Genomic DNA, 115,343 nt, shown 5'->3' with positions numbered 1-115,343 from the left:
CGGCGGTGCCGCCGGGACACCGCCGGCCGGCTTCCCCGGGGACGGGTCACTGTGCTTCGAACCGCCGGCCGGGAAGATCGAGGTGCCGCCGCCGTCCTGCCCGGTGGTCATCGAGTTCACGGTCCGCCCGGCGGCCAGCTCGACGATCAGGATCGGCGTCATGGCCAGCGCGAAGACCAGCACGGAGACCGCCGCGTAGGTCCGCCAGCTCCAGCGGCGCCGGGCCCGGAACACCTCGGAGTCGGTCCAGCCGGCCCGCTCGCCCTCGGCGTGCCACGCGGTCGGCAGCGCAGTGGTGTCGGTGAGCGGGACCTGGCGCAGTTCGTTCACCGCGCTGCCGGGGCCCCGCTCGGTCGCCTCCCGCAACTGCTCGCCGGTGCGCCGGAACAGGTGGTGGAAGACCGCGCCCCCGGTCGTGGCGCCGACGCTGACCACGGCAGCGCCGATGATGGTCCCGTACACCCCGAGCTCGGAGGCGAGCACCGCGCCGACCACGGCGGCGAGCGCGCTGGCGGCGACCTGGGCCAGGCTCAGGTCGATCCGGCGGGCGGCCCGCTGCTTCTCCTGCGGCATCGGAGCTCCTCACTGGGTCGTGGGCGGTCGGTATTTCGTCAGGTCGGCTCAGCAGACTCGTCGCGCTGTCCGATAAGCCCGCCTATTGTGCACAAAGAAGGACACAAGGGTCGAAAATCCGGTTTCTTCCAGTCGATATATGTGAAGATGATCACCGTCAGCTGATCGGTGGTCCGCCAACGGGGGCATCGCTCTTGAGATTCCCGTGAATCGCGGGAGACTTGAGCGGCGAGCCGCCCCTGTGGATGCCACGAATGGAGTACTGTTCGTGGAGTCTGAGCCTTCGGTCATCCTCTCGACTGCCCTCAACTACTGGCAGTCAGAACGACAACCTCGGCCCAGGCACGCACGGCGGCGCTCGACCCGAACCGTCGCTCCACATCCACGTGCGGGGAACGGCCGGGAATGTCTGACGCTGCGTCACGGAGAGCGACGCGGCAAACAGGCCACCGTGCCACAGCGGTGTCATCGGACGGAAGTCCGACACGCCGGAGAACTCTGCAAGGTTGTGGCAAGTCGCCAGTGGGCAGGCCACACTCAGTACGGGAGCAGCGACGCAGGTGACGTCGGCAGGCACCACCCGGGAGGTAACCGTGCCCGAACTGCGGGTTGTGGCCGTCAGCAACGACGGCACACGGCTGGTGCTCAAGGCTGCCGACAGCACGGAGTACACCCTCCCCATCGATGAGCGGCTGCGCGCCGCCATCCGCGGTGACCGCCCGCGCCTCGGCCAGATCGAGATCGAGGTCGAGAGCCACCTGCGGCCCCGGGACATCCAGGCGCGGATACGAGCAGGTGCCTCCGCCGAGGAGGTCGCCCAGGCCGCCGGCATCTCGGTGGACCGGGTGCGCCGCTTCGAGGGTCCGGTGCTGGCCGAGCGCGCCTTCATGGCCGAGCGCGCCCGCAAGACCCCGATCCGCCGACCCGGCGAGTCCACCGGCCCGCAGCTCGGGGAGGCCGTCGCCGAGCGCCTGGTGCTGCGCGCCGCCGAGAAGGACACCGAGCGCTGGGACTCCTGGCGGCGTGACGACGGCACCTGGGAGGTGGCCCTCTCCTACCGCTCGGACGGCGAGGGCCGCACCGCGAGTTGGACCTACGACCCGCCCCGGCGCCTGGTCCAGCCGAACGACGACGAGGCCCGCGCGCTGATCGGCGAGAGCGTCGAGCGCGAGGAGGAGTCGGTCTTCCCGTTCATCCCGCGGATCGCCCGGCTGCCCCAGGACCGCCCGCTGCGTCCGATGATCGAGCGGCCCTCGGCCGACCGGATCATGTCGGCGCCCGAGCGGCTGCCGGCCCGGGAGGCCGTCGCGGCCGCCGAGGCGCGGGATTCGCTGACCAGCCTGCTGGACGTGGTCCCGGCCTTCCGTGGCGACCTGACCGTGGGTCCCTCGACCATCGAGGCCGCCCCGGTGGAGGAGGGCCAGGAGGTCGAGGAGCCGGCCGCCGCGGCCGCCGCCCCGGCCGTCGGTGCCGGATCGGCGTACGCGGACATCCTGATGCCGCGCGCGGTCGCCCCGCACCGCGAGCGGCTGGTCGGCACCACCGACCGGCAGGCGGAGGCGGACGGCGTGCGGCCCGGACGGCGGGCCACCGTGCCCAGCTGGGACGAGATCGTCTTCGGCAGCCGCCGGAAGAAGCAGGACTGACGGAACGTCGGAACGAGGGTCGGCCACCCCGAGCGGGGTGGCCGACCCTCGTTGCCACGCCTGCTCAGCCCCGCTCGGCGCCGGTCGCCACCGGCCGCCGCGGGTCGTTCGACCACTCGCTCCACGAGCCCGGGTAGAGCGCCACCTGATGCCCCGCCACCGCGAGCGCCAGTGCCTGGTGCGCCGCCGTCACGCCCGAGCCGCAGTAGACGCCGACCCGCTGCCCCGCCACGCCCAGCGAGCGGAACCGCTCCGCCAGTTGCTCGGCCGGCTTGAAGCGGCCGTCCTCGGCGTTGTTCTCGAAGGTGGGCGCGCTGACCGCGCCGGGGATGTGACCGGCCTTCGGGTCCAGCGGCTCGACCTCGCCGCGGTAGCGCTCCACCGCCCGGGCGTCCAGCAGCAGGCCGCTGCGGGCCAGTTCGGCGGCCTGATCGCCGTCCAGCGTCGGCAGCCCGCCGGGGACCGGGGTGAAGTCGCCCTCGGCCGGCGCGGGCACCTCGGTGGTCTCCGCCGCTGCGGCCGCGCGCCAGGCGGCGATGCCGCCGTCCAGCACCCGGACATCCGGGTGGCCGGCCCAGCGCAGCACCCACCAGGCACGGGCGGCCGCGGTGGCCGGGCCGGCGTCGTAGACCACCACGGCGCGGTCGCCGCGCACTCCGGCCCGGCGCAGCGCCGCGCCGAGTGCCGCCGGGTCCGGCAGCGGGTGGCGGCCGCCGTGGGCGCCGGCCGGCGGTGCGGCCAACTCGCGGTCCAAGTCGACGAAGACCGCGCCGGGCAGGTGCCCCCGCGCGTACTCCGCGGCGCCGATCGAGCCGCCCGCGCCGCCCGAGCCGCCCGAACCGCCCTGGCCTGCGGTGGGTGCCGTGAGCTGCCAGCGGATGTCCAGCAGCACCGGCGGCCGCTCCCCGGCCAGCGCCTTCGCCAACTCCTCGACGGTGATCAGCGGTGAGACCGTGCCGGGGTCCAACTCGGAGGTGTTCTCCAGATCGTCCATGGACGCCATTGTGGTGCCTGAGCTGCCTCACTCACTCCGATGGCGGTCGCCAAGTGGCGCGCTGCGGTCCTTTGTGCGCTCTTTGCCATGATTTCCGCGCGGGCGCCCAGTCTGCCGCCCGCACAGGTGGCACCATCTGCCTGGGGCCCGAGCCGCCGGGCCGGGCGCCCGCGCGAGGAGGTCTGGGATGACGGCGGTGAAGGTCAAAGTGGCTCACGGCACGCCCTGCTGGGTAAGCCTGCTGGTCAATGATCTGGAGCGGGCCAAGGCGTTCTACGGTGCGCTGCTGGGGTGGAGCTTCACCCCCGGCCCCACCGAACTGGGCGCCTATGTGCGGGCCAGCCTGCAGGGGGCCAAGGTGGCCGGGATCGGGCTGGCGCCCCGGCAGCCGGCCCTGCCCACCGAGTGGACCACCTACTTCGCCGTGGACAACGCCGACGAGGTCTCGGCCCGGGTGCGCGAGTGCGGCGGCACCGTGGCGGTGGGCCCGCTGCAGTCCGAGGCGGCCGGTCGGCTGGCGGTGGCGGCCGACCTGTCCGGCGCCTTCTTCGGCCTGTGGGAGGGGCAGGACCACCTCGGCTGGGAGGTGGTCGGGGAACCCGGCGCGCCGGTCTGGAGCGAACTGGTCACCAATGACGAGCCGTTGGCCGCTGCCTTCTACGGCTCGGTGCTGGGACGCTCGGTGGTCGAGGCGGACCCTTCGGCGGTGGCCCGCGGCGAGGAGGACGCCACCCTGCGGGTGGAGGGGCACCGGGTCGCCGGGCTCAAGCAGACCACCGACCTGCGGGACGGCCCGCCGCGCTGGCGGATCTACTTCGCCGTCGCCGACGTGGATCTGACGGTCCGCCAGTGCCTGGCGCTGGGCGGCGCGCTGCTGGTGCAGGCGCACGACACGCCGTACGGCCGGGTGGCCAGGCTCGCCGACCCGGAGGGCGGGCGGTTCTCGGTGGTCAAGCTGCCCTAGCGGGCCCCGACTGCCGGGCGGTCCAGGGCGTCAGGAGCGCTCGAACGGCAGCACGTCCGGCGAGAGGGTGGCCGCCCGGGCGGTCGCGGCGGTGAGCCGGCGGCGGTGGTGACGGCGGCAGAGCACCTCGTAGCCGACCTCGTCCTCGCTGACCGTGACGTCGCCGACCACCACCTGCGGCCCCTCGACCACCATCACCCCGCCGACCGTGCGCGCGTTGTGGGTGGCCCTGGCGCCGCACCAGCAGAGCGCCTGGACCTGCAGGATCTCCACCCGGTCGGCCAGCTCGATCAGCCGTTGCGAGCCGGGGAAGAGCCGGGTGCGGAAGTCGGTGGTGATGCCGAAGGTGAAGACGTCGATGCCCAGCTCGTCCACCACCCGGGCCAACTGGTCGACCTGCTCGGCGGCGTAGAAGTTGGCCTCGTCGCAGATCAGGTAGTCGACCTTGCCGCCGGCCGAGAGCAACTGCACCACGTAGTGCTGGAAGTCGAAGCCCTCGGTCACCTCGACCGCCTCGGCGCGCAGGCCCAGCCGGCTGGAGATGGTGGAGGCGCCGGCCCGGTCGTGCCGGGCGAAGATGATCCCCTGCCGGCCGCGAGCGGCGTGGTTGTGGTTCATCTGCAACGCCAGGGTGGACTTGCCGCAGTCCATCGTGCCGGAGAAGAACACCAGATCAGCCATGGGTGAAGCGTGGGCCTTTCGTGAGCCGAGTGGTCAGCCGAGCGGTCCTCGGCCCGGCGGTCGTCAGGTGCGCCGTCGTCAGGTGCGCCGTTGTCAGGTGCGCGGTCGTCAGGTGCGCGGTCGTCAGGTGCGGACCTCGAGCAGCGGGACCAGCTGTTCGACAGGCGTCATCGAGCCGTGCAGCCCGACCATCGCGGACTCGCCCGGCTCGCTGCGCGAGGCGATCACCGCGACGTCGTCCCGGGCGGCGGCGACCACGTCGCCGATCCGGTGGTAGACCCGGTCGTCGACGGTCGGACCGAACCAGCCCGCCTCGATCGCCTGGTCCCTGGTGGCCACCCACATCCGGTCGCCGAGCACCTCGCTCCACACCGTGTGCACGTCGGCGGCCGCGCCCGGCACCGCGTAGACGTGGCGGGCCCGGGCCTCGCCGCCGAGCAGGGCCACGCCCGCGCTCAGCTCCCAGTCGTCGTCGAAGTCGATCCGGTCCTCGGGCGCGATGTCGATCATGCCGTGGTCGGCCGTGACGTACAGCGCCGAGCGGGCCGGCAACTGCTCGGCCAGCCGCTGGGCGAGGCGGTCGACGGTGTTCAGCATCATCCGCCACTCGTCCGAGTCCACCCCGTAGCGGTGGCCCATCCCATCCAGCTCGCTGACGTACGTGTAGACCAACGCGCGGTCGGTGGCTGCCAGCTGACGGGCCGCCAGGTCCATCCGCTCCTCGCCGGTGGTGCGGCCGAGGAACTCCCCGCCGGAGAGCGCGACCCGGGTCAGCGGGGTCTGCGCGAAGAGCGGCGAGGAGACCTGGCTGGCCGCGACACCCGCGGCGTGCACCCGCTCGAAGACGGTGGGGTAGGGCTGCCAGCTGTGCGGGTCGACCGGCGGCTGCCAGCGCAGCTGGTTCATCAGCACGTTGCGCCCGGGGATCGCCACCGAGTAGCCGGCCAGGCCGTGCAGGCCGGGCGGCAGCCCGGTGCCCACCGAGGCCAGCGAGGTCGCGGTGGTGGCCGGGAACCCGGCCGTCAGCGGGCGCCCGGAACCGCCGAGCGAGCCGCCCAGCAGCGAGTTCAGGAACGGGGCGTACTCGGGGTGACGGCGGATCAGCTCCCAGCCCAGGCCGTCCACCAGGAAGACGCAGACCCGGTCGGCCGGGGCGATCGGCAGCGTGCTGCGGAAGCCGGGCACGCCCATCCCCGCCGCCACCGAGGGCAGCAGGTCGCTGAGCGAGCCGCTGCCGTATCCGGGAGCGGGGGCCTGGGCCGGGTCGAGCAGTTGGAAGTCGTCGTGACCGTGCGGTGCGAGGGGCGACATCATCAGGGCTCTCAGGCCCTGCTGATGGTGGCCTCGGACAGCGCCCGGGCGAAGATCAGTGCCTGGGCCACCGTCTCGGGGCCGTCGCCGGCCTCGCTGACCCGCAACGACAGGTCGTCGGCGGTGGCGGAGCCGGTGTAGCCGTGGTCCGCCTCGCAGTTCGGGTCGGAGCAGCCGGCCGGCTCCAGGTCGATCCGCTGCACCGCGCCCCAGCCGATGGTCAGCACCACCTCGCGCGGCAGCCGGCCAGGGGTGTAGGTCTCCGGGTTGGCGACCATCCGGCTCAGCACCACCGAGCCGATCCGGTCCAGCCGCACGCTCTCGGTGGAGGTGGTCGCGTACGGCACCGGGCTGGTGGCGTCGGCGGTCTGCTCGTCGGTGTGGCTGACCACGAACCGGGTGGCCGTCAGCACCAGGACGGTGACATGCCGCCGGACCTCGTTGGCGTCGAAGGTGGTCTCCTGGTGGACCAGGTAGGAGGTGATCGGCTCGGGGCCCACCGCGGACTCCACGGCCTCGGACACCAGCGCGGGGTAGTAGCCGCTGCGCTCGATCGCCGAGCGCAGATCCTGCGTGGTGGTGGTACCGGTCTTCGCCATAACTCCATCCTGGCATGTCCCACCGACCCGGCGGGCTGGACTGCGCCGTCCGTCCGCGCGAACCGGAGGACCGGTCCTGGCGCGCGGGCGTAACCCAGGAAGGCTACAGGGTGCTCATGGCGCGCGGGCCCAGATCGCTGCGGACAGGCAGCGGCGCGAGCCGTACCTGGGCGGCCAGCACCGACAGCCCGTGCGGGGCGACCACCACCGGTTCGAGGTCCACCACGGCCACCTCCGGCAGGTCGTCGACGAGTTGGGAGACCCGCAGCAGCAGTTCCTCCAGCGCGCCGGTGTCCACCGGGTCGGCGCCCCGCCAGCCGAACAGCAGCGGGGCCGCCCGCACCTCGCGGACCAGCGCGGCCACCTCCAGGTCGGTGGCCGGGATCAGCCGGTGCGCCACGTCGCCGAGCAGCTCGGCCGGGGCGCCGGCCAGCCCGAAGGTGAGGATCGCGCCGGCCGCCGGGTCCACGCTCGCGCCGATCACCGTGTCCACCCCGCGCGCGGCCATCTTCTGCACCACCAGCCCGGCCCGCTGCGCGCCGCCGAGCAGCGCGGCCGCCTCGCGGTGCGCCCGGCGCAGCCCCTCCTCGTCGACCAGGTCCAGCCGGACGCTGCCCAGGTCGGGCCGGTGCCGCAGGTGGGCGGCCGTGGCCTTGAGCGCGACCGGGTAGCCGAACCGGGCCGCGGCGGCCACCGCCCGCTCCTCGTCGGGCGCGGGCAGCGCGCGGTGGACCTCGATGCCGTAGTGCCCGAGCAGCTCGGCGACCTGCTCCTCGGGAAGCCCGAACCGGGCGCCGCCGGGCTGGGTACGGGCCGCCTGGGCGGTGCGGGAGTCCAGGGCCAGCTCGACCAGGCGACGGGCGGCCCCCTCGTCGATCCGGTCGAGCTCGGGCACCCGGGCCGTCTGCTCGGCGCTCTCGGCGGTGCGCCGCCACTCGCCGTAGCGCACGGCGTGCGCCAGCGCGCGCACGGCGCGTTCGGGGGCCGGGTAGGCCGGGACCGGGTACTCACCCGCGCTCAGCACGGCCGGCAGGTCGGTGAGCGCGAGGTGGGTGAGCAGCAGCGGCTTGCCCAGCTGCCGGGCCATCGCCCCCGCGGCCAGCAGACCCTCGCCGATCGCCGGGTCGGTGGCGGGCAGCGCCGGTTCCTCACCGATCGCGATGCTCTGGGTGGTCAGCGGCGGGATGGCGACCGCGATCACCGCGTCCACGGCGCTGTCGCGCAGCGCGGTCTCCAGCGCCACCCGGAAGTGCTCGCCGGTGGCGGCCGTGGTCAGGTCCACCGGGGTGCCGGGGCGCAGGCCCGCGCTCAGGCAGGCGTCGTGGGTGAGCAGGCCGAGCGAGTCGGAATTGCCCACCACCGCCACCCGGTCGCCGGCCGGCAGCGGCTGGTCGGCCAGCAGCTCGCCGGTGTCGAAGAGGTCTGTGATGGTCTCCACCCGGACCACCCCGGCCTGCTGGAAGAGCGCGTCCACGGTGGCGTCGCGCAGGCCGCCCGCGGTCGGCGGCACCGCGTGCCCGGGCGGCAGGCTGCCGGTGTGCCGGGCCCCCTTGACCACCACGATCGGCTTGGCCAGCGCGAGCCGGCGGGCGATCCGGGTGAACTTGCGCGGGTTGCCGAAGGACTCCAGGTAGAGCAGCACCACGTCGGTGGCCTCGTCCTCCTCCCAGTACTGCAGCAGGTCGTTGCCGGAGACGTCGGCCCGGTTGCCCACCGAGGCGAAGGAGGAGACGCCGAGCCCGCGCCGGTGCGCCGCCTCCAGCAGCGCCACCCCGATCGCGCCGGACTGGCAGAAGATCCCGAACCGCCCGGCCGCCGGCAGCACCGGGGCGAGCGAGGCGTTGAGCGGGTGCTCGGGGTCGGTGCTCAGCAGGCCGAAGGCGTTCGGGCCGATCACCCGCATGCCGGCCGCCCGGGCCTGGCGGACCAGCGCACGCTGCCGCTCGCGGCCGGCCGCACCGGTCTCGGCGTAGCCGGCGGTCACCACCACCAGGCCGCGCACGCCGTGCGCACCGCAGTCGGCGACCACCGCGGGCACCGCCTCGACCGGGACGGCGAGCACCGCCAGATCCACCGGCCCCGGGATCTCCAGCACCGAGCGGTGCAGCGGCACGCCCTCCAGCTCGGCGCCGGGCGCGGCGGCGCTGTTCACCGCGTACAGCGGACCGGTGAAGCCGCCGCGCAACGCCCGCAGCAGCGCCCGCCCGGCCGAGTTCTCGGTCCGGGACACCCCGATCACCGCCACCGAACGGGGACTCAGCAGCCGCTGCACCGAGCGGGCTTCGGCGCGGTGCTCGCGGGCCCGCATCACCGCGAGCGAGGCGGCGGTGGGCTCCAGCTCGAACTTCAGGTGCACCACGCCGTCGGCGAAGCTGCGCTTCTGGGTGTACCCGGCGTCGGTGAAGACCTTGGTCATCTTCCGGTTCTCGGGCAGCACCTCGGCGACGAAGCGACGGATCCCGCGCTCCTGGGCGACCGCCGCGATGTGTTCGAGCAGCGCCGAGGCCACCCCGCGGCCCTGGTGGGCGTCCTGCACCAGGAACGCCACCTCGGCGTCCGTGCCCTGCTCGCTGGGGCGGCCCTGCTCGTCGATCCGGTCGTAGCGGACGGTGGCGATGAAGCGGTCACGGACCACCACGGCCAGCGCCACCCGGTCGACGAAGTCGTGGTGGGTGAAGCGCCGGACGTCCTTGTCGGAGAGCCGGGGGTAGGGGGCGAAGAAGCGGAAGTACTTCGACTGGTCGGAGACCTGGGCGTAGAACTCCACCAGGCGCTCGGCGTCGGCCGGCACGATCGGACGGATCCGGGCGGTGCCGCCGTCGCGCAGCAGGATGTCGGCCTCCCAGTGCTGGGGGTAGCCGGGGCCCTCGGCCGGCGCGGTTGCCGCAGTCGGCGCGGTCGGCCCGGCCGGCGCGGTCGGACGGGCTTGGGCCCGGGGGTCGTCCACACGGCCAGGCTATCCGTCGGCGGGCCCGATGGCGCCCGGCGTGCGCGGGCACGGCCGGACCTCACCGCACGGGGCCTCGCCAGTTGCGCGCGGAGCATGCCAGAATGGTCTAGACAACATGTCGAACAGCACCACCTGAAAGGCACGTCTCATGGCTGAGCGCCGCGTCACCATCGGTTGGCCCGAGGGCCTGCACGCCCGTCCCGCCTCCGTCTTCGTGCGGGCGACCGCCTCCCTCGGCGTGCCGGTCACCATCGCCAAGGCCGCCGGCGGCAACCCGGTCAACGCCGCCTCGATGCTCGGCCTGCTGGCCCTCGGCGCCGAGGGCGGCGAGGAGGTCGTGCTGGCCTCCGACGCCCCCGAGGCCGACGCCGCACTGGACCGCCTGGCCACCATGGTCGAGCAGGGCCTGGACGCGCTGCCCGAGGCGTGAGGCCCGCCACGGCCCTCCCACTCCGAAGGGGTGCCCCGATCGCCGCGGGGCACCCCTTCGGCACGCCACGACCCGATGCCACAATCGCCTGGTGCGCGAACTGACCATCGAGACCGCCGCCGAGCTGGGCGACCATCCGATCATCCGCTGGGCGGCCCAGGGCTTCGCCCCCCACATACGGGCCTTCACCCTGGACGGCGCGGTGGCAGTGGCCTCCCCCGCGCTCTCCGGCCGCGACCGGCTCGCCGTGCACGGCCCCGCCGAACCCGCCGCCCGACTGGTCCGCGCCGCACTGCGCGAGGTCGGACCCGGCTACCGACCGATCGGCGAGCGCGACCTGCTCGACTCGGTACTGGCCCGGATACCCGAGCTGCGGCCGGTGCCGCCGTTCTCCTGGATGGACCTGACCGGGCCCGCCGACCTGGCGGCGCCGCCACGCGCCCGCTGGCTGACCCCCGAGGAACTGCCCGAGGCCGCCGCCCTGCTCGACGAGGCGTTCCCCGACTCCTTCGCCCACCCCAACCGCCCCGGCGCCCGCGCCTGGGCCGGCGTCCGTGACGAGACCGGCCGCCTGACCGCCCTGGCCGCCGACGCCTGGAGCGCCCCCGACCTCGGCCTGCTGGCCGGCGTCGCCGCCCACCCGGTGCACGGCCGCGGCCGCGGCCACGCCGAAGCAGCCTGCCGGCTGGTCCTGGACAGCCTGCTGCGCCGCTGCGGCCGAGCCGCCCTGATGGTCGCCGACGCCAACCACGCCGCCATCCGCCTCTACGAACGCCTCGGCCTGCGCCGCCGGTTGGTCATGGCCACTCAGTTGCGGGAGGGTGCAAGCCTGAACTGACGGTACGTCAGTTCCGTGCCGAGCCGTGCAAGGCCGTGCAAAAGCGACCGACGGCTGACAGGCTGAGCGGATGGACCGTCAGGAACGCTCCCGCCTCGCCCACACCCACCACCCCATCACCGCCCCACTCACCGACGAGAGCGTGGCCGCGGTGCTGCGCCGGGCCGTCCGGCACGGGAACGAGCGAGTCCTGCACCTCGGCTGCGGCAGCGGCGCCTGGCTGCTGCGCGCACTGGCCGCCCACCTCGACCTGACCGCCGACGGGGTCGACCCGGACCCGGCCGCGCTGACCGAGGCCCGGATCGCCGCCGAACACCTCGGCGTGATCCGCCGCCTGGGCCTGCACCACAAGGCACCGGCCGAATTCACCCCGCCGCACCCCTACGACCTGGTGCTCTGCATCGGAGCCACCCCCGCCTTCGACACCCTGGCCGCCACCCTCAGCGCTGCCGACCACCACCTGTCCCCCGGCGGCACCCTGCTGCTCGGCACCGGCTACTGGCAGCGCCCACCCGACCGGGCAGCCCGCGAAAGCGTCGGCCACGACCTCGTCGACCTGCCCACCCTGACCGACCACCTCACCACCGCCGGCTGGCTCCCCGTCCACGGCCACACCAGCACCCGCGCCGAACTGGACGACTACGAGTGGTCCTGGTCCGGCGCCCTCACCGAATGGGCCCTGGACCACCCCGCCCACCCCGCCGCCACCGAGGCCACCCAGGCCGCCGCCGAGCACCGCACCGCCTGGCTGCGGGGGTACCGGGAGGCGTTCGGGTTCGTGACGCTGCTGCTGCGACGGGCGGAGTGAGCGGGCCGCAAGGGAACGACTGTTCGGATCAGTACACACCTTCGACTGAATGATGCTCAGTTCGATTCTCGTTGTGGGCAACTGCGCCGAATGCTGCGAGACATGGCCTACATCGATCTCCAGAACCCGGACCACGCCTACGCTTTCGGCTTCCTCCAGGCCGACGGGCACCTCTCTGAGCAGAGCCGCAATAGGGGACGGCTTGCAGTGGAGCTGGCAGCACGCGACGCCCCGCTCCTGGAGGCGTTCCAGCGGCTCTTCCCGGTGAAGAGCAGCATCGGGTACCGGACCCGCACGACGAACTTCTCCGCCAGGAGCGACACCGCCACCTGGACCGTCTGGGCGCTGGAGTTCCGGCAGGAGATCCGAGCTCTCGGCCTGCCGGTCGGCCGGAAGTCCCAGAGCATTGCCCCGCCCCAGGCTCCGCACTCCGAACCTGACTACCTGCGCGGGCTCATCGACGCCGACGGCTCGATCGGGCGCACGGCCCAAGACCTTCCGTTCGTCAGTCTGACCACAGCAAGCGACGCGATCATCTGGTACTTCAGCAACTACGTCAGGCAACTGACCGGCACCGTCCACACGCCGAATCGCAATCAGCGAGACCAGATCTACAACCTCATGTACACCATCGAGGATGCGGTGGAGCTGGCACGCACGCTCTACTATCCCGGCTGTCTGGCCCTGCCGAGAAAGCTCGCGGCCAGCGAGCACGTCATGGGATGGACACGGCCGCCCGGCTCGCGAAGGGTCCGCCGACAGACTTGGACGGCCGAGCAGGACCAGATCCTGCTCGGTGCCGCGACAATAACTCAGGCCGCAGCAGCACTCGACCGGTCCGAGCAGAGCTGCGCGATGCGCCGTTGGCGTCTGCTCGGACCGGCACGCCCCAGGGTGCGGTTTCCCTCACCCCGGAGTGAAGTCAGCCCTTGACGTTGATCACCTGCTTGAGCTGGGCGACGATCTCCACCAGATCACGCTGCTGCTCCATGACCTTCTCGATCGACTTGTAGGCCCCAGGAATCTCGTCCAGCACCCCGGCGTCCTTCCGGCACTCCACCCCCCGGGTCTGCTCCTCCAGGTCCCGCACCGTGAACCGCTTCTTGGCGGCGGTCCGACTCATCTTCCGACCCGCGCCGTGCGACGCTGAGTTGAACGCCGCCTCGTTACCCAGGCCACGAACGATGAACGAGCTGGTGCCCATCGAGCCCGGGATGATTCCGAAGTCGCCGGTGCCGGCCCGGATCGCGCCCTTGCGGGTGACCAGCAGGTCAAGTCCGTCGTAGCGCTCCTCCGCGACGTAGTTGTGGTGGCAGCTGATCTCCTGGTCGAAAGTGACCTTGGTGCGCGCGAACTCACGCCTGAGCACGTCCTTGAACAGTGCCATCATGACCGCGCGGTTGTTCTTGGCGTACTCCTGTGCCCAGTACAGGTCCTGCCGGTAAGCCGCCATCTGCGGGGTGTCCGAGATGAAGACGGCCAGGTCGCGGTCGACCAGCCCTTGGTTGTGCGGAAGCGAACGGGCGACCGTCATGTGGTGCTCCGCCAGTTCCTTGCCGATGTTGCGGGAGCCGGAGTGCAGCATCAGCCAGACAGCGCCGGAGAGATCTGTACAAACTTCAATCAGATGATTCCCCGAGCCCAGCGTCCCCATCTGCTGCATCGCCCGCTCGCGCCGCCACTTCACCTCCGGCGCCACGCCCTCGAACCGCTCCCAGAAGTCCTCCCATCCCGCCGTACGGAAGCCGTGCAGCGAACCCGGGTCCACCGGCTCGCTGTGCAGCCCCCGCCCGACCGGGATCGCCTGCTCGATCTTGGACCGCAGCCGGCTCAGGTCGTCCGGCAGGTCGCGGGCGTTGAGCGAGGTCTTGACCGCGCTCATGCCGCAGCCGATGTCCACGCCGACCGCGGCCGGGCAGACCGCGCCCTTCATGGCGATCACGGAACCCACGGTGGCGCCCTTGCCCAGGTGGACGTCCGGCATCACGGCCAGGCCGTGCAGCCACGGCAGGGTGGAGATGTTGCGCAGCTGCTGCATCGCCGCGCCTTCGACGGTGGCCGGGTCGGCCCACATCCGGATGGGGACCCGCGCGCCGGGTACTTCGGTGTACGACATGGTGAAACTGACCCCCAAAGGTCGACAGATCAAGCGTAGGACTGCCACGCGAAGCGTCCGGCGTGGCTCGGGAAGGCTGTGGAAAAGCCGGGGCCTGTGGAAACTCAGGCGGCGCGGCGGCGTCGGCGGGCCGAGGCGGCGCACGAGGACGGCCTCGGGGAGCGCAGGGCGCGGCTGCTGCGCCTGCCGGTTGGCTCGACCCGCATGATGACCGCCTCCTCTCGTTCACTCGGCTGTTCGCTCGACCGGTCCGTTCGACCGGTGCTATCAACCCACAGAGCGGCGCAGGCGTGCAACGCAAATACGCGGGAGGCCTGGCGGGCATGCCCGCCAGGCCTCCTGATCAGGGGTCAGCCTCAGTTGGCGACCACGGTGACCTCGCCGATGCCCAGCTCCTTGACCTCGTCCGCGATCACCGAGGCGTCGCCGACCAGCACCGTCACCAGGCGCTCGGGCGGGAAGGCGGCGACCACGGCTTCGGTGGCGGCGGCCGTGTCGAGGGCGGCCAGCAGCCGGTAGACCTCGGCCTGGTAGTCGTCGGGCAGGTGCTGCTCGACCTGGTCGGCCAGGGTGGCGGCGACCGAGCCGGCCGTCTCGTACTTCAGCGGGGCGACGCCGACCAGGAACTGCACGGCCTCCTCGCGCTCGCTGTCGGTGAGGCCCTCGGCCGCCAGGGTGCGCAGGATGGTCCAGGTGTCGGCGAGCGCGGGGGCGGTGGAGGCGGTGTCCACCGAGCCGCTGATCGCCAGCAGGGCCCGGCCTGAGCCGTCCGCGTTGGAGCGCAGCGGCTGGGCGAAGGCCCGCACGCCGTAGGTGTAGCCCTTCTCCTCGCGCAGCACCTTGTCCAGCCGGGAGGTCAGGGTGCCGCCCAGGCAGTAGGTGCCGAGGATCTGCGCGGCCCAGTCGGGGTCGTGGCGGTCGGGGCCGATCCGGCCGATCAGCACCTGGGTCTGCACCGAGCCGGGCCGATCCACGATGATCACCCGGCCGCGGTCGTCGGCGGTGACCGCGGCGGCGGTGCTGGGCTCGGCCTTCTCGCCGGTCCAGCGGCCCAGGGTTGACTCCAGCATGGCCGGCAGGTCGACGCCGGTGAGGTCGCCGACGACCACCAGGGTGGCGGTGGTGGGACGGACGTGCGCGGCGTAGAAGGCCTGGACGGCCGCGCGGTCGATCCCCTTGACGGTCTCGGCGGTGCCGGAGCGGGGCCGGGAGAGCCGGTCGGCGGCGGCGAACAGGTCGGCGTAGAGCGCCTTTGCGGCGCGCCGGGCCGGGTTGGCCTGCTCGTGGACGATCTCGTCCAGCCGGTTGGCGACCAGTCGCTCGATCTCGTCGGCGGGCAGCGCGGGTGCCCGCAGCGCGTCGGCGAGCAGCGTCAGGCCACGCTCCAGGCGGGAGGCGGGAACCTCCAGGATGACCCGGATGCAGGGGTGGTCGGCGTGCGCGTCCAGGGTGGCGCCGGCGCGCTCCAACTCGCCGGCGAACTCCTCGGCGGTGAGCGTGTCGGTGCCCTCGCTGAGCGCCCGGGCCAGGATGGTGGCCACCCCGTCCAGGCCCTCGGGCTCGGCGGCGAGCGGTGCGTCGAGCAGCACCTCGATGGCGACCAGCTGCTGGCCGGGGCGGTCGCAGTGCAGCACCGTCAGGCCGTTGGCCAGGGCGAGGCGATCGGGTGCGGGGAACGCCCAGGGGGTGGGCGTGCCGGGCTCCGGCTGCGGGTGGAAGGTCATGGCGGGAACGTAGGCGCTCATGCGGCGTCCTCCTCGGCAGCGTCGTTGGCAGCGGCTGTGTCGGGCAGCGGCTCGTAGACCAGGACCGCTCGGTTGTCGGGGCGCAGTCGGGCGGCGGCGACCGCCTTGACCTCCTCGGCGGTGACGTCGAGCACCTTGCCGAGGGCGCTGTTGACCAGCTTGGGGTCGCCGAACAGGACGGCGTAGCGGCAGAGTTCGTCGGCCCGGCCGGCGACGGTGGTGAGCCGGTCGAGCCACTCGCGCTCGATCTGGGCCTGGGCGCGCTCGAGTTCCTCGGCGGTGGGGCCGTCGGTGGCGAACCTGGCCAGTTCCTCGTCGACGGCGAGTTCGATCTGCTGGATGGTGGCCTCGCCGGAGGTCTTGACGTCCAGCCAGCCGAGCGAGGGGGCGCCGGCCAGTCGCAGCAGGCCGAAGCCGGCCGAGACGGCGGTGCGGTCGCGGCGGACCAGGCGGTTGTAGAGGCGGCTGGACTCGCCGGAGCCGAGCACGGTGAGGGCCAGGTCGGCGGCGTCGGCCTCGCGGCTGCCGTCGTGCGGCAGGCGGTAGGCGGCCATCAGCGCGCGGGACGGGACCTCCTCCTCGATCAGCTCGCGGACCTCCTGGCCCATGGTCTCGGGCAGCGTGCCGTCGCGCGGCGGCTGCTTGCCGTCGTGGGCGGGGATGCTGCCGAAGTACTTCTCGACCCAGGCGATGGTCTGCTCCGGGTCGATGTCGCCGACCACCGAGAGCACCGCGTTGTTGGGCGCGTAGTAGGTGCGGAAGAACGTCCGGGCGTCCTCCAGGGTGGCGGCGTCCAGGTCGGCCATCGAGCCGATCGGGGTGTGGTGGTACGGGTGTTCGCCGGGGAAGGAGAGTGCGGTGAGCTTCTCGAAGGCGGTGCCGTAGGGGACGTTGTCGTAGCGCTGGCGGCGCTCGTTCTTGACCACGTCGCGCTGGTTCTCCATCGACGCGTCGTCGAGGGCGGCCAGCAGCGAGCCCATCCGGTCGGCCTCCAGCCAGAGGGCGAGCTCCAACTGGTGGGTGGGCATGGTCTCGAAGTAGTTGGTGCGCTCGAAGCTGGTGGTGCCGTTGAGCGAGCCGCCGGCCCCCTGGACCAGCTCGAAGTGCCCGTTGTTGGAGACGTTGGCGGAGCCCTGGAACATCAGGTGCTCGAAGAGGTGCGCCAGCCCGGTGCGGCCCTTCACCTCGTGGCGGGAGCCCACGTCGTACCAGAGGCAGACGGCGGCCACCGGGGTGAGGTGGTCCTCGGAGAGCACCACGCGCAGGCCGTTGGCCAGGCGGTGCTCGGTGATGGCGATGCCTCCGTTGTCGGAGGCGGGGGCCGGGTTGGCCATGCGCTCGGATCCTTCCCGTCAGGTTGGTCAGGGGTCTCTACCGCCCCCATTGTGGTGCAACGCGTACGGTGCCGGGATGAGTCCGCGCGCGCTGCCCGTTCGCCACCGGCGGAAGCCGATCGGCTTTCACCGGGACGAGCGGGAAGCGGCCCTTGACGAGGGGTGTCCGTGCGAGGGTCCACAATGGGGGGCGCCGTATCCCCCGGTGACGACATGTGAAGCAGCTGACAGACGCAAGGGAGCCCCGCCGCGATGGCCCGCCGCAGTTCGCCGACCCCGCCACCCGGAGACTTCGAGGAGCGGATCCTCGATGTCGACGTCGTGGACGAGATGCAGGCTTCCTACCTTGAGTACGCCTACTCGGTGATCTACTCGCGCGCCCTGCCGGACGCGCGGGACGGTCTCAAGCCGGTGCACCGGCGAATCCTCTACCAGGCCAACGAGATGGGCCTGCGCCCGGAGCGCTCGCATGTGAAGTGCGCCCGGGTGGTCGGCGAGGTGATGGGTCGGCTGCATCCGCACGGTGATGCCTCGATCTACGACTCGATCGTCCGGATGGCACAGCCGTTCTCGATGCGGGTGCCGCTGATCGACGGCCACGGGAACTTCGGTTCGCTCGGCAACGACGACCCGCCGGCCGCGATGCGGTACACCGAGTCGCGGCTGACCGCGGCCTCGATGGCGCTGGTGGAGTCGATTCACGAGGAGACCGTCGACTTCACTCCGAACTACGACGGCAGCGAGCAGGAGCCGGTGGTGCTGCCGGCCGCCTTCCCCAACCTGCTGGTGAACGGCGCCACCGGCATCGCGGTCGGCATGGCGACCAACATGCCGCCGCACAACCTGTCCGAGGTGGTGGCCGCCGCCCGGCATCTGATCAAGCATCCGAACGCCGACCTCGACACCCTGATGCGCTTCATCCCCGGCCCCGATCTGCCGACCGGCGGCCGGATCGTGGGCCTGTCGGGCATCCGGGACGCCTACGAGAGCGGCCGCGGCACCTTCAAGATCCGCGCCACCTCGACGATCGAGAACGTCACCGCCCGCCGCAAGGGCATCGTGGTGACCGAACTGCCCTTCTCGGTCGGCCCGGAGAAGGTGATCTCCAAGATCAAGGACCTGGTCAACGCCAAGAAGCTGCAGGGCGTCGCGGACGTCAAGGATCTGACGGACCGTGCGCACGGCCTGCGGCTGGTGATCGAGGTCAAGAACGGCTTCGTTCCCGAGGCGTTGCTGGAGCAGCTCTACAAGCTGACGCCGCTGGAGGAGAACTTCGGCATCAACAACGTGGCGCTGGTCGACGGCCAGCCGCTCACGCTGGGGCTGAAGGAGCTGCTCGAGGTCTACGTCGACCACCGCTTCGAGGTGGTCCGCCGGCGCAGCGAGTTCCGCCGGCGGAAGCGGCAGGAGCGGCTGCACCTCGTCGAGGGCCTGCTGGTGGCGCTGGTCGACATCGACGAGGTCATCGCGCTGATCCGGTCCAGTGACAACGCGACGCAGGCCAAGGAGCGCCTGATCGAGCGCTTCTCGCTCTCCGAGGTGCAGACCGCGTACATCCTGGACACCCCGCTGCGCCGGCTGACCCGGTTCGACCGGGTCGAGCTGGAGGCGGAGCAGAGCAAGCTGCTCACCGAGATCGCGGAGCTGACCGAGATCCTGGAGTCGGACACCAAGCTGCGCGGCGTGGTCTCCGGCGAGCTGGGCGCGGTGGCCAAGCAGTTCGGCACCGAGCGGCGCACCGCGCTGCTGGAGGCCGGCGCGCTGCCCTCGGCGTCGCTCGCGGTGCCGCTGGAGGTGGCGGACGACCCGTGCCGGGTGCTGCTCTCCTCCACCGGTCTGCTGGCCCGGACGGCGGACGGCGAGCCGAGCCCTGCGCCGGAGAACCGGGCGAAGCACGACGTGATCGTCTCCTCGGTGCCGGCCACGGCGCGCGGCGATGTGGGCGCGGTGACCTCGGCCGGGCGGGTGCTGCGGCTGCCGGTGATCGACCTGCCGGCCCTGCCGCCGCAGCCGACCCTGTCGCTGGCCGGCGGGGCCCAGGTGTCGGAGTTCCTGAAGCTGGACGCCGGTGAGCGGTTGATCGCGCTGACCACGCTGGACGAGTCCTCGCCGGGTCTGGCGCTGGGCACCGTGCAGGGTGTGGTCAAGCGGGTGGTTCCGGAGTGGCCGGCCAACAAGGACGAGTTCGAGGTGATCGGGCTCAAGGACGGTGACGAGCTGGTGGGCGCGGTCGAGTTGCGCACCGGCGAGGAGGAGCTGGTCTTCCTCACCAGCGATGCCCAGCTGCTGCGTTACCCGGCGAGCCAGGTCCGGCCGCAGGGCCGCCCGGCCGGCGGCATGGCCGGGATCAAGCTGGCGGACGGGGCGCGGGTGATCTCGTTCACGGCGGTGGATCCGGCGGCGGACGCGGTGGTGATCTCGGTGGCGGGCGCCTCGGGCACGCTCACCGGTGAGGCGCAGACCAGTTGGAAGCTCACGCCGTTCGAGCTGTATCCGCGCAAGGGGCGGGCCACCGGTGGGGTGCGCTGCCAGCGCTTCCTGCGTGGCGAGGATTCGCTGGCCTTCGCCTGGGCGGGCCCGGCGCCGGCCCGGGCGGCGGCGGCGAACGGCTCGCCGGTGCCGCTGCCGGAGCGCGACCCGCGCCGGGACGGCTCGGGGACTCCGGTCAGCACGCCGATCGCGGCGGTGGCCGGACCGGCCTGACCTCGCCTTCCGTCCCACCCGGGCGCCCCACCGCACGGCGGTAGGGTGCCCGGGTGAGCATCTGTACGAGTCTGTCCAACGAGCTGGCCGAGCCGCTGGCCGCCACCGCGGCCACCGCGACCACCTGGCTGCTGATCGAGCAGAGCGGCCCGTGGGGCGCCAAGGCGCTGACTGAGAGTCACCTCGACGCGGAGCTGGGGCGGGCGCTGGACGCGGCCTGCGCGGGCACCGGGGTGCGGGTGGCGCTGATCCGCCACCCGGGACGGCACGCCGACGACCGACCGGCGGCCGGCCACCAGGTGATCCTCGCGCACACGGTGCCCGGGCGGGGGTGGATCCGCCGGGCCGAGCTGGCGGACGTCGCCGAGCTGCTCTCGCTGGACCTGGCCGCGGCGGGCGCGGGCGAGCACGGCGGCTTCGGCACCCCGCACACCGGCGGCCCGCTGGCCCTGGTGTGCACCAACGGCCGGCGCGACCGCTGCTGCGCGCTGCTCGGCCGCCCGCTGGCCGCCGAGCTGGCCGCCGCCGGGCACACCGAGGTCTGGGAGGTCACCCACCTGGGCGGCCACCGCTTCTCCCCCACCATGCTGGTGCTGCCGTACGGCTACGCGTACGGGCGGCTGACCGACGCCGCGGCCAAGGAGGTGCTGGCGGCCACCGCCGCCGGGCAGATGGTGCCGCGCTGGTCGCGCGGCCGCTCCTGCTGGGACCGGCCGGCCCAGGCCGCCGAGCAGGCCGTCCGCGAGCTGGTCGAGGAGAGCGCGGCGGAGGCGCTGACCGTGACTCAGCAGTCGCTCTCGGCGGGCGAGTGGCGCTGCCGGGTGCGGCACGGCGACGGCCGCGAGTGGCTGGTCGAGGTGGTGCGGGCGCTGAGCGAGCCGCCCCGCCCGGAGAGCTGCGCCAAGGCGCCGGGCACGCCGGTGCGGATGGACGTGCGGTCGGTGGTGGCAGGCTAGGGCCTCTCTTACGGATCTTGCCGGGCGCGCGACGCCGGGCAAGATCCGTAAGAGAGGCCCTAGGTCGCACCATCGCGCTCGGTCACTGAGCGTGCACCCTCGGTCGGCGCAGTCCACGACGCGGTCCGGCTCGCGAGCTGCTTAGCGTGGCGGCCGTGGGACTCCCCCACGCGGACAGCTCTCCGCCCGCTCCGTTCCCGGGGCCGACGGAGGCCGCGGACCCCGCGGCGCCGCGCGGAGCGGGCCGTTTCGGTCCGGTCCGCCGTCCCGGCCCCGGCCGGGCGTACGGAAGGGATGCACCGGACATGAAACCGGACCTCAACCCGGACCTGATCTCTGCCGATCCGATAGCCGGCCGGCCCTCCTCCAGCGCCGAGCACGGTGCGCACCACCGGGCCGGCCGCCTGCGCCACCGGGTCGGCCTGGCCGCCGCGATCGTCGCGGGCGCCGGCTCGATCGGCCTGGGCGCCGACCTGGCGAGCGCGGCCCCGCTGCCCGAGCACCTCGCCCTCTCGTCCGGGCTGGTCAGCGCCGACCGTTCGGCGAGCGTCACCAACGGCGACATCCACCAGGGCTGGGACGGCTCGGTCTACTGGTTCCAGAACAGCGCCGGCGAATGGCGCTACACCAAGCACCACGACATCTACCTCAACCGGATCGGCTCGAACAGCGACAACACCGGCACCGGCACCGGCGACATACAGCAGGGCTGGGACGGCTCGGTCTACTGGTTCCAGAACAGCAGCGGCGAATGGCGCTACACCAGCCACCGCGACACCTACCTGAACCGGATCGGTTCGAACAGCGACAGCAGCGGTAGTGGCAGCGGCAGCACCGGCGTGACCAACGGCGACATCCAGCAGGGCTGGGACGGCTCGGTCTACTGGTTCCAGAACAGCGCCGGCGAATGGCGCTACACCAGCCACCGCGACATCTACCTGAGCCGGATCGGTTCGAACGGCGACAGCAGCGGTAGTGGCAGCGGCACCGGCACCGGCACCGGCGACCAGTCCGCCGCCACGTCTAACGCCTCCAGCGGCGATGTCGAGGCCGCCATCGCGTTCGCCCAGGCCCAGCTCGGCAAGCCCTTCATCTGGGGCGGCAACGGCCCGGACGGCTACGACTGCTCCGGCCTCACCCAGCAGTCCTTCCGACGCACCGACGTCTCGCTGCCCCGGATCGCCGACGAGCAGTACTCCGCCACCACGCCGGTGAGCGCGAGCCGGATGCAGCGCGGGGACCTGCTCTTCTGGTCCTACGACGGCAGCGTCAGCGGGATCCATCACGTCGCCATCTACCTCGGCGACAACCGCTACATCGAGGCCGCGCACCCCGGCACCACCGTCCGGATCTCGCATCTGAACAGCGGCTACTTCCCGAGCTTCGTCTCTCGCCCGTGACCTTCACGGCCACTGCGCCGGGCCCCGGTCGCCGCTCGCGACCGGGGCCCGCGAGTGTCCGCCCGGCGCGGTCAGACCGCGCCGGCACCGGTGAGCGAACGCACCTCCAGCTCGGCGAACTTGTCCGGGTCCGCCCGCTCCTCGCCGCTGACCGTGCCCACCCAGCCGAGCAGGAAGCCGAGCGGGATGGAGATCAGCCCCGGGTTCTCCAGCGGGAACCAGTGGAAGTCCACACCGGGGAACATCGCGGTCCTGCTGCCGGAGACGACCGGTGAGAAGACCACCAGGACCAGCGCCGGCACCAGGCCGCCGTAGGTCGACCAGCAGGCGCCACGGGTGGTGAAGCGGCGCCAGAAGAGGCTGTAGAGCAGCGTGGGCAGGTTGGCCGAGGCCGCCACCGCGAAGGCGAGACTGACCAGGAAGGCGACGTTCAGCCGCTGGGCGAAGAGGCTCAGCACGACCGCCAGGCCGCCGATCACCACCGCCGCCAGCCGTGCCACCACCACCTCCTGACGATCCGTCACGGCTGGCCGGTCCGCCCGGCGGAAGGCCTGGGCGTACAGGTCATGGGCGAAGGAGACCGAGGAGGCCAGGGTGAGGCCGGCCACCACCGCGAGGATCGTGGCGAAGGCGATGGCGGAGGTGACGGCGAACAACAGGGTGCCGCCGGTGCTCCCCTCGCCGCCGCCCAGGTTGAGCGCGAGCAGCGGGACGGCGGTGTTCCCGGCCGAGTTGGCGGCCTTCACCGCCTTGGAGCCGACCAGCGCGGTGGCGCCGAGGCCGAGCACGATGGTCATCAGGTAGAAGGCGCCGACCAGGCCGATCGCCCAGACCGTCGAGCGGCGGGCGGCGCGGGCGGTGGGCACGGTGTAGAAGCGGGACAGGATGTGCGGCAGGCCCGCCGTCCCCAGCACCAGGGCCAGGCCCAGGCTGACGAAGTCGAGCCGGTCGGTGACCGAGCCCCCGTACTTGAGGCCCGGCTCCAGGTAGCGGTCGCCCGCGCCGCTGCTGCGGGCCGCGGCGTGCATCAGCTCACCGAGGTCGCCCTGGAAGTGGACCAGCACCCAGACGGTGAGCAGCACGGCGCCGATCATCAGCATCATGGCCTTGACGATCTGGATCCAGGTGGTGGCCCGCATGCCGCCGACCGTCACATAGATGATCATCAGGGCGCCGACGGCGACGATGGTCCAGGTCTTCGCGGCGGCTCCGGTGGTGCCCAGCAGCAGGGCGACCAAGCTGCCCGCGCCGACCATCTGGGCGATCAGGTAGAGCAGGGTGACCACCACGCTGGCGCTGCCGGCCGCCGCGCGGACCGGACGCTCGCGCATCCGGGTGGCCAGCACGTCGGCCAGCGTGTACCGGCCGGTGTTGCGCACCAGTTCGGCCACCCACATCAGCACGACCAGCCAGGCGACCAGGAAGCCGATGCTGTAGAGCATGCCGTCGTAGCCGTACAGGGCGATCAGGCCGGTCACGCCGAGGAAGGAGGCGGCCGAGAGGTAGTCGCCGGAGAGCGCGATGCCGTTCTGCAGCGGGCCGAAGTCCCGTCCGCCGGCGTAGAAGTCCTCGGCGGCCTGGCCCCGGCGCCCGACCCAGAGGGTGATGGCCAGGGTGATCACCACCACCAGGGCGAAGAGCACCACGGCCAGTTCGTGATGCCGGCCCCCGGTGACGACGACGGGCCTGGTGGTGATCGCGGCGGCGATGAACGCGGTAGGTGTCATCGCAGCTGGTCCTGGGTCTCCCAGCGCAGGCCGAGCGCGGCTCGGTCCCGCTTGCTACGGGCGTTGCGGGCGTAGAGCCAGGTGATCAGGAAGGTCGAGACGAACTGCAGCAGCCCCAGCACCCAGGCCACGCTGAACGGACCGACGAGCTGAGTGCGCATCAGGTCCGGTGCGACCGCCTGGGCGGTCACATAGCCGAGGTACCAGCCGAGGAAGACGGCGGTGGCCGGGAAGACGAACCTCCGGTAGTCCCGCCGGATCTCCCGGAAGGCGTCGCTCTGCTGGACCTCCCGGTAGACCTCCGCGAACGCCGGGTCCGGCATGCGCGGGGGCGACTGGAGCGACCGCTGGGCCGGGACGGCGGACCGCGCCGCGCCGACCCGCGGGCGGGCCGACCGCTTGGCCGCGTCGGGCTTGCCCGGGGTGGACCACCAGTCGAACCGATGGCCCTGTCGGGGCGTGGGACCGGGTGATCCGGTGACTTCGTGCTGTGCCAAAGCTGCTCCCTGGACGGGATGCACCACCGAGCGGTGGGCGTCGGAGATCGGCACCGGGCACTCCGGACGACCCGCCCCGAAGATCCATTCGGCGTACCGACGGAGCCCTGACGGGTCCAATCATGGCGGGTCGAAATCCGAAATATGGCATTCAGCCAGGCATTTCACCCAATGAGGTGAGATCAGTCAGCCTGCGAACCACGGGAAAGACCATGCCTGAACGCATAACTGACCGCTTGTGCCCGATCTCGAACGGCGGTCTTCGCGAACAGGTTGTTGATGTGCGTCTTCACCGTGGCCGGACTGACGAAGAGCGCCTCGGCGATCTCGGCGTTGGAGAGACCGTCGGCGATCAGCGCGAGCACCTCGGCCTCACGGGCCGTCAGACCGTCGGGCAGCGGCTGCGGTTGGCGGGCGGACCGGGGCTGCTGCAGCCTGTCCACCGATTCGTCCACAGCGCCGGCCGAGGCGGTCGAGGGCGCGCTCGGCCCGGCGAGCCGCTCCAGCAGCCGCCGCTGCACCTGCGGCGAGAGACCCGCCGCACCCGCCCGGACATCGGCGATGGCCCGGGCGATCTCCTCCGCGCCGGCGTCCTTGGTGAGGTAGCCGCGGGCACCGGCCTGGAGCGCGGCGAAGAGCGAGTCGTCATCGGCGTAGGTGGTGAGCACCACGACCTCGGTACCGGGGTGCTGGGCCCGGATCAGCCGGGTGGCCTCGACGCCGTCGCAGCGCGGCATCCGAAGGTCCATCAGGACCACGTCCGGCGCGTGCTCCGCCACCAACCGGACCGCCTCCTCACCGTCCGTGGCCGCCCCCACCACCTCGATGCCGGGCAGCAGGCCCAGCAGCATGACGATGCCTTCGCGCACCACCGTCTGGTCGTCCGCCACCAACACCCGGGTCGCCGTCCCCGCGCCACCGGCACCGCTCTGCCCGTTCACCCGCCACCCCACTCACTGTTCGATCTCACTGGACCCGCTGCCCGCCCGTTCTACCGCGCCGATCCCGCCCCGGTCACCTCGACGGCGTCAGGTCGGCAGCCGCAGCAGCACCAGCCAGCCGCCGTCGTCCGGCCCGGCCGTCAGGCTGCCACCGAGCAGCTCGGCCCGTTCCCGCATCCCCAGCAACCCGTAGCCGCTGCCGCTCGCGGCCAGTTCGGCCGCGCCGGGGTCCGTGGGTGCGCCACTGTTCCTGACCGCCAGTTCGACCGCCTGGTCGAGGTAGCGCAGCGTCACGGTGCGCCGGGCGCGCGGGGCATGCTTGCGGACGTTGGTGAGCGCCTCCTGCGCGGTGCGCCGCACCGCCAGCCCGGCCTCGGCGCCGAGCGGCCGGGGCGTGCCCGTCACGGTCAGCGTGGCCTGCTCCTGTCCGGCCAGCTCCAGCAGGAACTCGCCGACCGGGGTGAACTCGCCGCGCAGCGCGGAGAGCGCCTGCTTGGTCTCGACCAGCCCCTCCTGCGCCATCCGCCGGGCCGCCACCACCCGGTCCCTGATCTGCTCCCGCTCGGCCCCGCTGTCCAGCATCAGCCGGGCCGCCTCCAGGTGGACCAGCTGGGCGGAGAGGCTGTGCGCCAGCACGTCGTGGATCTCCCGGGCGATCCGGGCCCGCTCGGCCAGTGCCGCGCTCTCCGCCTCGGCCGCCCGCGCGGCCCGCTCCTGTTGCAGCAACCGCTGGGCGGTGGCCCGGGCCTCGGCGTCCAGCCGGAGCAGATAACCCAGCAGCACCAGGCCGGCCACCGTGGCGACCAGCGCCAGGAGACTGTCGTGGGTGGCCAGCGCATAGGACGCGAGCGCTCCCCCGCAGGTCGGCAGCGCCGCCGCCAGCGGCAGCCGGAGCAACCCGACGACGGCGAGCCCGCACCAGATCACGTTGGCCAGCAGCGCCGCGCCCACCTGGTCCGCCACCGCGCCGACGATCAGCAGCAGGGCGACGGCCGGCAGCGCCCAGCGGATCAGGTGCCGTCGGCTGCTGTGGATGAACAGCTGGAAGAGCCCGACCGCCGCCAGCAGCGCCAGCACCGCGACGACGGCGTCCGCCCCGGTGAACCGGCTGGCCCTGACGGTCCCGAGCAGGACCGTCAGGGCCAGCGCCACCCGCCCTGCGACGCTGAGCAGCCGGCCCGGCTGGGAGCGCTCCTCGCGGGCCAGGGCCTCCCGCGAGGGCCAGCGCGTCCAGGTATCCAACTGCACGGATGCTCCTCCGGTGGCGGTGCTGATGGGTCAGCCCACCGCGCTCAGCGTGTGCGGGGCGGCGTCCAGGCCCCGGGCCCTCCAGTTCACCACGGCGCCACGGACCAGCAGCAGCGCCCCGATGGTGAGGTACAGCGCTTGGGCGCTCTGGTGGACGTGCAGTGCCGAGCCGAGGCCGTAGAGCCCGATCCGTACCACGATCATGCCTGCCCAGGCCGCCACGGTGGCGACGGTGCCCTTGGTCCAGACGCTGCCGTCGCTCGCCCGCCAGATCCGCACCGTCCAGCCCCAGACCGAGCCCATGGCCAGCACCACCACGAGTGAGCCGGCCAGCAGACCGATCGCCGCGGCCTGGTGGGCCGGGTCGATCAGATGCTTGTCGCTCAGCCCGAGTGCGCAGAGGATCAGCGGCAGCAGCCAGAAGCGCCGCTCGGTGTCGATCTTGCGGGCCCGGAGCTGACGGCTCGCGACGAACCCGACCACAACGAGGATCACGAGGATGTTGGCGATGCCGGTCATCGGACTTCGCTCCGTCTCGACTGGGAGAATCTGACGGCTACGACGCTACGGATCCCGCCCGCCGAGCTGATCGGCTCCAGGGTTGATCCCACGGTTGAGGGGCCCTCCACCCGTGGGTGGAGGGCCCCTCAACCGGGTCGGCCGGCCGGCTCAGGGGCCGGCTCGCGTGGCCGGCTCAGGCGTCGATCCGGGAGCGGTCCAAGGTGGCGGCGGAGTCCACGATGAACTCCTTGCGCGGCGCCACGTCGTTGCCCATCAGCAGATCGAAGACCTGCTCGGCGGCCTCCAGGTCACCCAGGTTGATCCGCCGCAGGATCCGGTGGCGCGGGTCCATGGTGGTCTCGGCCAGCTGGTCGGCGTCCATCTCGCCCAGACCCTTGTAGCGCTGCACCGGCTCCTTCCAGCGCAGGCCCTTGCCCTGGAACTCCAGCATGGTGCGGCGCAGCTCGGCGTCGGAGTACGTGTAGTGGTACTTCTCCATGCCGCGCTTGGGGTTGGTGAGCTCGATCCGGTGCAGCGGCGGGACGGCCGCGAAGACCCGGCCCTGCTCGACCATCGGCCGCATGTAGCGCTGGAAGAGGGTCAGCAGCAGGCAACGGATGTGCGATCCGTCGACATCGGCGTCGGCCATGAAGATCACCCGGCCGTAGCGGGCCTGGTCGATGTCGAAGGTCCGCCCCGAGCCGGCCCCTATCACCTGGATGATCGCCGCGCACTCGGCGTTCTTCAGCATGTCGGAGATCGAGGCCTTCTGGACGTTCAGGATCTTGCCGCGGATCGGCAGCAGCGCCTGGAACTCGGAGTTGCGGGCCAGCTTGGCGGTGCCGAGCGCGGAGTCGCCCTCGACGATGAAGAGCTCGCTGCGCTCCACGTCGTCGCTGCGGCAGTCGGCCAGCTTCGCGGGCAGCGAGGAGGTCTCCAGCGCCGTCTTGCGACGCTGCGCCTCCTTGTGCTGGCGGGCGGCCACCCGGGTGCGGGCGGCGGCGGCCACCTTCTCCAGCACCGAGCGGGCCTGGGCCTTCTCGTCCTTCTTGGAGGAGGTCAGGAAGGCCTTGAGCTCGCGGGCCACCACGGCGGCCACGATCCGGTTGGCGGCCGAGGTGCCGAGCACCTCCTTGGTCTGCCCCTCGAACTGCGGCTCCGCCAGCCGGACGGTGACCACCGCGGTCAGACCCTCGGTGGCGTCGTCCTTGGTGATGTCGTCCTCGGCCACGCGCAGCAGCTTGGCCGCGCGCAGCGCCTCGTTGACCGTCTTGGCCAGCGAGCGCTCGAACCCGCTGACGTGGGTGCCGCCCTTGGGCGTGGCGATGATGTTGACGAAGGAGCGCAGCGTGGTGTCGTAGCCGGCGCCCCAGCGCAGCGCGATGTCCACGCCGAGCTCGCGGGTGACCTCGGTGGGGGTCATGTGGCCGAGCTCGTCCAGGACCGGGACGGTCTCCTTGAAGGTGCCCTCGCCGCGCAGCCGCAGCACGTCGCAGACCGGCTTGTCCGGCGCCAGGAACTCGCAGAACTCGCCGATCCCGCCGTCGAAGCGGAAGGTCGTCTCCTCGACCTTCTCACTCTCCGTCAGCCGCTCATCACGCACGATGATGGTCAGACCCGGCACCAGGAACGCGGTCTGCCGGGCCCGGCTGTGCAGGTTCTCCAGGGAGAGCTTGGCCTCCTTGAGGAAGATCTGCCGGTCGGCCCAGTAGCGGATCCGGGTGCCGGTGCGGGTCTTGGGCACCTTGCGGGTCCGGGTCAGGCCGCTGGCGGGATCGAACGGGGCGTCCGGGCTCAGCTCGGTGAACAGCCCGGGGGTGCCGCGGCGGAAGCTGATCGCGTGGGTGTGCCCGCTGCGGTCCACCTCGACGTCCAGCCGGGCGGAGAGCGCGTTGACCACCGAGGCGCCGACGCCGTGCAGGCCGCCGGAGGCCGCGTAGGAGCCGCCACCGAACTTGCCGCCGGCGTGCAGCTTGGTCAGCACCACCTCGACGCCGGACAATCCGGTCTTCGGCTCCACGTCCACCGGAATCCCGCGGCCGTTGTCGCGGACCTCGACCGAACCGTCGTCGTGCAGCACGACCTCGATCCGGTCGCAGAATCCGCCCAGCGCCTCGTCCACCGAGTTGTCGATGATCTCCCAGAGGCAGTGCATCAGACCGCGGCTGTCGGTGGAGCCGATGTACATGCCGGGCCGCTTGCGGACCGCTTCGAGCCCCTCGAGGACGAGCAGGTGCCGAGCGGTGTAGTTGGATCCGTCCTCCGCTGCGCGCAAGGCGGACGGCACGGTCGTTTCGGCACTCACGCGGTGCACTCCTCCAAAGAGACATCTGACTCGGTCCGGCGGCGGTTCCCCGGACCTCCCCCGGCGGCGTCCCCGCTCCCGCGCCCGGGCCGCTGCACGGATCGCCCCGGCTCCGCAGCTTGTACGCGCTGCGCGAACACGGGCCGAACCCGGTTCGCCGCGCGAGAGGGTCATCTCGCCCGCGCCCGACGGATCCTGGCGGACCGTCGAGCCGACCGCGAGCGCTGGAACTGCCGAGATGCAGGCTACCGGTGCTCGGGGCGGGGCTTATGCTCCAACCCAGTAGGGGATTATGCTACGCCCACCCTCGGACAACAGTTCGAAGATTCGTTCGAGCGATGGACAGGTCGCGGATTCCGGCAGGCATGAACCACCGGCGCCCGGGGCACGTCCTCATCAACACAGCAGAATCCTCAGAGAAGAAAAGCCACGAGCGGGAACGTTTTCGGCCTGGTTGGATGTTGACCCTGGTACGACAGCTCGTCGAGCTAGAGAAGAGGCGACGTGACTACTGTTCTGACACCTGCGAGCCCGCTCACCGCGGCTGACCGCTGCGACCGATGCGGCGCCCAGGCATACCTGCGCGTCGTACTCGCAAGCGGTGGGGAGCTGCTCTTCTGCGCCCACCACGGGCGGAAGTTCGAGCCGGAGCTCAAGAAGATCGCCGTGGAGATACAGGACGAGAGCGGTCGTCTCGCCACCACGGCGGCCTCGGCCACCAGCGACGAGCGCTGAGCGCTCGGCACCTCACTGACGTGCTGAGGTCGGCCCTTGCGGGCCGGCCACTGGGCGGCAGGCTTAGCGGCCTGCCGCCCAGCGTCGTATTCACGGGGGCACGGTGCGTTACCGCGCGATCACCGAACCGGCGTCCGACAGCTGGGCGTTGACCGCGTCGGCGACCGCCGACAGGCGGGTGTAGACACCCGGGTGCTTGGCCTCGGCGCAGCCGGCGCCCCAGGAGACCAGGCCGACCAGCCGCCCGTTCACCACCAGCGGGCCGCCACTGTCGCCCTGGCAGGCATCCTTGCCGCCGCGCGATTCGCCGGCGCAAACCATGCCGTGAGCATCGAAGGTTCCGTCCGAACCCCCCGGGTAGTCGCGCGCACACACCGAGTCGGCCACCACCGGCACGTCGACTCCGTGCAGCGTGTCCGCGTAGGTGGCGTGCCCGGTGGTGTCGCCCCACCCGTAGACCTGTGCGCGGGTGCCCGGCGCATACGGCGCGCTCTCGCCCTGGCCGACCATCGGCAGCACCGCGCGGCCGGCCTGGGGGGTGGCCAGCGTGAGCACCGCCACATCCTGCATGTTCTGGTCGAACGAGTACTGCGGGTGGATCCAGACGTTGGTGACCGGGACCTCGGCGCCGTCCTGGGTGGTCAGATCGCTCCGGCCGACGATCACCGCCAGCCCCGGCCGATCGGTCGGCCGACCGTACCGCTCGTCGTAGAAGCAGTGGGCGGCGGTGACCACCTTGGTCGGCGTGACCAGCGTGCCGCCGCAGAACTGGCCGGAGCGGGTGTCCCCGAACTGGGCGCGACTGGCCACCGCGACCACCCAGGGCCGCTGGACCGTGCTGTCCGCCCAGCCGCCCACGATCCGGCGGTCGGCGTGGGCGGGAGAGGCCCCCAGCGAAACCAACGCGGTCGGCAGCACGGCCAGCAGCGCCAGGGCGGCGGCCTGCCGGCGGGCGCCGCGCGATGGGCGCGGAAGGCGGCGGACATCGGGGCCAGGCGGCTGGGAGGAGAGGGACATCACAGTGCACTCCGGCGGGTCGACAGCAGGCAACCGCCACAGCGTAGTCAGGCTCTCACCCTGAGTGCCCGTCAATGGCCGCTCAAGCACTCGGACGAGGGACCCGGCGGACCGCCGGATGACAGTCCGGGCCCAGGGGCACCGAACGCCGGCGGGCCCGGGGCAGTCGATCTGCCCCGGGCCCGCCGGTCGTGACGCTCTGCTGAACCCGACCGCTCCAGCGTGTCGGGCCCGCTGTCAGTCCAGGTAGTCGCGCAGCACCTGGGAGCGCGAGGGGTGGCGCAGCTTGGACATGGTCTTCGACTCGATCTGGCGGATGCGCTCACGGGTGACCCCGTAGACCTTGCCGATCTCGTCCAGCGTCTTCGGCTGACCGTCCGTCAGACCGAAGCGCATCGAGACCACGCCGGCCTCGCGCTCGCTCAGCGTGTCGAGCACCGAGTGCAGCTGCTCCTGGAGCAGGGTGAAGGAGACCGCGTCGGCCGGGACGACCGCCTCGGAGTCCTCGATCAGGTCACCGAACTCGCTGTCGCCGTCCTCGCCCAGCGGGGTGTGCAGCGAAATCGGCTCACGGCCGTACTTCTGGACCTCGATGACCTTTTCAGGGGTCATGTCGAGCTCCTTGGCCAGCTCCTCCGGGGTGGGCTCGCGGCCCAGGTCCTGGAGCATCTGGCGCTGGACGCGGGCCAGCTTGTTGATGACCTCGACCATGTGCACCGGGATACGGATGGTGCGGGCCTGGTCGGCCATCGCGCGGGTGATCGCCTGGCGGATCCACCAGGTCGCGTAGGTCGAGAACTTGTAGCCCTTGGTGTAGTCGAACTTCTCGACCGCGCGGATCAGACCGAGGTTGCCCTCCTGGATCAGGTCCAGGAAGAGCATGCCGCGACCGGTGTAACGCTTCGCCAGCGAGACCACCAGTCGGAGGTTGGCCTCCAGCAGGTGGTTCTTGGCCCGGCGGCCGTCCTCGGCGATGATCTCCAGCTCGCGCTTGAGCTTGGGGGCCAGCTTGTCGGCCTGGCTCAGCTTGTCCTCGGCGAACAGGCCGGCCTCGATCCGCTTGGCGAGCTCGACCTCCTGCTCCGCGTTGAGCAGCGGGACCTTGCCGATCTGCTTGAGGTAGTCCTTGACCGGGTCGGCGGTGGCACCGGCGACGGCGACCTGCTGGGCCGGGGCGTCGTCCTCGTCGTCGTCGGAGAGGACGAAGCCCTCCGACTCCTCCTCCGGCTCGCCCTCGGTGTCGGCCTTGGCGCCGGGCAGCGCGACGTCCTCGGTCGACTCCTCGTCGCCGAGCAGCTCCTCGTCGCCCTTCTCGGCCTTGCCGGCGGTCTTCTTCGCGACCGCCTTCTTGGCGGGGGCGGTGGCCTTCTTGGCCACGGCCTTCTTGGCGGCGGGTGCGGCGGCCTTCTTGGCAGCCGCGGCCGGCGACTCGACGCCGATCGCGTCGTCCACCGAGGCACCGACCGTGGTGGTGATCGAAGTGACCGAGACCACGGAGGCCACGGCGGCCGGCGCCACGGTCGCGGCCGGCGCGATCCGCACCGGCGGCTTGGTCGGGGCGGACGGGGTACGCGTGGTGACCGCCTTGGTCGCGGTGCGCTTGGTGGTGCTCTTGGCCGCGACGCTCTTGCGCTTGGCGGCGGACGGCTCGGCCGCGCTCACCATCAGGTCCACCCCTTCCTCAATCAGTACCTGGTTGAGGCTGCGCATGACGTTCTTCCACTTGGTGACCGGGATCTGGTCCGCCTCGAAGGCCTGGCGCACGTCGTCACCGGCGATCTGCCCCTGGGCCTTGCCCCGCTCGATGAGCGCCAGCAGGGCCGCGGACTCGGCGATCTCGGGGGGGAGCGAACGGGATGTGCTGGCCGACACGAACAACCTCTCGGACGAAGAGTGGACTCGAACCCGTACCGGACCGCCCGAGAGGGCGAGGAAGGAGCACGTGCCACAGGGCACGACAGGTTCCGACCGGCTCGGACTTGAGGACTGGGTTTGCAGGACGCTGGGTTTGTGGGACGGCAGCAGCGCCGCAGACCAACACAGCATTCTGACATGGCGCGGGTATTCCGGAGCTGCTTCCGCTCCGTACACATCGCTGCCGCCCCTCAAGTGTTACGCATGCCGCTCGTGGCACAGGTCACACGCCTCCTCGACCGAGCCCCCGGGTCCCGTCGTCCGGGCGGCGGCGGGCCCTCCGGGTGGGCCACCGCGGCTGCGCGCGGGCATCCGGAGGGCGCTGCCCAGGTCCGATGGTTCGGTGGCCGGTCCGCTCAGTGCTCGCGGGGCGCGGGCACCGCGTGCTCGACGTCCGGGTGCACGGTGAGCAGGGCGCGCACGGCCGCCTCGGCCGCGGTGCCGTCACCGGTGCCGATCGCGTCGACCAGGCGGGCGTGCACGCTGACCGAGGCGTCCGTGGGCCGCTCGCAGGCCGTCGCCGGACCGCCGCTGACCTGCAGCGCCGAGGCGACGATGCCGGAGAGGTGCTCCAGCATCCGGTTGCCCGCCATCTGCAGGATCAGGCCGTGCAGCTCGGCGTCGGCGCGGGAGAAGGTGATCAGATCGCCCTGAGCCACGGCGTGGCTCATGATCTCGGTCATCTCGGTCAGCCGCTGCTGGATCTCCTCGCGACCGTGTCCCGCGGCGAGGCGGGCGGCCAGCGGCTCGATCGCCCAGCGCATCTCGCACAGCTCGCGGCGCTGCTCGTCGCGCTGCGGACCGAAGGCACGCCACTCGATGATGTCGGGGTCGAGCAGGTTCCAGTCGCCGACCGGGCGGACCCGGGTGCCGACGTTCGGACGGGCGCTGACCAGGCCCTTCGCCTCCAGCACACGCAGCGACTCGCGCACCACCGTGCGGGAGACCTCGAAGCGCTGGCCGATCTCCTCGGGGACCAGCGGGCGGTCCGCCCCGAGGTCACCGGAGACGATCATCTGGCCGAGCTGCTGGACCAGCTGCCCGTGCAGCCCGCGGCCACGGCTGCTGGTGGTCTTGCGGCCGACCCGGGCGAGATCACTCTCCACGCCATCCCAACGGGGGACGGGCGGAGTCGGCCGATCGGCGTAGGAGAAACGGTCGAGCTCAGCAGCGCCGGGTGCGGGCGGCTCGGCGGTGCGGGCGGCTGTCATGGCGGGGTGCGCAAGGGTACTCACACGTCCTTTGTCGGCGATCGGAGAGCCCGACTTGAGGATTCTCGTGAAAAGCACACGAAAGGGTGATCGCCCGTGGATGGATAATTGACTTCTTATCAGGAAGAAATGGCCATACCGGTCAGGCGAGTGAGGTGAGTTTCGGGGGGCGGCGGGGTGAGTCGAGTTGACGGGTGGTCAGGACGGCTCAGGATCAGGTCGGTTGGCGGACCTGGGGGCGGCGGGCGGGGCCGGCGGGGCAGAGCATGCGAGTGGACAGGGCTCGCGAGTGGGCAGGGCTGGCGAGTGGGCAGGGCGGTCAGAACGAGCGGCGGCGGGTCTGGGCCAGCAGGCAGCCGGCCAGCAGCGCCGCGACCGGCACTAGCACCACCGCGACCGCTCGGGCCGGGTGGGTCGGCGCCCAGGAGACGCCCTCGTGGTGCAGCAGATCCAGCGCGGTCGGCAGCGCCAGCTGCCCGATCAGCGTCGGCAGCGCGCAGAGCAGCAGGACCGCGGCGATGGCGCTGCGGGTCAGCGCCGCCGCCAGCACACCGCTGCAGCCGGCCGCGACGACCAGCGCGACGAAGGTCGCGAGCAGCGGCACCAGTCGGTGGTCGGTGTGCAGGGATTCGAGGGTGAGCAGGCGGACCGGCGGACCGGTGCGCGACAGGACCAGCCGGACCGTCAGCGAGTCCAGCAGCAGCGCCGCCAGAGCGAGCAGCGCCGAGACAGCCCCGATGACGGCGAGCTTGGCGAGCAATAGGCGCAGCCGGGCGGTGTAACGGACCTGGGAGGCCGGCAGTCCGGGGCAGCGGACCTCGTGGGCCACCGCCAGCGCGCCGAGCAGCCCGGCGGCCAGGGCCGCGAGCGGGATCGGGAGCACCGGGACCGCTGCCGTGGCCAGTCGGGCCGCCTCGGGCGCCGTGAGCGAGTCTGGGGCGGCTCGGCGGGCGAGCACGGCTGCCAGAACGGAACCCGCCAGCAGGGTGACGGCGAGGATCAGCCAGCTCGACCGAAGGCCCAGCAGGCGGCGCCCTTCGTAGGCCAATGCGCGCACGTGATCATCCGTTCCAGTGGTCGGGCCCGGTCAGGGGCTGAGGGGTGGAGGCGGGAGTGGGGGCGGGGATGGGGTCGCCGTGGGACGCCGAGGGCCCGGTGGGTGCGGGGGGCTCGGGGCGGGTGACGGGCTCGGGCGGGGTGGCGGGTTGCGGCAGGCCGGTGAGGTCGCCCGGGGCGCCGGGCTCGGGCAGCGGGTGGGGTGACGCGGAGCCGCTGGACGCCCCTAGGGCGGTGGACCCGGTGGGTTCGCCGAGCGCGGTGGGGGCGCTGAGGGTGGCGGAGGCGCTGAGGGCGGTGGAGGCGTTGAGGGCGGTCGACCTGCTCCGAGCACCTGCGGCGAGCGGGGTCAGCCGGCGCACCTGGACGGCTGGGGCAGCGCCAGGCCGAGCCGCGGCCGGCAGCGTCGCGCGCGGTGCCGGCTGCTCGACCACCCGGTCGGCCAGCTCGTGCAGCAGGATGCTGTTGCGGTAGGCGAGTTCGCCGATCTCGGTGCGGCCGAAACCGCTCACCGCGAGCCGGGCACTGCCGTCCTGGCGGACCTGGGCGCCCTGCGTCAGCAGCAGGTCGGCCAGCCGGGCCATCTGCGGGCCGCGGACGACGACCTCCGGCCGCAGCCTGGTGCGGCGGAACTCCGCCACCGGCTGGTCCGCGACCAGCCGTCCCTCGTCGAGGGTCACCACCCGGTCGGCCAGCAGCGCCGCTTCCTGCGGGCTGCGGGTGCTGACCACCACGGATCCGCCACCGGCCGGGAAGGCCCGGATGAAGGCGTGCAGCCAGTCGGCGTTGCGCGGTGACAGCCCCTCGGTCGGGGCGTCCAGCAGCAGCGCGTCCGGGTTGCCGAGCAGCGCGACCGCGAGGGCCAGGCGGCGGTTCATGCCCGGGGAGAACGCGCGCAGACGATGTTCGGCGACGCTCGCCAGCCGGGTCTGCTCCAGCAGCTCGTCCGCGCGCCGCGCCGGGACGCCGAGTTGGGCGGCCAACATCCACAGGTGCCCCCGGGCGGTCCGACCGAGGCTGCCGGTCCGCCGATGCGCCGTCGGCAGGAGTACGCCGACCTCGCGCTCGGGGTGGCGCAGGAGACGGTACGGGCGCCCGTTGAAGAGGGTCACGCCCTTTCCGCGCTCCAGTTCCACCATGAGGCGCAGCACCGTGGTCTTGCCCGCCTCCGGCGGCCCCAGCAAGGCCGTGACCGTGCCGGGGCCGACATCGAAGCCGAGGTCCAGCAGCGCCGGGCGACGGCCCCGACGGTAGACCTTGGTGAGTCCATTGACCTGGATCATCGCTGGCTGCTCCCACCTGCTCCGGCTGCCCTGGCAGCGTTGCCGCCCGGATTCAGCGCCCGCTCCGGATTCAGCACCCTAGGGCGAACATCGGGAGATTTCGGGCATTGCGGAGCTGGTGCGGGCCACTCGATCGACCACCTCACTCGATCAGGGGACACCGGCCGCACCAGCGTTCGCCCTGCAGTGCGAGGTTGCGATCAAGGCCGAGGCCGGGCCAGTCCGACCCAGGAGGCTCCGGCCTCAGGAGTCCGGGCGCAGCATCGGGGGGTTGAGCACGGTGGCACCACCGGCCGTGAACAGCTGTGCCGGGCGCCCGCCCTGACGGGTCGTCGTACCGCCCGAAGGCACCAGGAAACCCGGTGTGCCGGTGACCTTGCGATGAAAGTTGCGCGGATCCAGCGCCACGCCCCAGACCGCCTCGTAGACCCTGCGCAGCTCGCCCACGGTGAACTCCTCCGCGCAGAAGGCCGTGGCCAGCGCGGAGTACTCGATCTTCGAACGGGCGCGCTCCACGCCCTCGGCCAGGATCAGCGCGTGGTCGAAGGCCAGCGGGTCGCGGTCCGCGGGGCCGGGGCCGAGCAGTTCGCTGACCGGCGCCCAGCGGGCACCCCGCGCGTCACCGCCCGGCTTGGGGGTGGGCAGATCGGGAGCCAGCGCCAGGTGGGCCACGCTGACCACGCGCATCCGCGGGTCGCGCTGCGGATGGCCGTAGGTGGCCAGTTGCTCCAGGTGCGCACCGGCCGTCGCCTGCCCGCCGCCGGAGTGGGCACGCAGGCCGGTCTCCTCGGCCAACTCCCGGGAGGCCGCCTCGCCGAGGCCCTCGTCCGGGCGCACGAAGCCGCCCGGCAGCGCCCAGTAGCCCTGGAACGGCGGCTCGCCCCGGCGCACCAGCAGCGCGCAGAGCTCGTGCTCCCGGACCGTCAGCACCACCAGGTCGACCGTGACTGCGAACGGGGGGAAGGCCGACGGGTCATAGCGCGACATGGCGTCGATCATAGTCGTCTTTCTGACGATAAACACGAGATCGGCAGCAACTACGGCTCGCCCTCGGCCGCCTGGACGGGCGAGGTCGTGAGGGACGAGGACCGGGCGGGACGCGCGGCGAGCACGCGTGGCTGGGCGGCAGGCAGGCGTGACGCCGTCCGCGGTCCGGGCACCTCGCGCGCCGGATCCGGGCCGCTCCGCCGCCGCTGCCCGGCGCCCGCTTCCGGCTGACGGGCAGCCCCCGCCGCCCGTCAGCCGGCTCCCAGCTGCAGCTCGGAGGATGCCTCCTCCACCACCGCCACCCCGATCCGGCTGACCCGGACAGCGAACGGCTCCCCCGCCACCCGCAGGCCGGAGAGCTCGAGCTCGCCGAGGGGGGCGGTGCTGGCCGGGCGGACGACCACGCGCTTGGCCGGAGCATCCGGGCGGACGCCGGCCAGCGCGAGCACCGCGTGCGCGGCACCCGCCGCGGACCCGGCCGCCGGACGGCAGGCGGCCGGGTGCGGAGCGGGCGGACAGTCCGGCAACCGCTGCTCCCCCGCGTACATTTCCGGCAGCCGCCCGCCGAAGTGGGCGGAGGCGGCCAGCAGCCCCTCCAGCAGGGCACCGGCCTCGCGTTCGAAACCCGCCTCGGACAGGCCGACAACGGCCATCGCCGTCTCCTGGACCCGGACGGCACCGCTGCGATGGCCCAGCGGATTGAAGCGGGCCGACCTGCCGCTCAGCGTGCGCAGGCCCCAGCCGCAGTCGAGTTCGGGGGCGACCAGCCGGTGGGCCAGCAGCCTGGTCTGTTCCCGGTCCAGCAGGCCGGGCAGCGAGGCGCCGTCCGCCGCGAGGCCCAGGTCGAGGAGATGGACGAAGGAGGCGGCCACCGCGGGCAGCGGACGCCCGTCGGCCGTCAGCGCGGCGGCGGGGCGGCCGCCGGACAGGTCGTCCACCCAGAACCGCTCTCGGAAGCGCCCGCGCAGCCCCGCAGCCCACTCGCGCCAGCCGGCCGCTCCCGGACGGCCGAAGGCCTCCAGCAGTTCAGCGCCGTGCAGGGCGGCTCGATGTGCCTGTGCCTGGACTTCGCAACGGGCCGTGGCGGGCTGCGCCGAGCGGTCGTCGGGCAGACGACCGAGATCGGTGACGAAGCCGTCGAACGGGCCGTTCTCGGTGGTCGCCCGCAACACGGCCAGGGCACGCTCGGCGGCCGGCAGGAGATCCGCGACCTCCTGCCGGGGCAGACCCCAGCGCCAGGCCTCGGCCAGCACGGTGACGAAGAGCAACGTGGCTTCCGTGGCCGTGCAGGACGGTGGCAGCTCCGGGCCGGCGTGGCGCAGCGGTCCGGGGATGATCCCCTCGCCCTTGCCGGCGCCGGCCGCGCCCCCGGCCGGCGCGGTCTGCTGACGGCGTGCCAGGGCCCTGAGCGTGCCCGCGGCCAGCCGGGTGCCCAGTGGCAGGGTGAGCCGGGCGGCCCAGAGCGCGTCGGCCGGGGCCAGCCCGAACCGCCACGGCGCGCCTGACGCCGTGTAGAGGTCGGTCGGCCGGTCCGGGTCGGCGAGCAACAGGGCACTGAGCGCGTCCAGCGAACGCCGCACGAGCAGCTCGGCACGGGCGTCGTCGCAGCGGATCGCCACCTCGGTCCACGGCGCCGGAACACCGGCCCCGCGGCCGATCGGCGGTCGGGCCGTGGTCGCGGCGGCCGCCTCCACGTCCAGCCGCAGCTCGACCGACCAGCGGGCGCCGGGCTGCACCTCGAGATCCCAGCGGAGCACACCCGCACCGGCCAGGACCGCGTGGGGCGAAGGCTTGGCGCTGACGGTCGCACTGTGACCACGGGCGATCCAGCGCAGACCGGCGGACTGGACCTGTCCGGGAACGTCCGGCGGCCGGGCACCGGCCGCGATCTCCGCGAGGCTGCCGAGGTCCGTACCGAGTGCGATCTCCAGCGGCAGGCGGGCGGGGCGGACACCGGCGTTGCGCACGGTGATCGTCTCCGCTCCGTCGGCATGGCGCAGCCGCTCCACGGTGAGCGCCGGATCGGGATCCAGCTCGCCGGGGACCCGGACCGCGCCGAGGAAGCGGGCCTGGGACGCCGAGGAGAGGTCGCCCTGGAGTGCCAGCGGCTCCACCCCGCCGAGCCGCAGTTCCATCCTGCTCAACCCGCGGACACCGGAGCGGAAGAAGCCGTGCAGTCCGGACCCGCGCAGCTGCCCGTCGGACCCCGAGGCAGCCATGGCGGGGGCGCTGACGCAGAGCACGTCCGCGTGGGTGGACGTCGGCAGCCGGCGGGCCTGGGACGCCGGGCGTCCCGATCCGCTCGCGGACGGCTCGGGCCGTCCCGGGGCGGTTCGGGACCCGCCGACCGTCTCGGCCGGCATCGCGGTCTGTGCTGGCCTGGGGGCCGTCACCGGGCACTCCTCCTGTCGACCGGCAGGGCGGGCCCGCAGGCCACGACCGCCGTGGGTGGTCTCTCTCACGCGTGCGCTCGGCCGGGCACCGCCCGGCGGCACGCCGGGATCGCCGTGGGCCTGGTCCGGCTCCACCGGCCTTGCCTTCCCCCACGGACGGCACCACCATCCACGGCGGGCTCGGTGGCGGCCCTCTGAGTGAACGCGGCGCACGGGGCACAGGTCACGCCCCACCACGCGGTGGGCCGAGCCGGTCGCGAGGTTCGGAGCGTCGGCCGGGTCGCGCGGCACCTGCGGCGGCTCGGCTGACGGGCGATCCGCCCCGGGCGGACGGCACCGGTGCCGCTCACTCGGCGCCAGGATACGGTGCCGAGGTGGCACCGCCCGTACCGGGAAGTCCACCGGTCGGCGCCGACCGGCACGCGCACCCCGTGCGGGTGGTGTCGGCGGCGTCGACACCCGCGCGGCCCACCGCGCATTCGCCGCACCGAGCACAGACCGAGGAGTCTCATGTCCGTCGTGATCCGACAGCCTGGCGTCGTACTGACCGACCATCTGTTCCAGGTGCCGCTGGACCACGCGGCGCCGCAGGGCGAGCAGATCGAGGTCTACGCCCGTGAGGTGGTCGCGGCCGGCAAGGAGCGCTCCGACCTGCCCTGGCTGCTCTACCTCCAGGGCGGCCCCGGCGGTCGGGCGGCCCGCCCGCTGGGCCGGGACAGCTGGCTGGACCGGGCCCTGGACGACTACCGGGTGCTGCTGCTGGACCAGCGCGGCACCGGGCGCTCGACCCCGGCGACCCGGCAGACCCTGCCGCTGCGCGGTAGTGCGGCCGAACAGGCCGAGTACCTCTCGTACTTCCGCGCCGACTCGATCGTCCGTGACGCCGAACTGATCCGTCGTCAGCTGTTGGGCGAGCAGGGGCAGTGGACTCTGCTCGGGCAGAGCTTCGGCGGCTTCTGCACCCTCAGCTACCTGTCGCTGGCCCCCGAGGGGCTGCGCGAGGCACTGGTCACCGGTGGCCTGGCGGGGCTGCGCAGCAGCGCGGTGGACGTGTACCGGGCGGCGTACCCGCGAGTGGGCCGCAAGAACGCCGCGCACTACGCGCGGTACCCGCAGGACGTCGAGGCCGTGCGACGGATCGCCGAGCACCTGTCCGCCGCCCCGGCCGAGCTGCCCGGTGGTGGCCGGCTGACCGTGCGGGCGTTCCAGGCGCTCGGCCTGCTGCTCGGCTCGGGCAGCGGCTCCGACACCCTGCACTACCTGCTGGAGGACGCCTGGGTCCGCGGCAGCGCGGGACTCGAGCTGTCCGACACCTTCCTGACCGGCGCTCAGTCGAAGCTCTCGTTCGCCGACGCCCCGCTCTACGCCGTGCTGCACGAGTCCATCTACGGACAGCGGTCGGTGGACCCGGGACCGACCGGCTGGGCGGCGGAGCAGGTCCGCTCGGAGTTCCCCGAGTTCGACGCGGCCCGGGCCCTGGAGGACGGCGCCCCGGTGCGGTTCACCGGGGAGATGATCTACCCCTGGATGTTCGAGACCGATCCGGCGCTGCGCCCGCTGCAGGAGACGGCGGACCTGCTGGCCAAGCGCACGGACTGGCCCGACCTCTACGCCCCTGACGCCCTGGCGGCCAACCAGGTCCCGGTGGCCGCCGCCGTCTACCACGACGACATGTACGTCGACACCGCGGACTCCCTGGCGACCGCCGACGCGGTCCGCGGCCTGCGGACCTGGGTGACCAACGAATGGGAGCACGACGGCCTGCGGGCCAGCGGTGGGCAGGTCCTGGATCGGCTGATCCGCATGGTCCGCGGCCAGCTGTAGCGGTCGGCGGCGCCGGCTGCTGGAACCGTGCGGGCCGCACGCCGGCGGGCGCGGCGCCGACCGGCCGGACGACGGCGAGGGCGGCGCTGGCAGTGGCTGCTGGGCGAGCCGGCAGGAGCTCGGCGGGGCCGTACGGGCATCGCCGGCGGGGGCGGTTCTGGGCGTACGCCGGGGACTCGCGGCCAGCCGGGGCTGCCTGGGCCCGGGCCGGCGGATCGGCGTCGCCTCGGGCTCCTCGCCGCGCCGGGCGACCGGCGCGACCGCCAGGCGTGGGGCGGGCGACGGTGTGGCCGGCGGCGCGAGCGCGGCGGGCACGCCGGCCTCCTCGGCGCCCTGGGCAGTTCGGGGCACAGGCTCGGATCGGGGGGTGGGCGGGCGGCTGGTCATCTCAGGCTCCGATCGTGCTGGTGCTGCTGGTGGTCTTGCGGGTGCCGCGGCGGCCGTCACGGTGCAGGAGTCCGGCGAAGCGGCTCCGGGTCGTCTCGGGCGGCGGCTCGGCTCCGCCGTCCGGCCGGTCGGGAGCAGGCGGCTGCGCGGTGGCGGCGGGCGGCCGCGGCTCGCCCGGGCCGCGGCCGCCGCGCTGGAGCGGGATCACGCCTCGACCGGTCACCGCCGGCGGACTCGGCGCAGCGGCGGCCGACCCGGCCGTGAGGTCCTCGACGGGAGCCTCCGGGCGGCGGCGCCCCGACCGGCCGGCCGCCGCGCGACGCGGCGCCGGGTGCGAGCCGGACGGTCCGGACGATCCGGCGGGCGTCGGGGGGACCGGCGGTCGGTGCGGTACCCCGGGCGGCTCGGCCTCCCCCGAGGAATCGCCACCAGCCGTGGGAGAGTTCGATTTTGATGCTCCGTCAGAGCACGAGGCCGTACGACGGGCCCGCTCCGCACGGACCACTCGGAGCAGGCTGTCCGGCTCCAATCCGCCGTTGAGCGAGTGGTAGAGCAGGTCGGCCAGCGTGTAGGAGGGGTCCAGGTCGAGCGCTCTGGCCAGGGTGACCCGACTGGTCGCGCTGTCTCCGGCCAGCCATGACGTCCAGGCCAGCAGGGTCAGCGGCGCCTTCGCGAACTCGTCGTAGGGCGGCACGCAGCGCCGGATGAGGAAGCGCCACAGACGTTGGGCGGCGACCAGTTCGTCGGGCTCGGCGTACTCGGCGCCGCGGTCCCGGTTGTTCCGGTTCTGCAGACCGACGATCAACCGGGCGCTCTGATCGTCGTCCAGCTTCGGCGGCCCGGACCGGGACTCGGCCATGGCCTGGGCGATCAGCCGGTCGATGGCCGCCATCTCCCGCTGCTCGCCGTCCGGCTCGGTGAGGCTCTCGATCAGCCTGCCCATTTCCCGCTCCAGGGCATGGCGCTGTGCCTCGGCGAGCGCTGCGTCGATCGGGGCGAGCGCGGCCGCGATGGCCTTACGGCTGCCGCGCGGTGCCAGGCCGGCATAGGTGGCGGCGGCGACCACCGCACGCGGATCCCGACCCGAGAACACCGCGGTGCCGCTGAGGTCACAGCAGACCGGGTCGGTGCAGAGGTAGGACCACCAACGGCCGCCGGAGACGCAGAGCGCCTCCCTGACCTGGAGGCCGAACGCGCCGGCGGCCTCCAGCAGGTGGTCGGCCAGCGGGCGCAGCTGGGGCATCACCCGCTCGGCTCCGGGCTCCGGGTCCCGGACCAGGTAGAGCAGGAGCGCGTCCGGGCGCTGGTCGCGCTGCTCGGAGAGGGTGACCAGGAGCTCCACGGCCTCGGCGGCGATCCGCGGCCACTCGGTGGGGTGCTCGGGGATGTCGAAGCGGATCGCTCCGCCCTGCCGGGCGGCCGGGCCGTGCAGACCGACCGCGACGATGCTGTCGTCCGGGTAGAAGCCGAGCAGATACGGCAGCATCGCGGCCAGGTCCGCGGGGCCGCGCATCCGCACCGACTGCTGTCCGGGGAGTCGGAGGTGGGACATGGCGGTCGAGTCGTCGTGTGTCATGACGGAAGAGTGCGTCCGGTCACGACCGTCCAGCGGAGATTTCTCCCGGACTGTGGACAACCCGGCCCCTGTGGACAAACCGATTGCCCCGGCCGGGTGAACCAAGCCTGTCGACTGCCGAGTTGTCCACAGATGTGGTCACCGGTTCGCCCCACGTCAGTCCGGCAGGGTTTCATGGACGCCATGGACCAGCCGATGCCCACTCCGGACCACCCCGGCGCCGACCGAGCCGCCACCGCCCAGCCCGCCAGCGGCCGCGGCAGCGCCGACCGCAGTGACGCCGACCGCGGTGCCGTCGACCGCAGTGACGCCGACCGCGGTGACGTCCGCGAGCGCGCCGAGGCGGTGCTGCGCGAGCTGGCGGGGCCGCAGGCCAGGCTGCGGGACGACCAGTGGCTCGCCATCGAGGCCCTGGTGGTGGACCACCGGCGGGCGCTGGTCGTCCAGCGCACCGGCTGGGGCAAGTCGGCCGTCTACTTCATCGCCACCGCGCTGCTGAGGGCCGGCGGCGCCGGTCCCACGGTGATCGTGTCGCCGCTGCTCGCGCTGATGCGCAACCAGGTGGATTCGGCCGCGCGAGCCGGGATCCAGGCCCGCACGATCAACTCCGCCAACCCGCAGGAGTGGGAGGAGATCCAGGCCGAGGTCGCGGCCGGGACGGTGGACATCCTGCTGGTGAGCCCGGAGCGGCTGAACAACCCCGACTTCCGTGACCAGGTGCTGCCCAAGCTCGCGGTCTCCACCGGCCTGCTGGTGGTCGACGAGGCGCACTGCATCTCCGACTGGGGCCACGACTTCCGGCCCGACTACCGCCGGCTGCGCACCATGCTGGCCGACCTCTCCCCCGGCGTCCCGGTGCTGGCGACCACCGCCACGGCCAACGCCCGGGTCACCGAGGACGTCGCCGAGCAGTTGGGCACCGGCGGTTCCGACGGTCGCGCCCTGGTGCTGCGCGGCCCGCTCGACCGCGAGAGCCTGAGCCTCGCGGTGCTGTCGCTGCCCGATCCGGCCCATCGCCTGGGCTGGCTCGCCGACCACCTGGACGAGCTGCCGGGTTCGGGCATCATCTACACGCTCACGGTGGCCGCCGCCGAGGAGGTGACCGACTTCCTGCGTGGTCGGGGCTTCGCGGTCGCCTCGTATTCGGGCCGCACCGAGGACGCCGAGCGCCGCGGGGCCGAGGCCGATCTGCTGGCCAACCGTGTGAAGGCGCTGGTCGCCACCTCGGCGCTGGGCATGGGCTTCGACAAGCCCGATCTCGGCTTCGTGGTCCACCTGGGGTCCCCGGGCTCGCCGATCGCCTACTACCAGCAGGTCGGCCGAGCCGGGCGCGGGGTGGACCGCGCCGAGGTCCTGCTGCTTCCCGGGCGCGAGGACGAGGCGATCTGGCGGTACTTCGCCTCCCTCGGCTTCCCTCCCGAGGAGCAGGTCAGGCGGACCCTCGGCGCTCTGGCCGAGGCCGGCCGGCCACTCTCCACGGCCGCGCTGGAGGCCCGCGTCGATCTGCGCCGGGCCCGGCTGGAGACCATGCTCAAGGTCCTCGACGTGGACGGCGCGGTGCACCGGGTGCGCGGCGGCTGGCTGGCCACCGGGGAGCCGTGGTCCTACGACGGCGAGCGCTACGCCAAGGTCGCCCGGGCCCGGGCGGACGAGCAGCAGGCGATGCGCGAGTACGCCGCCGGCGGCCACTGCCGGATGGAGTTCCTGCGCCGTCAGCTGGATGACGAGCAGGCGGCGCCCTGCGGACGCTGCGATGTCTGCGCCGGCCCCCGGCACAGCGAGGCGGTGTCGGCGCAGGCGCTCGACACCGCTCGAGCCGCGCTGGGCCGGCCCGGTGTCAGCTTCGAGCCGCGCCGCCTGTGGCCCACCGGGATGGACGCGCTGGGCGTGCCGCTCAAGGGCCGGATCCCGGCCGACGAGCAGGCACAGGGCGGGCGGGCCCTGGGCCGGCTCTCCGACATCGGCTGGGGCGGGCGCCTGCGGACCCTGCTGGCCGAGGGCGCGCCGGACGGCCCGGTGCCCGCTGACCTGCTGGACGCGCTGGTCACCGTGCTGGCCGACTGGGCCCGCGGCCCGGGCGGTTGGGCCGGGAGCGAGCCGGAGACCGGCCGCCCGGTCGGGGTGGTCACCATGGCGTCCGCCTCCCGTCCGCAGTTGGTGGGCACGCTGGGCGCGCGGATCGCGGAGATCGGCCGGCTGCCGCTGCTCGGTCGGATCGAGTACGTGGACGGCCGGCCGCCGCACGGCGCGCGCAGCAACAGCGCCCAGCGACTGCACTCTCTCGCGGGGGGCCTGGTGCTCTCCGACGAGCTGGCCCGGTCACTGGCGGCCACGCCGGGCCCGGTGTTGCTGGTGGACGACCTGGTCGACAGCGGCTGGACGATGACGGTGGCGGCCCGGCTGCTCCGCCGAGCGGGTGCGCAGGCGGTGTTGCCACTGGTCCTGGCTGTTCAGGGGTGATCGGGCGGTGCGCCCCGGGAGCGGGTGACTCGGCTGGTCCTACGGGGACGAGCCGAGCTTGAGCCATCCAGGGAATATATCCGGCATATCCCCTGCTTTAGGGCGCTATTCATCAGCCCATCGTTGCCGCCCCGGCCATCTGACGTGAGAATTGCCCTGTACCCAGTCACTGGTCCCAAGGACCGGAATTCGGCGTACACACGTGCCCGCGTGTGCAAGGGCCGGGAAGGAGAACGATGGTCCACGGTGTCGGCCGCGGCCAGCTCTCCTCCGTCACGGGTCGGTGCATCGACCTGGAGAGCTGGTCGAGCGCGGGTGTACCGCTGCTGCGCGACCCGCGCGACCTGGTCATCGATCTGCATCAGCGTCATCTGCCGCAGCCGGGCACCAGCGTGCTCGCGGTGGTGGACGTGGACAACCGCGTGGTCGCCTCCGCCTCCGTCGCCTTGCGGCCCCTGGTCACGGACGGCTGGCCACTGCGCAACGCCCTGCTCGGCCAGCTGCGCCGGGTGACCGCGCACGACCTGCGGCTGGCCACGCCGCGGCGGACGGCCGTGCTGCTCTGCTGCCGTGACGGTGTGTCCGGCTGGACCGAGCAGGACGGTGCCTGGATGTGGGCGCTGCGCGACACCGCCTCGCTGCACGGGCTGCGCTGCGGCGCCTACCTCACGCTGACCTCGACCGGCTGGCAGGTGCTCGGCGAGGGGCGCTCGGGTCGGACGCCGCACGCGGGTTCCTGGTCCGAGCGCCCGGTGCACACGGTCTCCGAACTGCCGCGGCGCAGCGCCCCGCGGGTCCGTCCGGTCGCGGAGTACACCCGGCCCGCCGTTCCCTGGTCGGCCGGCGCCGCACCGAGCACCGCACCGAGCCCAGCGCCGATCCGGCACCTCGCCCGCTGAGCAGCCGCCGGCGGACCCCAGGTCGGCGCAGGAGTACGACACCCGGCCCCAGAGGAAGCACGGACCCCGGCGCGCCGCGGCGACAGCCCGGGCGGGCTGTCGCACCGCGGCCACCGTGGTCAGGCCGGAACCGGCTGCCCCTCGACGACGGCCGCGCCGGCCAGCTGGGCGGTCGCACCGCAGACCACCAGCAGCGCCACCGCGTGGCTGCGCGCCTGCTCCACCGCGAGCACCGCGGGACCGGGCTCGGTGGCCTCCAGCACCAGGACGACGACCTCGCGCCGGGCCGGGCGGGTCAGCGCAAGGTCTGCGTAGAACACGTCGGAGGCCTCGGCCAGTTGGGCCCAGTACCGGCCCTCGCCGAAGGACAACTCGTGCTGCTGCCAAGGGTGCGGGCGGCCGGACGTGAGGACGAGGATGTCGCCGGGCTCGCGCCCCGACTCCAGCAGCTGGTCGACCGTCTGGTCGGCCTGCGCCAAGGCGTTCTCCGGGGCGGCGGGCACCAGTTGGACGGCCGGGCCGGCCGGAGCCGGTCGCGGGCCGGGCGCGGGAATCCGCGGCCGCGGCCCGGGCTTGGGCGGACCGGGCCGCGGCGTGGCCGGGCGCGGTGGGCCAGGGCGCGGGCCGGGTACCGCGGCGGGCGCCGCCGTGGGGGCGGCGGTCCCGCGGACGGTAGGGCTGACGGGGGACGCGCTGCCGGCGGCAGGCGTACTGGGGGCTTGTGCGTCCGACTCGCGGGGGAAGGGAACGCCGGGGCCCGGGATGCTCTCGTGAATCTCCGGCTCCTCGGGGAAGACAGGCATACCCGGATATCTATCAAATGCCGGTCGGATGCGCACGGGCGCCCCACCTGTTGGGCGGCGACCAGTCGACCCGATCAGCGGAACGTGCCGCCACGGAGTATTCCTGATGAACAGTCAGAAGCCGAGAGTGAGCTGTTCGTCGCCGTCCGCCATGCTCCGCGAGCGCTTGAGGTGACTCCAGCGCGGCAGCGCGTCCATGAAGGCCCAGGAGAGGCGGTGGTGTTCGGTGGGTCCGAACTCCGCCAGCGCCGCCCGGTGCACCGGCGAGGGATAGCCGGCGTTGTCCTCGAAGCCGAAGGCCGGGAACTCCGGTGCCAGCTCGGCCATCTGTCCGTCCCGGTGCACCTTGGCGAGCACCGAGGCGGCGGCGACGCAGACGCAGCTCTGGTCGCCCTTGATCACCGTCCGCACCCGCCAGGGGCCGCCGAGGTAGTCGTGCTTGCCGTCCAGGATCACCGCGTCGGGGCGGACCGGGAGCGCCTCCAGCGCCCGCAGGGCGGCCAGCCGCAGCGCCGCGGTCATGCCGAGTTCGTCACACTCCAGCGCGGAGGCCTGGCCCAGCGCGTACGCCGTGACCCAGTCCGCCAGCACCGGAGCCATCTGCTCCCGGCGCCGCGGGGTCAGCAGCTTGGAGTCGGTCAGCCCCTCGGGCGCGCGCCGCAGACCGGTCACGGCGGCGCCGACCGTCACCGGACCGGCCCAGGCACCGCGCCCCACCTCGTCCAGCCCGGCGACGAGGGTCGCGCCCGTGCGGCGCAGCGAGCGCTCGACGCTGTGGGTCGGTGGCTGGTAGGGCATCGGAGGGTCCGTTTCGACTCGAGCGGCCAGGGCGACAGGAGGAGCAGCCGTCCGGCCGCGCGACTTCCACCCTACGGCGGGCGCTCCTCAGCCCTTGACCGATCCCGCCAGCAGCCCGCGGACGAAGTACCGCTGCAGCCCGAAGAAGACCAGCAGCGGAATGACGATCGACAGGAACGCCCCCGCCGTCAGCACCTCCCAGTGACCGCCGAAGGAGCCGGAGAGCTGGGCCAGCCGGACCGTCATCGGCGCCACCTCGGGGGTGCCGCCGGCGAAGGTCAGGGCCACCAGCAGGTCGTTCCAGACCCAGAGGAACTGGAAGATCGCGAAGGACGCCAGGGCCGGCGCGCAGAGCGGCAGCACGATGGACCGGAAGATCTTGAAGTGCGAGGCGCCGTCGACCACCGCCGCCTCCATCAGGTCGCGCGGCAGTTGGGAGATGAAGTTGTGCAGCAAGAAGGTGGCCAGCGGCAGCGCGAACATGGTGTGCGCCAGCCAGACCGGCACGTAGGTCCCGCTCAGGTCGAACTTCGGGATGACGGTCAGCCCGCCCAGGTGGGCACCGCCCGAGAAGAGCTGGAGCAGCGGGATCAGGGCCATCTGCAGCGGCACCACCTGCAGCGCGAAGATCAGGAAGAAGAGCGTGTCACTCCCCCGGAACCGGACCCAGGCCAGCGCGTAGGCGGCCATCGAGGCCAGCACCAGCGGGAAGACGGTGGCCGGGACGGTGATGGCCAGCGAGTTGACCAGATAGGGCATCAGCCCGCCCTGGACCCCGAATCCGCCGTCGAAGAGGACGGAGTGGTAGTTGGAGAGGATCAGGTCCGGGTGGCTGAAGACGTTCCACCAGCCGCTGACCGCCACCTGTTGCTGCGGCCGCAGCGAGGTGGCGAGCAGCCCGAAGGTCGGGATGGTCCACAGGATCGTGACCACGATGACGAAGAGCGAACCGAGCGGACTGCTGAACGACTTGCGGACGGCCTTGACCGCGGGCAGCGGCCGCGCGGTGGACAGGGCCGGCTGGTCGGACGTCTGACTGCTCATCGGGTGGCCCGCTCCTTGCGCAGTTGGACGATGTTGTAGCCGACCAGCGGGAGGACCGCGATGAAGAGGATCACCGCGAGCGCGCTGCCCCGGCCGACGTTGAACTGCACGAAGGACTGCGAGTACATCTCGTTGGCCAGGACCTGGGTGCCGAAGTTGCCGCCGGTCATGGTGCGGACGATGTCGAAGGCCTTCAGCGTGACGATCATGACGGTGGTCAGCACGACGACCAGGGTGGTGCGGATCATCGGCACCGTGACGTACCAGAAGAGCCGCAGCCCGCTCGCGCCGTCGAGCCGGGCGGCCTCGGTCACCTCGTCGGGGATCGCCTTGATCGCCGCCGAGAGAACCACCATCGCGAAACCGGTCTGCACCCAGACCATGACCACCATCAGCAGGAAGTTGTTCAGCGGGTGGGACAGGATCCAGTTCGGGGGATTGTGCCAGCCGAGCCAGACCGCCACCTGGCTGAGCAGCCCTATCTGCGCCTGGGAGGAGTCCCGGGTGTCATAGACGAACTTCCAGATGATGCTGGCGCCGACCAGCGAGATCGCCATCGGCATGAAGATCAGCGACTTGTAGAGCGACTGCCAGCGCATCCGGTCCACCAGCAGCGCCAGCACCAGCCCCAGGCCGGTGGCCGCCACGGGGGCGACCACCAGCCAGAGCAGGGTGTTGAGCAGTACCTGGTGGATCGTGTCGGTCGTGAAGGCCCAGCCGTAGTTCTTGAGCCCGAGGAACCTGCTGCTGTCGTCGCTGCGGAAGCTGAGGTAGATCGTCCGGATCAGCGGTGCCACCAGGCCCACCAGGAGCAGCAGCAGCGCCGGGCCGAGGAAGACCGCGATGGCGAGCGGACGGCCGAGCCGACCGGTCGCCCGACCCGCCGCGAAGAAGACCACCAGCAGGATGCCCAGGAAGCCGGCGATCGCCCCGAAGCTGTTGCCCAGTTTGATCGCGGCGTCGTTCCAGGCCGAGTCGGCGAGTAGGGGACTGGTCACGGGCATGCGAGCGAGGTCCTTCCGACGAAGGGGTGCTACCTGACCGGGTGGGGCACCGGCGCCTACTGGGGCCAGGCGCTGTCGACGTCCGCGGCCACCTTCGGGATCGACTCGCCCTCCGCGAACCAGGCGGTGAACGCCTTCCACTCCTCGCCGGAGCCGACCGCCGCGGGCATCATGTCCGAGGCGTCGAACCGGAAGGCGACGGACGTGTCCGTCAGCGCCTTGGCGGAGAGCTGGTCGATGGGGTCGGTGTAGAGGCTCTGGTCCACGCCGTGGTTGGCCGACACCCAGCCGGGTGCGACCTTGACCCGGCTGGTGGCCCAGTCCGCCGTGGAGAGGTAGTTCTGCACCGCCTGCACCTCGGGTCGGCTGGAGAAGGCGGCCAGGAACTCGCCGCCGCCCTCGACCGGAACCGGGAGCGCCGGGTTGACCGGCGGCAGCTGGAAGGCGAAGACGTCGCCGTCCGGGCCGACCTTGGCGGTCTTGGGCCACTGCGCCTCGTAGAACGAGGCCTGCTGGAGCATCCAGCACTTGCCGGTGAGGACCGGCGCGCCCGCGTCCTGGAACGTCGTGGTGGCGATCGACTTCACGTCCCCGATCCCGCCGTTGACCCAGGCCGGGTTCTGCATCCAGCCCGCCACCGTCTGCATCGACTGGATGATCGGCGGGTCACTGAACTTGACCTTGTGGCTCACCCAGTCGTCGTAGACCTGGCTGCCCTGGCCGCCGAGCACGACCTCCTCCAACCAGTCGGTGGCCGGCCAGCCGGTCGCCGTGCCGGAGCCGATGCCACCGCACCAGGGCTTGCTGCCGTTGGTGCCGGCCGCGGCGATCTTGTCGCTGAGCGCCTTCAGGTCGGCCCAGGTCTTCGGCACGGTGTAGCCCGCCGCCTGGAACGCCTTGGGCGAGTACCAGACCAGGGACTTCATGTTGGCGCTCATCGGTGCCGCGTAGAAGGTCCCGTTGACCGAGCCGTAGGTCTTCCAGATCGGGCTCCACTGGTCCTCGTTCGTCACCGTCTGGGCCGGCGGCTTGACGACCTTGCCGGTCTTCACCATCTGGCCCAGCAGGCCGGGCTGCGGGATGATCGCCAGGTCCGGGGTGTTGCCACCGGCGACCCGGACCGGGAGTTGGGACTCGAAGTCGTTCGAGCCCTCGTAGGAGATCTTGATTCCGGTACAAGTACTGAACTCGGCCCAGGACTTCTCCAGGGAGTCCGACTCCGGGCTGAGGATCGAGGCGAACATCGTCACCGTCGTCCCGGAATGCCCCGCGTACGGCTGGTACTTGGCGCAGCTCGCCGGCAGGGGCGCCGCCGAGCCGGCACTGCCGGAACTGCTGCCGGAGCTGTTGGAGCAGGCGGCGGCGAGCGAGAGGCCCAGCAGCGCCGGAGCCACCAACAGTCGATTTCTGAACCGGGCACTCGTCCTGATGTTCAAAGCGTTCTCCTGCGGCCTGGGACGAACCACATGACACTGCGCTGAACCGGAAGTCGCATGAGGCCGTGGCAGGATCGGCCACGGCCAGGTCGACGGCGACTGGCTTGAAGACGCTAACGCACCGTTCATCAGACGCCAAGGACACGTTCAACTTTCACTGTGAAGACTTCCCGTCACAATCCGCGTTCGTGACCGTGCCCGCCGATACCTACCCCTGGCCCCGCTCCGAAACGCCGACGGTGCGAGAAGTCGAACCGACCGACTTCCCGCACCGCGTTGCCCCACAGGTGAATTGACTGTCCGTCAGTACAGTCGTACCGGCAGCCCCTGCAGGCTGTTGAGCACGATCGAGGCGGCCGGGCGCAGTTGGTCGTCCGGCACCGCCAGGGACAGTTCCGGGAAGCGCTCGAAGAGCGCGGGCAGTGCCACCTGCGCCTCCAGCCGGGCCAGCGGCGAGCCGGGGCAGACATGCGGCCCGTGGCCGAAGGACAGGTGCCGGATCGGGTCCCGGGTGATGTCGAACAGCTCGGCGGTCACGCCGTGCTGCAGCGGGTCGCGGCCGATCGCGTTGTACGAGATCAGCACCGGATCGCCGACCGGCACCAGCGCCTCGCCCACCCTGATCTCCTCGGTCGCGTACCGGAAGAGGAAGTTGCTGGTCGGCGGCGTCCAGCGGAGCGACTCCTCGACGACGGCGGACCAGCCCACCTCGCCCGAACGCGCCAGGGCCAGCTGGTCGGGGTGCCGCAGCAGGGCCCGCACCGCGTTGGTGATCAGGTTGACCGTGGTCTCGTGGCCGGCGGCGATCATCACCCGCAGGGTCGCGGCCGCCTCGGCGTCCGACAGCTCGCTGCCGTCGAGGTCGGCGGCCAGCAGCGCGCTGGTCAGATCATCGCCCGGCGCGGCACGGCGCTGCCGCACCAGGTCGTCGACGAAGGCGTTCAGCGCCGCGATGATCGAGTGGATCCCCGCCGGGTCCGGCACGCTGCGGAAGAACCGCTCATAGAGCTCGCGCAGATAGCCGTGGTCCGCCGGGTCGACCCCCAGCAGGGTGCCGATCACCGTCATCGGCAGCGGAAACGCGAAGGCCGACTTCAGGTCGACCAGCGGCTCGCCAGCAGCCAGCTCGTCCAGCAGCCGAGCGGTCAGCTGCTCCACCTGAGGCCGCATCAACTCGACCCGGCGGGGCGTGAACGCCTGCGCGACCAGCGCGCGCAGGCGCCGGTGCTCCTCCCCGTCCGCGGTCACCATGCTCGGGCCCGGCACCGCCACACCGATCAGCGGCCAGTCGCGGGGGATCTCGCCGCGCTGGTAGGCCGCCCACTGCCGGACGTCCTTGACCAGGCGCTGATCCGTCAGCAGGGCGCGCGCGGCGGCATGCCGGGTGACCGCCCAGGCCCGCACCCCGCCCGGCAGCTCCACCGGCACCACCGGCCCGGCCGCGCGCAGCACCGCACCCTCGGCCGCGCTGTCGCGCGCGAAGGGGTCGAGTGCCACCACGCCGCTCATAAGCACACTGGTCATCCGAAGGCTCCTCCGGTCGTCGTCGACGGGGTGAATCCGACCGGCAGCGCCACCAGCGCACGCACCCAGGCCGACGGCCGCCAGACCAGCGCGTGCTCGGCCACCGCCAGCCGCAGGTCCGGCAGCCGGTCCAGCAACACCTCGACGGCCGTGCCGGCGATCACCTCGGCCGCCTCCTGCGCCGGGAACGGACAGCGGTGCTCGCCGTGCGAGAAGCTCAGGTGCGCCCGGTTGCCCTCCGCCGCCTGACCACCCGCCTGCCGCACCGCCGGATCGGCGTTCGCCCCCGCGAGCCCGAGCAGCACCATGTCACCGGCCGCGATCCGCTGCCCGCCGAGCTGGGTGTCCCGCACCGCCCAGCGGCCCGCGAAGATCTGGGTGGGCGTGTCCTCCCAGAGCGCCTCGCCGAGCGCCTGCCCCACGCTGCGGCGGCCGCCCGAGAACGAGGCGGCGAAGCGGTCGTCGGTGAGCATCAGCCGCAGCGCGTTGGCGATCCAGTAGGCGGTCGGCTGGTGGCCCGCGGCCAGCAGCACCCGCAGGTCGCGCACCACCTCGTCGTCGCTCAGACCGGCCGGGTGGACCAGCAGCCGCGAGGTGATGTCCGCGCCGGGCTCTGAGCGCTTGGCCTCGACCAGCTCGAGCATGGTCGTCACGATCCGCTGCGAGGCCTGCTGCGCGTCCGGGCCGCCGTCCATCATGGCCACCAGGTTCGCGATCAGCGCCGGCACCTGGGCCTCGTCCAGCCCCAGCAACCAGCAGAGCACCAGCAGCGGCATCCGGTGCGCGTAGTCGGCGACCAGGTCCGCCTCACCGCGGCCCGCGAAGGCGTCGATCAGCCGGTCGGCGATCCGCTCGCAGTACTTCTTCAGCTCGTACGGATCCACCGCGCCGAGCGCGTCGGTGACCGCGGCGGAGCGGCGCTGGTGCTCGGCGCCCTCGGTGTACAGGATCGAGGCCACCGGGGTCATCAGCGGCCGCAGCGGCCAGTCCTCGGGGATGGTCGGCCAGGCGTTCCAGCGGCTGGAGTCGCGCCCGAAGAGCTTGGGCTGGCTCGTCACCGTCTGCAGCTCACGGTAGCCGATCACCAGCCAGGCGGGCACGCCGCCGGCCAACTCGACCGGGGCGACGGGGCCGTGCGCGGCCCGCAGCTCGCGGTAGACCTGCGCCGGATCGGTCTGGAACCGCGGACCGTACAGCTGCGCGGCCGCGCGGTGCGCGGGGCAGCCGGGCGGCGGGGTGGGCACCGGCTCGGTCACGAGTGGCTCTCCTCTTCCTGGCGTTCTTCCTGACGTGCTACCTGCCGCTCTTCCTGACGCTGACTCAGTTCGGCTTCGGTGCGTGCGCAGAGGTGGCGGACGAGCTCGATCAGCACCTGCTTGCTCGACTCGCGATCGCGCGCGTCGCAGTCCAGCAGCGGCACCTGCGGCGAGAGGTCGAGCGCCTCGCGGATCCGCTGCGGCGAATGCTTCGGCGGCTCGAAGGTGTTGCGGGCCACCACGAACGGCATCCCGTGCTGCTCCAGCCGGTCGATCGCGTACCAGGAGTCCGCCAACCGCCGGTCGTCCACCAGCACCACCGCGCCCAGCGCACCGCTGAACAGGCGGTCCCAGAGGAACCAGAAGCGCTCCTGCCCGGGTGCGCCGAAGAGGTACAGCACGCTCTCGGCGGACAGCGTGATCCGGCCGAAGTCGAAGGCCACCGTGGTGGCGCGCTTGTCGCGCACCGCCGACGGATCGTCGATGCCTTCGCCCGCGCGGGTCATCACCTCTTCGGTGGCCAGCGGCCGGATCTCGCTGACCGAGCCGACCAGCGTGGTCTTGCCCACGCCGAAGCCACCGACCACCACGATCTTCCACGCGTTGTCGGCGGTGCTCCGCAACGGGATCCGGCGTGCGGCCGGCCCGGCCTCAGAGCCGTTGGAGTCCATGCAGCACCTGCTTCAGCGTGTCGAGATCGGGCAGCCGGGCCTGGGCGGGAGCGAAGCGCGGGTGCCGGGCGGTGATCCGGCCGGCCTCCAGCAGATCGCCCAGCAGGATCTTCACCACGCTGATCGGCAGCCCCAGTTCGGCAGCCACCTCCACCACGGCGGTCGGCTGCCGGCACAGCCGCAGGATCCGCGCGTGCTCGGACTGCATGCCGGGCACCGGCTGTTGCTCGGTGACGATCAGCGTCACCACGTCGAAGGCGTGCGTACCGGCCGTGCTCCGCCCGCCGGTCACCGTGTACAGCCGGTCCGGACCGTCCGACAGGTCCGACCGCGGGGGCCGCGTCACGCGTCCGCGGTGGTGTCGTTCCCGCGCGGCGGCGCGCTCAGGAAGTCGCCGATCTGCTCGACCAGGCCGTGCATGTTGTGGCCGACCAGGCCCACGTCCGCGCTCTCGTCGGTGACCACCGCGAGGTGCGTTCCGTGGCCCGCCTCCACGATGCACAGGATGCCGCCGTGGAACTCGGTCATCGACTGCCGGACCCCGCCGCTGCCGTCGCCGAACTCGATCGAGGCGCCGTGCGCGAGGCTCTGGATGCCGGAGGCTATGGCGGCCAGCTGGTCGGCCTGATCGGCGCCCAGACCGGAGCTGTGGCACAGCTTCAGGCCGTCCGCCGACAGCACCAGGGCGTGCCGGGAGTCCGGCGTGTTGGCCAGCAGGTTCTCCAACAGCCAGTCGAGATCGCGGTCGGTGGTGCTGCTCATCAGGCATCGTCCTTCGGGATGTCCGGGATGTCGGTGGGCTGAGCGAGAGCGGGCTGGGCCGGGACGCCGTGGGCACCCTGGCCGAGCTGGACGCCCTGGACGCCCTGGCGGAAGTCGCCGAACCGGGCGGCGGCGGTCGGGACGGACCGGGTCCTCGCGGTCCTGCTCGGGCCGGCGGCCGCCGCCGCCAGCGTCTGGCCACGCCGCCGTCTGGGCAGTCCGTCCCCCGGCTCGGCCTCGGCCTCGAGCGCCGGTGCGGGCGCGGGCGCCGGTGCGGGCCGGTCCGATGCCGGCGCGACGGTCTCGCGGGTGGCGCTGTCCGCGCCAGGATCTTGCGCCAACTGCTCCTGGTGGACGATCAACTGCTCGGGAATCAGCATCACGACCCCCGTCCCACCACGCGAGGACGGCCGGAACGAGATCGCCAGCCCGTGCTTGCGGCCCAGCGCGCCGATCACCGCGAAGCCCAGCCGGGTGCCGGCCGAGAGCGTGGTCAGGTCCAACGGCTCACCGGAGACGGCCTGCTCGGCCCGGCGAAGCCAGACCTCGGAGAGCCCGAGCCCGCCGTCCTCCACGGTGATCGCCAGCCCGGTGTGCAACTCCTCGACGTAGACGTGCACCTCGGCCGGCGGCGCCGAGAAGTTGGCGGCGTTGTCCATCAGCTCGGCCAGCGCGTGCATCACGCCCTCAGCCGCGTAGCCCGCGACCGCGGCGCCGCTCGCCGAGTGCAGCCGCACCCGCTGGTAGGCGCTGATCCGGCCGAGCGCCCCGCGCAGCACGCTCTCCATCGGGATCGGCCGGCTCCACCGCCGACCGCTGCGGGCGCCGGTCAGCACGGCGATGCTGTCGGCCAGCCGGCCCGCCTGGGCGGTGCTGTGGTCGAGTCGGAGCAGGTCACCCAGCACCTGCTCGCCGTGCTGGTGCTGCATCTCGCGCAGTTCGGCGTGCATCGCGGTGGCCAGCGCCTGCATCCGCCCGGCCGCCGTCGCGCAGACCGCGAGGGCCGCCGCCCGCTGCCGCTCGCCGTACGCGACCTCCTTGGCGAGCAGCGCGACCAGGCTCTCGTGCGCGGTCTGCCGGTGTGCCACCAGGACGGTCTCCACCGAGGCGCCGGCCCGCAGCAGGCGGACCACCTCCGGGATCGTCCGTTCGGCCAGCAGCGCGAGTTCCGCCCGCTCGTCGTCGGCCGCGGCCCGGGCGGTCGCCGCCTCGGCCCGCGCCTCGACGGCCTCCGAGCGGGCGGCGAGCATCTCGACCCGGGCCGCCTCGGCCTCGGCGAGGGCCGCGTCGGCCCGGGCCCGCGATGCCTGCGCCTCGGCGAGCGCGGTGCCGGTCGCCGCCTCCGCGCGCAGCACCGCGGCCACCGCGGCCTCCCCCTTGGTCCGGCTGGTGGCCAGCTCGGCGGCCAGCCGACGGGCCCGCCGCCACTGCGCCAGCCCGGCCAGCGCCACCGCGCACCAGGCGGCCGCCGCCAGCGTCCCCCAGGCCGCGACCACCGACCGCTCCCCCTCGGGCGCGGCAACCACGGCCACGGCCACGGCGGCCCCCGCCACCCCCACCGCCACCAGGGCGGCGAGCAGCGCGGCCGGTCTGCCGGACAGGCGGGTGCGAGCGGTCATGGCGCGGTTCCTCGGCGGGCGTCGGAGCTAGGGCGGGTGCCAGCGCACCCGCCTCCCGCGGCGGGGAGATCCAAGATCAGTTGACGCGGTCAGCAGATCATATCGACTCAGCTGACCGGCTCGACCGGCGAGTTGACGCGATGTCTCCCAAGCGGCCGCCAGGCACACGCGAGCGGGGCGGGAACCTGTGGGTTCCCGCCCCGCTCGCACCGTTCCTCACCGCTAGACGGGAGGAACCTCGGCCGAGATCAGCTGCAGCCGCTGGTCGATCCGCAGCCCTCGCAGAGGTAGCAGCTGCCCGCGCGGCGCATCTTGGTGCCGCAGGAGAAGCAGAGCGGGGCGTCCGCGTTCAGGCCGAGCTGGATCTCCAGCAGCTCGGTCGAGTTGTGCGGGGCCTTCGCGGCGGCTGCGGCGGTGGCCGCGGGCGCCGGGGTCTCGCGCTTCGTGGCGGCCGGCTCGACCGCGCGCGGGGCGGACTGGGCCAGGCTCGTGACGTCCACGTCCTCCTCCTCGAGCGGCTCGTAGGAGCCGGTCTCCAGGTGGCGCTGGCGCTCCTCGACGGAGTGGATGCCGAGCGCGGAGCGGGTCTCGAAGGGCAGGAAGTCCAGCGCCAGGCGGCGGAAGATGTAGTCGACGATCGACTGGGCCATCCGCACGTCCGGGTCGTCGGTCAGACCGGCGGGCTCGAAGCGCATGTTGGTGAACTTCGAGACGTAGGTCTCCAGCGGCACGCCGTACTGCATGCCGACCGAGACGGCGATGGAGAAGGCGTCCATCATGCCCGCGAGGGTCGAGCCCTGCTTGGACATCTTCAGGAAGACCTCGCCCAGGCCGTCGTCCGGGTAGGAGTTGGCCGTCATGTAGCCCTCGGCGCCGCCCACGGTGAAGGAGGTGGTGATCCCCGGGCGGCCCTTGGGCAGGCGCTTGCGGACCGGGCGGTACTCGACGACCTTCTCGACGGCGGCCACGGGCTCCGCCGCGGCAGCCTCCTTGGTCTTCTTCGCCGACAGCGGCTGGCCGACCTTCGAGTTTTCGCGGTAGATGGCCAGCGCCTTGACGCCGAGCTTCCAGGCCTCGAAGTAGACCTCCTCGACGTCCTCGACGGTCGAGGAGACCGGCATGTTGACGGTCTTGGAGATCGCGCCGGAGATCCACGGCTGGATCGCCGACATCATCCGCACGTGCCCCATCGGCGAGATCGAACGCTCGCCCATCGCGCAGTCGAAGACCTCGTAGTGCTCGGACTTCAGGCCGGGTGCGTTGACCACGTTGCCGTGCTCGGCGATGTGGGCGACGATCGCCTCGACCTGCTCGGGCTGGTAGCCGAAGCGGCGCAGGGCACGCGGCACGGTGCCGTTGACGATCTGCATCGAGCCGCCGCCGACCAGCTTCTTGAACTTGACCAGGGCGAGGTCGGGTTCGACGCCGGTGGTGTCGCAGTCCATCATCAGGCCGATGGTGCCGGTGGGGGCGAGCACCGAGGCCTGGGCGTTGCGGAAACCGTTCTGCGCGCCGATCCGGAGCACGTCCTGCCAGGTCTCGGTGGCGGCGGCCCAGACCGGGGCGTCCAGCTCGTCCACCGCGACGGCGGCCGTGCTGGCGTCCGCGTGCTGCCGCATGACCCGCTGGTGCGGGGCGGCGTTGCGGGCGTAGCCGTCGTAGGGGCCGACCACGCCGGCCAGTTCGGCGCCGCGGCGGTAGGCGGTGCCGGTCATCAGCGAGGTGATCGCGCCGGCCAGGGCGCGGCCGCCGTCGGAGTCGTAGGCGTGGCCGGTGGCCATCAGCAGGGCGCCGAGGTTGGCGTAGCCGATGCCGAGCTGGCGGTAGGCGCGGGTGGTCTCGCCGATCTTCTCGGTCGGGAAGTCGGCGAAGCAGATCGAGATGTCCATCGCGGTGATGACCAGCTCGACGACCTTGGCGAAGTTCTCCGCGTCGAACGTGTCGTCGTCGCGCAGGAACTTCATCAGGTTCAGCGAGGCGAGGTTGCAGCTGGAGTTGTCCAGGTGCATGTACTCCGAGCACGGGTTGGAGGCGTTGATCCGGCCCGACTCGGGGCAGGTGTGCCAGTGGTTGATGGTCGAGTCGTACTGGATGCCCGGGTCGGCGCAGGCCCAGGCGGCCTCGGCCATCTTGCGGAACAGCTTCTTGGCGTCGACGGTCTCGATGACCTCACCGGTCATCCGGGCCCGCAGGCCGAACTCGCCGCCGTTCTCGACCGCCGTCATGAACTCGTCGGAGACCCGGACCGAGTTGTTGGCGTTCTGGTACTGGACGGAGGTGATGTCGTCCCCGCCGAGGTCCATGTCGAAGCCCGCGTCGCGCAGGGCGCGGATCTTCTCCTCCTCCTTCACCTTGGTCTCGATGAAGGCCTCGACGTCGGGGTGGTCGACGTCCAGCACGACCATCTTGGCCGCGCGGCGGGTGGCGCCACCGGACTTGATGGTGCCGGCCGAGGCGTCGGCGCCGCGCATGAAGGAGACCGGGCCAGAGGCGTTGCCGCCGGAGGAGAGCAGTTCCTTGGAGGAGCGGATCCGGGAGAGGTTCAGGCCGGCGCCGGAGCCGCCCTTGAAGATCATGCCCTCTTCCTTGTACCAGTCGAGGATCGAGTCCATCGAGTCGTCGACGGCCAGGATGAAGCAGGCGCTGACCTGCTGCGGCTGCTTGGTGCCGACGTTGAACCAGACCGGCGAGTTGAAGCTGAACACCTGGTGGAGGAGGGCGTGGGTCAGCTCGTGCTCGAAGACCTCGGCGTCGGCCGGGGAGGCGAAGTAGCCGTGCTTCTCGCCGGCCGCGCGGTAGGTGAGCACCACGCGGTCGATGATCTGCTTGAGGCTCCACTCGCGCTGCGGGGTGCCGACGGCGCCGCGGAAGTACTTGGAGGTGACGATGTTCACCGCGTTGACCGACCAGAAGTCGGGGAACTCGACACCGCGCTGCTCGAAGTTGATCGAGCCGTCACGCCAGTTGGTCATGACGACGTCGCGCCGCTCCCAGCTGACCTGGTCGTAGGGGTGCACCCCAGGAGTGGTGTAGATGCGCTCGATCCGCAGACCGCCCTTGGGGGCCTTGCCGGACCCCTTCGCCGCCTTCTCGGACTTCGACCCGCGTGCGGAACCGCTCGTCGTGTCTGTCACTGCTTCTCCTCCTCCTGGGCTTGCGCCCCGAATACCCCAATTGTCGCCTCTCGGCGCCATGGGGTATCGCTGCTTCTTCGCTTCTCCTGGCGTGCGGGCAGGCCGGGGACGCCGACCGGTTCGCACTGTGTGTATGGGTTCGCGCACCGTTTCCGGGCGCGCCGGAGCCCTTCCGGGCTGCCGTTCTGCTGCTTTGCCGCCTAGGGCGCCGCGGCGGGGACGGCGACCGTGGCGCCGTCGTCGCCCGCGGGCACCGGCTGCTCGGCGCCACGCAACTCGGCGATGGCGGCCTCGAAATCGGACAGGCCGTCGTAGGCCTGGTAGACCGACGCGAACCGCAGGAACGCGACGACGTCCAGGTCCTTCAGCGGACCGAGTATGGCCAGCCCCACGTCATGGGTGGAGAGCTCGGCCGAGCCGGAGGCCCGCACGCACTCCTCGACCCGCTGGCCGAGCTGGGCGAGGGCGTCCTCGGTGACCGGTCGGCCCTGGCAGGCCTTGCGGACTCCGGAGATCACCTTCTCCCGGCTGAACGGCTCGGTCACCCCGCTGCGCTTGATCACCATCAGCGCGGCCGTCTCCACCGTGGTGAAGCGGCGACCGCAGTCGGGGCACTGCCGGCGGCGACGGATCGAACTGCCGTCGTCGGCGGCGCGGCTGTCGACCACGCGGCTGTCGGAGTGCCGGCAGAAGGGACAGTGCACGGAACCGGCTCCCTTCTGGGGTCTGGCTGGCGGGCGAGCAGCGCTCAGTCTAGGTGACGCCCACCATGATCAAGTACCGGGGGACCACAACCTGTGGGCTGCGAGCACCTATGTAACCACTAGATCTAGGCCACTGTCCCGAGTAACACGCCCGACTCGCGCCCGATTCCGGTATCGCCCGGATCACCCGGCGCAATCGATGCTGGTCAGTCGCCGGTCGGTCGGGGAGGCGTCCGTTTCGACTCCACCCGGACGGCCGAGCGGCGGTTTCCGGTCGACTGTCGACGACTTCACCCCCATGCCGCACCGGCCCCTGGCGCGCCCTCTAGAATCGACTGGATCGAACATTTAATCGACATACACCGAATGCCTTGATCAAGTCAGCCGACTCCTCGATAATTCACTCGAACGTGTGTTTGGCGCAACCTTTCGATAGGTGCTGCCGTTGGGCTGGGCAGGCAAGGGAGAACGCCCGACGAGAGGGGCCGCCGTGAGCACCGTAAAGAGCAGCACCAGCAGTTCCACCGCCATCCAGAACCTCCCGACCACCGTCGCCGACGGCCGCGGCATCCCGCTGCAGGACCGCGCCCAGCACCACGCGGGCCGGGGCGCCACGGACCAGCAGAGCTTGGACCAGAGCATGGATCGCAGCGACAGCCGCCCTCAGACCCCGTCCGGGGGAGCCCCGGGCTACCTCCCCGACCCGAGCATCGAGCACGCCTCGGTGCAGGACGTGCCGATCGGCCTGCCGAACGGCCAGGTCCGCTCGCTGCCGGGCCGCCCGCCGGGCATCCGCACGGACGAGGCCGGGCTGACCGAGCGCCAGCGCCGGGTGATCGACGTGATCCGGGACTCCGTGCAGCGGCGCGGCTACCCGCCGAGCATGCGGGAGATCGGCCAGGCCGTCGGCCTCTCCTCCACCTCCTCGGTGGCGCACCAGCTGATGGCGCTGGAGCGCAAGGGCTTCCTGCGCCGCGACCCGCACCGCCCGCGGGCCTACGAGGTGCGCGGGGTCGAGGTGACCCGGCCGAACACCGCCGAGGCCGCCGGGCGCCCGTCCACCTCCTACGTCCCGCTGGTCGGCCGGATCGCCGCCGGTGGCCCGATCCTGGCCGAGCAGACCGTCGAGGACGTCTTCCCGTTGCCCCGCCAGCTGGTCGGCGAGGGCGAGCTGTTCGCCCTGACCGTGCGCGGCGACTCGATGATCGAGGCCGCGATCTGCGACGGCGACTGGGTCACCGTGCGCCGCCAGCCGGTCGCCGAGAACGGCGACATCGTGGCCGCGATGATCGACGGCGAGGCCACCGTGAAGCGGCTCAAGCGCGAGGACGGCCGGATCTGGCTGATGCCGCACAACCCCGCCTACGAGCCCATCCCGGGCGACAACGCGACCATCCTGGGCAAGGTCGTGGCGGTGCTGCGGCGCCTGTGACCGCGCACCGTGCGCCCGGCGCCGCACGCACGACAACCGAGGGCCCCTACCGACACCCGGCAGGGGCCCTCGCGCTTGACCCGGCCCGGCTGCTCAGCCGGGCTCAGCCACGCTTGTCGACCGGCCTGGGCGGCGGCGCGGACGCCGCGATCGCCGCCAGCGAGCGCCGCACCTGGTTGCGGTCGGTGGTGTACCAGAAGTCCGGCATCGAGGACCGGAAGAAGCCGCCGTACCGGGCGGTGGCCAGTCGCGGATCGAGCACCGCGACCACCCCGCGGTCGTCCGCCGCGCGCACCAGCCGGCCCGCGCCCTGCGCCATCAGCAGCGCGGCATGGGTCGCCGCCACCGCCATGAAGCCGTTGCCGCCCGCCTCCTCGACCGCCTTCTGCCGGGCGCTCATCAGCGGATCGTCCGGGCGCGGGAACGGGATCCGGTCCATCACCACCAGCTGGCAGGCGGAACCCGGCACGTCCACCCCCTGCCAGAGCGAGAGCGTGCCGAACAGGCAGGCCTCCGGATCCGCGGCGAAGGCCCTGATCAACTCGCCCAGGGTGTCCTCGCCCTGCAGCAGGATCGGGAAGTCCAGGCGCTCGCGCAGCTGCTCGGCGGCCGTCTGGGCGGCCCGCATCGAGGAGAAGAGGCCCAGCGTGCGCCCGCCGGCCGCGCCGATCAGCTCGGCCAACTCGTCCAGCATCTGCGGCCGGTCCGGCTCCCGCCCGGGCGGCGGCAGGTGCTTGGCGACGTAGAGGATGCCCTGCTTGGGGTAGGAGAAGGGCGAGCCGACGTCGAGTCCGCGCCAGTACGGTGGGGCGTCCTCGCCCTCGGCCCGCTCCGGCTCGTCGGCCGCCCGCTGGTCCGGCAACCGCCCCTCACCCGGCAGGCCGACCGAGGCGGCCACGCCGTTGAAGTCGCCGCCGAGCTTCAGGGTGGCCGAGGTGAGCACCACCGAGCGCTCCTTGTAGAGGTTCTCCCGCAGCAGCCCGGAGACGCTCATCGGCGCCACCCGCAGCGAGGCGGGGACCAGCCCGTAGCGGTCGTTGCGCTCGATCCAGACCACGTCGTAGGGCGATTCGGAGAGCAGCCGCTCGGTGGTGTCGTGCAGCGTCTCGGCGGCGGCCATCGCCTGCTTGCGCACCGCGTCCTCGTCGGAGAGCCCCTTGTCCCTGGTCTCGCCGAGCGAGGTGATCACCAGCCGGCTGGCGTCCCGGATCGCGGCCACCGCGTAGCCGAGGTACTCGGGCAACTCGTCGACCTTGCCGGGCTGAGCCGTCTCCATCAGACCGTGGTAGCTCTCGGCGGCGGCCTGCAGCGCGTCCACCGCCTTCTCGTTGGCGAGCCGGGCGGCCCGCTTGACGGCCCGGTTGACCGCGCCGACGGTCAGCTCCGCGGTGGCCGCGCCGGTCACCCGGTTCACCAGCTCGTGCGCCTCGTCGATGATCAGCAGCTCGTGCTCGGGCAGCACCGGGGCGCCCTCGATCGCGTCGATCGCCAGCAGCGCGTGGTTGGTGACCACCACGTCCGCGAGCTTGGCCCGCTCCCGGGCCTTCTCCGCGAAGCACTCCTGGCCGTAGGCGCAGCGGCTGGCGCCCAGGCACTCCCGGGAACTGACGGAGAGTTGGGCCCAGGCCTTGTCCGAGACGCCGGGACTCATGTCGTCGCGGTCACCGGTCTCGGTCTCGCCCGCCCAGTCGCGCAGCCGCAGCACGTCCTGGCCGAGCTTGCCGCTCGGGCCGCCGAGGGCCTCGACCGGGTCGAAGAGGCCCTCGCCCTCCTCGCTCGGGGTGCCCTCGTTGGCCCGGTGCAGGCAGAGGTAGTTGGAGCGGCCCTTGAGCATCGCGAAGAGCGGGCGGCGGCGCAGGATCGGCTGCAGCGCCTCCACCGTGCGCGGCAAGTCCCGCTCCACCAGCTGGCGTTGCAGCGCCAGGGTGGCGGTGGCCACCACCACCCGGTCGCCGTGGGCGAGCGCGGGGACCAGGTAGGCGAGGGACTTTCCGGTGCCGGTGCCGGCCTGCACCAGCAGGTGTTCGGCGTGGTCGGTGGCCTCGGCCACCGCCTGGGCCATCTGGATCTGGCCGGGGCGCTCGACTCCGCCGACCGCGGTGACCGCGGCGTGCAGGAGCTCGGGGATGCGGCCGGTGGGTACCGGGCCGGGGCCGGGGTCGTTCGAGCCCTCGGCGGGCAGCAGCTGGGGTGCGGAGTCGTTCGTCATGGCCCTTCCACCCTACGGGGCCGGACTGACAACGCCCTCGCGCGGACCGGGCAACCCGGCCCCGGCGGCCGCCAGCGGGTTGGCCACCCGCCCGTACACGGCCGCGTGCGGGCGCTCGGGCCGGTCCCGGTAGCCGTCCAGCAGCAGCCGGTTGCGGTTCAGGCAGAGCCGGTCGATGGTCGGGGTGAACAGGTCGAAGAGCGCGAACCGCTCGGCCAGCTCGGGAAAACGCGCCTGGTGGGCCAGCACCGCGGCCCGCAGCAGACCCCAGAACTCCGCCTCCGGCAGGGCGAGTCGGCGTTCCAGCAGCGGCGCCAGGTAGCGGTACACGCCGATGAACAGGCCCGCGTGCAGGAACTGGCACAGGCCCGCCGGCGCCTCGCGCAGCAGCACCTCGGCCACCTCGGGCGGCAGCTCGCGCAGTTCGGGCAGGTCCTGGTCGCTGAGGTTGACGTCGTCGACGAAGTCCTTGACCGCCAGCCGGACCGGGACGTCGCGCTCGTCGAAGAGCAGGATCGCGTTCTCGCCGTGCGGGGAGAAGACCGTGCCGTAGCGGTAGAGGAAGTGCAGCAGCGGCGGCAGCATCACGCCGAACAGCCGGGCCGTCCAGTCCCGCACGGAGAGCCCCGAGCGGGCGATCAGCTCCTCGACCAGGGCCCGGCCGTCCGTCCCGGTCTGCAGCAGCGCGGCCAGCGTGCGCCCGCGCTCCCCCGGTTCGAGGTACCCGCCCAACGGTTCGCGCCAGATCGCGCCGAGCAGTTCCTTGTACTGGTAGGGCGCCTCCGGCAGCCGCGCGTAGTAGGGGTGCTCGACGGTGACCGAGGCGACCTCGCCGAGCAGCACCACCCGGCACTCCTCGCGCAGGAAGGGGTCACCGTCGCGCAGCCCGTGGATCCACGCGGTGACCGCCGGCGCGGCCAGCGTGCGCTCGGTCGGCAGCCCGCGCCAGACCAGGGTGTTGAGCACCGAGAGCGGCAGCTTGACGGTGTGCCGCCGCGGACTGGTCACGTTGAAGAAGGAACGGATGGACTGCTGCGGCAGCCGCAGGTCGCGGTCGGCGGGCAGCAGCACGATCCGCCGGTCGGCGACCCAGGGCGCGAAGAGCGGCAGCACCGTCTCGTCCCACTGCCAGGGGTGCACCGGCAGCAGCAGGTAGGCGGCCGGGTCCAGGCCCTGGCCGTGCAGCCGCCCCCGGTAGTGCGCCAGCACCTCGGCGTCCAGCTCCAGCCGGTAGAGCGCCTCGGCCTCGGACAGCTCGCCGACGCCCCGGTACCGGGCCAGGTCGCGGTGGACGGCGAGCCAGCTCAGCGGCTGCAGGGTGCGCGCCTCGGGCGTCCAACGCGCCGCGTCGGCGGCGGAGAAGCCGAGCCGGCCCTTGTTGAGCACCAGCCACGGGTGGCCGCTCTGGCGCCCCTCCAGCCCGGCGTGGTCCAGCTCGGCCAGCTCGGCCGCGCTCAGCGCGCCGGCCGCCAGCCTGACGTCGGCGAGCAGGGTGGCGGTCAGCTCCCGGACCAGGTGACCGCTGGTGTCCCCGGAGAGCCCGAGTAAGGCACGGGCCGCCAGCACGAACTCGAACGGGTCGTCGGTCTTCCGCTCGTCGGCCTGGATCGACTCCGGGTCGACCTGCCAGCTGCCGTACGCCCCGCGCCGGGCCGCGAACCGGTACTCGGGCCCGTCGGGCAGCGCGAGCCGGTAGCCGCCCGGGACGGGCTCGGGGCGCAGCAGCTCCTCGTAGCTGAACTCGGCGAGCAGCTTGGCCAGCAGCGCCCGGCAGGCCGCGCGCCAGCGCGGCTCGGTGAGCGGGTCCTGGGCGAGCGGGTCCTGGGTCAACGGGTCAGCGGCGGGCGGACGGGGCACGGTTCCACTCCTCGGTGAAGGCGGCACCCTGGGCGGGCAGGGCGGCCGGGGCGAAGCTGGTCCAGGCGGTCCTGGCGGGCAGCCGGTGCACCGTGCGGCCGGTGAGCGCGTTGAGGATCACCGCCGCGCGATGGGCGCCGAGGCCGAGGTCCGGGGTCCCGACGCCGTGCGTGTGCAGCTCGGCGTTCTGCACGAACAGGCCGCCGGTCAGCTCCGGCGCGGTGGCCACCCGGTGGTCCAGGTCGACCCGGAACCGGCCCTGCTCGTCCCAGTCGATCAGCTCGGCCAGCGGTTCCAGGGCCGCCGGGCGCCCGGCCCGGTAGCCGGTGGCCAGCACCACGGCGTCGGTGCGGACCACCCGCCGCAGCCCGGAGTCCCGGTGCAGGCAGCGCAGCTCCAGGCCGCCGCAGGGTCCGGGCAGCGCCTCGGTCACCTCGGTGCCGGGGATGATCTCGGCACCGACGGCGCCGATCGGGCGGCCAATGGTCCGCTCGTAGAGCAGGTCGTGGATGTCGGCCAGGGTCTCGGCGCTGGCCGCCTTGTGCAGCTGCCACTGCTCGGCCACCAGCCGGTCGCGGACAGGGGCGGGCAGCGCGTGGAAGTAGCGGGTGTAGTCAGGGGTGAAGTGCTCCAGGCCGAGCTTGGAGTACTCCATCGGGGCCAGTGCCCTGGTCCGGGTGAGCCACCGCAGCCGGGTGCCGTCACCCTCCCGGTCGCGCAGCAGGTCCAGGAAGACCTCGGCGCCGGACTGTCCCGAGCCGACCACGGTGATGTCCCGGGCGCCCGCCAGCCCCGCCCGGCGTTCCAGGTACTCGTCGGAGTGGAAGACGGTGGACCGCCCCGACAGCGCGACGAAGGCCGCCGGCCGGACCGGCTCGGTGCCGACCCCGAGCACCAGGTTGCGGGCCCGCACCCGGCGCTCCCCCGCCGGCCCGCGCAGCGTGGCGGCGAAGGCGCCGTCCGCCCAGGTCACCGCCGTGACCTCGGTGCCGAACCGGCAGCCGGCCAGCCCCTGGGCGGCCCAGCGGCAGTAGTGGTCGTACTCGCGGCGCGGCAGCTGGAACCGCTCGGCGAAGTAGAACGGGAAGAGCCGGTCGTGGGCGCGCAGGTAGTTGAGGAACGACCACGGGTTGGTCGGATCGACCAGCGAGACCAGGTCGGCCAGGAACGGCACCTGCATCCTGGCCCCGTCCACCAGCATGCCGGGGTGCCAGCGGAACTCGGGGCTGCGGTCGCAGAACAGCGCCCGCAGCTGCGGCTGCCGGTCGGCCAGCGCGGCCAGCGAGAGGTTGAACGGGCCGATGCCGACGCCCAGGACGTCGAGTGGCACTCCGGGCGGCGGGTCGAGCTGATCGTCCATCAGGCATCCCTCTCACGCATCATCAGCGCCGCGCGCTTCTCGGGCAGCTCGATCTCTCCCGCGCTGCTGAAGCCGGCCCGGCGAAAGGCCCGCACCGACGGGGTGTTGCGGACGTCGGGCTCGGCGACCACCCGGGGGCTGGTGCGCAGCAGGTGCTCGGCCATCGCGCTGAGCAGCGCGCCGCCCAGGCCCCGGCCGCGGCTCTCCGGCGGGCCCAGCAGCAGGTGCAGGCCGATGTCGCCGGGGTCGGCCCGGTAGTAGCCGGCCAGCCGGTCCTGCTCGACCCGGTAGACCTCCCAGTAGCTCATCGGCACACCGTTCAGCAGGCCGAGCTGCGGAACGCTGCGGCCGTCCCCGTCCAGTTGGGCGCGCACGTGCCGCTCGGTGACCTCGGGCGGCCCGGCCAGCTCCCAGAAGGCGTCCACCACCGGGTCGTTCATCCACCCGGTGATCAGCGGCAGGTCCTCGGGCCGGACGATCCGCAGCCGGAAGGGCCCGGCCGAGGTGGTCAGCACGGTCATCCGGCCGCCACCGGATTGGGGATGGTGACGTAGACGGACTGCGTCTCCACCGGGCCGACCAGCTCGTCCAGCCCGTGCAGGCGGGTGAGCATGTTGGCCTTGCACCGCAGTTCGGCCGTCGCCAGCAGCTGGGCGGGCAGCGTGGAGCCGGTCGCCGTGGCGGCGGGGCCGGCCAGGAACCGGCGCAGCCCGGCCAGTAGCACCCGCTCGTCGGCCAGCCGCTGCGAGCCGAACGCGCCGATCAGGCCGAGGATGTGGTTGATGCCCAGGTAGTAGGCGAACCGCTCGTCGGCCACCGCGTCCTCGACGAAGGTGTCGCTGTGCCGGCCGAGGCCGGGCAGCCGGGCTTCGAGCCGCTCGGCCCGCGAGGCGCGGAAGTAGTAGCCCTGGTTGTCGCGGTACCGGCCGCCGCACGGCCAGCCGTCGGCGTCCAGCAGCACCAGGGTGTTCTGCTGGTGGGCCTCCAGCGCGATGCCGGCCCGCCCGTCCAGCCAGAGCACCGGCAGCACCACGGCGTCCAGGTAGCGCAGGAACCACTCGGCGGCCACGGTCGGCCGCGGACGGCCGCTGCGCCGGGCCAACGAGCGCAGCAGGTCGCCGAGTTCGGACGGCACGGCGCGGGCGGGCTCGCCGAGCGGGCGTTCGGCGACCAGCGCGGCCACGCAGATCGCCCGGTCGGTGTCGGCGAAGGGTTGCTGCCGCAGCACGGTGTCCAGGCCACTGGCACCCTGCTCGCCGATCCCCGGCAGGTCCACCCCGATCCAGGCCGGGTCGCGGACGATGTCGAACCCGGGGTGCGCGGCCCGCCACTCGGCACCCAGCCCGGCCGCCAGCAGCCGGTGCACCTCCAGGCCCCGGTGCAGCTCCTTGCGCAGGTTCTCCCGGCGGGAGTTGGTGATCCGCAGGCCGAGCGAGAGCTTGAGCATCCAGGGGGTGCCGGGACGGAAGACGGTGCGCACCGAGGAGGTCGGGTACCAGGGGGCGCCGTGCCGCCCGAGGTCGTGCAGCGCGCCCTCGGCCAGCAGCCGGGCGATCTGCGGGCGGCGCTCCAGCTCCTGGGCCTGCCACGGGTGCAGCGGCAGTGCGGCGGTGTTCGGCGGCAGCAGGCCAGGGGCGCCGAGCAGTTCGGCGGTCAGCTGCTCGGCGGTGACGTCCAGCGCCGAGCCCGCGGCGAGCAGATCGCGGTCGACGGCGTACCAGTGCAGTGCGAAGGAGCCGCGCAACTCGGGCGAGTACGCCGCGCTCTGGGCGGGCCCGAGGCCGTCGCGGCTCTTCGGATCGGGCTGCAGCGGGTGGCCGAGCAGCAGCGACTGCTCGGCCCGCAGGAAGGCGGAGTCCGGCCCCGGGCCCGGGTGTTCGCGCCGGTACCGCAGCACGTCGGTGGTCCGTCGGACCGAGTCGGCCACCCGCCCGACCATGTCGGCGAGTTGCTCGGGGGCGGGGTGCGCGCCGGTGGAGCGGGCCAGCAGTGCGGCGGCGGTCACCGCGTCCAGCGCCGTGCCGTCGGGCTCGGCCTGATCGGATGCCGGCACGGCTGCGGCCGGAGCCAGCGTGACCGGACCGAACCGGTGCCAGCCGCACGGCGACCAGTACCGCACCTGCGCCAGCAGCCGGGCCGCCCCGCCCAGCACCGGGATCCGCAGCAGGCCGTCCTGGTCCGGGCGGGCGCCGGTCTCCCGGCACCAGCAGCGCAGCAGCCCCTCGACGGCCGCCTGTTCGGCCGCGACCGAGGGATCCTGGTGCAGCAGCGGATCCGACTCGGCCCACTGGTCCAGCTGGCGGGGGACGGTGGCCGGGGCTCCGGTCAGGGCGGTGCTCAAGACTGCTCCTCGGTGCGCGTGGGAGGGCACCGCCGACGCGTACACCCCGGCGGAGGACATCCATCTGGTCCAACGAGCGGGGCGCCGGGGAATCACGCCCCAACCTTCCTGCGGTCACGAATCGATGACTCCCCCTCACCGGAAGCAACCGGGGTGCGGATCCTCCCGTCCTAGCCGCATGGCAGACTCCACAGATGCCCGGCGGCCCGCCCTGGAGCACCGCCGCGATATTCCACCTGGGGGAACTGAACAGATGTCACCGATGAACGGCGGAACCCGCCGACGCACCGCGGCCGCCGGCGCCGTGGCCGCCCTCACCCTCGTCGCGACGGCCGCCTGCGGGTCGAGCGCCACTCCGAAGTCGGCGCCGCCCGCCCCGGTCCGGAGCTCGGCCGCACCGTCCCCGTCGAACGCCCTCACGCTGCCCGGCGGCCTGGGTCTGCCCAGCCTCGACGACCTGAAGCACTGGAAGCTCTCGGACTGGGACACCTGGGCCAAGCAGCACGCGATCCCGCAGGCGGTCAAGGGCATCTGGAACCTGCAGAAGATGCTGCAGGCCAAGCCGAACGACCCGGTCGTCCAGCCGCAGCAGCCCACCAACGGCGGCACCGACCCGCTGCCCGCCCCGATCGCGGCCAAGGCGATGACCCACCCGTACACGCCGAACGCGGTGGACGGCAAGGTCTTCTTCGACGTCAGCGCCTCGGAGCACGCGGTCTGCTCGGCCACCGTGATCTCCGACCCGCAGCACCCGGGCAAGAGCAACCTGATCTGGACGGCCGGGCACTGCATCACCAGCGGGAAGAGCGGCCAGCAGTACAGCAACATCGCCTTCGTCCCGGCGTTCAACAGCTCCGGCGCGGTCAGCGGCGGCCAGCAGCCCACCAGCCAGAGCCAGTTCGCGCCGTTCGGCGTCTGGGACGCCACCGCGGCGATCTCCTCGCCGCAGTGGTACGCCGAGGGCTCCGAGACCGGCGGCCCGGCCAGCCAGTACGACTTCGCGATCATCCGCGTGCAGAACGAGAACAGCGACGGGAAGTCGCTGGAGGAGACGGTCGGCGGTTCGGTCCCGGTCTGGTTCGACGCCCCGCGCGACCAGCTGAAGATCACCGCGGTCGGCTACCCGGCCGCCCCGCCCTTCAACGGCATGGAGATGGAGCGCTGCGAGGGGGGCCAGGCCTCCCGGCTCTCCTTCGACCCCGCCCGCCCGGCGATGGACGTGATCGGCTGCGGCATGACCGCCGGCTCCAGTGGCGGCGGCTGGTTCGCCGTCCACAACGGCAAGCCGGCGCTGGTCAGCAACACCTCGATCGGCCCCGAGCAGAGCGGCTGGCTGGCCGGTCCCTACCTCGACGACGTGGCGCAGAGCGCGCTGGACTACATCAGCAAGAAGAACTGACGCCCCACAGCGAGCCGTGACATGCGAAGGGCCCCGGGAGACCCGGGGCCCTTCGCGTATCGCTCAGTGCTCATCGCGGTGTCGCTCAGTGCTGCACGGCCACCGCGTAGCGCTCCAGCTCGGCGGCCAGCTCGGCCGCCACCTTGGCCCGCAGCAGCGTGCCCTCGCCGGTGTGCTCGGTCTCCAGCAGCTCGCCCTCGGCGTGCACCCGGGAGACCAGGTCGCCCCGGGTGTACGGGACCAGCGCCTGGACCTCGACGGCCGGGCGCGGCAGCTCCTGGTCGATCAGCTTGAGCAGCTCGTCGATCCCCTGGCCGGAGCGGGCCGAGACCACGATGGCGTGCGGCTCGCGGCGCAGCAGCCGCTGCAGCACGTGCGGATCGGCGGCGTCGGCCTTGTTGATCACCACGATCTCCGGCACGTGCTGCGCCTCGACCGAGACGATCACCTCGCGGACCGCCGCGAGCTGGGTCTCCGGCTCGGGGTGCGAGCCGTCCACCACGTGCAGGATCAGGTCGGCGTCGGCGACCTCCTCCATGGTCGAGCGGAAGGCCTCGACCAGGTGGTGCGGCAGGTGCCGGACGAAACCGACCGTGTCGGCCAGCGTGTAGAGCCGCCCGCCGGGGGTGGTGGCCCGGCGCACCGTCGGGTCCAGGGTGGCGAACAGCGCGTTCTCCACCAGGACGCCGGCACCGGTGAGCCGGTTGAGCAGCGAGGACTTGCCGGCGTTGGTGTAACCGGCGATCGCGACCGAGGGCACCTGGTGGCGCTTGCGCTCCTGGCGCTTGGTGTCCCGGCCCTTCTTCATGTCGGCGATCTCCCGGCGGAGCTTCGCCATCTTCTCGCGGATCCGCCGCCGGTCGGTCTCGATCTTGGTCTCACCGGGACCACGGGTGGCCATTCCGCCGCCCGAGGAGCCGGCGCCACCGCCACCCATCTGCCGGGAGAGCGACTGACCCCAGCCGCGCAGGCGCGGCAGCATGTACTGCATCTGCGCCAGCGAGACCTGGGCCTTGCCCTCCCGGGACTTGGCGTGCTGGGCGAAGATGTCGAGGATCAGCGCGGTCCGGTCGACCACCTTGACCTTCACCACGTCCTCGAGGTGGATCAGCTGACCAGGCGTCAGCTCACCGTCGCAGACCACGGTGTCGGCGCCGGTGGCGGCGACGATGTCGCGCAGTTCCTTGGCCTTGCCGGAGCCGATGTAGGTGGCGGCGTCCGGCTTGTCGCGGCGCTGGATCACCCCGTCGAGCACCTGGGAGCCGGCGGTCTCGGCGAGGGCGGCGAGCTCGGCGAGCGAGTTCTCGGCCTCCTCGGCGGTGCCGTCGGTCCAGACGCCCACCAGCACCACGCGCTCCAGGCGCAGCTGGCGGTACTCGACCTCGGTGACGTCCTCGAGCTCGGTGGACAGGCCCGCCACTCGACGGAGCGCTGCGCGCTCGCTGCGGTCGTACTGGTCACCGTCGTAGTTGTGGCCGAAGTCCTCGTCGATCACCGCGAGGTCTTCGTCCATCAGGGCTTCGGCCCGGAGGTCAGCGGGACGGCGAGCGCTGCGGCCGGCGGTCTCGCTGGAAAATTCGCGGTCTTCGAACGTGGAGGTCATCGTGTCCTTAGGGTATCGACAGGCTACGGATCAAGGTTTTTCGGGCTGCCCGTCCACTGCGCTCAACGCGGCGGACCGGTCCCGCATTCCCTTCGATGGTCGCACGGGCCCGGGGGCCTGGTCATCAGCATTTCCGGCCGCCCGGGAGTTCGGCCGCAACCGGGGCGGGCGCGGGGCCTCCAGCCCGGGGCGGCGGACGTCGTAGACCCCGGAGACCCGCAGCATGGCGCGCATCACCACGGGCAGCGTCGCGGCCCTGGGCAGCTCCACCGTGTAGGTGTGCCGGACCCGCAGCTCCTGGGGCGGTTCGACCACCGCGGAGACGATGTCGAGCCCGGTGGCCGACATCGCGGCGGTCAGGTCGGCGAGCAGCCCGGGCCGGTTCAGCGCCTCGGCCTGCAGCGTGACCCGGAACGGCGCCGGCGCCCCGGTGGCCGCCGCACCGGCCTCCGGCGACCAGTCCAGCTGCACCGGGCCGCGCCCCGAGCCGCGCATCCGCTCACCGGTGGGGCAGTCGGTGCGGTGCACCGCGATCGAGCCGCCGCGGATCTGGAAGCCGGTCACCCGGTCCGGCGGCACCGGGGTGCAGCAGCGGGCCAGCCGCACGGCCGCCCCGGGGTGGCCGGGGGCGACCACCAGCCGGCCGTGGCCGCCGGCCGGTCTCGCGGTCGCCGGGCGCTCGACCGCGCCGTGCGGCGCGGGCGGTGCCGACGGCGCGCCCTGGCCGGCCGGGGGCACCTGGGCGGCATCGACGACATGGGCGGCCTCGACGGAAGCGACGGAATCGACGGCATGGACCGCCTGGCCGGCCGGCTCAGGGCGGGCGTGACCGGCCAGCCAGCGCTCGATCGCGATCCGGGCCCCCGGCGTGTGCGCGAACTCCAGCCACTGCGGGCTCGGCCCGGTCGGCTCCGGCCCGCCGGGGCCACCGCCCGGCTCGGTCAGGATGCCCACCACATCGCCGTCCGCCAGCGCGGTGGCCAAGGCCACCAGCCGGCCGTTCACCCGGGCGCCGATACATCGGTGCCCGATCTCCTCGCCGAGCTGGTAGGCGGCGTCGACGCAGCTGGCCCCGACCGGCAGCACCAGGGTGGCGCCCTCCTCGGTGACGGCGGTGATCTCCCCGTCGTCGGACAGGTCGGCGGTCAGGGTCGACCAGAAGGCGTCCGGATCGGGGGTCTCCTGCTGCCACTCCAGCAGCCGGCTGAGCCAGCCGGGGCGGGCCGGGTCGGTGCCGTCCAGCTCGTCGCGCCCGGTCTGGTCCGCGCCGGCCTGGTGCGGACTGCCGAGCGCGACCACGCCGAACTCGGCGATCCGGTGCATCCGGGGCGTGCGGACCAGCACCTCGACCAGCGCGCCGTCCACCGAGACCGCGGTGTGCAGCGACTGGTACAGGTTGAACTTGGGCGCGGCGACGAAGTCCTTGAACTCGCCGGGCAGCGGGGTCCAGCAGGTGTGCAGCTCCCCGAGGACCGCGTAGCAGTCGGCGGTCTCCTCGACCACGACCAGCAGCCGGGCCAGGTCGGCCGGGTGCGGGCGCCCCACCAGGCCGACCGGGCCGCTCGGGCCGCGGCGCAGCAGCGCCCGGTGCACCGAGACGCAGTGCCTGGGTCGCACGGTGACCTCGCCCGACACCCCGGACTCGGCCAGCTGCCGGCGCAGCGCGGCGGCGAACGGGCTGAGCAGCGCGTCCTGGGCGGCCTCCTGGGCGGCGATCAGCGCCCTGGTCCTGGCGTACTCCTCGGGGTGGAGGGTGGCGAAGACGATGTCCTCCAGCTCCGTCTTGACCACCTGGATGCCCAGCCGCTCGGCCAGCGGGATCAGCACGTCCCGGGTGACCTTGGCGATCCTGACCTGGCTGGCCGGCTTCATGTGACGGATCGTCCGCATGTTGTGCAGCCGGTCCGCCAGCTTGATCACCATGACCCGCACGTCGTCGCCGGTGGCGACCAGCATCTTGCGGAACGTTTCCGCCTCCGCCGCCGCACCGAAGTCCACCTTCTCCAGCTTGGTCACGCCGTCCACCAGGTAGGCGACCTCGGGACCGTAGGCGGCGGCGACCTGATCCAGCGTCACCTCGGTGTCCTCGACCGTGTCGTGCAGCAGCGAGGCGACCAGGGTGGTGGTCTCGGCGCCGAGCTGGGCCAGGATCATGGTGACGGCGAGCGGGTGGGTGATGTAGGGCTCGCCGCTCTTGCGCTTCTGGCCCCGGTGGCTCTCCTCGGCCGTCCGGTAGGCGCGGCTGAGCAGCGCGAGGTCGGCCTGCGGATGGTGGCGCCGGTGGGCCTGCACCAGCGGCTCGATCGCGTCCGGCACGGGGGGGCGCCCGGTGGCCAGCAGGGCGGCCCGCCCGGCCCGGCCGAGGGCGGCCCGCCCCAGCAGCCGCCGTCCGGGTGACGGCGACTCAGGTGACGCCGGCTCAGGTGGCGGCGGCACCGGCGAGGGCGCGGAATCGACGGGCGGCGATCCGACCGAGCGCCCCGCGAGGCGACCCGGACCTGTTGACGGAGCCTCAGATGTCCCAGGTGACAGGGCCTGGCCGGTTGGCCGGCCGGTCTCGACAGTCATGGCAACCTCCGGCAGCGAGCACCGGAGCGGCGGCTGCCCCGGTGGTCCATGCTACCGAGCACAACACGTTCCGCGAGGCCCTGCTTCCGCTCTGTCAGGGAGATCACTCGAATGGGCGGATTGAGCTCCACCCGGAACGGGGAAAGGGGCCGCCCACCCCCGTTACCCCACCCCGTGCCCGGCCCCCTGACGGGGCCTCAGAGCCAGCCGGGCTCGAGCACCCCGGCGGCCACGATCACCGCCGCCCCGGTCATCTCGACCCGTCCGTCCGGGTGTTCGGCGATCACCAGCCGCCCGCCGGGCAGGTCCACCGTGATGCTGACCGGCTCACCGGTGACCGCCGGGTCGATCCCGGCCCGCCGGGCCGCGGCCACCGCCACCGCGCAGGCGCCCGTCCCGCAGGAGCGGGTCTCGCCCGAGCCGCGCTCGTGCACCCGCATCGCGACGTGCCGCTCGCCCCGGTCCACCACGAACTCGACGTTGACGCCCTCCGGGTAGGCCCCGGCCGGGCTGACCTCGGGCGCGGTGAACAGGTTGCCGGCCTCGGCGAGATCGGCCACGAAGGCCACCGCGTGCGGGTTGCCCATGTTGACGTTGCGGGCCGGCCAGTGCCGCTCCCCCACCGCCACCTCGATGCCCTCGGTGCCCGGCAGCACCGCCCGGCCCATGTCCACGGTGACCTCACCGGGCGTGCCGTCCGGGCCGTCCTCGGCGATCAGCACCTGCCGCACTCCGGCCCGGGTGGCGACCGCGAGCGGTCCGGGCTTGGCCAGCCCGGCGTGCACCAGGTAGCGGGCGAAGACCCGGACCCCGTTGCCGCACATCTCGGCGATGCTGCCGTCGGCGTTGCGGTAGTCCATGAACCACTCGGCCTCCGCGGCCTGGGCCGCCGCGGCCTCGTCGCGGGCCGAACGGACCACCCGCAGCACACCGTCGGCGCCGATCCCGGCCCGGCGGTCGCAGAGTCGGGCCACCTCGGCCGGACCCAGGCGCAGCGCGCCGTCCAGGTCGGGGAGGATGACGAAGTCGTTCTCGGTGCCGTGGCCCTTGAGGAAGGGCAGGCCCTGCGGGGTCGGTGCGCTCATACTGCGATCGTACTGACCGGGCGCCGGCGGCGATCAGCTGCGCAGCTGAACGACCCGCCAGACGGCGAGGGCGAAGGCCACGCACGCGATCAGGGTGTAGGCGGCGATGGCCTGCCAGGCCGCCCGCCGTCCCGAGCCGCGCCGGGGCAGGCCGGGCCAGGCGTAACCGGCCTTGCGGGCCGCCATCGCGCCCCAGCCCATCGAGGCCGCGGTGAGCAGCAGGCCGAGCATGGCCACCATCGAGCCGCCGTCGCCGGACCCGAAGGCGAGCGGGAAGGCGAACATCAGCGAGCCGACCACCCCGATCAGCACGATCGGCAGCAACTGCCACCAGCGCAGCCGGCGGCGCGGGCGGATCTCGCGTTCGAGGACCGCCTGGTCGGCCGGCGGGCCGAGCGGGAGGTCCGGGTCGGCGGCCAGCAACAGGTCCTCGGCGGACGGCAACGCACCGGCCGTCAGCAGGTCCTCGGGCGCCAGCGCGGTGGGCGACAGCAGCTCGGGGCGCGGCATGGCGAACGCCTCCTCAGCCAGGTCGGTGACCGAGCCGTGGGCGGGCTCCGGCTCGTCGAGGCCGTGCGCCGCCCCGGACAGGTCCAGGGCATGGTGCGGGAACTGCTCGGTTTCGGGGCCGGGACCCGTGGACACGCGGCCTCCCCTGACAGTTCGACACGAGCCGGGACTCGCGAACGGATGGGTCCGGCCCGCGCGACCGGCCCCTCTTGCCTCGATAATGGCATGTCCCAACACGCTTACAGCGCGTAACCCGGGCCGCCGGGTGATCCGTGGCCATGACGTGATCCGGCCGTGATCCCAGCTTCCTCCTGCACCTGCACGTGCGAGCGCAGGTGCACCGGCAGATGGCCGGATCAGGCGGGCCGACCGGCCGGAATCCGCCGTTCAGGCCCCCTGCTCGACCAACTTCAGCGCGCGTTCCAGCAGGTCGGCCGGGTCCGCTCCGGCGGGCCGATCGAGCCAGTGGATCCGGTCGTCCCGGCGGAACCAGGACTCCTGACGGCGCGCGAACCGCTTGGTGGCGCGCGCCGTCTCGGCCCGCGCCTCCTCCTCGGTGCACTCGCCCGCGAAGTGCGCCAGCACCTGTTGGTAACCGAGCGCCCGACCCGCCGTCAGCCCCTCGCGCAACCCGCGCGCCTCCAACGCCCGTACCTCGTCCAGCAATCCGGCCTGCCACATCCGGTCCACCCGCAGGGTGATCCGCTCGTCCAGCTCCGGCCGGGGCACCGCGACACCGATCTGCACCGCGTCGTAGACCGCGGTGTTGCTGGGCAGGTTGGCGGTGAACGGACGGCCGGTCAGCTCGATCACCTCCAGCGCCCGCACGATCCGCCGCCCGTTGCCGACCAGGATGGCGGCCGCGGCCGCCGGGTCGAGCACGGCCAGCCGGGCGTGCAGCGCGGCCGGGCCGTGCTCCGCCAGCTCGTCCTCCAGCCGGCCGCGCACCGCCGGGTCGGTTCCCGGGAAGTCCATCTCGTCGATCGCCGCGCGCACGTACAACCCCGAGCCGCCGACCAGCACCGGGGGGCGCCCGGCGGCCAGCAGCCGGTCGATCTCGGTCCGGGCCAGCCGCTGGTACTCGGCCACGCTGGCGGTCTCGGTGACCTCCCAGATGTCCAGCAGGTGGTGCGGGACACCGGCGCGCTCGGCGAGGGTGAGCTTGGCGGTACCGATGTCCATGCCCCGGTAGAGCTGCATGGAGTCGGTGTTGATCACCTCGCCGCCGAGTGCCTGGGCCAGCGCGACGGCCAGGTCGGACTTGCCGGCCGCGGTCGCGCCGACCACCGAGACCACCGGGATACGGGAAAGAGAGCTGCTCACACCGTCAAGTCTCGCAAAGCGCGGGCCCCCACCCGAACGGGGGACGTGACCGGCCACCGGCCCGCTCGTTCCCCGGATGGGCGGCACCCTGCACCGGCTCGCCGCAGAACCGGCCCCGGGTCCGCCGCAGACCGCGTAGGTTGGGAGAAGATATGGGTGTTTTCAGCTGGTTCCGTCGCCGTACCGCCGAGGTTCCGCAGGCCGCGGACGGCGGATCGGTCGCCGTGCTGGCTCCGCCGGAGCAGGAGCCGGCGGAGCCCGGGGCGACCGACGGCGGGCGGCAGGAGTCGCCGCCCGGCGTCCCGGCCGCCCGGACGGCCCCCGAGGCCGAGTCGGGCGAGTTGCTGACCGGGGCCGGCGCCGTCGATGCGGGCGGGGCGCTGCTCGACGCGGCGGCGCATCTCACGCCGGACGTCGCCGAGTTGCTGGCCGCGGCGCTCGCGGCGGCCGCGCAGAGCGTGGAACCGGCCGAGGACGCCCTTCCGCAGAGCCGACCCGAGCGGCCTGACACAGGAGACGACGCCATGGGCCTGATGGACAACCTCAAGGGCAGGGCTGAGGAGCTCAAGGACAAGGCCAGCCAGCTGGCGGGCCAGCACAACGAGAAGATCGACGAGCTGGTCGACAAGGCCGGCGACGCGATCGACAAGGCCACCAAGGGGAAGTACAGCGACAAGATCGCCACCGGGACGGGGAAGGCCAAGGGCGCGGTGGACGGCTTCGCGGAGAAGGGCCCGCAGGACGAAGGCCGCACCGGCGACGAAGGCCCTGCCGACGAGGCGGGCCCGCAGGGCTGATCCAGGAGTTGATCCGCAGCTGATCAACAGTCGGGGGGGGGGGGGGGGGGGGCCCGGCCGCCCCCCCCCCGGGGGGGGGGGCCGCCGCGCGCCCCCCCCCCCCCCCCCCGACTGTGCCGATCAGCGCCGATCAGCGCCAGGAGGCCACGAAGTAGCCGACGCCGTACGGGGCGTCCTGGTAGCGCAGCCGCCCGCCGAGCCCGGCCCCCTCACCCGCCCCGGCCAGCACCTGCCACGGGGCCCGGCCCGCGGCCAGCAGCTCGGCGCCGAGCCGTGGGTCCAGCGCGGCCAGCGCGGCGGTGTCCGCCGCACCGAGGGCGCGGGCCACCCCGGCGTCGAAGCCCTCGGCCCGCTCGTCCAGGTAGCCGGGCGCCTTGACGGAGCGTCGTGCGCTCCCGTCGCCGAGCACCAGCAGTCCGACCCGGTCGGCTAGCCCCGCCAGTCCCTGGCCGAGGCCGAGCATCCGGTCCACCGGCGCGTCACCGGGCACCGCGCAGGCGTGCGTGGGCAGCGCCGCGCCGGCCTGGTCCAGCAGCCAGGCGCCGACGGAGAGCGCGGGGCTGAGCTCGGGCCCGTCGACCCCGCCGGAGGGCAGCCGCACCCCGAGCGGGACGCCGAAGCGGTGGAAGGAGCCGGCCCCGCCCTCGGTCCACACCTCGGCCTGCGGACCGTCGCCGACCAGTACCAGCAGCTGCAGGTCGGCGGCCAGCAGCTCGCCGACCGCCTCGGCGCAGACCGACCGCAGGCCGTCCAGCTCCGGGGCGGCACCAGCGGCCACCTCGGGGACCAGCAGCGGGGGGCAGGGGCAGACGGCAGCGGCGACCAGCATGGTGATCACTCTAGGGCCTCACTGACGAGAGGCCGTGGCCGTCTGCCCGGCCGGCGGATCAGTCGCAGCCGCAGCCGTTGCCGGGCGCGGCCGCCAGCGGCGCCGGAGCGCCGATGCCGGGCAGCCCCAGCATGACGCCGGCCGGCTTGGCGGCGGGGGCGGCGTTGCGCTTCTCCCAGGCGTCGCCGGCCCGGGTGCGCCGGACGCCCAGCGTCGGGCCCTCGGCCAGCAGGTGGTGCGGGGCCGCGTAGCTGATCTCGACGGTCACCACGTCACCCGGCCGCACCGGCTCGGCCGGCCTGGTGAAGTGGACCAGCCGGTTGTCGGGCGCGCGGCCGGAGAGCCGGTCGGTCTGGTCGTCCTTCTTGCCCTCGCCCTCGGCGACCAGGATCTCCAGACGGCGGCCGACCTGCTTCTTGTTCTCCGCCCAGGAGATCTCCTCCTGCAGCGCGATCAGCCGCTCGTAGCGCTCCTGGACCACGGCCTTGGGCACCTGGTCCGCCATCTCGGCGGCCGGGGTGCCGGGGCGCTTGGAGTACTGGAACGTGAAGGCGTTGGTGAACCGGGCCTCGCGCACCGTGTGCAGGGTCTGCTCGAAGTCCTCGTCGGTCTCCCCGGGGAAGCCGACGATGATGTCGGTGGAGATCGCGGCGTCCGGCATCGCCTCGCGGACCTTCTTGATGATGCCCAGGAACCGCTCCTGGCGGTACGAGCGCTTCATCGCGCGCAGCACGGTGTCCGAGCCGGACTGCAGCGGCATGTGCAGCTGGTGCATCACGTTCGGGGTCTCGGCCATCGCGGCGATCACGTCGTCGGTGAAGTCGCGCGGGTGCGGGGAGGTGAAGCGCACCCGCTCCAGGCCCTCGATCTGGCCGCAGGCCCGCAGCAGCTTGGAGAAGGCCTCGCGGTCGCCCAGGTCCGAGCCGTAGGCGTTGACGTTCTGGCCGAGCAGCGTCACCTCGATGACGCCCTCGCCGACCAGCGCCTCGACCTCGGCGAGCACGTCGCCGGGGCGGCGGTCCTCCTCCTTGCCGCGCAGCGCCGGGACGATGCAGAAGGTGCAGGTGTTGTTGCAGCCGACCGAGATCGCGACCCAGGCCGCGTAGGCGGACTCGCGGCGGGTGGGCAGCGTGGAGGGGAAGGTCTCCAACGACTCCAGGATCTCCACCTGGGCCTTGCGCTCCACCCGGGCCCGCTCGAGCAGCGCGGGCAGGTGGCCGATGTTGTGGGTGCCGAAGACCACGTCGACCCAGGGCGCCCTGCGCACGATGGTGTCGCGGTCCTTCTGGGCCAGGCAGCCGCCGACGGCGATCTGCATGTCCTTGCGGCCGGCCTTGGCCGGGGCCAGCTGGCCGAGGTTGCCGTACAGCTTGTTGTCGGCGTTCTCCCGCACGGCACAGGTGTTGAAGACCACCAGGTCGGGCTCACCGCCCTGGTCGGCCTTCACGTATCCGGCGTCCTCGAGCAGCCCGGCCAGCCGCTCGGAGTCGTGGACGTTCATCTGACAGCCGTGCGTGACGACCTTGTAAGTTCGCAAGCTCTCTCCCATACCCACAGCAGCAAGGGTAAGGGCAGCGCGGCGCGCTCCCGGTGGCACGTGGTGGCGAGATGGGCCCTCCCCCTCCCGTCCGCGGGCTTCTCCTGGCAGGATCCCCCGCATGACCTCGACCACCGCCTGGCCGCGCCGGACCCGCCGACGCCGGCTCTGGCCGCTGCTGGCCGCCCTGTTGCTGCTGGTGGTGGGCGCGGTCGGCGGCTGGTGGCTGACCGCCGGCCGACCTGCCGGCTACCCCAAGGGGGTCGACGGCTTCGCGACAGGTGTGCCCGAGGGGGTCTACACCCAGTACGGCGAGCTGTTGCAGGGGTACCTGCACACCACGATGCCCGGCGTCGAGCTGCGGCTGGACGCCAGCCAGGGCTCGGTGGACAACCTGGAGCGGGTCGCCTCGGGGCAGGACTCCTTCGCGATAGCCACCGCCGACGCGGTGGCCGAGTTCCCCGGCCCGGGCAAGGGCAAGCTGCGGGCGATCGCCCGGCTCTACGACGACTACCTGCAGCTGGTGGTCCCGGCCGACTCCCCGGTGCAGTCGGTGGCCGACCTGAAGGGCAAGCGGGTCGGGGTGGGCGAGCCCAAGTCCGGGGTGAACCTGGTCACCCGCGAGCTGCTCATCGCCGCCGGCATCGACCCGGACACCGGCATCACCCCCGCCCCGCTCGGCGTCGGGGACGCGAGCACCCAGCTGGCGGACGGGCGGTTGGACGCCTTCTTCTGGTCCGGCGGGTTGCCGACCAGCGCGCTGACCAGCCTGGCGGCCAAGTTCCCGATCCGGATCGTGCCGCTGGGCGACCTCACCGACAAGCTGCACCAGGCGAGCAGCGACACCGACGCCTGGCGCACCGCCGTCCTGCCCGCCGGGGTCTATCCGAAGACCCAGGCCGTGCTCACCATGGCGGTGCCCAACCTGCTGATCACCCGCGACGACGTGGATCCCGGGCTGGTCGAGGGCCTGACCCGCGCGGTGATCGACAGCCGGGACCCGATCGGCACCCAGGTGCACGCGGCCCAGCTGGTGGACCTGCGCACCGCCGTCTACACCGACCCGCTGCCGCTGCACGACGGCGCCGAGCGCTACTACCGGTCCGTCAAACCCTGAGGGCGACCGACCGGGCGTCAGTGCTCGCGCGGGACGATCAGCGCGACGGCAAGCCCCCGGGGCTCGGCCGGGGCGAACTCCAGCGAGCCCCCGCCGGCCAGCAGCAGGGTGCGCGCGATGGACAGGCCCAGGCCCGAGCCGTCCACGTTCTGGTGCCGGGCGCTGCGCCAGAACCGGTCACCGACCCTGGCCAGCTCCTCCTCGGTGAGCCCGGGCCCGGAGTCCGTCACGGTGATCGCCACGTCGCGCTTGCGCACCTGCAGGGTGACCGCCACCGTGCCGTCGGCCGGGCTGAACTTGAGCGCGTTGTCGAGCACCGCGTCCAGCGCGCTGCCGACACCGATCGGGTCCGCCCAGCCGCTGGCCGGCGGCGGCGTGCCGCAGGCCAGCCGCACCCCGCGCTGGGTCGCCAGCGCCTGCCAGGCGTCCACCCGGGCCAGCACCAGCGCGGTCAGGTCCACCGGCTCCGCTTCGGGGCGGCCGCCCTCGGCGGTGGCCAGGCCCAGCAGGTCGTCCAGCACCCGGGCCAGCCGGACACCCTCCTCGCGCACCTGCGACAGCTCGGCCTCGTGCTGCTCGGGCAACTCCAGGCCGAGCAGCTCGACCCGGAGCAGCAGCGCCGCCAGCGGGTTGCGCAGCTGGTGCGAGGCGTCGGCGACGAAGGCCCGCTGCTGGTCGAGCGCCAGCACCACGTGGTCGGCCATGTCGTTGAAGGAGGCGGCCAGTCGCCGCAGCTCGGGCGGGCCGCCGGACGACGCGACCCGGGCGTTCATCCGCCCGGTGGCGATGTCGTGGGCCGCCCGGTCCAGGGTGCGCACCGGGCGCAGCATCCACTCGGTCAGCCGCACCGCGAGCAGCACGGCGGCGATCATCGCGATCGCCTCGCCGCCACCCAGCAGCAGCCAGCGGTGCAGGATCCGCGAACGCAGCGCGGCGGTCGGCGACTCGGTGACCACCAGGGCCACCACGTCGCCGTCCCGGACCACCGGGGAGGCGATGGTCAGGGTGCGGTCCGGGGTCCACGGCCAGACCTGCGGCGGGTTGTGGCTGCGCCGGCCGTCCCTGGCCTCCTGGACGGCCTCGGCGCCGCTGCCGCTGGTCGGCAGGTGCCAGTCGGCGGGAGCGATGGCGAGCTGGCGGCCGTCGGCCAGGAACAGGCCGATCCGCACCCCGTAGAGCTCCTGGTAGCGGGAGGCCTCCAACTGCAGCTCGCGCAGCTGGATGGCGCTCGGGTCGGTCGGGACGGCCGGATCGGAGCCGACCGCGCCGCGCGCCGGCAGGCCCTGGGTGGGCAGTTCCTGGGCGAACCGGGCCACGTCGTCCATCCGGTCGACCACGGTCCGGCTCTGCTCGGCCGCGGCCATGTCGGCGGCCAACGGCACGCCGAGGGCCGCCAGGACGGCGACCATCAGGGCCAGCAGAATGCCGAGCAGGCGGGTGCGCATGGGCTAGCTCGCGCTCTCCGCTCCGGCCGCGCCGTTCTGTTGGGTCGGCGACTGGGGCAGCAGCCGGTAGCCGACCCCGCGCACCGCCTCGACCAGGCCGGGCAGCGCGAGCTTGGTGCGCAGCGAGCCGATGTGCACCTCCAAGGTCCGCCCGTTGCCCTCCCAGCCGCTGCGCCAGACCTCGCTGAAGATCTGCTCGCGCCGGTAGACCACGCCCGGGCTCTGCGCGAGCAGCGCGAGCAGGTCGAACTCCTTGCGGGTGAGCGGGACCTCGCGGCCCTCCACGCTGACCCGGCGGCGCTCGCGGTCGATGCTGATCCCCCAGGACTCCAGCGAGCCGGGGCCGGCCGGCGCCGCCGGGCCGTCGGCCGCGGCCGCCGCGGGCTGGAAGCGCCGGGCCACCGCGTGGATCCGGGCCAGCAGCTCGCCCATGTCGTAGGGCTTGGTGATGTAGTCGTCGGCGCCCAGGTTGAGGCCGTGGATCCGGGAGCGGATGTCGGCCCGGGCGGTCACCATGATCACCGGAACCCCGCTGCCGGCCCGGATCCGGCTGCACACCTCGAAGCCGTCCCGGTCGGGCAGGCCGAGGTCCAGCAGCACCACCCGGTAGGGGTCGCTGCCGTCAGGCACCAGCGCGTCGAGCGCCTCGTGGCCGCTGCGCGCGTGCCGCACCTGGAAGCCGTGCCGACTGAGGACGGCGACCAGCGCCGCCGCCACCCGGTCGTCGTCCTCGACGAGGAGCAGCCGCATCCCACATCCTCCCGATCGGGTCCCGCTCCGGCAGCCCTTGGCTGTCGGCGAAGCGGCCATCCTCCCCCACCGCCCACCGTCGCGGCCAGCCCTCTCGGGGCGAGCGCGGGGCACGTGGCCCTTTCGTAATCCTCAAGTTCCGCTCAGAACACCTTCCGGCGGCCGTTCGGCCGACTTAGGGTCTCAACATCGGGGGCTGCAGGCTCCGCCGGCCCCAGCCCCCGATATCCAGCCTGGTGATCGTCCGCCCGGGCCCGCGTGCCGGCGCTGCCGCGCCCCCGCCACGCCGCGGGCCCATCCGAAAAGATCCGCCGTACAGGCCCTAGCCGCACCGCGCGTGGCCACCGGATCGAGCCGCTCGGACGCCGCGGCACGAACCGGCGCACACCGGTCGCTGCTTGACGGACTCCCAGGCACTCTGTTGCATTGCTCTTCGTGACACCACCCGGGACCTGCGCCGCTCCCCCCGCCACCGGTTCGCCTGCGACCTGCCCCGACCCGCGGTGCGGAGGCCGTCCGTGGACCCGGTGATCGTGGTGGGCGCCGGTCCGGTGGGCCTGGCGATGGCGCTGGCGCTGGCCCGCCACGAGGTCCCGAGCATCGTGCTCGACCAGGGCAGCGGGGTCTGCCCCGAGGGGCCGCGCAGCGCCGTGCTCGGGGCGGAGAGCGCCGCCTTCCTGGAGCGGCTGGGCTATCCGCGGGCCGCTTCGGACGCCGCTCGCTGGGAGCGGCTGAGCGTCTGGCGGCGCCGACAGCAGGTGCTGGAACTCGATCTGACGGATCATCCGGTCCTGCACCTGCCCCAGCACCGACTGCAGCGCGGGCTGCGGGACGCGGCCACCGCGACCGGGCTGATCCAGCTGGTGCCGCACTCCCGGGTGGAGGAGATCGACCAGGACCGGGACGGTGTCAGCGTGCGCAGCAGACACCCGCAGGACGGCACCGACACCTGGTGGCGGGCCAGCCACCTGGTCGGCTGCGACGGCGCCCGGTCGGTGGTGCGCAAGCTGCTGGGCATCCGGTTCCCGGGGCGCCCGGCGGTGGACCGGCACGCGATCGCCACCGTCCGGGTCGACCTGCCGTTTCCCGGCGAGGCCCGGCTGCACCGCGAACCGCCCTGGCGCGGCGACCGCGAGGCCTCGGCCCGGCCGCTGCCCGACGGCCTGTGGCGGCTGGACTGGCGCCTGCCGCTCGGCCGGCCGGTGCCCAGCGAGCCGGTCGACCCGCACGCCACCTGGCCCGGCCTGGTCACCGGGGACACCCTGCTCACCCGCGTGAAGGCGACGCTGACCGGCTGGTGCGGCCAACTGCCGCGCTACGAACTGCTGGCCGCCGCCGACCACACCGCCCAGCAGCGGCTCGCCGCCCGGTTCCGCAGCGGCCGCTGCTTCCTGGCCGGCGACGCCGCCCACCTGCACGGCGCGCTCGGCATGCAGAACCTGGCCGACGGGCTGCGCGATGTGGACAACCTCGCCTGGCGGCTCGCGGTCGCCTGGCACCTTCCGCCGGCCTTCGGTAGCGAGCAGTCCGGCGGTTCCCTGCTGGACGGGTACGAGGCGGAACGGCGCGGGGCGGTCGGCGCCCGGCTGCGCGCGGTGGACCAGGCGATGCCGCTGCTGCGCCCGCTGCGCGGCTGGCAGCAGACCCGGCGCTCGCTGCTCACCGGCTCGTTCCGCAAGCACGCGCCGCTGCTCACCGACGGACTGCTCGGCACCGGGCGGTTCGGCGGCGCCCCCGCCTACCCGGCCGCACCCTCAGGGGTGCCGGGGCGGGCCGGCGCGGTGCCGGTGCAGCGCGCGACGGGGCGCGGGACGGCGCTCAGCGAGCAACTGCCGGCCACCGCGCCCGGGGTGCTGGTGCCGAACGTCCCGGTGGTCACCACCGAGGGCGCCGCCGACCAGCTGTACGCACGGCTGGGCACGACCTTCCTGCTGCTGCTGGTGGCACCGGGCACCGCCGTCTGGTCGGCCGAGCGCTGGATGGGCGCGGGGCTGATGCCCCGGTTGGCGGAGGTGGCGGCGGCACTGCCGGTGCCGACCGAGGTGCTGGTCACCGAGGAGTACCCGGGAGCCGGGGCGCACACCGTGCTGCTGGTCCGCCCGGACGGGCATCTGGTCGGGATCACCCAGGGCTGCAGGGCCGAGGACCTGCAGGCGCTGGCGGACGGGGCACGGGGTGGGCCGAGCCCGCTGGCCGGCGCCGAGCGGTCGGCCTGAGGCGGCCGAGCTGACGCAGGATCAGCTACCGACGCACCGTCAGCCGCCGCCGAGCGACCAGTCCTCCAGCTCCTCGGCGCTCTCCCCCTCGGCGTCCAGCACCTCGCGCACCACCCGGAAGGCGAGACCCTCCGAGTAGCCGCGGCGGGCCAGCAGGCCGACCAGGCGGCGCATCCTGGCCTGCCGCTCCAAGCCCGCGGTGGTGCGCAGCTTGCGCTCGACCAGGGCTCGCGCGGTGGCCGCCTCCTCGTCCGGGTCGAGCTGCGCCACCGCCTCCTCGACCAGCGCACCGGCCACCCCCCGGGTGCGCAGTTCCCGGGCCAGCGCCCGGCGGGCCAGCCCGCGACCGGCGTGCCGGGACTCGACCCAGGCGGCGGCGAAGGCGGCGTCGTCGATCAGGCCGACCTCCTCGAAGCGGGAGAGCACCTCCTCGGCCACCTCGTCCGGGATCTCCCGCTTGCGCAGCGCGTCGGACAGCTGCTTGCGGGTGCGCGGAGTACCGGTGAGCAGGCGCAGGCAGATGTCCCGGGCCCGGGCGGCCGGATCCTGCTCCGCCGCCGCGGTTGCGCGGGAGCGGCCCGGCTCGCGCGCGGCCCGCGGCTGACCGGGCTCCCGACTCGCCCGCGAGCGCCCCCCGCGAGCGCCCCCCGTTCGCTCGCCGAAGCCGCGCTCCCCCGAGTCGCGTCGAGTGCTGCCGGACGAGGCGGCGCCGCGTCGACCGGCCCCACTGCGGGCGCGGCCGGACGACACGGACGGCTCGGCGGACGCCGCTCCCTCCTCGGCGTCCACCACCCAGTCCGGGCGCTCGCCCTCCTGCTCCCCCTTGACCGCGACGGCCTCGATCGGCCAGTCCTCGATCTGCCGACCTGGCCGCTCCGCAGGCGTCGAGCCAGGCTCGGGCGCCGATCGGGCAGCGCGACGCGGACGGTCGGCGCCGGGCTCGGGGGCGAGGTCGAAGCTCTCGCCCCCGACGCCGCTGGCACACCAGTCGCGCGGCCCCCACTCCTCCGACTTCGCCGACTCGCCCCCCGACTCACTCCTCATCAGTCGCTCAGGCCTTCGCGGCCGCCGCCTTCTTGGCCGGGGCCGCCTTCGCCGCGGTGGCGGTGATCGGCTTGACCGCACCGTCCGCCGCCTCGCCGGCTGCGGCGGCCGGAGCGGCAGCACCCTCGACGGGCGCGTCCGGGTCGACCCCGATGCCCAGCTTGACCTTGATCTTCTTCTCGATCTCCTCGGCCAGCGCCGGGTTGTCGCGCAGGAAGTTGCGGGCGTTCTCCTTGCCCTGGCCGAGCTGGTCGCCCTCGTACGTGTACCAGGCACCGGCCTTGCGGATGAAGCCGTTCTCGACACCCATGTCGATCAGGCCACCCTCCCAGCTGATGCCGTGCCCGTAGAGGATGTCGAACTCGGCCTGCTTGAACGGGGCGGCGACCTTGTTCTTGACCACCTTGACGCGGGTGCGGTTGCCGACCGCCTCGGTGCCGTCCTTGAGGGTCTCGATCCGGCGGATGTCCAGCCGCACCGAGGCGTAGAACTTCAGCGCCCGGCCACCGGTGGTGGTCTCCGGCGAACCGAACATCACGCCGATCTTCTCGCGCAGCTGGTTGATGAAGATCGCGGTGGTGTTCGACTGGTTCAGCGCACCGGCGATCTTGCGCAGCGCCTGGCTCATCAGGCGGGCCTGCAGACCCACGTGCGAGTCGCCCATCTCGCCCTCGATCTCGGCGCGCGGCACCAGGGCGGCCACCGAGTCGATGATGATCAGGTCGATCGCGCCGGAGCGGATCAGCATGTCGGTGATCTCCAGCGCCTGCTCACCGGTGTCCGGCTGGGAGACCAGCAGCGCGTCGGTGTCGACGCCGAGCTTGCGGGCGTACTCCGGGTCCAGGGCGTGCTCGGCGTCGACGAACGCGACGGTGCCGCCGAGCTTCTGCGCGCTGGCCGCGGCGTGCAGGGTCAGCGTGGTCTTACCGGAGGACTCGGGGCCGTAGATCTCGACCACCCGGCCGCGCGGCAGGCCGCCGACGCCGAGCGCGACGTCCAGCGCGGTGGACCCGGTGGGGATCACGTCGATCGGGGCACGGGACTGGTCGCCCAGACGCATCACCGAGCCCTTGCCGAACTGCCGCTCAATTTGGGCGAGTGCGGTCTCAAGAGCCTTCTCGCGGTCCGTGCCTGCCATGGCTTCCACCCTCGGGTTCTGTGCTGTGCGCTTCATCGTCCTCGACGCTAGCGCGTCCCACCGACAATCCGCCCCGATCGGGCTCGGCCTGTGGAAAACTCGCCGGGAAACCAGTATAGGGAACATCAGTTCGATATTGATCGCACGCCCGCCCCCAGCACACGAACCGGGCCTCAGCGGCTCAGCGCAGCCGCGCCGAGACCCCCATCGCCTCGCAGAGCACCCGCCACACGTCCTTGGCCTCCCAGCCCGCGTCCAGCGCCTGGTGCACCGTGCGGCCGCCCAGCTCGCTCATCACGTGGTCCCGGGCGAACGACTCCGCGTACCCCGCGCCGAAGTGCTCGTCCATCCGTCGCCAGAACTCGGTCAGCCTCATGCCGCCCAGTATCGCCCGGGCCGGCGGACCCGCTCAGTGCGGCAGCGCGACGATGCCCGCCCCGTAGCTGCGCCGGTCGCGGCAGAGACCGGCGCCGACCGGGCAGTTCGCCCTGGCCTGGGCGAGCAGCAGCTCGCGCAGCCGGTCCGGGCCCCAGCCCGGATGCAACGCGGCGGCCACCGCGATCGCGCCGGTGACGTGGGCGGCGCTCATCGAGGTGCCGGCCAGCGCCGCGTACCGCCCGCCCGGCCAGTCCGAGACGATCGCGTCATCCGGCCCGCCGTCCGGGTCGCCGCCGGGGGCGGCCAGCGCGATCCGCCCGTCACCGTAGTTCGAGTAGCCGGCGATGGCGCCGGTCCTGGTGACCGCGCTGACCGACAGCACTCCGGGCAGTTCGCCGGGCAGCCGGACGCACTCGGTGCCCAGCCGGCGGTCCTGCGCCGGACCGGAGAGCCGGTCGTTGGGGCTGCGCTGGTCGACCCTGGTCCCCGCCAGGTCCTGCCCGTCGTTCCCGGCCGAGGCGACCACCAGGGCGCGGCGCTGGGCGTAGGCCACCGCGCGGCCCACCGCCAGGATCATCGCGCGCTGGTCCGGGTCCTCGGGGCAGTTGTACTTCCACGGGTCGGCGAAGTAGCTGTCGTTGACCGCCACCGCGCCGCGGTCGGCGGCCCAGAGCAGCCCGCAGACGATGTTCTCCGGGTAGTACTGCCCGAGCGGGCCGAGCAGCCGCACGGCCGCGATCCGCACCCCGGGGGCCACCCCGACCACCCCGTGGCCGTCCCGGGCCGCTCCGATCAGCCCGGCCACGTGCGTGCCGTGGCCGCTCTCGGTGACCCCGCTGTCGGGGCGCCAGGAGCCGAACCGGGCGTCGGGCCGACCATCGGCGCAGGAGGCCGAGTCACCGGGGCTGACCGCGTCCCGCAGGTCCGGGTGGGTGTCGTCGACCCCCGAGTCCAGGACGGCCACCAGCACCTGCCGGAGCGCCGCCTGGCGCGCGGCCTCCCGGGTGGCGGTCGACACCGGCGCGGCGAGCAGCGCGGCCGGGGCCTGGACGGTCGGCAGGCCGCCCATCATGGCGAGGTTCCAGCCGGCCTGCTCCCCGGGGTCGGGCACGGTCGGCGTGCTGTCGCCCTCCATGCCGTCCGCCGCGTTGCCACTCGTCACGAGCGCTTCGCCCGCGCGGCCGCCCCCGGTGAAGCGGTCGGCGCCCGGCCGGCGGAAGTCCCCCGAGCCGGCCAGCGCGCCGGGCGGCCCGGGCACCGTGGCGGTCCGGGTGGCCCCGACGGCGGCGATCCCGGGGCGGGCGCGCAGTCGGGCCGCGAACCGACCGTCGTTCGCGTAGGCGAGGACCGCCCCGATCTGCGGATAGTCCTGCACCACCTGGCCGCCCACCGCGCGCACGGCGCTCTGCGCGGCGGCGGCGCCCTGCGCGTCCAGCCGGTCGGCCAGCACCAGGTAGCTGAGGTAGCCGCGCCCGGCCCCGGAGAAATAGGGGACCGCGCCGCCGAGCAGCAGGGCCGCCGCGAGCACGGTCGGCGCGCTGCGCAGCAGCAGCGCCCGGCGACGCAGCGGACGACGGGAGACCAGTCGCACCTCGGCCATCGGGTGTCCTCCGCTCCTCGGGCGGGCCTGCACGCGCCCCGCACGAAGCCTCACCCTATGAGCGGAATAAGTGATTTGCGCCTTTTATGACCTTGCCGCGCAGCCATCCGGCGGTACCCGCGCGGCCGTCGCTGTCAGTGGCAGGCGGCACCATGGGGGCATGGTGGAACAGCACCCCCACTCCGACCCGCTGGCCGGCTTCGCCCCGGCCACCCGGGCCTGGTTCGAAGCCGCCTTCGACGGCCCGACCAGCGCCCAGGCCGGCGCCTGGGCGGCCATCCGCGAGCGGGCCGACGTGCTGGTGGTGGCCCCCACCGGCTCCGGCAAGACGCTGGCCGCCTTCCTCTCCGCCCTGGACCACCTCAGCAGCACCCCACCGCCCGCCGAGCCCCGCAAGCGGCTGCGGGTCCTCTACGTCTCCCCGCTGAAGGCCCTCGCCGTCGACGTCGAGCGGAACCTGCGCGCGCCGCTGGCCGGCCTGCGCCAGGCATCGATCCGGCTCGGCCTGCCCGAGCCCGAGGTGCAGGTCGGCATCCGCTCGGGCGACACCCCGGCAGCCGACCGGCGCAAGTTCCAGAGCCACCCGCCCGACATCCTGATCACCACCCCCGAGTCCCTCTTCCTGCTGCTCACCTCCGCCTCCCGGGAGGCCCTGCGCGGGATCGACACGGTGATCCTGGACGAGGTGCACGCCGTGGCCGGCACCAAGCGCGGCGCCCACCTGGCGCTCAGCCTGGAGCGGCTGGACCAGCTGCTGGAGCGCCCGGCCCGCCGGATCGGCCTGTCCGCCACCGTCCGCCCGGTCGAGGAGGTGGCCCGCTTCCTGAGCCCGCAGCGCGGCGCGACCATCGTGCAGCCGCCCTCCGCCAAGGAGTTCGACCTCTCCGTGGTGGTCCCGGTCGCCGACCTGGCCGAGCTCTCGCCCAACCCGTCGACCGACGATCCGGCGGCCAAGGCCTCGATCTGGCCGCACGTCGAGGAGCGGATCGTCGACCTGGTCCAGGCCCACCGCTCGACCATCGTCTTCGCCAACTCCCGCCGGCTGGCCGAGCGCCTGTGCAACCGGCTGAACGAGATCGCCCACGAGCGGGCCACCGGCACCCCGCTGCCCGAGGCGCACGCCCCCGCCCAGCTGATGGCCGAGGCCGGCGCCGCCAAGGGCGCCCCGCCGGTGCTCGCCCGGGCCCACCACGGCTCGGTCTCCAAGGAGCAGCGCGCCCTGGTGGAGGAGGAGCTGAAGGCCGGCCGGCTGCCCGCCGTGGTGGCCACCTCCAGCCTGGAGCTGGGCATCGACATGGGTGCGGTCGACCTGGTGGTCCAGGTCGAGTCGCCGCCCTCGGTCGCCTCCGGCCTGCAGCGGGTCGGCCGGGCCGGCCACCAGGTCGGCGCGGTCTCCACCGGAGTGGTCTTCCCCAAGTACCGCGGTGACCTGGTGCAGTCCGCCGTCGTCGTCGAGCGGATGCGGGCCGGGCGGATCGAGGCCCTGCGGGTGCCGCGCAACCCGCTGGACGTGCTGGCCCAGCAGTTGGTGGCGATCACCGCGCTGGACACCTGGGACGTGGACGAGCTGCTCACCCTGGTCCGCCGGGCCGCCCCGTTCGCCACCCTGCCGCAGTCCGCCTTCGACTCGGTACTCGACATGCTGGCCGGCCGCTACCCCTCGGACGCCTTCGCCGAGCTGCGCCCCCGGCTGGTCTGGGACCGGGTCGCCGGCACCGTCACCGGCCGCCCCGGCGCTCAGCGGCTGGCCGTCACCTCCGGCGGCACCATCCCCGACCGGGGCCTGTTCGGCGTCTTCATCGCCGGCTCCAACGCATCCGATGCCAAATCCGCGAAGAAGGGCGGCGGCCGGGTCGGCGAGCTGGACGAGGAGATGGTCTACGAGTCCAGGGTCGGCGACGTCTTCACCCTGGGCACCAGTTCCTGGCGGATCCAGGAGATCACCCACGACAAGGTGCTGGTCACCCCCGCTCCGGGCGTGCCGGGGCGGCTGCCGTTCTGGAAGGGCGACTCGCTCGGCCGCCCGCTGGAGCTGGGCCGGGCGCTGGGCGCCTTCGTCCGCGAGCTGGGCGGCCTGCCCGAGCCCGAGGCCAAGGCGCGCCTGCTGGGCGCCGGCCTGGACGACTGGGCGGCCGGCAACCTGCTCGGCTACCTGGCCGAGCAGCGCCAGGCAGCCGGCCACCTGCCGGACGACCGCACCATCGTGGTCGAGCGGTTCCGCGACGAGCTGGGCGACTGGCGGATCGTCATCCACTCCCCGTTCGGCGCCCAGGTGCACGCCCCCTGGGCGCTGGCGCTCGGCGCCCGGCTGCGCGAGCGCCACGGCCTGGACCCGCAGGTGATGCACGGCGACGACGGCATCGTGCTCCGGCTGCCCGATGCCGACCTGCTCGCCCCTGACTTCGATTTCGGGGGCCCGTCAGCCGCGGCCCCCTCACCTGACGAGGCGCCGGTCGGTGCCGACGCCGCGCTGTTCGACCCCACCGAGATCGAGCAGCTGGTCACCGACCAGGTCGGCGGCTCGGCGCTGTTCGCCTCCCGGTTCCGCGAGTGCGCGGGGCGCGCTCTGCTGCTGCCCCGGCGCAGCCCCGGCAAGCGCACCCCGCTCTGGCAGCAGCGCCAGCGGGCCGCCCAGCTGCTGGAGGTGGCCGGCGAGTTCGGCTCCTTCCCGATCGTGCTGGAGGCGGTCCGCGAGTGCCTCCAGGACGTCTTCGACCTGCCCGGCCTGGTCGAGTTGATGCGCGACCTGGAGTCGCGCGCCGTGCGCCTGGTCGAAGTCACCACCCCCGAGCCCTCCCCCTTCGCCCGCTCGCTGCTCTTCGGCTACGTCGCCCAGTACCTCTACGAGGGCGACTCCCCGCTCGCCGAGCGCCGGGCCGCCGCGCTCGCGCTGGACTCCCGGCTGCTCGCCGAGCTGCTCGGCCAGGCCGAGCTGCGGGAGCTGATCGACCCCGCGGTGCTCGCCGAGCTGGAGGCGGAGCTGCAGCGGCTCACCCCGGAGCGCCGGATCAAGGACGTCGAAGGGGTCGCCGACGCGCTGCGCCTGCTCGGCCCGCTCAGCACCGCGGAGCTGGCCGCGCGCGGCGCCGAGCCCCAGTGGCCCACCGAGCTGCAGGCCGCCCGTCGGGCCATCCAGGTCAAGATCGCCGGCGAGCAGCGCTGGGCCGCCATCGAGGACGCCGGGCGGCTCAGCGACGCGCTCGGCACCCCCCTGCCGGTCGGCATCCCCGAGGCCTTCACCGAGCCGGTCAAGGACCCGCTCGGCGATCTGCTGGCCCGCCACGCCCGCACCAACGGCCCGTTCACCGCCCAGCGGGCCGCCACCCGGTTCGGCCTGGGCACCGCCGTGGTGACGGGCGCGCTGCAGCGGCTGACGGCCGCCGGGCGCCTGGTGGCCGGCGAGTTCCGCCCGGTGGAGGCCGGCGGCACCGGCGAGCCCGAGTGGTGCGACGCGCAGACCCTGCGCCGGCTGCGCCGCCGTTCGCTGGCCGCGCTGCGCCAGGAGGTCGAGGCGGTGCCACCGCGCGCGCTGGCCGCCTTCCTGCCCCAGTGGCAGCATCTGAGCGGTCATCAGCTGCGTGGCGAGGACGGCCTGTTCCGGGTGGTCGAGCAGCTCCAGGGCGCCGCCGTGCCCGCCTCCGCCCTGGAGCGGTTGATCCTCCCCGGCCGGCTGAGCGACTACCAGCCCGCCCTGCTGGACAAGCTGATGGCCGACGGCGAGATCGGCTGGTCGGGCGCCGGGGCGCTGCCCGGCAAGGACGGCTGGATCAGCCTGCACCTGGCCGAGAACGCCGACCTGCTGCGCCCCGATCCACTCCCGCTGACCCTCACCCCGCAGCACGAGGCGCTGCTCCAGGCGCTCTCCAGCGGCTATGGAGTCCTCTTCGAGCAGCTGCGCGGGCAACTGCCGGACGAGCCGCCGGCCGAGCTGGTGACGGCGCTCTGGGACCTGGTCTGGGCCGGGCGGATCACCAACGACACGCTCGGCCCGGTGCGCGCGCTGCTCGGCTCGGCCCGTACGGCGGGCGCCACCGCGCACCGGGCGCCGCGCGGTGTCCCGCGCGGACGCTACGGCGCGCTGGGCCGCACCCCGGCCAGGCCCGCCGACCCGACGGTGGGCGGCCGCTGGTCGCTGCTGCCCGAACCGGCCGAGCCGACCGCCCGGGCCGCCGCCCAGGCCCAGGTGCTGCTGGACCGGCACGGGGTGCTCACCCGGGGCACCGCGCAAGCCGAGCGGGTCCAGGGCGGCTTCGCGGCGGTCTACCGGGTGCTCTCGGCTTTCGAGGAGCGCGGCCGGGCCCGCCGCGGCTATCTGGTCGAGGGGCTCGGCGGCGCCCAGTTCGCGCTGGACGGCGCGGTGGACCGGCTGCGCTCGGTCAGCGGCCGGTTGGAGCGGGCCGCCACCGACTGGCCCGGTGCCGCCGGCCCGGCGGCGGCCGAGCCTGCCCAGCCGCAGACCCAGCTGCTGGCCGCGGCGGACCCGGCCAACGCCTACGGGGCCGCGCTGCCCTGGCCCGAACCACCGGGCGAGCAGGCCACCGCGCACCGCCCGGGCCGCAAGGCCGGGGCGCTGGTGGTGCTGGTTGACGGTGATCTCACGCTCTACCTGGAGCGCGGCGGCAAATCGCTGCTCTGCTGGACCGAGGACGAGACGGTCCTGACGGCAGCGGTGCGGGCGCTGGCCGAGGCGGTGCGGCGCGGCCGGCTCAGCGGGCTCACGGTGGAGCGGGCGAACGGCGAGGCGGCGCTGGGTTCAGCGCTGGGCGCCGTCCTGGAGGCCGGCGGCTTCCATGCCACCCCGCGCGGGCTGCGGCTGCGCGGTTAGTCGGCGCCGGGGGCGCACCGGCTGCCGATCGCTGTGCACCGGCAGCACGCCCAGGCCCCAACCGCCCAGCGTGAGCAGGGCGAACAGTGCACCGGACCCGCCAGGGAAGGCTCCTTCGGGCAGCAACCACCAGCACAGGGCGCCGGTGATCACGGTGCCCAGCAGCAGGAACGACACCAGTCGACGCGGATCGCGCGCAGGCGATAACCGTCGAGCGCCACGGCCTATTCGGCCGGCAGGTCCACCTTCGGTCGACCGGTGCACGCGTGACTCCTTCTCTCGGCCCCCCTGTGCAGGGCGAGGTCAGGCAGCGACGACGTCCACAGCCGCGGCCTTGGGAGTGATCGAGCTCATCCGGTCGCCCGGCGCCGGCAACGGCACGGGCTCCAACACCGGACGCAGCATGCCGTCCTCGGAGAGCGCGGCCATCGCGGCGAGTTCGGCCAGCGACAGTTCGTCGCTCACCTCGCGCATGACCTCGGACATCCGGACGTCGAGCGCGTCGCAGATCGCTGAGAGCAGTTCGGAGGAGGCCTCCTTCTGCCCACGCTCGACCTCGGAAAGGTAGCCGAGCGAGACTCGTGCGGCGGCCGACACCTCTCGCAGAGTGCGGCCCTGGCGCTGGCGCTGCCGACGCAGGACGTCACCCAAGAGGCGACGGAGCAGGATCATCGGTGGCTCCCTCCTCGGACTGCGGATCGAGATGTCACGTCCCCACCGTACCGCCTTGCCCGCTTCGTGTGCGGGGACCGTGGTCGTGTTCACTCTGGGCTGCAAGCCTCTCCCCTCCCCTGTTGTTCCCGCCCCGGGCGCGGGCAAGCCCCTTCGCTGAGAGGTTGCCCGGATTCTGCCTGTTCAGGCGTTGTTCAGCTGACGCCTGTGGTGCCGGTAGCGCTCTGCTCGGTCGCGATCCGGTCCAGGAACAGCTCCAGAGCCCCGGCCACGGCCTTTCGTCGGATTGTGGCACGGTCCCCCGACAGCCGGGGCGATGTCGCGACAGTTCCCCCCGGACCAGCGAAACCGAGATGTACTGTGCCGACTTCGTGGCCGTCCTGTTCGGTCGGCCCGGCCACGCCCGTGGTGGCCAGCCCGTAGGTGGCGCCGAGCAGTCGGCGCACCCCTTCGGCCATCTGTCGGGCCACCACCGGGTGCACCGGCCCCTCGATCGCGAGCAGCCCCTCGTCCACGCCCAGCACCGAGGCCTTCAGCTCGGTGGCGTACGCGGTGACCGAGCCGCGGAAGGTCTCCGAGGCGCCGGGCACCTCCACCAGCCGCGCGGCCAGCAGACCGCCGGTCAGCGACTCGGCGACCGCCAGGGTGGCACCCAGCGCGCGCAGCTCGGCGTGGACCCGCTCGGCCGGCGGCATGAACTCGGTCATCGCGCCACCGCCGCCCGCTCCCGGGCCTGGCCCTCGCGGCGCAGCCGGACGGCCTGGCGGACGTAGTCGGCCCCGGTGGCCACGGTCAGCAGCACCGCCAGCACCATCAGCACCGCGCGCCCGGTCGCCAGCCAGCCGGTCAGCGGCAGCACGTACATGCCCACCGCGATGCCCTGGACCAGGGTCTTGAGCTTGCCGCCCCGGCTGGCCGGAATCACGCTGTACCGGATCACCCAGAACCGCAGCAGCGTGATGCCCAGCTCCCGGGCCAGGATCACCGCCGTGATCCACCACGGCAGATCGCCCAGCGACGAGAGGCCGATCAGCGCGGCGCCCATGATCGCCTTGTCCGCGATCGGGTCGGCGATCTTGCCGAAGTCGGTGACCAGACCCTTGCGGCGGGCGATCTCCCCGTCGAACAGGTCGGTGATCATGGCGATCGCGAAGGCCGCCCAGGCCACCGCGCGCCACTTCGGGTTGTGCCCGCCGTCCGCCAGCAGCAGCGCCACGAAGACCGGCACCAGGGCGAGACGGAGCATGGTCAGCAGGTTCGCGAGGTTCCACAGCGACGGCCCCACCGCCGGCACCGCCCCCGGACGGGCCGGGCGGGCCGCTGCCGGGCTGCCCGGCCCGCCGGTCATACCGCGGCCGCCTTACGGACCAGCTCGATCGCCTCGGCGACCAGGTCGACACCCTCGCTGGCCACCACACGGGCCCGGTAGTACTGGCCGACCTCGGCCTCGGGCGCACCGGTGAGCACGGTCAGACCGTCGGTCTCCGGCGCCTGGTGGGCGGCTCTGCCCTCGATCAGCAGGTCCTCGTCGTCCTCGTCACCGCCCTCGACCGGGGTGACGGCCTCCACCAGCACCAGCACCTCGCTGCCGATCCGCTGCTCGGCGCGCTGCGCGGTCAGCTCCTCGGCGAGCCGGGTCAGCTTGGCCAGCCGCTCGGCCACCACGTCCTCGGGGAGCTTGCCCTCGAAGGTGGCGGCCTCGGTGCCGTCCTCGTCGGAGTAGCCGAAGACGCCGATCGCGTCCAGCCCGGCCTCGGTGATGAACCGTTCCAGCTCGGCGAAGTCCGCCTCGCTCTCGCCGGGGAAGCCGACGATGAAGTTGGACCGGGCGCCGGCCTGCGGCGCCTTCTCGCGGATGGTCCTCAGCAGGTCCAGGAACTGCTCGGTGTCGCCGAACCGGCGCATCCGGCGCAGCACGGCGGGGGCCGAGTGCTGGAAGGAGAGGTCGAAGTACGGGACCACGCCGGCGGTCGAGGTCATCGCCTCGATCAGGCCGGGGCGCATCTCGGCGGGCTGCAGGTAGCTGACCCGGACCCGCTCGATGCCGGGCACCGCGGCGATCTCGCTCAGCAGCGTCTCCAGCAGGCGGATGTCGCCCAGGTCCTTGCCGTAGGAGGTGTTGTTCTCGCTGACCAGGACCACCTCGCTGACGCCCTGCTCGGCCAGCCAGACGGCCTCGTTCAGCACGTCCGAGGGCCGGCGGGAGATGAACGAGCCGCGGAAGGCGGGGATGGCGCAGAACGAGCAGCGCCGGTCGCAGCCGGAGGCGAGCTTGATCGAGGCCACCGGGCTGTCGTCCAGCCGCTTGCGCAGGGTGCGCGGGCCCGAGGCGGGCGCCACGCCCTGCGGCAGGTCCTGCGGGGCGCCGTGGCCCGGCAGCGCGACCTCGGCCGCCGCGGCCTGGCGCTCGACCGGGGTCAGCGGGAGCAGCTTGCGGCGGTCGCGCGGCAGGTGGGTGGCGTGGTGACCGCCGGAGAGGATGGTCTGCAGGCGGTCGCTGATGTCGGCGTAGTCGTCGAAGCCGAGCACGCCGTCGGCCTCGGGCAGCGCGTCGGCCAGCTCCTTGCCGTAGCGCTCGGCCATGCAGCCGACCGCGACCACGGCCTGGGTGCGGCCGTGGCCCTTGAGGTCGTTGGCCTCCAGCAGGGCGTCCACCGAGTCCTTCTTGGCGGCCTCGACGAAGCCACAGGTGTTGACGACGGCGACGTCCGCTTCGCTCGCGTCGTCGACCAGTTGCCAGCCATCGGCCTCCAGTCGCCCGGCGAGTTCCTCGGAGTCGACCTCGTTGCGGGCGCATCCGAGCGTGACCAGGGCGACAGTACGGCGTTCAGGCATAGGGCCAAGATTAACGCGCGGCCCCCGGTGCCGTTTCCTCCGGAGGCCGCGCGTTGAAGATCAGGCGCTGTGGGGCGCCGTCCGGGCTAGCCGGCCTGGGGGTCACCGGGGGTGTAGGTGAGGTGCACCACTTGGCCGTCCTTGCCGGCCGGACCCAGGTCCTTGCCGTTGACGTACAGGTGCACGGCGGCCGCGTTGCCGATCACCAGCTTGATCTGCTTGGGGTCGGTGAAGGTCTGGTCCTGCCCCTGGTCCAGGTTGTTCTGGAAGAGCGACTTGCCGTCGCCGTCCAGTGCCGAGACCCAGCTGGCGCCGCTGTCGGCGACCAGCTTGACGGTCACCTTGTCGGCCGGGGCGGCGGCGATCGGGGCGACGCTGGGGGCGGGCGCGGGCGGCTGGGCGGGCGTGTCGCTGGGCGAGGTCGACGCCGAGGCGGAGGCGCTGGGCAGCGGGGAGCTGGCCGCGCCGACGGGCGCCTTGCCGGCCTTGCCACTGACCAGGTTGAAGCCGATCAACACGACCACCGCGACGATCGCCACCAGCATCGCGGTGGTCCAGGTCGGTCGGCCCCGGTCGGCCCTGATCCGCTTGGCGTCCAGCGTGGCCACCGGGGCGAGCCGTACCGGCTCGGTGCCGTGGATCTCGTCGTAGCGGGCCAGCAGCGCCTCGCCGTCGGCGCCGACGGCGCGGGCCAGCGAGCGGATGTGGCCGCGGGCGTAGAAGTCGCCGCCGCAGCGGCTGAAGTCGTCCTCCTCGATCGCGTGCACGATCGGGACCCGGACCCGGGTATCGGTGCTGACCTCATCCACCGTCAGCCCTGCGGCGAGTCGGGCCTCGGCCAGGATCCGGCCGATGGTCGGCGTGTGGTCCTGGCCGGCCGGACGCGGCTCGGCGGGGCTGGAGGCGTCGGAGGATCGGCGGTTGTCGCGGTGCGAAGACTTGCCGATGGTCACTGGGCGCGCCTTTCGAGCGGAGGCCACCTGCTGAGAGAACAGTCTAGGGGTGCGGGTGAATCGTTTCTCAACCTGAGTACGACCGAACGCGTAGCGCCGGTTCCAGGGGTCCCGACGGCCCGGGCGGGCCGCTGACACCCCCTCAGGCGGCTACCCGCGGATGGTCACCAGCACGCCGTCCAACTCGTCCGGTTTGACCAGGACGTCCCGCGCCTTGGACCCCTCGCTGGGGCCCACGATGCCGCGCGACTCCATCAGGTCCATCAGCCGCCCGGCCTTGGCGAAGCCCACCCGCAGCTTGCGCTGGAGCATCGAGGTCGACCCGAACTGGGTGGAGACCACCAGCTCGGCCGCCTGGATCAACAGGTCCAGGTCGTCGCCGATCTCCTCGTCGATCTCCTTCTTGGGCCCGGCGCCGACCGTGACGTCGTCGCGGTAGCTGGCGGTCAGCTGGTCCTTGCAGTGCTGCACCACGGCCGCGATCTCGGCCTCGGTGACGAAGGCGCCCTGCATCCGGACCGGCTTGCTCGCGCCCATCGGCAGGAAGAGCGCGTCACCCTTGCCGATCAGCTTCTCGGCGCCCGGCTGGTCCAGGATGACGCGGGAGTCGGCCATCGCCGAGGTGGCGAAGGCCAGCCGGGACGGCACGTTGGCCTTGATCAGGCCGGTCACCACGTCCACCGAGGGCCGCTGGGTGGCGAGCACCAGGTGGATGCCGGCCGCGCGGGCCAGCTGGGTGATCCGGACCACCGAGTCCTCGACGTCGCGCGGTGCGACCATCATCAGGTCGGCCAGCTCGTCGACGATCACCAGCAGGTACGGGTACGGCGTCAGCTCCCGCTCGCTGCCCAGCGGCGGGGTCACCTTGCCGGCCTTGACCGCGGCGTTGAAGTCGTCCACGTGCCGGAAGCCGTAGGCGGCCAGGTCGTCGTAGCGCAGGTCCATCTCGCGGACCACCCACTGCAGCGCCTCGGCCGCCTTCTTCGGGTTGGTGATGATCGGCGTGATCAGGTGCGGGATGCCCTCGTAGGCGGTCAGCTCGACCCGCTTGGGGTCGACCAGGACCATCCGGACCTCGTCCGGGGTGGCCCGGGCCAGGATCGAGGTGATCAGGCAGTTGATGCAGGAGGACTTGCCCGCGCCGGTGGCGCCCGCGACCAGGATGTGCGGCATCTTGGCGAGGTTGGCGAGCACCGTGTGGCCCTCGACGTCCTTGCCCATGCCGACCACCATCGGATGGGTGTCCTCGGCGGCGCTGCGCGAGCGCAGCAGGTCGCCGAGGTTGACCATCTCGCGGTCGCCGTTGGGGATCTCGATGCCGACGGCGGACTTGCCGGGGATCGGGCTGATGATCCGCACGTCCGCGCTGGCCACCGCATAGGCGATGTTCTTGGCCAGCGCGGTGATCCGCTCGACCTTGACGGCCGGGCCGAGCTCGACCTCGTACCGGGTGACCGTCGGGCCGCGGGTGAAGCCGGTGACCTTCGCGTCCACCTTGAACTCCGCGAAGGTGGAGGTGAGCTGGGCGACCACCTGGTCGTTGAGCGCGCTGCGGGTCTTGCCCGGGCCGCCGCGCTCCAGCAGGTCCAGCGGGGGCAGCGCGTACTCGGCGCCGCCGAGCAGTTGGAGCTGTTCCATCCGGGCCGGCGCGGGGGTGTGCTCGGGGGGAGCGGCGGATCCGCCGGCCCCCGCGGTACGGGCCGGCGGGACGACCGACTCCTCCGGCTGGGCGGTGCGGTCCTGCACCTGGTGCATGATGCTGGCCACCGCGGGCGAGGCGGGCACGCCGTGCAGCAACGCGCCGTCCAGGTCGGCGGCCACGCCGGCGGCGATGTCGCGGGTCTGGAACGGGTCCTTGACGAACATGTCGGGGACGGCGGGCGCCAGCTCCGGCTCGTCCACCTGCTTGCGCCGCCCGCGCCGACGGCGGCGGGCGGCGATCTCGTCGCCGGGGTCCTCCTCGACGGTGTAGGGCAGCGCGTCCGGGTCGGCGTCCTCCGGCGGCTCGGTGGACAGCTCGCGGTCGCCGGTGGCGTACGGCTCGCCGTACTCGTCCAGGCCGTCCAGTTCGTCCGCCATCGAGGGCTCCAGCACGCCCAGGCGCTCGCCGAGCAGCCGCAGCCGCTCGGGGATCTTGTTGACCGGGGTGGCGGTGACCACCAGCAGGCCGAAGAAGGCCAGCAACAGCAGGAGTGGCACGGCCAGCGGCGGCCCGGCGGCGGCCAGCATCGGCGTGGAGGCGGCCCAGCCGAGGATGCCGCCCGCCTGCCGGATCCGGGTCGCCCCGCTCTGCATCCCGGGGGCGCCGCAGCCGATGTGGACCAGGCCGAGCACGCCGAGCACCAGGGTGCTCAGGCCGATCGCGATCCGTCCGTCGGCCTCCGGCAGGCCCGGGTGGCGCATCAGCCGGATCGCCAGCCCCGCCAGCAGCAGCGGGACCAGCACCGCGAGGCGGCCGAACAGGCCGCTGACCACGTTGGTGGCGGCGTCGCCCAGCCAGCCCTGCGGGCTGAACCAGGTGCCGGCGGCGGTGACCAGGGCGAGCGCCAGCAGCAGCAGCGCCACGCCGTCCTTGCGGTGCGCCGGGTGCAGGCCCTTGGCGCCGTCGCCGAAACCGCGGAAGAGCGCGCCGACGCTGTGGGCCAGGCCCAACCAGCAGACACGCACCGCGCGGAACAGGATCGGCTGCCGGGACCTGGGCCTGGGGGCCGGAGCCACCGGTGCGGCGGCGGCCGCCTTCTTCGCCGGAGCCTTGCGCGCGGCGGCCTTGGACGGTGCCTTGGCGGGCCCGCTCTTGGCGGGCGGCTTGGCCGCCGCCTTGCGCGCCGTGGCCTTCTTCGCCGGGGCGGCCTTCTTCGCCGGTCCCGGACTCGAGTTGCGTGCCGTGCTGCCGGGCGTCCGTGAGGCCATGGCACCAGAGCCTACCGGCGGCCCTGAGCCGTGGACACATGACCGACCGTCATGCCCCTGGCGTGTCGCCGAGGCGGGTCGACACGCCGTCAGCCGGCCGCCGGTTCACCCGGGTGGCTCAGGCGTGGTCGGCGCCCGGCCGCAGCGCCTCCAGCGCGGCCCGCAGGCCGACCAGCTTGCGCTCCAGGTGAGCGGCGGCGGCCGCCGCCCCGGTCTCGGGCGAGTCGCCCAGCTGCTTGGTCAGCGCCTCGGCCTGCTCCTCCACCGAGGCGAGCCGCGCGGAGAGCTCGGCCAGCAGCGGCTCCGCCGAATCCCCGCCCTGGCGGTCGCCGTCCTGGCGACCGTCGTCCAACTGCAGCCGCAACAGCGCCGCCTGCTCCTTGAGCTGGCAGTTCTTCGCGTAGAGGTCGACGAAGACGGAGACCTTGGCGCGCAGCACCCAGGGGTCGAACGGCTTGGAGATGTAGTCCACCGCGCCGGCCGCGTACCCGCGGAAGGTGTGGTGCGGACCGTGGTTGATCGCGGTCAGGAAGATGATCGGGATGTCTCTGGTCCGCTCGCGGCGCTTGATGTGCGCCGCCGTCTCGAAGCCGTCCATGCCCGGCATCTGGACGTCCAGCAGGATCACCGCGAAGTCGTCGGTGAGCAGCGCCTTGAGCGCCTCCTCGCCCGAGGCAGCACGGACCAGCGTCTGGTCCAGCGCCGAGAGGATGGCCTCCAGCGCCAGCAGGTTCTCCGGTCGATCGTCGACCAGGAGGATCTTCGCCTTCTGCACTACGACCCGCCCTCCTGCCGGATAGCCCAGTGGTTTCCCGCGTGCCGGCACCCGTGTACCGCCTGCCACCGACCCGGTCATGCTAGCCGCACCCCCAAGCCCTGCCCTATCGGATGGTCACAACAGGCTGATCACACACCTGTCGCCCTGATGTCCCCGGCACGCGGGCCTGCGTACCGTCGCCATCCGGTTACTGTTCGCAACGATGAGTGACCCTAGCGGGTTCCCGGTCCGGCTCGCCAGTAAACGCCGATGTCCGCGTGCTACGTCAGTTCGCCGCGCGCACCCAGCCACTGCCGCATCACGCCGAGCAGGTGGTCGGTGTCCACCGGCTTGGTCACATGGTCCGAGGCGCCCGCCGCCAGGCTCTTCTCCCGGTCGCCCTTCATCGCCTTGGCGGTCAGCGCGATGATCGGCAGGCCGGCGAAGTTGGGCATCCGGCGGATCGCCTCGGTGGTCGCATAGCCGTCCATCTCCGGCATCATGATGTCCATCAGCACCAGCGCCACGTTCTCGTGGTGCTCCAGCACCTCGATGCCCTCGCGCCCGTTCTCCGCGTACAGCACGGTCAGTCCGTACTGTTCCAGAACGCTGGTGAGGGCGAAGACGTTGCGCACGTCGTCGTCGACGATCAGCACCTCCTCGCCGCCGAACCGGCCCTCGAACTGCGGTCCCGCGCCGGCCCGCGGCGCCGGCAGCTCCTCGCCGCGGCCACCCGGCACCGACTCGGCCTCCTGCGCCGAGCGGCGCCGCTCGGCCGCCTCCCGGCGGCGATCCTCGGCCAACTCGCGGACCTCCTGGGCCCAGTGGTCGGCCGGGTTCTCGCCGACCGGCACCGGCAGGCCGGTCGGGGTGACGCCGACCGAGGCCCGCGGTGCGCCCTGAGCCACCGTGCCCGCCGTGCCGCCCGCCGCCCGCTCACGGTCCGCCTGCTGCTCCGGCGTCTCGCTGCGCAGCGGCAGGTAGAGCGTGAAGGTGCTGCCCACGCCCAACTCGCTGTCGGCGTGGATCTCGCCGCCCAGCAGGCGGGCGATCTCCCGGCTGATCGACAGGCCCAGGCCGGTGCCGGCGTACTTGCGACTGGTGCCGCCGTCGGCCTGCTTGAACGCCTCGAAGATCTCGCGCAGCTTGTTGCCGGGGATCCCGATGCCGGTGTCGGTCACCGAGAAGGCCACCAACTGGGCGTCCGGGTCGTCGATCTGGCCGGATTCCAGCAGCTGCTCGCGCACGTGCTGCGGCACCACCGAGCCGGCCGGTCCGATGGTCAGCCGCACCGCGCCGGAGTCGGTGAACTTCACCGCGTTGGAGAGCAGGTTGCGCAGCACCTGCTGGAGCCGCTGCTCGTCGGTGTGCAGGATGGGCGGCAGTTCGGGCGAGACGGTGACCTCGAACTCCAGGCCCTTGTCGGCGGTCAGCGGCCTGAACGCGGCCTCGACGTAGTCGGTCAGCTGGACCAGGGCGATCTTGGCCGGCCGGACGTCCATCTTGCCCGCCTCGACCTTGGACAGGTCGAGGATGTCGTTGATCAGCTGCAGCAGGTCGGAGCCGGCGCCGTGGATGGTGTCGGCGAACTCGACCTGCTTGGGCGAGAGGTTGCCCTCGTTGTTGTCGGAGAGCAGCTTGGCCAGGATCAGCAGCGAGTTGAGCGGGGTGCGCAACTCGTGCGACATGTTGGCGAGGAACTCGCTCTTGTAGCGCGAGGCGAGGGCGAGTTGTTCGGCGCGCTCCTCCAGGACCTTGCGGGCCTCCTCGATCTCGCTGTTCTTGATCTCGATGTCGCGGTTCTGCTGGGCGAGTTGCTCGGCCTTCTCCTGGAGCTCCTCGTTGGTGCGCTCCAGTTCCTCCTGACGCGCCTCCAGCTCGGCCGAGCGCATGGAGAGTTCGGCGGTCAGCCGCTGGGACTCCAGCAGCAGCCCCTCGGTCTTGGTGTTGACGCTGATGGTGTTGACCGTGACGCCGATCAGGTCGGCGATCTGGTTCAGGAAGTCCATCACCACCGTGGTGAAGGAGGCGAAGGTGGCCAGCTCGATCACCCCGAGCAGCCGGCCCTCGAAGAGCACCGGCAGGACCACCACGTGCGCCGGCGAGGCCTCACCGAGGCCGGAGGAGATCCGCAGGTACCCGGGGGGCGCCTCGGTCAGGCTGATCGGGCGCTTCTCCACCGCGGCCTGGCCGACCAGCGACTCGCCGGGACGGAAGGTGGTGGGCATCGAGCGGCGCTGGTAGCCGTAGGAGCCGATCAGGCGCAGCACCGTGTCGGACTCGTCGTCGTCCTCGGTGATCATCTCGGCGGTCCGGCCGGCCGGCTGGGCCAGGAAGAAGGCGCCGTGCTGGGCGGAGACCACCGGGGTCAGCTCGGACATGATCAGCGAGGCGACCGCCTCCAGGTCCCGCCGGCCCTGCAACAGCCCGGAGAACCGGGCCATGTTGGTCTTCAGCCAGTCCTGCTCCTGGTTGGTGCGAGTGGTCTCGCGCAGGTTGGCGATCATCTGGTTGATGTTGTCCTTGAGCTCGTCGATCTCGCCGGAGGCGTCGACGTCGATCCGCAAGGACAGATCGCCCCGGGTCACCGCGGTGGCGACCTGGGCGATCGCGCGCACCTGCCGGGTCAGGTTGTTGGCGAGCTCGTTCACGCCCTCGGTGAGGTCCTGCCAGGTGCCGTCCACCCCGGGCACCCGGGCCTGGCCGCCGAGCCGGCCGTCGGTGCCCACCTCGCGGGCCACCCGGGTGACCTCGTCGGCGAACGAACTCAGCTGGTCCACCATGGTGTTGATGCTGGTCTTCAGATCGAGGATCTCGCCCCGGGCGTCCACGTCGATCTTCTGCGACAGGTCACCACGGGCCACCGCCGTGATCACCAGGGCGATGTTGCGGACCTGGCCGGTCAGGTTGTTGGCCATCTGGTTGACGTTGTCGGTCAGGTCCTTCCAGATGCCGGCCACACCCGGGACATCGGCCTGGCCGCCGAGGATGCCGTCGGTGCCCACCTCGCGGGCCACCCTGGTGACCTGGACGGCGAAGGCGTTCAGCTGGTCGACCATCGTGTTGAGGGTGCCGGCCAGCGCGGCCACCTCGCCCTGCGCCTCGATGGTGATCTTCTTGGAGAGGTCACCGCGGGCCACCGCGGTGGCCACCTCGGCGATGTTGCGGACCTGGCTGGTCAGGTTGGACGCCATGAAGTTGACGTTGTCGGTCAGGTCCTTCCAGATGCCCGAGACCCCGCGCACCCGGGCCTGGCCGCCCAGGATGCCCTCGGTACCGACCTCGCGGGCGACGCGCGTGACCTCGTCCGCGAAGGCGCTCAGCTGGTCGACCATGGTGTTGACGGTGGTGACCAGTTCGAGGATCTCGCCGCGCGCGTCGACGGTGATCTTCTTGGAGACGTCGCCGAGCGCCACCGCCGTGGTGACCTCGGCGATGTTGCGGACCTGGCTGGTCAGGTTGGACGCCATGAAGTTGACGCTGTTGGTCAGGTCCTTCCAGGTCCCGGAGACCCCGGGCACCGTGGCCTGACCGCCCAGGATGCCCTCGGTACCGACGTCCCGGGCGACCCTGGTCACCTCGTCCGCGAACGAGCTGAGCTGGTCGACCATGGTGTTCATGGTGCTCTTCAGCTCCAGGATCTCGCCCCGGGCGTCCACCTGGATCCGCTGCGACAGGTCACCGCGCGCCACCGCCGTGGTCACCTGCGCGATGTTGCGCACCTGATCGGTGAGGTTGTTCGCCATGAAGTTCACCGAATCGGTCAGATCGCGCCACACCCCCGCGACCCCCGGCACCTGCGCCTGCCCACCCAGGCGCCCCTCGGTCCCCACATCCCGCGCCACCCGCGTTACCTGCGCGGCGAAGGCGGAGAGCTGGTCGACCATGGTGTTGATGGTGTTCTTCAGCTCCAGGATCTCGCCCCGGGCGTCCACCTCGATCTTCTGCGACAGGTCACCGCGGGCCACCGCCGTGGTCACCTGCGCGATGTTGCGCACCTGATCGGTGAGGTTGTTCGCCATGAAGTTCACCGAATCGGTCAGATCGCGCCACACCCCCGCGACCCCCGGCACCTGCGCCTGCCCACCCAGGCGCCCCTCGGTCCCCACATCCCGCGCCACCCGCGTCACCTGCGCGGCGAACGAGTTCAGTTGATCCACCATCGTGTTGACGGTGTTCTTCAGCTCCAGCATCTCGCCGGCCACGTCGACCGTGACCTTGTGCGACAGGTCGCCCTTGGCCACCGCCGTGGTGACCTCGGCGATGTTGCGCACCTGGGCGGTGAGCCGGCCCGCCATGGTGTTGACGGAGTCGGCCAGGTCCTTCCAGCTGCCGGACATCGACCGGACCCGGGCCTGACCGCCGAGCTTGCCCTCGGTGCCCACCTCGATGGCCACCCGGGTCACCTCGTCGGTGAACTCGGAGAGTTGGTCGACCAGGCCGTTGACGGTCCGTCCGACCTTGAGGAACTCCCCGCGCAGCGGGTGGCTGCCACCGTCCGGCTGGTTGGAGCGCAGCTCCATCCGCTGGTCCAGGTCGCCCTCGGCGATCGACGCCAGCACCCGGCCGACCTCGGCCATCGGGCGCGCCAGGTCGTCGATCAGCGCGTTGCAGTTGTCCACCGCCGACGCCCAGGCGCCCTCGCTGGCGCCGCTCTCCAGCCGGGCGGTCAGCCGCCCCTCCCGGCCGACCGCGCGGCGCACCCGGGCCAGCTCACCGGTCAGGTGCTGGTTGCGCTCCGCCACCTCGTTGAACATGGCGGCGATCTCGGCCATCGGCCCGTCGCCCGGCACGGTCAACCGGCGCCGGAAGTTGCCGTCGCGCATCGCGGTCAGCGCGCCGAGCAACTTGCGCAGCTCGGCCGGCTCGGCCCCGCGGTTGTGCCCGGGCCGGCGCCCGGCCCCGCCACGGGGAGCGGTGGCGGCGCGCGCGCCGCGTGGTGCGGCCGTGCTCTTCTGCCCGGAGGTGCTCTGACCGGCAGCGTCCTTGGTAGCGGTACTCAACGGGACCCTCCCACGTCGCGACTGGCTGGTATCCGCCGGCCCGGCAAGCTGTGCCGCTCCTGCGGATCCCCCAGTCTGACAGCCCGGACCGACCGGCAATGCCCAGTTCACCAGGCTCACCCCCTGGTGAGAAGGAGGCGATGGGCAGGTTCCGGGTGCATGGGGTGGGGAGAATCACTCCTCAGCGGCTGTTTCACTCCCCCTTTCTCCCGGGGAGACCAAGCGGAAAGTAGGGTGGAGCGCTGCACCTCGCCCTGGCCGGTGCCACCGGGTTCCCACCGCTCGGCGCCGGGCCGCACCAGTCGCCGAGCAGCCGTACCCGAACAAGAGGAGAAGCAGCCCGTGGTCACCGCGCGCGCAGCCGCCACCTTCGAGCCGGACGGCCGGTCGGCCTCGGCCGCGCGCGGCTTCGTCCGCGACGCGCTGCTGGGCTGGGGGCTGCCCGAGGTCGTCGACGACGCGATAGTCCTGGTCAGCGAGCTGGTCACGAACGCGGTGGTGCACGCGGGGACCGCCGCCGAGGTCAGCTGCCTGCGCGAGGCGGACTCGGTCCAGATCGGTGTGACCGACCGGCACCCCGAACGCGGCCTGCCCGCCTTCGCCGGACCGGTCGCCGGCGACGCCGTCTCCGAGCACTTCGCCGACTCCGAGGGCGAGGGTGGCCGAGGCCTGCTGATGTGTTCGGCACTCTCCAGCCGCTGGGGCGTGGAGTACTCCGCCGGGCAGAAGACCGTCTGGTTCCGGCTGCCGCTGCAGCGCGCCCTGCCCGGCACCCGCTACGCCCTGCCGCAGGCGCCCGGCGAGGTGCTGCCCAGCACCGACGGACCGGTGCTGGTGGCCGTCGTCCAGGTGGACGAGCACGGCCTGGTGCGCTCCTGGAACGCGGACGCCGAAGGACTGTTCCGCCAGCCCGCCGACGCGGTGCTCGGCGGGCGCTGGGCCGACCTGGTGGTCTGGCCGCAGCCGCCCGGCGAACTGGCGAACCTGGCGGAGGTGCTCCGGCTGGCCCGCTGGGAGGGCGCGTTCGGAATCCGGCGCGCCGACCAGCGCACCATCGAGGTGTACGGCTCGCAGGTCCGGCTGCTGGACGCCACCGGCGCCCCGTCCACGCTCTGCCTGCTGGTCCGTGAGCGGGACCGCGCCGTGCTGCGCACCCCCACCCGCACCGCACCGGCCGGCCCGAGCAGCAGCGCCCTCGAGCCGCTGGACCTGCAGCTGGAAGGCGTGCCGGCCGACGACCTGTCAGGCATGCTCCAGCAGACGGTGGAACGGGCCCGGGACCTGCTCGACGGTGATGCCGCCTACCTGCTGCTGATCACCGACGACGAGAGCGAGTTCGAGGTCCGGGCGGCCACCGGACTGCCGGCCGGCCGGGTCAAGGACGTGCGGATCCCGGTGGACGCCGGCCAGGGCCGGTACGACTCGGCCCGGCTGCCCGCCGTCCACCAGGACCTGGCGGTCCGGCCCGGCGCCGCCCCGCTGCTCGGCGGCTCCGGGCTGCGCTCGCTGATCACCGTGCCGCTCAAGGTCGAGGGACGGCTGATCGGTTCGCTCGGCGTGGCGGCCGGCCGGCCCGGGCAGTACGACAACGACCATGCGTTGCGGCTGCAGTTCGCCGCCGACCGGATCGCACTCAGCGTGGAGAACGCCCGGCTGGCGGAACGGGAACGGCTGCGCCGGGGCGCGCTCTCCTTCCTCGTCGAGGCCTCCGACCTGCTGGCCGGAACCCTGGAGCTACAGCAGACGCTCGCCCTGATGGCGCAGATGGCGGTACCCACGCTGGCCGCCTGGTGCGCCGTCTACACCATCGCCGAGCAGGCCGAACAGGCCGAACTCGCCTTCGTGCTGCACGAGGACGAGGACCGGATCGACCCGCTGCGCGCGCTGCTGCGCAGCACCGAGGCGCCGGTGGACATCGCGGCCGGCGGCACCGCCACCTGGGACGGCCCGGCCCAGGCGCTCACCGGGACCGAGCCCGCCGGGCTGCTCGGCCAGACGGTGGCGCTGCCGCTGTTCGCCCGCAACCGGGTGATCGGGCTGCTGGTGCTGGGGACCACCGCCGGAGTGACCTTCCGTCAGGAGATTCTGGAGCTGGCCGAGGACCTGTCCCGGCGCGCTGCCCTGGCGCTGGACAACTCCCGGCTCTACTCGGAGCGGACAGCCACCAGCCAGGCCCTGCAGCGCAGTCTGCTGCCGCCGGAGCTGCCGAAGATCCCCGGCGTCGAGGTCGAGGTCTACTACCAGGCCGCCGGCGAGGGCAACGAGGTCGGCGGCGACTTCTACGACCTGTTCTCGATCCGCGAGGGAACCTACGGCTTCGCGATCGGCGACGTCTGCGGCACCGGTCCGCAGGCCGCCTCGGTCACCGGGCTGGCCCGCAACTCGCTGCGGCTGCTGGCCCGCGAAGGCCTGGATGCGCCGCAGGTGCTGAGCCGGCTGAACCGGGCGATCCTCGACGAGGGCGACCGGGGCCGCTTCCTGACCCTGCTGTACGGGGAGCTGACGCCGCGCGCCGACGGGAGCGCCGAGCTCAGCCTGGTCTGCGCCGGCCACCCACTGCCGCTGCGTCTGGGCACGGACGGACGGGTGACCGCGGCCGCCGAGTCGCAGCCGCTGCTCGGGGTGTTGGAGCACCTGGAGCTGACCGTCGAGCAGGTGGTGCTGGAGCCGGGCGAGGTGCTGCTCTGCGTGACGGACGGCGTGACCGAGCGGCGGGAGGGCATGCGGATGCTCGGCGAGGACGGGCTGGCCGAGGTGCTGGCCGGCTGCACCGGGCTGACGGCCGGCGCGGTCGCCGCCCGGGTGCAGCGTGCCGTGGAGCGGTTCGCGCCCGAGCCGCCGTCGGACGACATGGCGATCATCGCGCTGCGGGTGCCGGTCCAGCGGCACGGCTAGAGGGGCTAGCGGGGGGCTGGCGGCGGGGCCGAGGGAGCGCGAGCCGTTGTCGGCCGCTCTCATCGGCAGTGAGCTCATCAGCAATGGTTACTGTCTGATGACGACTCAGCTGACAAACGAACAAATTCTACGATTCACAAGGGTACAAGCGGTTCGTCGCGGGTAGACACCAGCTGACCGGGGATTCCCCCGGCGAACCCGGTCCCGGCAGCCCTGAGCTGCGGGGACGCAGCAAGGCCACTGCCCCCGCGCCCTCCCGCAGGACGCCCCGGCAGAGCCACCGCGACGGCTGCCGTGTCCGCCGTCGCCGTCACCTCCCCGCCCTCTCGCGCACCTTGGCGCGCCCGGCCGCACCACGCTGCCCGGGTGCTCGCACCGCCATGGCCTGGCCCGACCAGGCACCGCGAACCCACCAGACACCTGGCACCACCCCAGAAAGGAGCCTCCGGTGAGCAATGACGCTACCGGGGCCAACGCCCGACCCGTCTCACTCGACGCGGGTCCCCTCGGATACCTCGCACTCGGCCTGACCCTCCTCTCGTACGGCCTGCTGCAGACCGGGATCCTGCACGGCGCCGGCGTCGCCGACGCGGCGGGCCTCGCCCACCTGGTCGGCGGGGTCGCGCTGTTCATCGCCGGCCTCTGGCAGTTCCGCTCCGGTGACACCTTCAGCGGCACGGCCTTCACCGGCCTGGGCGCCTTCTGGGCAGTCTGGGCGGCGGGGGCGGGATCGATGGCCGGCGGCAAGAACGCGGCCGGCCTCTTCCTGCTCCTGTGGGCGCTGCTGGCCCTCACCCTGGCGGTGGCGAGCTGGCAGGCCGGGCTGTTCGGCCGCGGCCTCTACGGCCTGCTGACGCTGTCGCTGCTGCTGGCGGCGATCGGCACCTTCGGCAGCACCAGCGGTCTGGTAAAGGTGGCCGGCTGGCTCGCGGCGGTGGCCGGCCTGATCAGCTGGTACTGGGCGACCGCGGCGCTGACCAACAGTGGCTGGGGCCGGGCTGCGCTGCCGGTGAAGTGACAGCGCCGATCTGACGGGTCAGCGCCTGACCCGTCAGGACCGGGCGGGGCCTCCTCGGGAGGCTCCGCCCTCGGCGTGCCCGGTTCCTGTGGCCGGTTCGTGTGGCCGGTTCGTGTGCCTCGTAGGTGTGCCCGCCAGGAACGTCAGCGGCTGGCGGTCGGGCGGGTGGGCTGCGGCTGCGCGGACGGCTCGCCCTGGGCGTCGTCCTGTCGACGCCGGGCCCGCAGACGGCTCGCGGCGTACTGCACCGCGTACGCGAGCATCAGCAACCAGAGCGCCACCAGGCCGTCGGCCCAGAAGTGGTTGGCCGTCGCCACGACCACGGTGACGGTCAGCAGCGGGTGCAGAAGAATCAGCCAACGCCATGGCGAGCGTCCGATCGCGATGACGGCGACGGCCGCCAGAACGCACCAGGCGACATGGACCGAGGGCATCGCCGAGAGCTCGTCCGCGTGCATGCCGCCGATTCCCCCGGAGTAGACCGACTGCCCGTACTCGGCCGCCAGATCGACGAATCCGGCGTCCGGCAGCATGCGGGGCGGGGCGACCGGCAGGAACTGGATCACCAGGCAGGCCGCGGTCACCAGCACCACCGTGGTCCGCACCCACGCGTAGCGGGCCCGATGCCACAGGAAGGCCCAGAGCAGCACCGCGATCATCACGGCGAAGTGCATGGTCGCGTAGTAGTAGTTCGCCAGCCGGACCAGGACCGGATACGGCGTGATCATCCGCTGCAAGGACGCCTCGTCCGGCAGACCGAGTCGCAGCTCGGTGCGATGGATCCACTCGGCGCGGTCCAGCGCGTGGGCGGTACTCAGCAGCGAGAGCTGGCCCACCAGTTGCCAGAGCGCGAAGAGCGCCAGCAACGTGCCGGCCTCGCGCAGGACGGCGACCACGGTCCGACGGGTCGGGAGCACACGGTGGACCACGTAGGAGGCACCCAGCAGGACCACCGCCGTGGCTCCGGCGCTCTGCCACGAAAGGGTCAGGTTCTGCAACGCCGCGCGCCTCTCCGCCTGCCGGCCGGTCTGCCGGTCCGTGCCGGTCTGTGTGCCAGAGAGGGTAGCGCGCGACGGCCGGTAAACGCAGAGAAGCCCCCTTCCCGAAGGAAGAGGGCTTCTCTAGAAGAATTGTTCGGCGGCGTCCTACTCTCCCACAGGGTCCCCCCTGCAG

At 73.0% G+C, this 115,343-nt stretch carries 85 protein-coding genes (1 of these 85 running past the window's edge); 21 read left to right on the top strand and 64 right to left on the bottom strand.

Going from position 1 to position 115,343, the window contains the following annotated elements; genetic code table 11:
- Positions 1–573: the 5' portion of a hypothetical protein gene (locus ABH937_RS26980; RefSeq protein WP_370219757.1), read on the bottom strand. 237 nt of this gene lie to the left of the window's left edge; the window shows 573 of its 810 coding nt (coding positions 1–573); it begins with the start codon at positions 571–573; its stop codon lies beyond the left edge, outside the window.
- A 560-nt stretch (positions 574–1,133) separates the two neighbouring features.
- On the opposite strand from ABH937_RS26980, the gene sepH reads away from it, so the two are divergent.
- Positions 1,134–2,219 (top strand): septation protein SepH, encoded by a 1,086-nt coding sequence (sepH, locus tag ABH937_RS26975; RefSeq protein WP_280694951.1) that lies wholly within the window; start codon positions 1,134–1,136, stop codon positions 2,217–2,219.
- A gap of 64 nt (positions 2,220–2,283) precedes the next feature.
- On the opposite strand, the gene ABH937_RS26970 is transcribed toward sepH, so the two are convergent.
- Positions 2,284–3,213, bottom strand: a complete 930-nt coding sequence (locus tag ABH937_RS26970) for a sulfurtransferase (protein ID WP_370219756.1) — start codon at positions 3,211–3,213, stop codon at positions 2,284–2,286.
- Positions 3,214–3,400: 187 nt separating this feature from the next.
- Here ABH937_RS26970 and ABH937_RS26965 point away from each other — a divergent pair, with 187 nt between their 5' ends.
- Complete coding sequence (locus ABH937_RS26965) at positions 3,401–4,177, top strand: VOC family protein (RefSeq protein WP_370219755.1); 777 nt, start codon at positions 3,401–3,403, stop codon at positions 4,175–4,177.
- 30 nt (positions 4,178–4,207) lie between these two features.
- Here ABH937_RS26965 and ABH937_RS26960 read toward each other — a convergent pair whose 3' ends face one another.
- The 4 genes from ABH937_RS26960 to ABH937_RS26945 form a co-directional block, all read right to left on the bottom strand.
- Positions 4,208–4,858 carry a thymidine kinase gene (locus ABH937_RS26960; RefSeq protein WP_370219754.1) on the bottom strand — a complete coding sequence of 217 codons (651 nt, stop codon included), beginning with the start codon at positions 4,856–4,858 and terminating at the stop codon, positions 4,208–4,210.
- Between the two features lie 123 nt (positions 4,859–4,981).
- Positions 4,982–6,172, bottom strand: coding sequence for an alkaline phosphatase family protein (locus tag ABH937_RS26955; RefSeq protein ID WP_370219753.1), 1,191 nt, complete (start codon positions 6,170–6,172; stop codon positions 4,982–4,984).
- A gap of 8 nt (positions 6,173–6,180) precedes the next feature.
- The gene (locus ABH937_RS26950) at positions 6,181–6,768 is read right to left on the bottom strand and encodes a DUF5998 family protein (protein WP_280693698.1); all 588 of its coding nucleotides are present in this window, start codon (positions 6,766–6,768) and stop codon (positions 6,181–6,183) included.
- A gap of 103 nt (positions 6,769–6,871) precedes the next feature.
- On the bottom strand, positions 6,872–9,601 hold the full coding sequence (locus ABH937_RS26945; protein ID WP_370219764.1) for a GNAT family N-acetyltransferase: 2,730 nt from the start codon (positions 9,599–9,601) through the stop codon (positions 6,872–6,874).
- A gap of 265 nt (positions 9,602–9,866) precedes the next feature.
- On the opposite strand from ABH937_RS26945, the gene ABH937_RS26940 reads away from it, so the two are divergent.
- From ABH937_RS26940 to ABH937_RS26925, 4 genes are all read left to right on the top strand, one after another.
- Complete coding sequence (locus ABH937_RS26940; protein WP_280693699.1) at positions 9,867–10,148, top strand: HPr family phosphocarrier protein; 282 nt, start codon at positions 9,867–9,869, stop codon at positions 10,146–10,148.
- Between the two features lie 91 nt (positions 10,149–10,239).
- Complete coding sequence (locus tag ABH937_RS26935) at positions 10,240–10,986, top strand: GNAT family N-acetyltransferase (RefSeq protein ID WP_370219752.1); 747 nt, start codon at positions 10,240–10,242, stop codon at positions 10,984–10,986.
- A 70-nt stretch (positions 10,987–11,056) separates the two neighbouring features.
- The gene (locus ABH937_RS26930; RefSeq protein ID WP_370219751.1) at positions 11,057–11,794 is read left to right on the top strand and encodes a class I SAM-dependent methyltransferase; all 738 of its coding nucleotides are present in this window, start codon (positions 11,057–11,059) and stop codon (positions 11,792–11,794) included.
- Positions 11,795–11,896: 102 nt separating this feature from the next.
- Complete coding sequence (locus ABH937_RS26925) at positions 11,897–12,727, top strand: LAGLIDADG family homing endonuclease (protein ID WP_280693702.1); 831 nt, start codon at positions 11,897–11,899, stop codon at positions 12,725–12,727.
- On the opposite strand, the gene ABH937_RS26920 is transcribed toward ABH937_RS26925, so the two are convergent.
- The 3 genes from ABH937_RS26920 to ABH937_RS26910 all read right to left on the bottom strand — a co-directional run bounded on the left by ABH937_RS26920 (position 12,717) and on the right by ABH937_RS26910 (position 16,989).
- Positions 12,717–13,910, bottom strand: a complete 1,194-nt coding sequence (locus ABH937_RS26920; RefSeq protein WP_280693703.1) for an RtcB family protein — start codon at positions 13,908–13,910, stop codon at positions 12,717–12,719. The two genes, ABH937_RS26925 and ABH937_RS26920, sit on opposite strands and share 11 nt — an antisense overlap.
- 356 nt (positions 13,911–14,266) lie before the next feature.
- Positions 14,267–15,634, bottom strand: a complete 1,368-nt coding sequence (locus ABH937_RS26915) for a M16 family metallopeptidase (protein WP_370146929.1) — start codon at positions 15,632–15,634, stop codon at positions 14,267–14,269.
- A gap of 17 nt (positions 15,635–15,651) precedes the next feature.
- Positions 15,652–16,989, bottom strand: coding sequence for a pitrilysin family protein (locus ABH937_RS26910; RefSeq protein WP_280693705.1), 1,338 nt, complete (start codon positions 16,987–16,989; stop codon positions 15,652–15,654).
- A gap of 252 nt (positions 16,990–17,241) precedes the next feature.
- Here ABH937_RS26910 and ABH937_RS26905 point away from each other — a divergent pair, with 252 nt between their 5' ends.
- The 3 genes from ABH937_RS26905 (at position 17,242) to ABH937_RS26895 (ending at position 22,048) form a co-directional block, all read left to right on the top strand.
- Positions 17,242–19,692 carry a DNA topoisomerase (ATP-hydrolyzing) subunit A gene (locus ABH937_RS26905; RefSeq protein WP_370219750.1) on the top strand — a complete coding sequence of 817 codons (2,451 nt, stop codon included), beginning with the start codon at positions 17,242–17,244 and terminating at the stop codon, positions 19,690–19,692.
- Between the two features lie 53 nt (positions 19,693–19,745).
- Complete coding sequence (locus ABH937_RS26900) at positions 19,746–20,648, top strand: sucrase ferredoxin (RefSeq protein WP_370219749.1); 903 nt, start codon at positions 19,746–19,748, stop codon at positions 20,646–20,648.
- 305 nt (positions 20,649–20,953) lie between these two features.
- Positions 20,954–22,048 carry a C40 family peptidase gene (locus tag ABH937_RS26895; protein ID WP_370219748.1) on the top strand — a complete coding sequence of 365 codons (1,095 nt, stop codon included), beginning with the start codon at positions 20,954–20,956 and terminating at the stop codon, positions 22,046–22,048.
- 71 nt (positions 22,049–22,119) lie between these two features.
- On the opposite strand, the gene ABH937_RS26890 is transcribed toward ABH937_RS26895, so the two are convergent.
- From ABH937_RS26890 to ABH937_RS26865, 6 genes are all read right to left on the bottom strand, one after another.
- On the bottom strand, positions 22,120–23,775 hold the full coding sequence (locus tag ABH937_RS26890) for a cation acetate symporter (protein WP_280693709.1): 1,656 nt from the start codon (positions 23,773–23,775) through the stop codon (positions 22,120–22,122).
- Positions 23,772–24,272, bottom strand: coding sequence for a DUF485 domain-containing protein (locus ABH937_RS26885; protein WP_280693710.1), 501 nt, complete (start codon positions 24,270–24,272; stop codon positions 23,772–23,774). The genes ABH937_RS26890 and ABH937_RS26885 overlap by 4 nt, the downstream gene beginning before the upstream one ends.
- 182 nt (positions 24,273–24,454) lie before the next feature.
- On the bottom strand, positions 24,455–25,123 hold the full coding sequence (locus ABH937_RS26880; protein ID WP_370219763.1) for a response regulator: 669 nt from the start codon (positions 25,121–25,123) through the stop codon (positions 24,455–24,457).
- Between the two features lie 177 nt (positions 25,124–25,300).
- Positions 25,301–26,461: a sensor histidine kinase gene (locus ABH937_RS26875; protein WP_370219747.1), complete on the bottom strand. Its 1,161-nt coding sequence runs from the start codon at positions 26,459–26,461 to the stop codon at positions 25,301–25,303.
- Between the two features lie 30 nt (positions 26,462–26,491).
- Positions 26,492–26,980: a DUF1453 domain-containing protein gene (locus ABH937_RS26870; RefSeq protein ID WP_370219746.1), complete on the bottom strand. Its 489-nt coding sequence runs from the start codon at positions 26,978–26,980 to the stop codon at positions 26,492–26,494.
- 175 nt (positions 26,981–27,155) lie between these two features.
- Positions 27,156–29,267, bottom strand: a complete 2,112-nt coding sequence (locus tag ABH937_RS26865) for a DNA topoisomerase IV subunit B (RefSeq protein WP_280693713.1) — start codon at positions 29,265–29,267, stop codon at positions 27,156–27,158.
- Positions 29,268–29,771: 504 nt separating this feature from the next.
- Here ABH937_RS26865 and ABH937_RS26860 point away from each other — a divergent pair.
- Positions 29,772–30,002: a hypothetical protein gene (locus ABH937_RS26860; protein ID WP_280693714.1), complete on the top strand. Its 231-nt coding sequence runs from the start codon at positions 29,772–29,774 to the stop codon at positions 30,000–30,002.
- A gap of 108 nt (positions 30,003–30,110) precedes the next feature.
- On the opposite strand, the gene ABH937_RS26855 is transcribed toward ABH937_RS26860, so the two are convergent.
- From ABH937_RS26855 to ABH937_RS26825, 7 genes are all read right to left on the bottom strand, one after another.
- On the bottom strand, positions 30,111–31,019 hold the full coding sequence (locus ABH937_RS26855; RefSeq protein ID WP_370219745.1) for a trypsin-like serine protease: 909 nt from the start codon (positions 31,017–31,019) through the stop codon (positions 30,111–30,113).
- 237 nt (positions 31,020–31,256) lie between these two features.
- Positions 31,257–32,897, bottom strand: coding sequence for an RNA polymerase sigma factor (locus ABH937_RS26850; RefSeq protein WP_280693716.1), 1,641 nt, complete (start codon positions 32,895–32,897; stop codon positions 31,257–31,259).
- 392 nt (positions 32,898–33,289) lie between these two features.
- The gene (locus tag ABH937_RS26845) at positions 33,290–34,222 is read right to left on the bottom strand and encodes a FadR/GntR family transcriptional regulator (RefSeq protein ID WP_280693717.1); all 933 of its coding nucleotides are present in this window, start codon (positions 34,220–34,222) and stop codon (positions 33,290–33,292) included.
- A gap of 241 nt (positions 34,223–34,463) precedes the next feature.
- On the bottom strand, positions 34,464–35,201 hold the full coding sequence (locus tag ABH937_RS26840) for a hypothetical protein (protein ID WP_370219744.1): 738 nt from the start codon (positions 35,199–35,201) through the stop codon (positions 34,464–34,466).
- Between the two features lie 4 nt (positions 35,202–35,205).
- Positions 35,206–36,483, bottom strand: coding sequence for an ATP-binding cassette domain-containing protein (locus ABH937_RS26835; protein WP_370219743.1), 1,278 nt, complete (start codon positions 36,481–36,483; stop codon positions 35,206–35,208).
- Between the two features lie 243 nt (positions 36,484–36,726).
- The gene (locus ABH937_RS26830; RefSeq protein ID WP_280693720.1) at positions 36,727–37,470 is read right to left on the bottom strand and encodes an NUDIX domain-containing protein; all 744 of its coding nucleotides are present in this window, start codon (positions 37,468–37,470) and stop codon (positions 36,727–36,729) included.
- A 251-nt stretch (positions 37,471–37,721) separates the two neighbouring features.
- Positions 37,722–39,689, bottom strand: a complete 1,968-nt coding sequence (locus ABH937_RS26825; RefSeq protein WP_370219762.1) for a glycogen debranching N-terminal domain-containing protein — start codon at positions 39,687–39,689, stop codon at positions 37,722–37,724.
- Positions 39,690–40,373: 684 nt separating this feature from the next.
- Between ABH937_RS26825 and ABH937_RS26820 the strand changes: the two genes are divergently transcribed.
- Positions 40,374–41,687, top strand: a complete 1,314-nt coding sequence (locus tag ABH937_RS26820) for an alpha/beta fold hydrolase (protein ID WP_280693722.1) — start codon at positions 40,374–40,376, stop codon at positions 41,685–41,687.
- 388 nt (positions 41,688–42,075) lie between these two features.
- Here the strand turns inward: ABH937_RS26820 and ABH937_RS26815 are convergent, their stop codons facing one another.
- The gene (locus ABH937_RS26815; RefSeq protein WP_280693723.1) at positions 42,076–43,650 is read right to left on the bottom strand and encodes a DUF4192 domain-containing protein; all 1,575 of its coding nucleotides are present in this window, start codon (positions 43,648–43,650) and stop codon (positions 42,076–42,078) included.
- Positions 43,651–43,833: 183 nt separating this feature from the next.
- On the opposite strand from ABH937_RS26815, the gene ABH937_RS26810 reads away from it, so the two are divergent.
- Both ABH937_RS26810 and ABH937_RS26805 read left to right on the top strand, forming a co-directional pair.
- Positions 43,834–46,110, top strand: a complete 2,277-nt coding sequence (locus tag ABH937_RS26810) for a DEAD/DEAH box helicase (protein WP_370219742.1) — start codon at positions 43,834–43,836, stop codon at positions 46,108–46,110.
- Between the two features lie 236 nt (positions 46,111–46,346).
- Entirely contained in the window at positions 46,347–47,009 is a 663-nt protein-coding gene (locus tag ABH937_RS26805; RefSeq protein WP_370219741.1) for a hypothetical protein, read from the top strand.
- A gap of 119 nt (positions 47,010–47,128) precedes the next feature.
- Here the strand turns inward: ABH937_RS26805 and ABH937_RS26800 are convergent, their stop codons facing one another.
- The 13 genes from ABH937_RS26800 to nrdR form a co-directional block, all read right to left on the bottom strand.
- Positions 47,129–47,512, bottom strand: coding sequence for a hypothetical protein (locus ABH937_RS26800; RefSeq protein WP_370219740.1), 384 nt, complete (start codon positions 47,510–47,512; stop codon positions 47,129–47,131).
- 414 nt (positions 47,513–47,926) lie between these two features.
- On the bottom strand, positions 47,927–48,610 hold the full coding sequence (locus tag ABH937_RS26795; RefSeq protein ID WP_280693727.1) for a ribonuclease HII: 684 nt from the start codon (positions 48,608–48,610) through the stop codon (positions 47,927–47,929).
- Positions 48,611–48,697: 87 nt separating this feature from the next.
- Positions 48,698–49,654 carry a carbohydrate ABC transporter permease gene (locus ABH937_RS26790; RefSeq protein ID WP_280693728.1) on the bottom strand — a complete coding sequence of 319 codons (957 nt, stop codon included), beginning with the start codon at positions 49,652–49,654 and terminating at the stop codon, positions 48,698–48,700.
- A complete protein-coding gene (locus ABH937_RS26785) occupies positions 49,651–50,658 on the bottom strand; it encodes a carbohydrate ABC transporter permease (protein WP_370219739.1) in 1,008 nt (335 codons plus the stop codon). The genes ABH937_RS26790 and ABH937_RS26785 overlap by 4 nt, the downstream gene beginning before the upstream one ends.
- Before the next feature lie 56 nt (positions 50,659–50,714).
- The gene (locus ABH937_RS26780) at positions 50,715–52,052 is read right to left on the bottom strand and encodes an ABC transporter substrate-binding protein (RefSeq protein WP_370219738.1); all 1,338 of its coding nucleotides are present in this window, start codon (positions 52,050–52,052) and stop codon (positions 50,715–50,717) included.
- A 345-nt stretch (positions 52,053–52,397) separates the two neighbouring features.
- Positions 52,398–53,618 (bottom strand): cytochrome P450, encoded by a 1,221-nt coding sequence (locus tag ABH937_RS26775; protein ID WP_370219737.1) that lies wholly within the window; start codon positions 53,616–53,618, stop codon positions 52,398–52,400.
- A complete protein-coding gene (locus tag ABH937_RS26770) occupies positions 53,615–54,874 on the bottom strand; it encodes a cytochrome P450 (protein WP_280693732.1) in 1,260 nt (419 codons plus the stop codon). The genes ABH937_RS26775 and ABH937_RS26770 overlap by 4 nt, the downstream gene beginning before the upstream one ends.
- Positions 54,871–55,545, bottom strand: coding sequence for an ATP/GTP-binding protein (locus ABH937_RS26765; RefSeq protein ID WP_370219736.1), 675 nt, complete (start codon positions 55,543–55,545; stop codon positions 54,871–54,873). Before ABH937_RS26765 ends, ABH937_RS26770 begins: the two co-directional genes overlap by 4 nt.
- Positions 55,526–55,891 carry a DUF742 domain-containing protein gene (locus ABH937_RS26760; protein ID WP_280693734.1) on the bottom strand — a complete coding sequence of 122 codons (366 nt, stop codon included), beginning with the start codon at positions 55,889–55,891 and terminating at the stop codon, positions 55,526–55,528. The genes ABH937_RS26765 and ABH937_RS26760 overlap by 20 nt, the downstream gene beginning before the upstream one ends.
- A complete protein-coding gene (locus ABH937_RS26755) occupies positions 55,888–56,307 on the bottom strand; it encodes a roadblock/LC7 domain-containing protein (RefSeq protein WP_370219735.1) in 420 nt (139 codons plus the stop codon). Before ABH937_RS26755 ends, ABH937_RS26760 begins: the two co-directional genes overlap by 4 nt.
- Positions 56,307–57,926, bottom strand: coding sequence for an ATP-binding protein (locus tag ABH937_RS26750; RefSeq protein ID WP_370219734.1), 1,620 nt, complete (start codon positions 57,924–57,926; stop codon positions 56,307–56,309). The genes ABH937_RS26755 and ABH937_RS26750 overlap by 1 nt, the downstream gene beginning before the upstream one ends.
- Positions 57,927–58,174: 248 nt before the next feature.
- Positions 58,175–61,060, bottom strand: coding sequence for a vitamin B12-dependent ribonucleotide reductase (locus ABH937_RS26745; protein WP_370219733.1), 2,886 nt, complete (start codon positions 61,058–61,060; stop codon positions 58,175–58,177).
- Between the two features lie 200 nt (positions 61,061–61,260).
- A complete protein-coding gene (gene nrdR / locus ABH937_RS26740) occupies positions 61,261–61,764 on the bottom strand; it encodes a transcriptional regulator NrdR (RefSeq protein ID WP_370219732.1) in 504 nt (167 codons plus the stop codon).
- 709 nt (positions 61,765–62,473) lie between these two features.
- On the opposite strand from nrdR, the gene lexA reads away from it, so the two are divergent.
- Positions 62,474–63,196, top strand: coding sequence for a transcriptional repressor LexA (gene lexA, locus ABH937_RS26735; protein WP_280693769.1), 723 nt, complete (start codon positions 62,474–62,476; stop codon positions 63,194–63,196).
- A gap of 103 nt (positions 63,197–63,299) precedes the next feature.
- Here the strand turns inward: lexA and ABH937_RS26730 are convergent, their stop codons facing one another.
- Genes ABH937_RS26730 through ABH937_RS26710 form a run of 5 tightly spaced genes read right to left on the bottom strand, consistent with a single transcriptional unit; the run spans position 63,300 to position 71,023 of the window.
- Complete coding sequence (locus ABH937_RS26730; RefSeq protein ID WP_370219731.1) at positions 63,300–65,405, bottom strand: ATP-dependent DNA helicase; 2,106 nt, start codon at positions 65,403–65,405, stop codon at positions 63,300–63,302.
- Between the two features lie 12 nt (positions 65,406–65,417).
- A complete protein-coding gene (locus ABH937_RS26725; RefSeq protein WP_370146921.1) occupies positions 65,418–67,262 on the bottom strand; it encodes an IucA/IucC family siderophore biosynthesis protein in 1,845 nt (614 codons plus the stop codon).
- On the bottom strand, positions 67,240–68,622 hold the full coding sequence (locus ABH937_RS26720) for a lysine N(6)-hydroxylase/L-ornithine N(5)-oxygenase family protein (RefSeq protein WP_370219730.1): 1,383 nt from the start codon (positions 68,620–68,622) through the stop codon (positions 67,240–67,242). Before ABH937_RS26720 ends, ABH937_RS26725 begins: the two co-directional genes overlap by 23 nt.
- Positions 68,622–69,248: a GNAT family N-acetyltransferase gene (locus ABH937_RS26715; protein ID WP_280693741.1), complete on the bottom strand. Its 627-nt coding sequence runs from the start codon at positions 69,246–69,248 to the stop codon at positions 68,622–68,624. The genes ABH937_RS26720 and ABH937_RS26715 overlap by 1 nt, the downstream gene beginning before the upstream one ends.
- Positions 69,140–71,023: an IucA/IucC family siderophore biosynthesis protein gene (locus ABH937_RS26710; protein WP_370219729.1), complete on the bottom strand. Its 1,884-nt coding sequence runs from the start codon at positions 71,021–71,023 to the stop codon at positions 69,140–69,142. Before ABH937_RS26710 ends, ABH937_RS26715 begins: the two co-directional genes overlap by 109 nt.
- 193 nt (positions 71,024–71,216) lie before the next feature.
- On the opposite strand from ABH937_RS26710, the gene ABH937_RS26705 reads away from it, so the two are divergent.
- Positions 71,217–72,362, top strand: coding sequence for a serine protease (locus tag ABH937_RS26705; protein ID WP_370219728.1), 1,146 nt, complete (start codon positions 71,217–71,219; stop codon positions 72,360–72,362).
- A gap of 85 nt (positions 72,363–72,447) precedes the next feature.
- On the opposite strand, the gene hflX is transcribed toward ABH937_RS26705, so the two are convergent.
- The 5 genes from hflX to miaA form a co-directional block, all read right to left on the bottom strand.
- On the bottom strand, positions 72,448–73,965 hold the full coding sequence (hflX, locus tag ABH937_RS26700; RefSeq protein ID WP_370146924.1) for a GTPase HflX: 1,518 nt from the start codon (positions 73,963–73,965) through the stop codon (positions 72,448–72,450).
- 30 nt (positions 73,966–73,995) lie between these two features.
- Positions 73,996–76,401, bottom strand: a complete 2,406-nt coding sequence (locus ABH937_RS26695; protein WP_370219727.1) for a bifunctional (p)ppGpp synthetase/guanosine-3',5'-bis(diphosphate) 3'-pyrophosphohydrolase — start codon at positions 76,399–76,401, stop codon at positions 73,996–73,998.
- 329 nt (positions 76,402–76,730) lie between these two features.
- Positions 76,731–77,618: a diaminopimelate epimerase gene (dapF, locus tag ABH937_RS26690; RefSeq protein ID WP_280693745.1), complete on the bottom strand. Its 888-nt coding sequence runs from the start codon at positions 77,616–77,618 to the stop codon at positions 76,731–76,733.
- 33 nt (positions 77,619–77,651) lie between these two features.
- Positions 77,652–78,263 (bottom strand): hypothetical protein, encoded by a 612-nt coding sequence (locus ABH937_RS26685; protein WP_370219726.1) that lies wholly within the window; start codon positions 78,261–78,263, stop codon positions 77,652–77,654.
- A 252-nt stretch (positions 78,264–78,515) separates the two neighbouring features.
- Positions 78,516–79,451: a tRNA (adenosine(37)-N6)-dimethylallyltransferase MiaA gene (miaA, locus tag ABH937_RS26680; RefSeq protein ID WP_370219725.1), complete on the bottom strand. Its 936-nt coding sequence runs from the start codon at positions 79,449–79,451 to the stop codon at positions 78,516–78,518.
- Between the two features lie 152 nt (positions 79,452–79,603).
- Between miaA and ABH937_RS26675 the strand changes: the two genes are divergently transcribed.
- Positions 79,604–80,248 carry an antitoxin gene (locus ABH937_RS26675; RefSeq protein ID WP_370219724.1) on the top strand — a complete coding sequence of 215 codons (645 nt, stop codon included), beginning with the start codon at positions 79,604–79,606 and terminating at the stop codon, positions 80,246–80,248.
- Positions 80,249–80,378: 130 nt separating this feature from the next.
- Here the strand turns inward: ABH937_RS26675 and ABH937_RS26670 are convergent, their stop codons facing one another.
- Both ABH937_RS26670 and miaB read right to left on the bottom strand, forming a co-directional pair.
- Complete coding sequence (locus ABH937_RS26670; RefSeq protein WP_280693749.1) at positions 80,379–81,077, bottom strand: hypothetical protein; 699 nt, start codon at positions 81,075–81,077, stop codon at positions 80,379–80,381.
- A 58-nt stretch (positions 81,078–81,135) separates the two neighbouring features.
- Positions 81,136–82,626, bottom strand: a complete 1,491-nt coding sequence (gene miaB, locus ABH937_RS26665) for a tRNA (N6-isopentenyl adenosine(37)-C2)-methylthiotransferase MiaB (protein WP_370219761.1) — start codon at positions 82,624–82,626, stop codon at positions 81,136–81,138.
- Between the two features lie 109 nt (positions 82,627–82,735).
- Between miaB and ABH937_RS26660 the strand changes: the two genes are divergently transcribed.
- Entirely contained in the window at positions 82,736–83,731 is a 996-nt protein-coding gene (locus ABH937_RS26660) for a TAXI family TRAP transporter solute-binding subunit (protein WP_280693750.1), read from the top strand.
- Positions 83,732–83,748: 17 nt separating this feature from the next.
- Here ABH937_RS26660 and ABH937_RS26655 read toward each other — a convergent pair whose 3' ends face one another.
- Together ABH937_RS26655 and ABH937_RS26650 are read right to left on the bottom strand one after the other, a co-directional pair.
- Positions 83,749–85,176 carry a sensor histidine kinase gene (locus tag ABH937_RS26655; RefSeq protein ID WP_280693751.1) on the bottom strand — a complete coding sequence of 476 codons (1,428 nt, stop codon included), beginning with the start codon at positions 85,174–85,176 and terminating at the stop codon, positions 83,749–83,751.
- Positions 85,177–85,179: 3 nt separating this feature from the next.
- Positions 85,180–85,926: a response regulator transcription factor gene (locus ABH937_RS26650; RefSeq protein WP_280693752.1), complete on the bottom strand. Its 747-nt coding sequence runs from the start codon at positions 85,924–85,926 to the stop codon at positions 85,180–85,182.
- A 518-nt stretch (positions 85,927–86,444) separates the two neighbouring features.
- Here ABH937_RS26650 and ABH937_RS26645 point away from each other — a divergent pair.
- Complete coding sequence (locus tag ABH937_RS26645; RefSeq protein WP_370219723.1) at positions 86,445–88,142, top strand: FAD-dependent monooxygenase; 1,698 nt, start codon at positions 86,445–86,447, stop codon at positions 88,140–88,142.
- 39 nt (positions 88,143–88,181) lie between these two features.
- Here ABH937_RS26645 and recX read toward each other — a convergent pair whose 3' ends face one another.
- From recX to ABH937_RS26625, 4 genes are all read right to left on the bottom strand, one after another.
- Positions 88,182–89,186 carry a recombination regulator RecX gene (gene recX, locus ABH937_RS26640; protein ID WP_370219722.1) on the bottom strand — a complete coding sequence of 335 codons (1,005 nt, stop codon included), beginning with the start codon at positions 89,184–89,186 and terminating at the stop codon, positions 88,182–88,184.
- Between the two features lie 7 nt (positions 89,187–89,193).
- Positions 89,194–90,324, bottom strand: a complete 1,131-nt coding sequence (recA, locus tag ABH937_RS26635) for a recombinase RecA (protein ID WP_280693755.1) — start codon at positions 90,322–90,324, stop codon at positions 89,194–89,196.
- A gap of 181 nt (positions 90,325–90,505) precedes the next feature.
- Entirely contained in the window at positions 90,506–90,700 is a 195-nt protein-coding gene (locus ABH937_RS26630; RefSeq protein ID WP_280693756.1) for a DUF3046 domain-containing protein, read from the bottom strand.
- 33 nt (positions 90,701–90,733) lie between these two features.
- Positions 90,734–92,302, bottom strand: coding sequence for a S8 family serine peptidase (locus ABH937_RS26625; RefSeq protein ID WP_370219721.1), 1,569 nt, complete (start codon positions 92,300–92,302; stop codon positions 90,734–90,736).
- A gap of 160 nt (positions 92,303–92,462) precedes the next feature.
- Between ABH937_RS26625 and ABH937_RS26620 the strand changes: the two genes are divergently transcribed.
- Entirely contained in the window at positions 92,463–97,127 is a 4,665-nt protein-coding gene (locus ABH937_RS26620) for an ATP-dependent helicase (protein WP_370219720.1), read from the top strand.
- Here the strand turns inward: ABH937_RS26620 and ABH937_RS26615 are convergent.
- The 9 genes from ABH937_RS26615 to ABH937_RS26575 form a co-directional block, all read right to left on the bottom strand.
- Positions 97,056–97,304 (bottom strand): hypothetical protein, encoded by a 249-nt coding sequence (locus ABH937_RS26615; protein WP_370219719.1) that lies wholly within the window; start codon positions 97,302–97,304, stop codon positions 97,056–97,058. The two genes, ABH937_RS26620 and ABH937_RS26615, sit on opposite strands and share 72 nt — an antisense overlap.
- Before the next feature lie 126 nt (positions 97,305–97,430).
- Entirely contained in the window at positions 97,431–97,799 is a 369-nt protein-coding gene (locus tag ABH937_RS26610; RefSeq protein ID WP_280693760.1) for a helix-turn-helix transcriptional regulator, read from the bottom strand.
- Between the two features lie 194 nt (positions 97,800–97,993).
- On the bottom strand, positions 97,994–98,494 hold the full coding sequence (locus ABH937_RS26605) for a CinA family protein (RefSeq protein ID WP_280693773.1): 501 nt from the start codon (positions 98,492–98,494) through the stop codon (positions 97,994–97,996).
- Between the two features lie 8 nt (positions 98,495–98,502).
- On the bottom strand, positions 98,503–99,147 hold the full coding sequence (gene pgsA, locus ABH937_RS26600) for a CDP-diacylglycerol--glycerol-3-phosphate 3-phosphatidyltransferase (RefSeq protein WP_280693761.1): 645 nt from the start codon (positions 99,145–99,147) through the stop codon (positions 98,503–98,505).
- Positions 99,144–100,634: a 30S ribosomal protein S12 methylthiotransferase RimO gene (gene rimO, locus ABH937_RS26595; protein ID WP_370219718.1), complete on the bottom strand. Its 1,491-nt coding sequence runs from the start codon at positions 100,632–100,634 to the stop codon at positions 99,144–99,146. The genes pgsA and rimO overlap by 4 nt, the downstream gene beginning before the upstream one ends.
- A gap of 86 nt (positions 100,635–100,720) precedes the next feature.
- Positions 100,721–101,581 (bottom strand): helix-turn-helix domain-containing protein, encoded by an 861-nt coding sequence (locus tag ABH937_RS26590; RefSeq protein WP_370147047.1) that lies wholly within the window; start codon positions 101,579–101,581, stop codon positions 100,721–100,723.
- A gap of 156 nt (positions 101,582–101,737) precedes the next feature.
- Positions 101,738–104,497 (bottom strand): DNA translocase FtsK, encoded by a 2,760-nt coding sequence (locus tag ABH937_RS26585; protein ID WP_370219717.1) that lies wholly within the window; start codon positions 104,495–104,497, stop codon positions 101,738–101,740.
- Between the two features lie 118 nt (positions 104,498–104,615).
- Positions 104,616–105,272 carry a two-component system response regulator gene (locus ABH937_RS26580; RefSeq protein ID WP_280693765.1) on the bottom strand — a complete coding sequence of 219 codons (657 nt, stop codon included), beginning with the start codon at positions 105,270–105,272 and terminating at the stop codon, positions 104,616–104,618.
- A gap of 263 nt (positions 105,273–105,535) precedes the next feature.
- On the bottom strand, positions 105,536–110,080 hold the full coding sequence (locus ABH937_RS26575; RefSeq protein ID WP_370219760.1) for a HAMP domain-containing protein: 4,545 nt from the start codon (positions 110,078–110,080) through the stop codon (positions 105,536–105,538).
- Positions 110,081–110,599: 519 nt separating this feature from the next.
- Here ABH937_RS26575 and ABH937_RS26570 point away from each other — a divergent pair.
- Positions 110,600–113,152: a SpoIIE family protein phosphatase gene (locus tag ABH937_RS26570; RefSeq protein WP_370219716.1), complete on the top strand. Its 2,553-nt coding sequence runs from the start codon at positions 110,600–110,602 to the stop codon at positions 113,150–113,152.
- A 448-nt stretch (positions 113,153–113,600) separates the two neighbouring features.
- Entirely contained in the window at positions 113,601–114,170 is a 570-nt protein-coding gene (locus ABH937_RS26565) for an acetate uptake transporter (protein ID WP_370219715.1), read from the top strand.
- Between the two features lie 143 nt (positions 114,171–114,313).
- Here the strand turns inward: ABH937_RS26565 and ABH937_RS26560 are convergent, their stop codons facing one another.
- Positions 114,314–115,168, bottom strand: a complete 855-nt coding sequence (locus ABH937_RS26560) for a phosphatase PAP2 family protein (RefSeq protein ID WP_280695001.1) — start codon at positions 115,166–115,168, stop codon at positions 114,314–114,316.
- Between the last annotated feature and the right edge of the window lie 175 nt (positions 115,169–115,343).

Origin of the sequence: Kitasatospora sp. GAS1066B (assembly GCF_041262605.1) — a bacterium.
GTDB lineage: Bacteria > Actinomycetota > Actinomycetes > Streptomycetales > Streptomycetaceae > Kitasatospora.
Note: the sequence above shows the minus strand (reverse complement) of the source record. Positions and strands in the feature narration are given on the sequence as shown.

Excerpts from the sequence above, each read along its gene's own strand:
- ABH937_RS26915 (WP_370146929.1), bottom strand. The coding sequence starts at position 15,634 with ATGACCTTCCACCCGCAGCCGGAGCCCGGCACGCCCACCCCCTGGGCG.
- ABH937_RS26755 (WP_370219735.1), bottom strand. The coding sequence starts at position 56,307 with ATGAGCAGCACCACCGACCGCGATCTCGACTGGCTGTTGGAGAACCTG.
- ABH937_RS26905 (WP_370219750.1), top strand. The coding sequence starts at position 17,242 with ATGGCCCGCCGCAGTTCGCCGACCCCGCCACCCGGAGACTTCGAGGAG.
- ABH937_RS26815 (WP_280693723.1), bottom strand. The coding sequence starts at position 43,650 with ATGACACACGACGACTCGACCGCCATGTCCCACCTCCGACTCCCCGGA.
- ABH937_RS26710 (WP_370219729.1), bottom strand. The coding sequence starts at position 71,023 with ATGTCCTCCGCCGGGGTGTACGCGTCGGCGGTGCCCTCCCACGCGCAC.
- ABH937_RS26920 (WP_280693703.1), bottom strand. The coding sequence starts at position 13,910 with ATGTCGTACACCGAAGTACCCGGCGCGCGGGTCCCCATCCGGATGTGG.
- ABH937_RS26820 (WP_280693722.1), top strand. The coding sequence starts at position 40,374 with ATGTCCGTCGTGATCCGACAGCCTGGCGTCGTACTGACCGACCATCTG.
- ABH937_RS26655 (WP_280693751.1), bottom strand. The coding sequence starts at position 85,176 with ATGCGCACCCGCCTGCTCGGCATTCTGCTGGCCCTGATGGTCGCCGTC.
- ABH937_RS26970 (WP_370219756.1), bottom strand. The coding sequence starts at position 3,213 with ATGGACGATCTGGAGAACACCTCCGAGTTGGACCCCGGCACGGTCTCA.
- ABH937_RS26625 (WP_370219721.1), bottom strand. The coding sequence starts at position 92,302 with ATGGCCGAGGTGCGACTGGTCTCCCGTCGTCCGCTGCGTCGCCGGGCG.
- ABH937_RS26890 (WP_280693709.1), bottom strand. The coding sequence starts at position 23,775 with ATGACACCTACCGCGTTCATCGCCGCCGCGATCACCACCAGGCCCGTC.
- ABH937_RS26675 (WP_370219724.1), top strand. The coding sequence starts at position 79,604 with ATGGGTGTTTTCAGCTGGTTCCGTCGCCGTACCGCCGAGGTTCCGCAG.
- ABH937_RS26950 (WP_280693698.1), bottom strand. The coding sequence starts at position 6,768 with ATGGCGAAGACCGGTACCACCACCACGCAGGATCTGCGCTCGGCGATC.
- ABH937_RS26670 (WP_280693749.1), bottom strand. The coding sequence starts at position 81,077 with ATGCTGGTCGCCGCTGCCGTCTGCCCCTGCCCCCCGCTGCTGGTCCCC.
- ABH937_RS26960 (WP_370219754.1), bottom strand. The coding sequence starts at position 4,858 with ATGGCTGATCTGGTGTTCTTCTCCGGCACGATGGACTGCGGCAAGTCC.
- ABH937_RS26705 (WP_370219728.1), top strand. The coding sequence starts at position 71,217 with ATGTCACCGATGAACGGCGGAACCCGCCGACGCACCGCGGCCGCCGGC.
- ABH937_RS26870 (WP_370219746.1), bottom strand. The coding sequence starts at position 26,980 with ATGACCGGCATCGCCAACATCCTCGTGATCCTCGTTGTGGTCGGGTTC.
- ABH937_RS26855 (WP_370219745.1), bottom strand. The coding sequence starts at position 31,019 with ATGTCCCTCTCCTCCCAGCCGCCTGGCCCCGATGTCCGCCGCCTTCCG.
- ABH937_RS26895 (WP_370219748.1), top strand. The coding sequence starts at position 20,954 with ATGAAACCGGACCTCAACCCGGACCTGATCTCTGCCGATCCGATAGCC.
- ABH937_RS26795 (WP_280693727.1), bottom strand. The coding sequence starts at position 48,610 with ATGCCCTACCAGCCACCGACCCACAGCGTCGAGCGCTCGCTGCGCCGC.
- ABH937_RS26940 (WP_280693699.1), top strand. The coding sequence starts at position 9,867 with ATGGCTGAGCGCCGCGTCACCATCGGTTGGCCCGAGGGCCTGCACGCC.
- miaB (WP_370219761.1), bottom strand. The coding sequence starts at position 82,626 with ATGGGAGAGAGCTTGCGAACTTACAAGGTCGTCACGCACGGCTGTCAG.
- ABH937_RS26630 (WP_280693756.1), bottom strand. The coding sequence starts at position 90,700 with ATGAGGCTGACCGAGTTCTGGCGACGGATGGACGAGCACTTCGGCGCG.
- ABH937_RS26650 (WP_280693752.1), bottom strand. The coding sequence starts at position 85,926 with ATGCGGCTGCTCCTCGTCGAGGACGACGACCGGGTGGCGGCGGCGCTG.
- recX (WP_370219722.1), bottom strand. The coding sequence starts at position 89,186 with ATGAGGAGTGAGTCGGGGGGCGAGTCGGCGAAGTCGGAGGAGTGGGGG.
- ABH937_RS26810 (WP_370219742.1), top strand. The coding sequence starts at position 43,834 with ATGGACCAGCCGATGCCCACTCCGGACCACCCCGGCGCCGACCGAGCC.
- ABH937_RS26765 (WP_370219736.1), bottom strand. The coding sequence starts at position 55,545 with ATGGACTCCAACGGCTCTGAGGCCGGGCCGGCCGCACGCCGGATCCCG.
- ABH937_RS26575 (WP_370219760.1), bottom strand. The coding sequence starts at position 110,080 with ATGCGCGACGGCAACTTCCGGCGCCGGTTGACCGTGCCGGGCGACGGG.
- rimO (WP_370219718.1), bottom strand. The coding sequence starts at position 100,634 with ATGCCTGAACGCCGTACTGTCGCCCTGGTCACGCTCGGATGCGCCCGC.
- ABH937_RS26660 (WP_280693750.1), top strand. The coding sequence starts at position 82,736 with ATGACCTCGACCACCGCCTGGCCGCGCCGGACCCGCCGACGCCGGCTC.
- ABH937_RS26720 (WP_370219730.1), bottom strand. The coding sequence starts at position 68,622 with ATGGACGATCAGCTCGACCCGCCGCCCGGAGTGCCACTCGACGTCCTG.
- ABH937_RS26605 (WP_280693773.1), bottom strand. The coding sequence starts at position 98,494 with ATGCCGCCGGCCGAGCGGGTCCACGCCGAGCTGCGCGCGCTGGGTGCC.
- ABH937_RS26930 (WP_370219751.1), top strand. The coding sequence starts at position 11,057 with ATGGACCGTCAGGAACGCTCCCGCCTCGCCCACACCCACCACCCCATC.
- ABH937_RS26730 (WP_370219731.1), bottom strand. The coding sequence starts at position 65,405 with ATGACGAACGACTCCGCACCCCAGCTGCTGCCCGCCGAGGGCTCGAAC.
- hflX (WP_370146924.1), bottom strand. The coding sequence starts at position 73,965 with ATGACCTCCACGTTCGAAGACCGCGAATTTTCCAGCGAGACCGCCGGC.
- ABH937_RS26910 (WP_280693705.1), bottom strand. The coding sequence starts at position 16,989 with ATGGCCAACCCGGCCCCCGCCTCCGACAACGGAGGCATCGCCATCACC.
- ABH937_RS26835 (WP_370219743.1), bottom strand. The coding sequence starts at position 36,483 with ATGATCCAGGTCAATGGACTCACCAAGGTCTACCGTCGGGGCCGTCGC.
- ABH937_RS26620 (WP_370219720.1), top strand. The coding sequence starts at position 92,463 with ATGGTGGAACAGCACCCCCACTCCGACCCGCTGGCCGGCTTCGCCCCG.
- ABH937_RS26965 (WP_370219755.1), top strand. The coding sequence starts at position 3,401 with ATGACGGCGGTGAAGGTCAAAGTGGCTCACGGCACGCCCTGCTGGGTA.
- ABH937_RS26825 (WP_370219762.1), bottom strand. The coding sequence starts at position 39,689 with ATGGCTGCCTCGGGGTCCGACGGGCAGCTGCGCGGGTCCGGACTGCAC.
- ABH937_RS26880 (WP_370219763.1), bottom strand. The coding sequence starts at position 25,123 with ATGCTGCTGGGCCTGCTGCCCGGCATCGAGGTGGTGGGGGCGGCCACG.
- pgsA (WP_280693761.1), bottom strand. The coding sequence starts at position 99,147 with ATGACCGGCGGGCCGGGCAGCCCGGCAGCGGCCCGCCCGGCCCGTCCG.
- ABH937_RS26790 (WP_280693728.1), bottom strand. The coding sequence starts at position 49,654 with ATGAGCAGTCAGACGTCCGACCAGCCGGCCCTGTCCACCGCGCGGCCG.
- ABH937_RS26775 (WP_370219737.1), bottom strand. The coding sequence starts at position 53,618 with ATGACCAGTGTGCTTATGAGCGGCGTGGTGGCACTCGACCCCTTCGCG.
- recA (WP_280693755.1), bottom strand. The coding sequence starts at position 90,324 with ATGGCAGGCACGGACCGCGAGAAGGCTCTTGAGACCGCACTCGCCCAA.
- ABH937_RS26610 (WP_280693760.1), bottom strand. The coding sequence starts at position 97,799 with ATGATCCTGCTCCGTCGCCTCTTGGGTGACGTCCTGCGTCGGCAGCGC.
- ABH937_RS26585 (WP_370219717.1), bottom strand. The coding sequence starts at position 104,497 with ATGGCCTCACGGACGCCCGGCAGCACGGCACGCAACTCGAGTCCGGGA.
- ABH937_RS26955 (WP_370219753.1), bottom strand. The coding sequence starts at position 6,172 with ATGATGTCGCCCCTCGCACCGCACGGTCACGACGACTTCCAACTGCTC.
- ABH937_RS26805 (WP_370219741.1), top strand. The coding sequence starts at position 46,347 with ATGGTCCACGGTGTCGGCCGCGGCCAGCTCTCCTCCGTCACGGGTCGG.
- ABH937_RS26785 (WP_370219739.1), bottom strand. The coding sequence starts at position 50,658 with ATGCCCGTGACCAGTCCCCTACTCGCCGACTCGGCCTGGAACGACGCC.
- dapF (WP_280693745.1), bottom strand. The coding sequence starts at position 77,618 with ATGAGCGCACCGACCCCGCAGGGCCTGCCCTTCCTCAAGGGCCACGGC.
- ABH937_RS26925 (WP_280693702.1), top strand. The coding sequence starts at position 11,897 with ATGGCCTACATCGATCTCCAGAACCCGGACCACGCCTACGCTTTCGGC.
- ABH937_RS26830 (WP_280693720.1), bottom strand. The coding sequence starts at position 37,470 with ATGTCGCGCTATGACCCGTCGGCCTTCCCCCCGTTCGCAGTCACGGTC.
- ABH937_RS26750 (WP_370219734.1), bottom strand. The coding sequence starts at position 57,926 with ATGACCGCTCGCACCCGCCTGTCCGGCAGACCGGCCGCGCTGCTCGCC.